The following is a 115343-nucleotide window of genomic DNA, read 5'->3' on the forward strand; positions in this document are numbered from 1 at the left end:
TGGCGTCCGAAAGCATTTTCCGTCCACTTGTTGACCGGGTAATGCTTTCAAGTTTTGATCGAATACCTGACTCATGTGAACGAATTTGTTGACGAATTGATCGTAATGCAGCGCTCGCTGAATCTAACACTCCTCCGTTTTCATCAATCGCTTGGTTGATGTCTTCTTCTAAATCAGTTAAAATAATCACTTCTTCCGCCATCTGCGGAAGAATCGTTAATTCCACTTCATCCTCGACCATTCTTTCTACAAATGATTTGAAGCGACGACTTCCATATAAGGTTGATGAAATATCTAATAGCTCCATTTCATTTAACAAGCCGCCTATTTCAGCCCTTTTTATAGCTTGACGAATATCTCGAAGTCCACCAAGGGGCGCTTGTCCTTTTAATCTAATAACTTTCGCACCTTCAAATGTCCGTTCTTGCGCCTCTTTAATATCATCAAGATCAAAAGAAGGCATTAAGTCTTTCACTCGCTGTTTCCCTAACGAAGAACTAGCAAATTGAATTAATTGATCCTTCATTTTATTGTACTCTAATATGCGACAAACCCTTTCAATCACAGGGGCACCTCCAAGTTTTCCTATCTATTTTTCCAAATATAGTCTTTGAATTGTTTTGTTGTCCATGTATTAACAACATTCTCTTTTTTAAGCCATCCTCTTCTAGCTGTTTTCACACCAATTGGCATATGCTCGAGCATATCAAACCGATGAGCATCTGTGTTAATGGCAAGTTTCACTCCAGAATTCTGAGCTTTTCTTACCCATTCAGCGGATAAATCTAATCGATTTGGATTCGCATTTAATTCTAGAATGGTTCCTGTTTCAAAGGCTAATTCAAACAATTTTGTCATATCTACAGGGTATCCGTCACGACGACCAATCAAACGACCCGTTGGATGAGCGATCATGGCTACATGAGGGTTGCGACACGCATTTTCTAAACGTTTCATAATTGTTACTTCATCTTGCTGAAAAGAGGAATGAATAGAAGCGATAACGAAATCTACATCTTTCAGCACATCGTCTTCATAATCCAGACTCCCATCTGGTAAGATATCCATTTCAATTCCTGTAAAAACGGTGAAATCATCCATTATTTCATTAAGGTTACGTACTTCCTTATGTTGACGTTTCAAGCGATCCACTGTTAAACCATTTGCCACTCTTAGAAACTTCGAGTGATCGGTAATTACGATATGGTCATATCCCTTGTCTTTGCATGCTTGAACCATTTCTTCTATGGATTGAGCGCCATCACTCCAAGTCGTGTGCATATGAAGATCTGATCGAATATGTGATGAGTCAATTAAATCGTAACCTTTGTTAAACTCTTTCAATTCATTCGTACCTTCACGAATTTCAGGTGGAATAAAAGGAAGATCGAAATGGGCAAAAAACTCTTGTTCCGTTTCAAAATGGTGTACTTTGCCTGATGACTCATCTTCTACTCCATATTCACTGATTTTTTCTCCTCGATCTTTCGCCAATTGACGCATCATCACGTTATGATCTTTTGATCCAGTAAAGTGATGCAATGTGGTAGCAAATGACTCATCTTTGATCATCCTAAAGTCAACAGGAACAATTAAATCTCCATACTGTAACTCCACACTAACTTTTGTTTCACCATGCCCTATGGTTTCAGTCACATTTTCTATTGAAACGAGCGCTTCTCCAACAGATTGAGGATTATTTGTTGAAATAATAAAATCTAAGTCTTTAACCGTTTCTCTGCCTCTTCGAAAACTTCCTGCAAGCTCAAATCGTTCAATTTCATCCATTTTACGTAACCTATCTTTCACATCTTCCACAGCAGGCAGAACTTGTGCAATCGTTAACCGATCCGGTCGTTTTCCCATTTCATCTAAGGCATGCAGAATTTTTTCTTCTGTCTTTTTTCCAAATCCAGCTAGTGCTTGCACTTTGTTTTCATTACAAGCAGTTCTCAAGGAAGTAGCATCTGTCACATCTAACTCTTGATAAAGTTTACCTATCTTCTTCCCTCCAAGCCCAGGAAGTTTTAATAATGGGAGTAATCCTTCTGGTAATTCATCTTCCAATTCTTTCAACAGAGGCGTCTCTCCATGTTTGATGAGGTCATTGATAATTCCAGCCGTACCCTTACCAATTCCTGATAATTTTGATGGATCATCTATTTCAGCTAACGTCCGTTCATCTCGTTCAAGAGACTGCGCAGCTTTTCGGTAAGCCGATACCCTAAATGCATTTTCCCCTTTGATTTCTAAGTATACGGCAATACGTTCCAATGCTTGTAAAACATCTTTTTTATTCATACTAGCCATTTTTTTGCACCTCGTTTTATATGTCATCATATATTTATTCACTTCATCCATCATAGCCAATCCCTATGTTTATCTGCAAGTAAGAAGATAGTTAACTAACGAAAGAAAGCTTCTCGCTATGACGAGAAGCTAATCATTCCACCCTTCACTCCAAAGTTCTTTTAACTCATTTGAAATAATTGGCGTATATTCAAAGATCATTTGAGCAAATGAGGAAGCTTGTAACGTCGCCTGAACAACATCTAATTGGATGAGCGCTGCTAAATGCAAAAGTACCGTTAACATAACTAAGCCTTCTAAGAAACCTAAAATTCCACCTAACCATCCGTTTAAAAAGTGTAGGATCGGTAAGTGCGCCAAAAAATCAAATAATGAACCAATAATTTGCATAATAATTTTAGTTAAAAAGAATAAAGCGGCAAATGCAATTCCGTTATAATAAACTGCTTCTAAATTAAAGGAATCTACAAGTAAACTTAATCCAGATTCGGTTGATAGCTGTGGAAACGGAATCCACAATCTTATGTACTGTGCCACTTCTTGATAATAAAGATACGCTACAGCAAATGCGACAAATAATCCTATCAAATGAACAACTTGAAGAATAAGTCCTCTACGAAATCCTACAAAAAAACTAACCATTAAAATTAAAAATAATATCAAACTCAGCATCGTTTTTAGTCCTCATCTTTCTTTTCATCTTCTACTTTTTTTAACAACCTTAAATAATCATTTCCAATATTCACTGCAGTCAGCACCGCTAACTTTGTTGAATCTAGATACGGATTATAATCTTTTAATTCTTTCATTTTTTCATCTATCAGTTTTGCAATGGCTCTTACTTCATCAGAGCTTTCTTTACCGATGATGGTATATTGTTGGTTATATATAGTTACGTTTGTTCGACGTTTTTCACGTTCTTCTTCCACCAATAAACCCCCATTCGTCAAAGAAATGCTATTCTATATCATAACATGTCAATACTCCAATGAAAATATTATCTATTAATTACATGAAAAGCAATGAAAAAGACGTCGTTTTTCTCTATAATTTGAAAAGAGTGATTATTTTTCTTGAAATAACAGGTAAGTATGATTGATAAGCATGATGTAGTAGAATGGAAGCTTCATATTATGAATAGAAAGGCGGTTGAATATGAGTTACGAAGTATTAAATGTTTCCAAAAACAAAGTCTCTGACTTAAAAAAACATTATCAGTCGGTTTTAAAACCTAACCCACCACAAGGAGCCTTGTTTGCTGCAAAAACAAAGGAATGTAGCATTACCGCCTATCAATCGGGGAAAGTTCTATTCCAAGGCAAAGGAGCCGAAGTAGAAGCAAGTAAATGGAAACAATCAACAGGTGTTTCCAGTCATTCAAAAACAAAACAGAAATCTTCTTCTTCTCGAGCTTCCGTTGATAATCATACGTATTATCCCCCGAATCAAATAGAACAACAAATTATCTTAGGTAGTGATGAGACTGGTACTGGAGATTATTTTGGTCCAATGACGGTTGCTTGCGTTCATTTAACACGAGAGCAAATGAACACGATCGACAGCTGGGGCGTGCGTGATTCAAAAACGATTAAAGACGAGACAATTCGCGCCCTTGCACCTAAACTTATACATGAATGTACATATAGTTTGCTTATTTTAAATAATAAAAAATACAATTCTCTTCAAGAGAAAGGTATGAATCAAGGACAAATGAAAGCAATTTTACACCATCAAGCCATTTCCAACGTCATGAAAAAATGTGACGAAGCCAATTTAAATTATGATGGTGTATTAATCGACCAGTTTGTCTCACCATCTGGATATTTTAAGTACCTTTCATCGCAAAAAAAAGCATGGAAATCAGAGAAGCCAATTTACTTTGCAACGAAAGCCGAAGGGATTCACCCTTCGGTGGCAGCAGCTTCTATTTTAGCAAGATATTCCTTCTTACAAGAGATGGACAAACTTGAATCAACGTTAGGTGTTCCAGTACCTAAAGGCGCCGGTCCAAACGTTGATAAAGCAGCCAAAGAATTAGTTAGAAAAATGGGGCAAGACACCCTTTACAACGTAACGAAATGGCATTTTTCTAATACATCACGAGTGTTGTGATCGAAAAATAATAAGTTAGTTAGGATGGTTGTTAGTTGTTCGTAAATGGCGGAAGATAAACGGAGCCACTAGTGACCATTGGGAGTCGAATGATGCCTTTTAGGGTCCACTAAACGAGGACACTAGTGACCATTGGAAGTCGAATGAAGACTTTTAGGGTCACTAAACGGGGCCACTAGTGACCATTGGGAGCCGAATGATGCCTTTTATGGTCACTAAACGAACCAACTAGTGACCATTGGGAATCGAATGATGCCTTTTAGGGTTACTAGACGCCCGCCGTTTACCAAAACACAACCACATATCTCAAAAAACTATATAACTAAAAAAAACGCTGATGATCAAGTTATGACTATCAGCGTTTTAGTTATTTTTCTTCATTAATAATTTAGAAGTGAAATTCTCATATAAGACTTCCTCCCAAACATCCTTTTTGGTTTCAATAATTAACGTCAATGGGAAGTTTTTATTCATAAGAGTTGGCAGTTCATTTCTAATTCTATTTTGAAAGTCCGAGTTCTTAATCATCGAAGTCATTACTTCTTCATGATGATGACAAAGAACGCTACAAGCAATTTTTTCTTCCACACAATAAGGGCAGACTGACATGCTTAATAGTGAGGATAAGTCATGGGTAATAAATGAATTTGCTATCCACATGTTCCTTCTAGCAGCATAAACGATATCTGTAGCGAAATGCATCTCATGTTGATCCGCAGTAAAAATAACATTCCAAGCAAATGGTCTTTCTTCTTTCAATTTAATAATTGAAGTTACTTCATGCATGACTAGACTACACTTCCTTTCCAACTTTACTCCTTTTTCTATTATCATCTAATGGAAAAAGAAATTCAATGATTTGTACGAAAGAAAAAGCTCTGTGTCTCCTTTAAAAGAAGTACACAGAGCTTTAAATTAGGAACGAAGAACCGCTCCTGCTTTTTCTTCTAGACCTTTAAGAACTTTTTCATGAACTAATGTCACTTCTTCTTCTGTTAACGTCTTTTCTGGATCAAGGTAACGTAAAGAGAAAGCGAGTGATTTCTTACCTGGGGCAAGATTTTCCCCTTCATATAAATCAAATACAGCTACTTTTGTTAACAATGTTCCACCATACTCACTAATAATGGATGATAGCTCTTCCGCTTCCACATGTTGATCCACAACGAGAGCGATATCTCTATCCATTGCTGGGTATTTAGGAATAGCTTGGTAACGGAGATTTTTTGTAGATAAAGCCATTAACTCCTGTAAGTTTAGTTCAAATACATATGTTGCAGACAACGACCATTCCTTTGCAACTGTTGGATGAAGTTGTCCTAGAAAACCTACATGTTTCCCGTCAATTTCTAGAGAGGCCGTTCTCCCAGGGTGTAACCCTGGAGCTTCTGTTGAAACGTAACGAACATCTCCTGTCACATCTAGCTCTTCTAATATTCCTGAGACGATGCCCTTCACTACATAAAAATCAACCGGTTTCTTTTCGCCCTGCCAGCTATGTTCATGCCATAGACCCATGAGAGCACCTGAGAGATACGTTTTTTCGTCTGGCTGAACTGTAACTTGTTCTTCGTCTGTATGGAATACTGAGCCCATCTCATACAACTGAACACTGTATGAATTTCGGTTTTTATTGTAGCTTAGTGCATCAAGTAAGTGTGGAATCAAAGTCGTTCGTAACGTACTTCTTTCCTCACTCATTGGTAAAGCTACTTTCACTCTGTTAGCAAACTCTTCTCTGAAAAAAGCTTCTTTTTCGGCTGTTGTTAATGAATAGCTAACTGCTTCATGAAGACCAGCACCTTCTAAGAAACGACGAATTTTTCGTTTTCTCCATTGAGAAGATGTCAACCCACCTGGTGTTGTTGGCGTATTTGGTAAAGTTGTTGGAATGTTATCATAACCGTATAACCTCGCCACCTCTTCGACGATATCAGCCTCAATAGAAATATCTTGTCGTCTAGTTGGAACCGAAATCGTAAACATCTCATTTTTATTTTCAAATGGGAATTGAAGTTGTCCAAAAATCTTTTCCACTTGTTCTACTTCTAAATTTGTACCTAACGTTTGATTTATTCGACCTAAGCTAATGGAAACCTGCCGTGGTTCACGATTTAATTCATCGAATTCAATTGGCCCTGCCAAAATTTCTCCTCCAGCAAGTTGCTGAATCAATGATGCAGCCCTTGCACCCGCTTCCGCAACACGATTTGGATCTACACCTTTTTCGAATCGAATACTTGAATCACTTCGAAGTCCTAAATCACGTGATGCTTTTCTCACTGGTGCAGGACTAAAGTAAGCCGCTTCTAACAAAAGATTAACAGTGTCTTCTTCCACTTCAGATGTAGCGCCTCCCATCACACCGGCAAGGGCAACAGGTACTTCTCCGTTAGTGATGACTAAATGTTCACCAGAAAGAGTTCGTTCAGATTCATCTAATGTAACAATCGTTTCTCCTTCTGTGGCACGACGGACTAAAACTTCGTTTGATCCGAAACGATCAAGGTCAAATGCATGAAGAGGTTGACCATATTCTAGTAATACATAATTTGTAACATCAACAACATTATTAATTGGTCTCACACCGGAAGCCATTAAATACGTTTGTAACCATAATGGAGACTCCGCTATTTTCACTCCCTTAATAATCGTTGCTCCATAATATGGGTTGTCTCCTGATGCCTCCACTTTCACAGACACCCCTGCATTCTCATCCTTTGGAACGACTGCTGGTTCAGGAACTTTCACATCACGATCAAGGATCGCCGCTACTTCGTAGGCAACCCCTAACATGCTTAAACAGTCTGCTCTATTTGGAGTTAAATCCAACTCCAACACCGTATCGTCTAATCCTAAAGGTGCCAGAGCATCTTCACCAACTGTCATTTCTTGTGGAAATACAAAAATTCCTTCACTGTACTTTTTAGGTACAGTTTTTCCTTCTAAACCTAATTCTTGTAACGAACAAATCATACCTTCAGATTTTTCTCCACGAAGTTTTGCTCGTTTAATTTTCATTCCACTTGGAAGTCGTGCTCCCACTTTTGCAACTGGTACAAACTGGCCTTCGCCAACATTTTTTGCTCCACATACAATTTGAACCGGTTCCTCATCACCAACATCAACTTGGCAAATGTTTAATTTATCTGCTTCTGGATGTTTCACACAAGTCAAAACTTTTCCAACAACGAGTTTCGTTATCCCTTCATTAAGAGCTGTAACAGCATCTACTTCCACACCGCTACGAGTAAGTTTCTCTGCAATTTGTTCTGCTGCTAAATCATCAATATCAATATATTCTTTTAGCCATTTATATGAAATTAACATATCTTCTCCTCCTTATATTCCCTTGAATCCTAAGTTCGAATTTACATTTACACCCTTGTAAATTGAGATAAAAAGCGTGTGTCATTTGTGTAAAAATGACGAATATCATCAATACCATACTTTAGCATCGCGAATCTTTCTACACCCATTCCAAATGCAAAACCAGAATATTTTTCAGGATCAAATCCGCCCATACGTAAAACATTAGGGTGAACCATCCCTGCTCCTAATACTTCGATCCACCCAGACTGTTTACACGTTCGACAGCCTTTTCCATTACACATTGCACAAGAAATATCCAACTCAGCAGAAGGTTCGGTAAACGGGAAAAAGCTCGGTCGAAGCCGAATCTCTCTTTCTTCACCAAAGTATTTTTTTACAAAGGTTGCAAAAATGCCTTTCAAATCACTCATTCGTATTCCTTCATCTACGACTAACCCTTCAATTTGCATAAATTGGTGAGAGTGCGTCGCATCGTCCTCATCGCGGCGATACACTTTCCCTGGACATATAATTTTAACCGGACCTTGGCCTTTGTGTTTCTCCATTGTTCTTGTTTGTACCGGTGAAGTTTGAGTACGTAACAATAAGTCTGTTGTGACAAAAAATGTATCTTGCATATCACGAGCAGGGTGATGCTTAGGTAAGTTTAGTGATTCAAAGTTGTAGTAGTCCGTTTCCACCTCTGGTCCTTCAGCTACGTTGAAGCCCATCCCAATAAAAACGTCTTCAATCGTTTCCACTACAGAAGTCAAAGGATGGCGTCCACCTTTGGTAATCGGACGTCCTGGTAAAGTCACATCGATGCTTTCTTTCTTCAATTTCTCACGTAAAGCTGCTTCTTCAAATGTTTGTTCCTTTTCTTCAATATAACTCGTAACCGATTCGCGCACTTCATTCGCTTTTTGTCCTACCTTTGGTCTTTCTTCGGCAGATAATTTCCCCATCCCTTTCATCACTTCTGTGATCGGGCCTTTCTTACCTAAATATGCGATTCTTACGTCTTTTAAATCTTGTAAATTTGATGCGTCTGCCACTTTTTTCATCGCTTCGTCATGAAGTTCTTGTAAACGATCTAACATGGATGTTCCTCCTTTTTATTGACTTTCCTGGCTTTCTGGGTGCTTAATCTTACACGAACAATTTGTCCAACCAATCCATTCTACTAAGCTTTCGTATCATGAATAAAATATAATACAGCATTACCTGAAGAGCAGATAAAATAACACAAAAAGAGCCTTCTCCCTAGAAAGGGACGAAGACTCGCGGTACCACCCTTGTTAATACGACAAATTTGCCATATTCACTCAATGAAGAAGATAACGGTCTTCTAGCCGGATCATCTTTACAGGACTTCCCCTGTTTATACGATGTCAACTCCAGAGTGAATTCAGCTGGGTCCCTCATAGAAATGCTTTCAGTCAAGGCATTTCCTCCCTAAATGGAAACTTGTCAGCTTACTACTTTCCTTCTTCGTCTTTGTAAATCCTAATTGTTTATTTCTGTTGAATATTATATAAGTTTTACTGCAATTTCGCAAATCGTTTTTTAAATTATCTTTCCTAAGTCATAACATCTTTGATTTTTAAGAAGGTCATTTCTTATATTAATCCGTATTTATTATTAACATCCCCTAAGATGGTAAAGAAGTATCCCTGTAGCAATGCCTACGTTCAAAGATTCTGCCTCCCCAAAAATTGGAATGTACAAGTTTTGATCTGTCATTTTTAACAAGGCCTCACTCACTCCGTTCCCTTCGTTTCCAACAATGAGAGCAAAGTGATCTTGTGGTTCGATAGCAGTATACGAGCTTCCTTGGAGTGACGTACCAAATACAGGCACATTATTTTCTTTACATAATTCAATAGCTTCATCTAAATTCATTTTTTGGATTGGTAAGTGAAAAAGCGAACCTTGTGTAGAGCGAATGACTTTTCCATTATAAGGATCTGCCGTTCCATCGCCTAATACAACACCGGCCATTCCTGCCGCATCTGCCGTTCGAATCATTGAACCTAAGTTTCCTGGGTCTTGGACACCGTCAACAAATAAATATCTTCCTGCCTCCAAAGGTAAATTGATGTTCTCTGGCTTTTCGCATATAGCTGCCATTCCTTGAGGTGTTTCTGTTTCTGATAATTCCTTCATAACGCGTTCGGTGACGTATACGATCGTCAGTTCTTTTACATTCCACTCATTTGGAATTTCTCGTCCTTCTTCAAGAATCAAGTCTTTTATAGTTAAGTCGGACTTCAAAGCTTCTTCGATTAAATGCATTCCCTCTATAAAGAAAAGACCTGATTTATCACGCTCTCTTTTTAGTTGTAGTTTTTTCCATGCTTTAATTTTGGCATTTTGTATTGATTCAATTGGTTCCATCCTAACTCCCTTCCGTTCTCAAAACATCTATTCGTTACAATTAATTATACATCTGATAAACAATATTCTCTATCACTTTACATATTTCTGTATAGTTTCATCCATACTATAACAGATTTACAAAATAAACGATTCCATATATACCTTTTCTCTAACACCATAATTAAATATATACAAGAAAGGTGGATGAATGACATGAGCGGTTTTAATTTACGCGGTGCTATTTTAGAAAACGTTTCAGGAAGCAGCCAAGATGATGTAGAAGCAACCATTGTCGACGCTCTTCAAAGTGGAGAAGAGAAAATGCTCCCTGGATTAGGCGTATTAATGGAGATTTATTGGAAAGAGGCAAGTGAAGCTGAAAAAAAGGAAATGACCGAACGTATTTCCAGTGCTCTCCAATAAATATATCGGAGCTTGAGTTTCATTCAAGCTCCTTTTTTGATTATGATAATAAGGGGAATAGACCACCAATGACTCCTTTAAATTTCCCTTTTATTTAAGTTATCCATTACCCTAATCTTCGCCTTAATAATCGATGCTTATACTTTGATAATGAGAAGCGAATATTTTAATATTTCGTTCCGTTTCTCGAGGGAGAAACCTATTTCAAATTTAGTCTCTTCTGAAATTCCCCATCACTTCCATGCTTTCGCTTACACTAACAAAAGCTGTAGGATCCACTTTTTTTATAATTGGTTTAATGATTGCCAATTCATACCTTGTTATTACCGTATACAATACTTTTTTACTTTCTCCAGAATAGGCTCCTTGTCCTTCTATAACTGTAATTCCTCGTACTAAGTTAGCGAGAAGTTCTCTCTTAAGGTCATCACCCTTACTTGTCACAACCATTAAATTCAGTTTAATATGTCGCGTATGAATACGATCAATCACAATACCTGTAATATAAATGGAAAGCATTGTGTATAATGCCAAATCCCAAGCGAAGAAGAAACCAGAGATCACAACTACAATACTGTTTAATGTAAAAATGAGACCACCAAGTGGGAAATCCCATTTTTTAATTAACACTAACCCAACTACATCAAAACCACCAGTGGAACTATAAAAACGAATCACGATACCAATCGCAGCACCTGCAATAACACCACCAAAAACAGAAGAAAGTAGCGCATCATCGGTCACTTGTACAATCGGAATGTAAATCATTGAGATCGATGTGATTAATACAGAAAAGATACTGTTGGCAATAAACTGCTTCCCTAGTTTCATCCAGCCTAATAAAAGAATAGGAATATTCAGAATGGCAATCCAATAACCTGCATTAATAGGTGTTAATAAACCAAAAACCATGGCTAAACCTGTTACACCACCTGTTAATACTTCGTGTGGCAACAAAAACAAGTTAAAGGCAAATCCTAATATAACCGATGAAATAAATATAATCATTATACGATAGATTTGTTGCATACAGTCACTCCGTTCTAAGCAAGTATAATTAAAAACACTGCATGAATTATAGTGACTGTATTCCTTCTAGTCAAGGAAGAATAAACATGAACAAAAAGGAGTAACTTGAAATAACATTATGTAAATAAATCCCCCGGTTAGATCGATTTAGTGCTCCTCCCTCAGATCAATCGCTCCAATTCGATTGCTATATAAGTCTCATAAATATCATCACGATGCTCAAAACTTAAACTTATCTACAACTTAAAATTCTATAATTTCTTAAATAACAAAAAAAGCTGACCATGATGGTCAGCTTTTTATTACTTAGTTAAAAGTAATTTGATTTACCGTTTTGCGATCCATTTTCTTAATCACTTCTACAATTAATTGCACTGCATTATCAAAATCATCACGGTGGAGAATAGCCGCATGTGTATGAATATAGCGGGTCGCAATTGTTATAGATAAAGCAGGAACACCATTTGCAGTCAAGTGAATCGCACCTGAGTCTGTTCCACCGCCAGGAACAGCGTCAAACTGGTATGGAATTTCTTTTTCGTCTGCCGTATCTGTTACAAAATCACGAAGACCTTTATGAGAGACCATAGACGCGTCAAACATAATTACTTGCGGTCCTTTCCCCATTTTAGCTAAAGCGTCCTTTTCCGTAACGCCAGGAGTATCTCCCGCAATTCCTACATCGACACCAAAACCAATGTCTGGTTGAATATGATGGGCTGATGTTCTTGCTCCACGTAACCCGACTTCTTCTTGAACCGTTCCTACACCATAAACGGTATTTGGATGTTCCTCATCTTTTAAACGACGTAATACTTCAATCGCAATCGCACAACCAATGCGGTTATCCCACGCTTTTGCCATTAACATTTTCTCATTTTTCATGACTGTAAAGTCACAAACCGGAACAACAGAATCCCCAGGACGTACGCCAAATTCCATTGCCTCTTCTTTACTTGAAGCTCCAATATCAATAAACATCTCTTTTTTATCTACAGACTTTTTTCGTGCTTCCGGAGGTAAAATATGTGGTGGTTTTGATCCAATCACACCTGGAACGTTTCCATTTCTCGTCATTACTGTCACACGCTGAGCAAGCATGACTTGTTCCCACCAACCGCCAACACACTGGAATTTCAAAAAACCACGATCATCGATATTTGTAATCATAAATCCAATTTCATCAAGGTGTCCTGCAACCATAATTTTGGGTCCATCTTGGACTGAACCTGTTTTTTTCGCAATCAAACTCCCTAAATGATCTGTTTCCACTGTTTCGGCAAACGGGGCAATATATTTCGTCATCACCTCTCGGGGTTCTCTTTCATTCCCTGGAATGCCGTTTGCATCCGTTAGTTCTTTAAGCATTTTTAACATATCTTCCATGAATCTAACATCCTCCTTTGTTTTTCTAAAATTTATGTACTCTTTATAGTATAACGATTTCAACCTTTTTTCTCAATTTTTTTCGGCAATCGAAATAAATATATTAATATCCGTTATCTTGACGTTGATGATTCACTTCATTTTTTTGCATATAAGCTTTTTCAATTGCTTCAGAACTAAAACCTAACTTCGCTCCTAGCATGAGATAGTTTTGAAATAGCTTTTCGTAGTTTATTTTTTTTTCGTCCTTTCGCACGAGAAGAATATCTTCCATAATTTGAAAGAAAGTGTCTACTATATCACTATTCGTTGCGCTCATCGGATTGAGAAAGTCAATATTTAACTCCTCGTCATAACCATATTCAATACCTACAGATAATAGAAAGTGGATACCATCAACATATTCCTCAAGGATTACTTCTCTTGGGGAAGGATCTTTATCGCTCCAAAATTTGAACGATCTTGTTTCATTCGCTAATTCAGCTAACTCCACTTGGAAGGCTAATAGCTTCCTTTCTAATAACGATTCATCTTTTAACTGACGTTTCGTTTCAATATAGTTATCCAATTCCTTTTGCATGTGGAATAATTTAAATAAATTCATCATAAACACCTTCCTCTTGATTTATTGTTACCCGTTTCATTATACTTTAGATGACTTCTCCATTTTTGTTCTATCAAATTATAAAGTTCTTAAGAATTAAGATAACATTGATTTGAAATGAAATGTCCCGTACTCTTAATATAAGAGAATAAATATTTTTGAAACTTTATATCATGATCAATCGTAGCATATATCAAGACACCTTTCATTTTAACAATTAGAGACATGATTAAGTCAAATAAACTGGAATTCTTAATAGAATTCCTGATGAAGGAGAGATGATCATGATAACCGTGATCTTGTTTCGCATATTCCTTCTAATTGCTGTGGGAATCATTATATTTAGTATAGTCAAATACTTACTTGATCCACGGCGCAAGCTGGAAGTTGCTCATCGTCAAGGTCAGTTCTATCTATTAGACGATGCGGATAACGTTCGAAAAAACGTTTCATTTACATTTGGTAATGTGATGTTTGAAGGAGAGAAGTTTCTTGGAGCTGCCGATGATTCTTTTGAAGTAACAACAATTATTGTATGGACTGAAGATACAGATCACTTACAAGGATTAAGCAGACGTGATTTCCAGTTTATCGAGAAAGAACTACTCCTTCGCTATCCAAAAGCAGAAATCGAATGGCGTAGTCCGATCCACGAATTGTTAAAAAGATTAGAACGGAATAGAAAATAATCAAGAACTCGTAGGTTTTTCTAGCTGCGAGTTTTTTTATTCCACTCAAATAAACCTGTACTCTTTGAGGAGTACAGGTTCGTTATTTTATCCTCTTTCTATCGCTTTTCGGGGAAAAAAACGGTCCCATTTATACACCGCAGTCCCTCGTTTTCCTAAATATGAAAATAAAAGAGCAAGGCTTCCAAAAAAGACAATTGACAAGTACCAAGGCATCTCCGTAATTACTTGACCAAATGCTGTATATAACATCGAAGGTAAGATCACGCCTACAACCGAATAACGCATGTACTCTCTGAATGATGAGGTCATTTCCATTAAATATAATGACAATAAATGAAAATGAATAAACGGCATCATTCTTAAAATCATTACTTGTCCAATAGACATGACTCGGTCTTTAAATACTTTTTTCTTAAGTCTGAGAACCCTACCTCTCAATGCTGGGAAAATATCTACAAGTTTAAAGAAAAATAAACTCATGAGTGATAGACCAATGATTGAATATAGAGTTCCATAAACGAAACCAAATAAGTAGCCTCCTGCAATACAAACAACAATAACAGGAATAAATAATAATGGCCTAATCAAATGTAACAATATAAACAAAACCGGTGCAAGCCAGCCTGCTTCTTCTATGATTCGAGGAATAGCTTCGTTGAATGATTCCATGATGCAGTCATCCTCCTCTCATTAAAGTCTATGAATAAATAAAGCGGGTCATGCTTTTAAATAATACAAGCACCTCCACTACTTAAAACCAATATAACACGACGATTAAATGGATCGCTATGAACAACGGAAAAACGATTAAAAACTTCATTTTTTTTGTTTTGTGTCGAATCATTCTTGAAGTTACGAGCATTCCTGCTGCACCACCAAATACCGCAATCATGATTAATTTACTTTCTGAAATACGCCAAGCCCGTTGTTTTGATCTGCGTTTATCTACGATCATCAAAATGATACCCGTTAGATTAATAATAATAAAATAACTTATTAATCCAATATATACATAATCCATCGTATGAAGCTCCTTCAAAATTAAATCCACGCTAAACACTATATGTGCGTCATTCAAAAGAAAAGGGCGACCGCAAAAGATTAACAATCTTTTGTGCCACCCTTTCAACGTGATTTATAAATTACTTCAAACCTGTTTTAGCTTTTTCAGCAAGATCAGCAAATGCTTTTTCATCATGAATTGCTAAATCTGCAAGCATTTTACGGTTCATGTCAATTCCAGATTGCTTAAGACCATGCATGAAACGGTTATAAGAAAGACCGTTAATGCGAGCCGCAGCGTTAATACGAGCGATCCAAAGCTTACGGAAGTCACGCTTCTTTTGGCGACGGTCACGGTAAGCATAAAGGAAAGATTTCATTACCTGTCCTTGTGCTGTTTTAAATAATCTATGTTTAGAACCTACATACCCTTTTGAAAGTTTTAAAACTTTTTTACGACGACGACGTGCAACATACCCGCCTTTTACTCTAGCCATCGTAATCCCTCCTTTTAAGTCAAATTATTCGTAGTTGTTTTACGAAAGACGTTCCATTTATTTCGATCAGTTTTAGATCATTTCTCCAATGCGCTTTTGGTCACCTTTGCTTACAAGACCAGATTTACGCAACTTACGCTTTTGCTTTTGTGATTTATTTGCTGCTAAGTGACTTGTATACGCATGTCCGCGTTTAAGTTTACCAGTACCAGTCTTTTTGAAACGTTTTGCAGCACCACTATGAGTCTTCATTTTAGGCATTTTAAATTCCTCCTGTCCGAGTATTCGTTGTTGTTGTTGTCGGTTGGGTGAATCTTCAATCGTGTATCTTTGATTAAATCGGTCGACATAGAATCGATCTATTTTTCAGCAGTCGGTGCAAGAATAAGAAACATGCTACGACCTTCCATTTTAGGTTTCGATTCAACAGTTGAGATATCTTCACATTCTTTTGCTAGCTTCATGAGAACATCTCTACCAAGTTCTGAGTGAGTAATCGCACGTCCGCGGAAGCGAATAGCTGCTTTTACTTTATCACCTTTAGTCAAAAACTTTCGAGCATTACGAAGCTTTGTATTAAAGTCGTGCTCATCAATATTTGGACTTAAGCGAACTTCTTTTAAGTTAATAATTTTTTGCTTTTTACGAGCTTCTTTCTCTTTCTTTTGTTGCTCGAAACGATATTTCCCGTAATCCATGACACGACAAACGGGTGGTTTGGCATTCGGCGCGACCATAACTAAATCTAGTTCAGCGTTTCTTGCCATCTCAAGAGCTTCTTGTTTTGACTTCACACCAATTTGATCTCCATTTGCGCCGATTAAACGTACCTCGCGAGCGCGAATGTTTTCGTTTACGAACATATCCTTACTAATATTGAGCCACCTCCATGATAATTGCGGATCAAAGCAAGATATTCCTCTACATCAATCACCAAAACTCTTAATATAAGGGTTGATGAAGACACAAAAAAAAGCGTGGCGTTGTTAAACCGCCCACACTTCTAATACGTGTTAGTAAAAAATCGTAACCTGTCAACTTCATTGTCAATCAGGTGAGAAGCGGGCGCTTCTTCTTGCTTTGTTTCCAGTTATTGTTCACTTGAATTAATTTATCATATTCAGATAGACATGTCAAACAGTTTATAATACTAATTATTTTATTCTTATTGTTCTAAGTCATCTTTCATCTCTTGAATAGGATTAAAAAGATCTCTATTAAAAGGTTCAAAACCCATAATACCTAAAAGTTTCAAAGCTTCTTCCCCAGATGGATCTTCATGCATCGTTAAAATTGTTTTTTCTAAATCTTTTTTTAAAGTTTCATCAATATCGGGATTGATGATAACAGGACTATTTCCTACATAAGGACCTTTTTCAATGATTTTTATATTATCAACTATTGGGTTATTTTGATTCTTCAGTTCATCAAATACACCGCTGTGAGTTGCCCCTGCTTCCACCAAACCTTTTGACACTGACTTAATCGTATTATCATGGCTATAAGTAAAATGCGTGCTTCCAAAGAATTCATCTAACTCATAACCAGCAGAAAATGTCTCATACTCAGCGTAAAGATATCCAGAATAAGAAAGAGGATCGGAAAAAGCCATACTTTTTCCTTGCAAATCCGACAGTGATTCCGCTTCTGAAGATTCGTTTACTATGATATATGATGTAAATGTTGATGAATCTTCTTTAATTGGAGTTGTAATCCCCTTCATAATTTCTTTATTTTCACCAATGACCGCTAGGTAAGCGCATACTATCCCCGCATCTACTTTCCCCTCTTCAAAAAGAGCCCGAACTTCTCCATACGTTTGTTTTTGAATAATTTTCACTGGTCTATCTAATTCATGTTCTAAATATTCGATAAAAGGCTGATAAGTTCGTTGAGTTTCACTGAGTGATAAGATGGAGACAACTGCAAATTTCAATGCTTCTTCATTACTGTCTGAATACCCATCAATAAAAACTTCTTTTTGTTGTACATCATTACTAATTTTTAATTCTGCAAAGGATTTTTCTGATAAACTACAACCTGAAATAACGATGGATATAGTCAACATTCCAATAATAAAGTAAGTGACTTTATTCCACATCATCAAATCCTCCCCCTGTGTTCTTCCCTCCATTATATTATTAATAATTGCTTTTTAATCCATAAATTATCACGATATTTTTACAATTTCACTATTTTTATCGTAATAAGCTGAAAAAAAGATCTCGCAAATACACTTATTAATATTTCTCCAGAATTTGTCCACTTAACAGATAAGAGGCATCCCCTTTATTTCTATATCTTTCATCATGAGTAACCATTACGACGGTCTTCCCCTGTTTTTTACTCATTTCCAGTAACAAATCGAAAAGCTCATCTGCCCTGTCACGGTCTAATGAAGCAGTCGGTTCATCCGCAAGAAGAATTGGTGGATCATTAATAATTGCTCTTGCAATCGCTACACGTTGCCTTTCTCCACCACTAAGTGTTTCTGGTAAAGAATTATGTTGCTTACTAATGGATAAATAATCAAATATTTGTTTTGCTCTTGGTAAAATAATCTTTTTTTTCCACCCTGCCAAAGCTCCCATATATAGAACGTTTTCCAAAGCAGTTAATTCAGGAAGTAAATAATGGTTTTGAAAAATATAACCTATATTTTTAGCTCGCCACTTTACTCCTTTTTGTCCTTTATATGGGTTAGCTCCGAGAATTACGCACGTTCCGCTCGTAGGTTGAATAAGCCCGCTAATCATTTTTAATAATGTACTTTTACCATTTCCGCTAGGTCCATGAATAGTTATAAACTGATTAGAACTCACTTCTATAGAAAGATTTTTGATGACCGTGCGATTGACTAAACCATCAGTATACTCCTTTGATACATTTGATAATGTGATAGCAGACATGAGATTTCTCTCCCTTTATAACGTACGATCAGGATCGCTCGGTAGATTTTTTAAATATATTAAAAATAATGGCAGTGTACTAAATGATGCAAGTACAAAAAGTAGACCACTCGCTAAAACTGTTTCCATTGGCATCTGAACAGAGAGAGATGGTGGCATCATCAAATGACCAACGTAAGAAATACTAAACCCTACAATCATTCCTCCTAATACTAGAAGCAATATTTGACTTAAGACGATTTTAAACAAGTCATATTGATCAGCACCAAGTGCCTTTAGAACAATAAATTGAGACCTGCGATGTATAAGCTGGATATAGAAAAACACAAAACAAATTACACCTACAACCCCATAAGACATCCATTTTAAAAGCTCTGGAACGAGATACATCTCAGAAACACCCGGAATGCCCATCGCCACTCCCATACGTGTGTCTACATGAAGACCATCTAACAAAATATGCTCCATTCCTTCTTTTGCCTGCTCATCGGTAAGTTCTCGCGGTCCTTGCACCACAATCATCGTCACGAGATCCTTGATATCATCCGGTTGGAATGACTGCCATTCATCAAGAGACATAAACATCGTAGGTTGCATAGAAAATCGATTATCACCGGTGACGCCAACAATTTCTATAAGTGAAGACTGTTCTTGGATTCGAAAAGAGTCTCCTAGATCTAAATCGAAGGTTTCTAAAAAGGACCTATCAACAACTGCCTTATTTTGATCCCCCTCTTTTAGAAGCCTACCTCTATTTAAATCCGAGGGTGCACCAATCGTATCAGGCGTATAACCAAACAAAGCGACATTCGCTTGATGATCACTAGTATAAACTACTGTCGGTCGGTGACCTAATGGTGCTGCTTCGTCTGTTGCAGGCATGTAGTGCAACCCTTCCGCTATCTCAAAAGGTAACAAACTTCGAGAAATGTTTCCTTCTGCTTCTTCGTCCATCACAATTAAATTTCCTCGGACATTTATTATTGCCCCATTCATGCCTTTGGAAAGTCCTTCGGATAAACCTGACAATAAAAGTACCAATGCTGCAATTAATGAAATTAAACATAAAATTAAAAATGACCGAAAAGGATGTTTTTTAATTTCCCGAATCGCAATATACATCGTTAAAACCCCTGACAATGATGATGAAGAGGAAGGCCTTAACAGACCTTCCTAGCTTTCATCTATCCTATTTACATTTCTTTTGCTTTAAAGTCTTTAGGTGCTTGTTTTTGATCTTGTCTAAAGAAACTTGGAACAAATGCTGCCACAACTCCAAGTCCTACAAGGATAAATAACATCCAAGTTGGTAGGTAAAAAGACCAACGAGTATCCACTCCGATAAGATGAACAATATATTCAAATCCGCTGGAATTTCCTGCCACATCGCCACCTATAGAATTCGTCACAACTCCCCAGAAAAATGCACCTACTCCTAAAAGAAAGTAATACACACTTAACGTTGCACTTTGCCAAATACGCTCTCTGAATTTATAACGAATTACTAAGAATACCGCCCAAAAAATGAGTAATAGTACCGCTGTAAAAATTTTATTTTTCAAAATCGAACTGTTAAGAACGGCGTGTATCGGCCAAACGGCAAATCCTGTTATTAAAGCAGCGAATATTAAAACAAACCCTGTTAACGCTGAAACCCAAGCCATAAAATCTGCATATTTACCAATTGTAGGAATCCATTCTTTCTTCCAATTTTGAACGTACACCCTAAGGACAATACCTAACACACTAATTGCAAATGCCCCTGTGAGTAGAGAGACAACGATTGTATGAAATGCTGAATTCATTATTGATCTCTCCTTTCAATTCGCGCCGATCGAACAACACCAATGGAGAATAACACAACAAAGATCGATACAGCTCCCATAGTCATCATCCACTGACCTAAAATTTCATCTCGGAACTCCGATTCAATACCATAAAATGAAAACTCTTCTTCTGTATGAGCTTCACTTATCGGCGTCGACTTTTTTACCTCTTCCGCACCTGCATGCTGTTCTGGATTAATCGCATGATCCCATGTAATTTGACCTGGATAAAACATTTCAAACGTTTCCCATTCTATTTCATCCCATGGTGGTGTATCTCCTTCAAATTTTTGAACTTGAATGTCCGCTTCTCGTTCAAAAGCGAATGTAAATGGAAAGGAAACATAATGCCATCTTGTTCCTGTTGCGTTTTTATGAATAGCAAAAGCAATATCATATTTTCCTTGCTCATGAAAAATCTTATCTTCACGAGGATTTCCTGTATCCATCGCTCTTTGTAAATCTAAATTCCACCTACCATCATCCCAAACACCGTTAGCAAATATGTTTGCTCTACTTCCAGTAGGCTCCTCTAGTGGACGTCTTGGAAGTGTATCTCCTTCCTGCCAATCATGATCAGGGTCAAATTCTGTCATATTGTCTGGTCCTAAGTAATAATAGTCATCTTGCGTATAATCTCTTGCAAGCACTCTATTCCAATCCATGGCATGTTTACCAGCAGTATCAGGGTCAAACATATATTGCGGTTGATCTAACTCGTCATCCCAATTCGTTGTGAACATATCCCCTGTATCAGCATTACGGTCTTCTAATAGGTGAGTATCTTCAGCGTGTCCTACTGGATTCGAGCGATGCGCTCGCCAATGCCAAAAGTCTAAGAAGTAACCAGCGTCAACTAATTTCTCTAGTTCTTCTTCTTCTTTTACTGTTCTCCAATCTGTCGGATCTTCTCTTGTTTCAGGTAAGAACTTTCTTACCCAATTTCTATCAACATGTTCTGCTGCTTCTTCTGCATCAGCCATGCTTGTCATATAACGCATACCTTCTTGGACGGTTAAAAAACCACCAGCTGAGTTAAAGTGTTCTACAGAACCATCATCAATTAAAAATGTTAGTCGATCCTCATAAACACCTTCTAAGTCCGGTCCTACTGGAGACGCTCCGTGCTGAACCCATTCTCCATTTTCATAGACGAGGTAATCATGATAAAATCCGTCTTCTGATTCCCAATCAAAACGCCAGAAAATATCTTCTCCATTATAGGCAGCTTTTACTTTTAATTCGGTCATTCTTTCGTCTGGAATAACGATGTTGCGATCTGGATCATCTTGCACCACTCCTGACGACATAAATCCACCAGTTAAACCAACAGCTAGTGATGCGATCAGAACATAAATAACTGCAATTTGCATTCGTTTCATCTAAACCTCCCCTTTCCCTAATTGAATATGTGTACATTTTCTCACAAGAAATAAGGATCAAAAATCAGTTAAAAAGGTAATATCTTCAGTAATAACGCTTTCATTTGTTCTATAAATCCTTACCTTTTCACCATTTCGTCAGGAAAAAACCTTATAATTGAGTCTTTCAAGTGAAAATGTCATACATTTTGTGAAAAAATAAAAACTCTAGCAATGCTAGAGTTTTTTTACATAGTAATAAGATTGTTGTCAACAGCATACCGAACTAATTCAGATCGTTTTTTTAAACTAAGTTTTTCTGATAATCTCCTTTTATGCGTCTCGATTGTTTTAATACTGACAAACAATTGATCCGCGATTTCTTGATAGGTTAAACCAAGAGCAATTAACTTTAATACTTCTAACTCTCGTGGAGATAGTTCTGATGTTTTATTATAATTATTTTTTTTGGGCAATTCCATATAATTTTTTAGGAGCTTAGAAGTTAGTGTTGGATAAATATACGTATCTCCGTCTAATACTGAATGAACAGCAGAAACTAATTCTGAATCAACTGCTTTTTTAATAACATATCCATTTGCCCCTGCTTGCAATGCACGTTTTAAATATTGCTCATCTGAGTACATCGTTAATATTAAAACTTTAGTCAAAGGAAACTCTTTTTTTATTAATTTTGTTGCCTCAATTCCTCCCATGACCGGCATCGAAATATCCATTAAAATTAAATCTGGCTTCCATTTTCTCGCTTCTTGGATAACATCTTCTGCTGTGGAAACTTCCCCTACAATATCAACATCTTCCTGCATTAATAAAAGCTTGATTCCTGACAAAAGTACTCTATGATCATCCGCTAATAAGATCTTCGGTCTCAAAAAATTCTCCCCTCTCGATCGATATATTTTTGATATATATCGTTGTACCAATTTCTACATGTGATTCAATATAAAATTTCCCTCCTATTAATTCCACTCTTTCTTGCATCCCTTTCAATCCTAAATGTTTTTTTAATGTATCTTGATGGTTGATTTCTTTCACATTAAATCCAATTCCATCGTCCTCGATAATTATCGATAAAGTTTTTTCTCCCGCTTCTAAGATGATACTGACATTTTCTGCCTTTGCATGTCTAGCAATATTTGTTAGTGCTTCTTGAATGACTCTATATATTGTCACTTCAATGACCGTAGGTAATCGAAGCGATTTAAATCCCATGACTTGAGTATCTATATCTATAGAATATTTACCCATGAATTCTTCTGTGTACCTTTCTATCGCAGCAATTAATCCTAAGTCGTCTAACACACTTGGCCTAAGGGAATATGATATATAGTGGATTTCTTCTAACGTGTGTCGTGCCACTTGTTTTATTTGATCAATTTCTTCTGAATGACTGTCATCAATCATTTTTTGTTTTAATAGTTTCAAGCTAACAAGGATTGAAGTTAATGATTGACTCGTTTCATCATGAAGTTCTCTTGCAATTCGTTTTCTTTCTTCTTCTTGAGCATAGATCAACCTTTCTAATAATTTTTCGCGAATTTCTTCTTTGTGTGTTAATTCTTTCCATAACTTTGCATTTTCAACAATAATCGCAAGCTGCTTTCCTAGTGACTCAAAATATTTAACGGAATGTTCGCTAACACTCTCGTTAAACGTACAATTTATTTCACCATAATAGATGTTTTCCTTCTCAATAATATACGATTTTTCTAAGAATTGTGTTTTAGCTAAATCCTTATTGTTATATACAGCTTGAAACTCTTGGTTCGAAAAATATATAGCAATTTTAAAAGTTACTAAAGAGAATTCTAGACCAATGTTTGTCACTACTCTATCTAAAACCTTCTGAAAATCAAATTCATCAGAAGACGAGACTGCTAACTCTTGCAATAACAGAAGTTGACTATTTCTCCGCTTTAAGTCTTCTAAGTATTTCTCATTTTTGGCCTTCTGTTTATACAAATGAGTTGTCATTTCATTAAATTCTTCTCCTAATTTTCCGATTTCATCTTTCGATTTAATGATAATATCTTGAGATAAATCTCCGTCCTTCACTTTTCTAATTCCGTTCATTAGCCGCTTCATATCTCTATAAATGAAATTTGTGAAAAATATTGAAATGAGAGCTCCAAGCGCGCTTAATAATAATGTTGTAAAGGAAATGATGATTGTCATTTCATTCACTGCTTTTTCTATTTCACTTTCATTTAATCCTACTCGAATATAATCTGTATTAATGTTTGATACTGGTGCCGCAACATCATGGATCTTTCCGTCTGGAGAATCAAATTCAATTAGCGATGGACCTCTTTCACTTTCACGACCGTAGTCAATCATATTTTTAAATAACAACTCATCAGAAACAGAATATTCTTCTCCAAAAGAATCTAAATAGACGTCTTGGTTCGAGTCAACTAAAAAGATATACTCAATATCATTATGATTAGATATTGTTTCATCGAATAGCTTATAAAGACTATATATATCATTTAATATGACATAATCAGAACTTCTTGAGGCTAAGTCATTAGCAACGGTCTCCGCTCTTAAATGTAAATCTTCTGTTAGTTTAGCAGTGATTAGTTCTCTCATAACGAAAGAGAAGGTCATGCCCATTAAAAAAATAAGTCCTATTGTCATTATTAAAATCTTCGTTCGAACACTTTTATTTTTTAAATAAGTCAATAACCGTTTCATAGATATCATACTACCTTTCATAGGTAAGACACTTCTTCTGGTTAGTCGTCTTCCCATAAAGTATACTATATCTACTTTTCTTAAACTGACAGTTTTTCTACAATTTTAAAAACATTCTTTTAAAATAAGTTGCTAATCATAGTTCATTACTTTTTGTCTCATGAAGATTATATATACGAGGCTTTCCTTAAATTGAAACAGCATCGGATTCATCAGGACATCCAAGTTGTTTAACCTCTTCATTTTATCGGCTCTCAGATTTTTGAAAAGCAAAAACGCCACTCAATGGAGTGACGTCTTTGTAAAATTCCTTCTAGCGCGAATAGTGTTGTATATCTTGTTTAATGTTTTCGATAAATTGATCCAAGCTTAATTCTTCTGTGTCTTTTTGACCGTATCTGCGAACGTTCACTCCGTTTGACTCAATTTCTTTATCTCCCAATACTAGAAGATAAGGAATCTTTTGCATCTGAGCTTCACGAATTTTGTAGCCGAGCTTTTCATTTCGGACGTCAACATTCACACGTACACCCGCTTTTTTCAATTCATCCTCTACTTTTCTCACGTAATCCATATGAACATCACTTACAGGAATTGCCTGAACTTGAACGGGAGCTAACCAAGTTGGGAATGCCCCTTTGTATTCTTCTATTAAGAAAGCGACAAATCGTTCCATTGTAGAAACGACACCACGATGGATCACGACAGGACGATGATCTTTTCCATCTTCCCCAACATACGTAAGGTCAAAACGATTTGGCAAATGGAAATCCAATTGAACAGTCGAAAGTGTTTCATCTTTTCCTAACGCTGTTTTCACTTGAACATCTAGTTTTGGACCATAGAATGCCGCTTCTCCTTCGGCTTCAACATAATCTACACCCATGTCATCAACAGCTTCTTTTAACATCGCTTGTGCTTTGTCCCACATCTCGTCATTATCCACATATTTCTCTTTATCTTCTGCATCACGATAAGATAAGCGGAAGTAATAATCTTCAATACCAAAATCTTTGTATACTGCCTGAATCAGCTCAACTACTCGAATAAATTCATCTTTCAATTGATCTGGACGACAGAAAATATGCGCATCGTTTAACGTCATCGCACGAACTCGTTGAAGTCCAGCTAGCGCTCCAGACATTTCATGGCGATGCATCGTTCCTAATTCTGCAATTCGAAGCGGTAAGTTTCTATAGCTGTGCTTTTCATGTTTATATATCATCATATGGTGAGGACAGTTCATTGGTCGAAGAACTAGATCTTCATTATCCATTTTTAATACAGGGAACATATCCTCTTGATAATGATCCCAGTGACCAGAAGTTTTATACAAGTCAACACTTCCTAACACCGGTGTATACACATGGTCATAGCCAAGTCTCTCTTCAATATCGACGATATAACGTTCTACTGTACGACGAATAGTCGCCCCTTTAGGTAACCACAATGGAAGTCCTTGTCCAACTTTTTGATTCACAGTAAAGATACCTAGTTCTTTCCCTAGTTTACGATGATCTCGCTCTTTACGTTCTTCAAGTAATTTCAAGTAATCATCTACTTGTGACTGCTTCGGGAAAGCTGTTCCATAAATTCGTTGTAGCATTTTGTTATCACTATCGCCACGCCAATAAGCGCCATTAATCGTTAACAACTTGAATTTTTTCAACTTACTTGTTGAAGGCACATGCACTCCTCGGCAAAGATCAAAAAACTCACCTTGTTCATAAATACTGATCTTCTCTCCATCAGGAATATCTTCAAGAAGTTCCAATTTCAACTCATCACCAATTTCTTCATATCGGCGTATTGCTTCTTCTCGAGTTACTTCTACTCGATTAATCTCCAAATTTTCTTCAATGATTCGTTTCATTTCTTTTTCAATCTTAGGAAGGTCTTCTGGTGTTAACGTTTCTGGCATATCAATATCATAATAAAAACCTTCTTCGATAACCGGCCCTACACCTAACTTTACGTTTTTATAAAGTCTCTTTAATGCTTGAGCCATTAAATGAGCACTGCTGTGACGGAGAATATCCAAACCATCATCAGAATCATAAGTCACAATAGCGATTTCTCCATCCATTTCAATAGGCGCTCTGAGGTCAATTGCCTCTCCATTTAGTTTCCCTGCTAACGCATTTTTCTTCAATCCTGGAGAAATAGAAGCTGCTATCTCTTCTGTTGTTGTCCCTTTATCAAACTCTTTTTTTGCACCATCTGGAAACGTTAATTCAACTTTGTTTTTCACTTCTTCTGCCATGTGTTATACACTCCTTCTTTCATTCAAGATAACCCTCACTGAACGGATAAATCGCAAAATAAAAACACCCATCCCTATAACAAGGGACGAGTGTGAGAACGTGGTTCCACCCTTTTTTCCAAACGCAAAAACTCTCGCGTTCAGCTTCATTAAATTCCATAACGGGGAATCCGTCAACGTATAATTAGAGCTTTGTCTGTTCCACGTTGAAGCTCAGAGGTGGTAAATTCATTCGTTTGTCATAGGAAATTCCCAGCCTTGATTTCCTTCTCTGGATAACAACTAAAATGATTCTTGTCCTCATCAGCGCTGTTCATTGTTATTGATCATCATTGATTTCTTCATTATTGTTACGAATTAATACAACACAAATCATAATAATCTATGGATAGTATTATAAGCACCTCTTGCCAGAAAATCAAGTTGAAATTAAAGACCTGGCTTTTCAAAAGTCTGTTTATCAAAAGATAACGTATCAGTAAGCTTAATTCTCTCTTCAAAAATATTTCTTAACGTATGATATAAATCATCATTACATTCCTTTGATTCTATAACAACTTTTTTTGGTGCCATGCTGACTAAAGGTCCAATTATTCTTTCATGAATAGGTAAATATTTTTCGAAAGGTGTCACTGCCTGAAGCCATGTACAAACTTGCTCAAATGATATTTTTTGTTTGTCTTCATTATAAAATTCTATACTATCTTTCATAGAGACGTAAACAGTTTCAACCTTTGGCTCGTGATCATATAAAAAATCTCGACATTTTTGTAACATGATTTGATAGTCCAATTCCATTCGATATTCATCAATTGCTTTTTCTACTAAGTCTAAAATTTGTTCTTTATTCGTTTGAAGACGAAAGGAAATAAAGGAATCAAACGAAAAAGAGATATTATCTTCGATTAATGGAGAAATTTTATTGTAAATCTCCTCCTGCCAGTGAAAGAAATTAAGTGTAACCATTTCTTTTTTATATGATAAGGAAGGAAAAAACAATGTTTTGGCTATTTCCATGATCGTTTGAATTTCTTGTTCATCCTCATAATGAAACGTTTGTTTCAAATAATCTTTCATCCATTTCGTAAAAAAAACCGTCATCGTCGTATTCGTTAACACACTTGTAACAACATGTTCTGCTTCCTTGCCTCCTCCATAGATTCCATTAATTGATAAAAAGTAGCTCTTATTCCCTTTATCACCATTTACTTTGATTCTCTCATAACACTGACCCGATAATATAGATAATGAATGTCGAAGTTGTTCATAAAAGGTTTCACCAATACATGAATCCTTGAATTCAATCATTAACAACAGCAGCCCCTCCCAATCGTCCATTTCGAGTTGAGGGTCTTGGCGGTAATTTCCATGCTGAATTTCAACTCATAGCGCTAATATATATATATGGATAGGCTTTTGAAATATGATTCGAAGTTTACAAGGAAGTTTAGAAATTATAGACAAACATCACTAGCATCCAAAGATTCCCCCTAAAAAAACTGGGATAAAAATATTATCAAACAAGATTTTAAGGAAAAACTTAATGAGAATTTATTGAATATCTTTAGACTTTCTCCTTCTTTGTTTCTTTGTCCGCTTAATGACGTTTCACTTATAACCGACTTAACTTCGTTTCGAGACACTTAAGCCGCCTCGACACTGCGTTGGAAGCAATTTAAAATAAACGTCAAAAAAACCGCATTCCCCTATAACAAGGAGAACACGGTTAAGCATTTATCATTAATTTTCCATTACAAAGTCTTTTTCTACCGTTTGGCCTTCTTTAAACTCACGTACTGTGTTATATTTCGTATCCCGTTGAATAGGAATTTTCCCAGCTTCACGAATCAAACGAATAATTAATTTCGTATCCACTTTATATGTCGCACCTGCAGCAGATACAACATTTTCTTCCATCATCGTACTGCCAAAGTCGTTACAACCGTATGAAAGAGATTTCTTTCCTACCTCAGGTCCCATCGTTACCCAAGACGATTGAAAATTTGCAACGTTATCTAAGAAGATACGTGAAATAGCTAAGTTTTTCAAATAATCTCTAGGTGTTACTTTTTCACCTTTCATATTCGTGTTCTCAGGTTGGAATGTCCAAGAAATAAACGCTAGGAAACAATCAGCTTCATCCTGCGCATCACGAACACGTTGAAGATGTAAAGCACGCTCTTCATAAGTTTCACCGAATCCAATTACCATAGTAGCTGTTCCGTGCATACCGACTTTTCTTACCACCTTCATGCATTCGATCCACTCTTCCCATGTTCCTTTCAAACGGCTAATACGTCTACGTGTGCGGTTATCAAGGATCTCTGCGCCACCGCCTGGAACAGAGTCTAATCCTGCATCACGAAGTTGCGTCAAGACTTCTTCTAAAGAAAGACCTGAAACATCTACCATTTTATAAATTTCTGCTGGTGAAAAAGAATGCATCGTAATATCAAAACGCTTCTTAATTTCTTTTAACAGATTAGTATAGTAACTAAATGGTAGATTAGGATTTGTACCACCTTGCATTAAAATTTCTGTACCGTTTACATCTTTTGTCTTTTGAATCTTGTCGAAAATTTCTTCGTTTTCTAAAACATAACCATCCTCTGAATTCGGAGGACGATAAAATGCACAAAAACGACAATATGTGTCACAAAGATTTGTGTAGTTAACATTTCGTCCTATAACAAAAGATGTCTTAGGCTCCGGATGCCATTTTAACATTTTTTCATTGGCTACTTCGCCCATCTTTTCTACTTCATCACTTTCATATAACTTAATTGCGTCGTCCACCGAAAGTCTTTCGCCATTTCGGGCACGCTCGAGAATATGATCTATACTCATTTGTGTCTCCCCCATCCTCAAAAAGCTTGGATTCTCTATCTATTATGGTAACATATAAAACCAAGTTTTCGCTCGTAAAAAGGTTAATATTATCATACAGATAGAAAAACTATAATTTCCCTCTCTTGTTTTCACCTTTCATATCAATCACTTCGTTTAAATATTTGATTCGTTCTAATATCCGTTTCGCTTTTAACTGGTCCACTCTTTCCACTCCGCCACGTTGGGTAGATGAAAGATGGATTTCCAATTCATTCAAGTCAAAATTTGACGTGAAAATAGTTGGCAATTTCTCCATCATTCGGAACTGTAGCAACGCCCCTAGAATATCGTCACGAATCCAGTTAGACATCGTTTCAGCACCGATATCATCCAATATGAGAACAGGCGCTTTTTTTACCATATCCATTTTCCCTTGATAAGAACCATCTGAAATTCCATTTTTTAATTCTCTGAAAAAATCTGGTGCATAAACAATCATCGTTGTTGTTTCTTCTTCTGCTAAATAATTCGCAATCGCTCCAACTAAAAAAGTTTTCCCAACTCCAAAAGGTCCATGAATATAAAGACCTTTCCCTACTTCTCCTGGTTTAACATCTGCACAAAATGCCATCGCTTTCGTGTATGCTTTCATTCTTGATGGATGATCTTCATGGAAATCTTCAAAACTAACTTCTGTCATTTCTTTAGGAATATACAGACTTTGTACAAACGAAGCTTGTCTCTTTCGTTCGTGATCTTTTTTCTTCAAAGGACATGGCTGGTACTCAAGATGTATTTCATTTCGATACAAGTTGACTTGTGGCTGAAAACCTTTCATCAAGTTTGGACACGCATCAAGTCCGGGACAATTGTCACAGTTTTCCCATTGTTGTTTAAACTGATATAATTCATTAATGCCGTTTTCGATCTGTCTTTCTGACAACTCATTATGGGCTAAGTATTCCTTCACTCTTTTATCATCGAGAGTATCTTCTTTTATCTTTTTGAACCGCTGATTAAATCCATCATTAGAAAACTGACTCAGCGACTGATTGATGGAATCCATTTATGATTCCCCCTTCTGCTCTTGCTTCTTTTTTCTTAACATTTCACGGTATCTTGCAGCTTCTTGTTTTGCTTTTTCTAAATCCTCATCTGTCCCCTCATCACTTTGCCAATTTTCATCGGTCATCCATTTAGGTAAAGGTTCTGTTTTAACAGCTCCTGAGAAAGGTTTATTTTTAGGTGTAAAAGGGCGATCTTTTTTCGCTTGAAACTCTTGGCTTTTTTGATTTTCTTTTTTAGCTAATTCCATTGCTTCCTTAACTGTGGAAATTTTCTTTCGATTCCAATGACCAGCAATTTTAAATGCCAATGCTTTTGATAATTTTTTGTCATTTACCATAAATATATAATCGAGTAAAACATTAACGACGCCAGGAGATAACTTGTACTCGAAGATTAGACGTTCAATAATGTCCATATCTCCTTCATATACTTTAGCACCATCACTTAATTCCTCTAGATACTCGATTGGAGCTGTTGTCTCAAAATAATGAATTGTTTTTTCTTCGTTTGTTTCTGGCACCTTTTTCAGTGATTTCAGCTCATCTGGTTGTTTTCGAAGACCTAGTCTTGGAGGTTCATCTTTTTCATTCATTCGATAACGCCTTTTCGCTTGTGTTCGAAGTTGCTCTAAATCAAGTTTTTCAGCATGGAGCATCGCATCTTGGATCACATTAGCCATTTCCTCCGCTGAAAGTTTATATATAAACGATAATTGATAGATCAGTCGTTGATTTTTCGAATTCTCAAGTTCATCTTTCGGAATAAAGGATGGTAAGTACGCCAGTAATTGTTGAAAATCAAAATCAACTTCTTCCTCCATTTGGTAAGGAATTTTCGCTTTAGAGCGACCTACTAACGGATCAGAAGAGGATAAAATTTCGAGTAGATCTGGGTTTGTGCTTTTTAGTTCAGATGGATGAATCGACGTAAATACTTGATTAAACCCTTGCGTTACATTATCTAAATCTGTTGTATCAAATGTATCTATCGTAAAAGACTGCCGCAATTCTCGGTAATGGTCTTTGCTACCTAATTTATTGTAAAGAAAAACACTTAATAAGTCATCTTTGAAAAAATCTGCTGCATCCATTGGCAAATGCAGATGATAATAATAAATATATTCCTCATCTTCTTTTTTCCTATAGACAGTTAAGAGTCCAATTGCTTCTAGTTTTTTTCGCTCAGAAAAAATGTCATCTAAGTGTTGGCCTGTTAACGTCATTAAAGCTTTATGTGTACGTTCGATTTTTTTCGTCGGTTGTTTTTGTATATCTACACAAAATGTCATATAGAGACTATAAGCTAATGACCCTATCAATGGCTGATAGAGCATTGCAAGCACATCATGATCCAAAGAGTTTGCATGGTCACTCATATAAGCAACGTATCGATTGGATGGCAACACTTCTTTCCAATGCATCTCATTTCACCTTGACTTTCCAAACGACCTCTTTCACAATATTTCAAGAAGAGACCGTCTTTCCTTTTTTAAACATTTTAATAGAGAAAAATGGAGCTGCGAGGCCCCATTCCCTAATTTATTACTATTTTTTATTTTCACGTTCGATTAATTCTTTTAATTCATCAACGAATACATTTAAATCCTTGAATTGTCGATAGACAGAAGCAAAGCGAACGTAAGCAACATCGTCTACTAAAGCAAGAAATTCCATCACTTTTTCTCCAATTTGATCACTGCTTACTTCTGAAAGTCCTTGATTACGAATGTCTTTTTCGACATCTTCTGTTATATTTTCCAGTTTTTCTAGTGGAACTGGTCGTTTTTCGCACGCTCGAATAAGCCCTCTAAGTAACTTTTCTCGACTAAATTCTTCACGATTCCCATCTTTTTTCACAACAATAAGTGGTGTTTTTTCGACTCTTTCAAAAGTCGTATAGCGATATCCACAAGCTTCGCATTCTCTCCGTCGTCTTATAGAACGGCCTTCATCACTTGGTCTTGAATCCAATACTTTCGTTCCATTGTGTTGACAACTGGGACATATCATTCGGAATTCACTCCATTCTCAGACTTTCTGCCGGAAAACATTAAACTAATTCATTACCTAATCCAGTTCCGACAAACGTAAGTCTCGAATCTAACTCTTTATATAACATCTCAATTACTTTTCTACTATAACCGAAGTCGGTAAATAAAACCGTTTCTGTTGAAACAGAAAAATCAACGGCTGTCCGATAAGGACGAACCATGATGATGGTTATGACCATGAATGCTTTTTTACCTTTTTTCACATTAACAATAATTTCACCATGATCTTTTGATGTAGAAGCTACTTCAAACCCTTCAAGGGATCTAATAATTTCCTCTACTTCTTTCATTGCTTTATCTTTCATCGTTTTGTAATACCGAGTTTGCAATTGTTCGTCATGATGGTTTTCACTAGTTTCAGTACTTGAACTAAATATTTTTTTAAATGTTTGTTTTATACCCATCTTTCATCCCACCTCATCTCTATTAAGGATAGCAAGAAATCACCAATTGTTCAATTGAAAAAACGCTCCATCATAAAGGGATGGAGCGCAAATCATGATTATGTTGAATAAACATTCATTTTTTTACTTTTACCTACGTGAATTGGTCCCATCCCTCTTGGAACTTCTATGACTTCAGAATTTTTAGCACCAAGCTTTCTTGCAATATAAGTTGAAGCTACATTCGGATCAATGCGATCTCCACACGTATAAACATCAATGCTTGCATAACCATGTTCAGGGAAGCTATGGATCGTTAAGTGAGATTCACTTATGATAACGACACCACTTACTCCTTGAGGAGCAAATTTATGAAAAGCCACTTCTCTCACTTCAGCTCCTGCTTCTAGTGCTGCATTGACAAACAACTGTTCAATATACTCCATATTATTTAATTTGTCAGTGTCACATTCCCATAACTCAGCAATGACATGACGCCCCATTGTATCCATGTTGTATATCCCCCTTTGTAAATATTCATGCTTTTTAGCATGTGGAATCTCTTTTTACCGGGGGAAAGTTAGTCCTACGAGGTCCCAACCCTTTAAGTAAATGAGATACCTACTTTTGTTTTAAAGCTTCGTTTACGAAAATCAGTATACTTTGTTTAGGAAATGAATGCAATGACTTTTTTATCCCAAAAACACCCCCAAGATTTACTTAAAGATTCTGTTCTTAAGTAAATGAAAAACAATACCTGCAAAATTAGCAAGTACTGTTTTTAATGTGTCTTTTAACTAGTTTATTTATACATTTACCATAATAATGTCTCCCTCTCTAATAGCTAAGAGAGTTCCAGCTTTTTTTCCTTCGAGTTTCTTCTCTGTAGATTTGTACGATATAGTCTCGTCCAATAATTAAGATGCGACAACTTTATTTGATGACAACAACTTCCTACCTACATATTTCACCAAATCAACAACACGACATGAATAACCCCACTCATTATCATACCAAGCCAAAATTTTAATTTGATGATCATTTATGACCATTGTGCTTAAGCCATCTATTATTGCTGAATGCTGATTTCCATTAAAATCTGTTGATACTAATGGTTCATTTGTATAAGAAAGAACACCTTTCATTGAGGTCTGTGCCGCTTCTTTTAAAACAGCATTTACTTCTTCTTTTGTCGTCTTTATATTAATATTCCCAACAAAATCAACTAACGAAACATTAGGGGTCGGAACCCTAAGTGCCATCCCATGAAGTTTACCGTCTAATTCTGGAAGTACACTACCGATTGCCTTAGCTGCCCCTGTTGTTGTTGGGATAATTGATTGACTACAAGCCCGTGCTCTTCTTAAATCTTTATGCGGATTATCAATATTTTTTTGATCATTCGTAAAAGAATGAACGGTGGTCATCATACCTGACTCTATTTGAAATTTTTGATGGAGAACTTTCATAACAGGAGCTAAACAGTTCGTTGTGCAAGAAGCATTGGAAATAACATGGTGTTGTTCATGATTGTAAGCTTCTTCGTTTACACCGTATACAATTGTCTTATCCACATCATTAGCAGGAGCAGTAATAACAACTTTTTTTGCTCCTGCCTCTATGTGAGAACCGGCTGATGTTTTAGAAGTAAACTTTCCAGTTGCTTCGATAACGACATCCACATCTAATTCTTTCCACGGTAAGTTTTTAGGATCTCTTTCTTCGCATAACATGATTCGTTTATGATCTATAATGAAAGATTTCTTTTCAATTTTTATTTCCTTGTTAAAAATACCATGAACAGTATCATACTTAATTAAATGAGCTAACGTTTCTCCTGGATAACTCGCATTAATGGCCACAATATCGATGTTCTCATCGTCTATACACCTTCTAAAAGCCATTCGTCCAATTCTGCCAAAACCATTGATCGCTACACGAATCACAATTCATCCCTCCGACTTTTCTTATAGTAATTTTCTAATTAGTAGCTGCTGAACAACGCAGGTTTCCCGAAGTAGAAAAAGTTGTTTTAGAAGGGACGACATTCTATTCCCGTTCCTTCATTACTCTTTCTGCGATAATCTTACAATTATTATGATTCAGCAACATAAATTAAAATATTTCCGTTGATTAGTATAACATATTATATAATAACGTTATACTAATTGTGATATTTTTTAGATTAAAATTGTCATTAAAGTTTGAAATGTGTATTAATTATAGTTAATGATAGGAAAAAGACAAACGAAAAAGACCACATTCTCAGCATGGAGAACATGATCTTAACAAACAACAAAGTTTACGTAATCAGCTATTTTACACTTGTTCATTAAACTATCATTTTAACTTATTAATTAACTCAACTACTTGTTGTTTCGTTTCTATTACTGTTCCTGAGTTATCTATAATATACGATGCATATTGTTTTTTCTTTTCGATTGATAATTGTGAGTCCATTCTTTGTTTTGCTTCTTGTTCTGTATAATCATTTCTAGCACGTAATCTTTTTAATTGAATCGATTCTGGTACGTAAACAAGCACAACTTCATCGACCATATGGAACAAATCATTTTCTACTAGAAGAGGTATATCCATGACAATCAACTGATGGCCTTCATTTTTATAAAAATGAGCTTGTCGGGACATTTCTTCTCGAACCGCAGGATGCACAATATTATTTAAGATATTTCGTTCATGTTTTTTTTCAAAAACAATGTTTCCTAATTTCTCTCGATTGATCGTTCCGTCTTGTTTAAGAATACTTAAACCAAAATGATCGACAATTTGATGATAGGCATTTGAGCCGAGTTCAACTACTTCTCTTGCAACAATATCAGCATCAATGATAGGAATACCTTCTTTTTTAAGCATAGCAGAAACAGTGCTTTTGCCGGTCGCAATTCCTCCAGTTAAACCAATAATCAAAATAAAATCCTCCTTTGACTTCCTGACCAACGGTAAACACCTATGATTTCATTCTTTATTTTACACGAGCAAAGGCTAAAGTTTAAAAATACCAATTAAAATAAGTAATAATCCTGGTAAAAAAGAAAGGTGTTTCATTTTTTCTGATTTAAATAAAAGTTCCCCACTCAGCTTTCCCAATGACAAGAAAAGACCACACATCAAGCCAACACTAGCTGCTAATAGCCAAGGTGATACTCCTAGAAAAGCTGCTCCCATCCCTGCTCCAAAGGCGTCTAAGGACAAAGCAACACCTAACAATAATGCTTCATTTCCAGTAATAGACCCAGAATCATCTAAATCCGCTTCCATCGGTTTTTTCAACACGTTAATGACAATGCCGAGGCGCTTTATTTCTAAATTCATCAACATTCGTTCTTGTATACGATGTTTTATCGCTTTTTTAGGCTGGCGGTAGACTTGATATAGAGCAAACACACCAATTCCAATTAATATGATTCCACCTAACGTTTCAGCTGAACTAGGCGTCATAAAAGAGCTTATCTCACCGCCAATCCACATGGCAAATAAGATCGCGATCGCAGAACAGCTCATAATAAAAACAACAGATAATAATGGCAGTCTCATCTTTCGTAACCCGTACGTCACGCCTACACCAAAACTATCCAAACTAACAGCAAACGCTAACACGAACAAAGAAAGATATTCCGTCATGGACATGAGCTCCTTCCATTTCTTGCTAAGTTAGTATATGGTAAGAGCCCATCCAATGTACGTTTTTTTCATCAAGATTAATGAAATAACCAATTTATCTTAAATTAGGTTGACATGCCGGACAAGTATGAGTCCCTCTGCCTCCAACAACCGTCCTCTTAATTTCCGATCCACATGTGTGACAAGGAAGTCCTTTCCGACCATATACATGCAATCTTTGTTGGAACATTCCCATTTCTCCTTGACCATTTACATAAGATTTTATTGACGATCCACCTAATTCTACCGCTTCATTTAATGTTTTAACAATGGAATCATGAAGCTTTACTAATTCTTCGTTCTTTAATAAGTTTGCTTGTCTTTCTGGGTGTAGTCCAGCATCGAATAATGCTTCATCTACATAAATATTCCCTAATCCAACGAGAACTGTTTGGTCTAATAACGCTGCTTTAAGAGCTCTTGAGGTTCGTTCCAAACGTTTTCTAAGCACGTCAACCGTAAAGGTATCAGCCAAGGGTTCCGGTCCAAGCTGAGATAGTGGTAACCTCATCATCTCTTCCCCTATTGGAAATAGATGCATCGTACCAAATTTACGAACGTCTCCATACCTCAATTCCTTACCACTATTGAACCGAAAACGAACGTGAGTGTGAGGCTGTTCATCTTCCTCTTTTTGAAAAACACCGTATCTTCCCTCCATTCTTAAATGAGAAATAAGAGCATAATCATCAAGTTTAAAAACAAGAAACTTTCCCCTTCTTGATATAGAACGAAAAGTCTGCCCCTCTAAATGGTGTGTAAATTGATAAATATCATCTGGTTGTTTTATCATTTTCGGCCAAGTTACATCTACTTGGCTTATCTTTTCATTTATAATTAATTCGGAAAGGGTTCGTTTCACCGTTTCCACTTCTGGTAATTCTGGCAATTTGTTCACCTTCTTATTTATTTCTTCCCTGAAAATAAACGATGATCTTTCTCTTGTTAAGAATTGTTAAGAGGAAGATCAACGTCCGCTCACTCTGTATTTATGTTTATTTTGCGTCGTACCATGTCTCCCCATAAGCAACATCAGCTAATAGAGGGACATCAAGTTTAATCGCCTGTTCCATGACGTCTGGGACCAATTTTTTCATTTGAGTTAACTCTTCCTCTGGAACTTCAAAAATCAGTTCATCGTGAACTTGCAATAGAAGTTTAGACGTCATATTCTCATTTTCCAGTGCTTCTGCCATATCAACCATCGCTTTTTTGATGATATCAGCTGCACTTCCTTGTATTGGAGTATTCATCGCAGTACGTTCCGCAAAACTTCTTTGATTAAAATTCTTACTTGTTAATTCAGGTAAATATCGACGTCGATTCAACATCGTTGTAACATATCCCTTTTCTCTTGCTTCATCCACAACACTTTCCATATAATCTTTAACTCCCGGATAACTTTGGAAATACCTATCGATGAATTTCTTGGCCTCTTTACGAGTAATTCCTAAGTTTTGCGATAGTCCATAATCACTAATGCCATAAACAATTCCAAAATTTACAGCTTTTGCTGTTCGTCTCATTTGATCTGTCACATCATCTTCTTCCACTCCAAAAACATCCATCGCAGTTTTCTTGTGTACATCCATTTCATTGATAAATGCTTGTTTTAAGTTTTCATCTTGAGAAATATGTGCTAACACTCTCAACTCGATTTGAGAATAATCCGCTGCAAAGATGAATGACTTCTCCTTTTCCGGGACAAAAGCATGTCGAATTTTTCTGCCTTCCTCCAAACGAATAGGTATGTTTTGTAAGTTAGGTTCTGTTGAACTCAACCTGCCTGTTTGTGTAATAGCTTGATTGAATATTGTATGGATTTTCCCTGTTTTTTTATGAATGACTTTTAATAAACCTTCGATATATGTTGAATTTAACTTTCCTAATTGTCGATAATGCAAAATGGTTGGTATCATCTCGTGCTCATCTTGTAATTTTTCCAATACATCCGCTGATGTGGAATAACCTGTTTTTGTTTTTTTAATAACTGGTAAGTTAAGTTTTTCAAATAAAACTTCCCCTAATTGTTTAGGTGAGTTTATGTTAAATTCTGTTCCTGCCAAGTGATGAATTTTCTTCTCCATATCTGCTAATCTTTCAACGAGACTTTCTCCCATTTTCTTTAATTCTTCTTGATCAACTGATACACCGTTCATTTCCATTCTTCCAAGAATGACTGATAGTGGCATCTCAAGATTTTCAAATAGCTCTTGCTGACTGTTATCGATTAATTCATTTTCCAACTCTTCTTTTAAATCAAAAATAGCTGCTACTTTTCTCCCTAGGTGCTGAGACAAATTCGACTGCTCTGGAATGTGCTGTTTTTTCCCTTTTCCATAAATAACTTCATCAGACTGAACCTTCAAGCTTTTTTTTCGTTTAGCGATGTCTGCCATTTCATGCGAATTTGCTGAAGGATCTATTAAGTAAGAGGCAATTTGGATATCAAAGATTACACCATCTAGCATCACATCTTGCCATCCTAAGGCGACAACGGCTCGTTTGGCATTAAAGATATACTTTTCTTTTGAAGCATCGCTTGCCCATGTTTTAAATAAATCACTCTCTAAAGCTACAGTAGTTGGTAGATAATAAAGTCCGTTCTTATTTGCAATAGACAATCCTATAACCTCTGCCTGATGGTAATTTTCATCTAGAGCTTCTACAACAAGAGCTGCTGGAGATTCGAGCATCTCCTCAGTAACTTCTGAAACAACCCGAACATCTAAGTCTTCTACTTCTTCTTGTTCTACTGCATCACTAGAACCAATTCGCTCTAATAAGGAGGAAAACTCAAGTTCTTTGAACAATTCTGTTAATGTTTCTTGATGTGGGTCACCTAGTATGAGATCTTCTAAAGATAAATCCACTGGTGCATCAAGCATAATCGTTGCTAATTTCTTACTCATTAGAGCTTGCTCATGATTTGCTTGTAGCTTTTCTTTCAACTTTCCAGCTATTTCATCAATCGAATGATAAACCCCTTCGACTGATTCATATTGTTTCAAGAGCTTTAATGCCGTTTTTTCTCCAACGCCAGGAACACCAGGGATATTGTCAGAACTATCTCCCATAAGTCCTTTCATATCAATGATTTGCATAGGAGTAATCCCATACTTTTCATCAACCAACGACAAATCATATGTATCAACATTCGTAATACCTTTTCTCGTGAGGGAAACGAGTACATTCTTTGTAACTAGTTGCAATAAATCTTTATCACCTGTATATATTTTCACTTCGTAATCATCTTTATTGGCAACTTTTTGAGAAAGGGTTCCAATAATATCATCCGCTTCATAATTTTCCACTTCAAACAGCGGAATGTTAAATGCTTTGAGTAAATCTCTCATTACCGGCAATTGCTCTGCAAGCTCTGGTGGTGTTTTTTCTCGTTTTCCTTTATATTCTTTATACGTTTCATGTCGAAATGTTGTTTTTCCTGCATCAAATGCAACGAGCATATGAGTAGGCTTTTCATCTTCTAATATTTTCAATACCATTGTTGTAAATCCATAAATAGCGTTCGTATAAACACCTTTTTCGTTATTTAATAACGGTAAAGCAAAAAATGCTCGATAAGCAATACTGTTTCCGTCTACTAGGACAAGCTTTTTCAATCCTAACACCTCATTTAATTATAATATATTTAGTTTATCATGAATTAGGTAAATTAAAAAAAGGAACGAAAGCTCAGGGGGAGACTTTCGTTCCTATCAAAGGGGATTTCAGATGGGTGTCGTCAAATAAAAATAACATCCATCATTAAACAGTCCACACCCTTATTCTACAAAGTGATTGTTAATAAAGGATAAAGAAACTGTTAATTTTTTGTAAATTCATTCATCTGATTGTATTTCATCTTGTCTTTCTTTGTAAAATAACAAACGAAATGTTGTTCCTTTTCCTACTTCGCTATCAACAGATAGGTTTGCATGGAGGGCTTCTGCCAAGTGTTTTACAATCGCCAAACCGAGCCCTGTTCCCCCAGAATTTCTGCTTCGTGCTCTGTCCACTCGATAGAACCTTTCAAAAACTCTTGGAATTTCTTTTTTGCTCATTCCTATCCCTGAGTCTTCTACTTCCATTAGAACCGTTTCTTTCTGCTCTTTCACCCTTACGGTAATATTACCTTCTTCAGGAGTATAAACAATTGCATTGTTTACTAAATTAATTAATATTTGTTTTATTCGATGAGAATCTGCAATAATTTGTGAGGACCCCGTTACTTTTTTCGATAAATGCATATTTTTTAAATGAGCCTTTTCTTCCAATATGAGGAATACTTCGTCTATTAACTCATCTAAGTTCACGGGTTGCCAATTAAGTTGAAAATGTGTTCCTTCTATTTTCGACAACTCCAACAGGTCATATATTAACCCCTCTAACCGTTCAGACTCATTTGCAATAATAGTCAAAAATTGTTTCCTCAATTCTTCGTTTTCCATTGCACCATCTAAAAGCGTTTCCGTGAATCCCTTCAATGATGTCACTGGCGTTTTCAGTTCATGGGATACATTTGCTACAAAATCTTTTCTTGCTTGTTCCAATTTTTTAAGTTCTGTAATGTTATGAAATACAATGACAATTCCTTTTAAATTTTCATCGTACCCAATAATAGGCGCACCGTGAACATCAAAATGCTTGAAATAAATCCCTATTGGCAATTTCAACTGTTTTCGTGTTGGTTTTTCTGTTAAGAAAATTTCTTGAATTAATTTATTAATTTTTTTATGCTTTATGACTTTGTAATATAGTTGATTTTTCCAAAGGTCTGTATCTTCATCAAAAATCGCTTTACAAGAACGATTTAATAGCGTGATATCCCCTTTTGTATTTATTAATATCAGGCCACTTCCCATATTTTCTATTAATGTTTCGAGGCGTTCTTGCTGGTTTTCATACGTTTGCGTGATCTGTTCTAAATTTTCTGCCAATACATTTATAGATCGATTTAATTCCCCAGTTTCCAAATTAGCTCCTTCAAATGTCCTCGCAGAGAAGTTGCCTTTTGCCAACTCGTTCGCAACCCTTCTTGCGTCTTCAACCGGTCTAATCATTTGATTTGTTAGTTTGGATGCCAAAATTAATATAACGAGAAACGCAATAAAAAAAGAAACAAATAGTAACGTCCAAATATTTTGGTAAACAGAATTTAATTCTTCCATTTCCAAACCTAATCGAACAAACCCTTCATCTCCTTCTCCATTTTCTAAAGGCATCGCGAAGTATAACAATTCTTTGTTCACAGTAGAGCTATATCTTGTTTCTCGCCCATTATCTCCTCGGATAACTGCCTGAATTTCTGCTCGATTTAAGTGATTTTCCAAATCTTCTGGATTCGCTTCAGATTCAGCTAGAACCACTCCATCAGGATCAATGATCGTTATACGAACGTCTAATCTTTCAGAAAGATCTAACGTGATACTTTGCAACAAATCTCGATCTGCTAAATCAATATCCTGAAGATAATACGCAACGACATCAGACTCTTTTTCCATGCGGTCACTCATTCGCTCTAAATAGAACTCTTTAAAAAACGGTCCTAAAATTGCTCCTAAACTAGCTAACACAATGAGTACAATAAGTGATAATGGAAAAATCATTCTAAATCGATAACTATTCATCTTTATTCGGAGTCTCCAATTTATACCCTAATCCTCGGATAGTTTTAATATATATTGGTTTTTTTGTATTTGGTTCTATTTTTTCTCTAAGGTGACTTATATGAACATCTACGATACGAGTGTCTCCGACAAATTCATAGTTCCAAACCGCATTTAAAAGCTGGTCTCTTGTCAACACTCGTCCTCGATATGTTGTTAAATATACGAGTAGTTCAAACTCTTTAGGCGTTAATTCTAAAGGTACTCCTCCTAAATAAACCTCATAGTTATCTGGAAAAATTTCGACATCACCGAAACGAACGACAGTAGACTTCTTTTCCACTCCTTTTGTTTGAGTAACAGCTTGGGAACGTCTTAAAATTGCTCTCACACGGGCAACAACTTCTCTAGGACTAAATGGTTTCGTTAAGTAATCGTCTGCTCCTAACTCTAAACCAAGTACTTTATCAAATTCATCATCTTTTGCTGTTAACATTAGAATGGGCGTTTGTATTTTATTTTGTCTTAATTCTTTACATACTTCTAAACCATCCATTTCTGGTAACATCAGATCTAAAACAATCAGGTCATATCTATCTTCTAATCCTAATTCCATTGCCTTTTTTCCATCCATTGCAGTTGTTACATCAAATCCTGCTTTTTCTAGATTAAATTTCAACAACGTTAAAATCGATTCTTCATCATCGACAACAAGTATATTCTGTGACATCTTCTTTCCTCCTGATCTGCTTTGCCACCCTGAATAAAACCTTACAAAGCTCTCATTTCTAGTTTTGTGACTGTTTATTTAATCTTACTACATTTTTTATTTATCACAAAGAAACTATTCCGAATTATTATAATGATCATCAAATATACAATTCTATTAGCTTGAAGTTTTTTTAACCAACCAAAAAAAGTCCTTCTAAATTAAGAAGGACTTTTTTGCTCTAGTATCTTTGAACGTATATTCTAAAAATTCTCAAAAGTACCTGAATCATGTGTCATTGGCTTCCACGAATAAGGTGGGGAAACAATCAATGAGCCTGTCATTACAGTTTCGTCATACTCATCTTTACCTGATATTGCTACATGCACTTTATGTTCCTTTACTTCCACTTCAGTGATCGTAACAACTAGTCTCAACGTGCCATAGTGATACATTGGCTTTGGAAAGGAAAGGTGTTGTTCAAGAATTGCACTTCCTGGACCAGGTAAATTCATGGATATGACAGAAGAAACAAAGCCGTTCAGCATAATATTTGGGACGATCGGTTTATGAAACGGAGTTCGAGATGCATAGTCATGCTGAAGATAAATTGGATTGGCATCATTCGTAAACCCTAAAAATAACAGAATATCTTTATCCTCTATTTGTTTTTCGACTACGAAATCATCTCCAACCTTCAATTGATCTATCGTCCGCCCAAGCTTCCTTTTTTTTGTAAACATGTCATATCACCTCGTGTATGTTTCTAGTATTTAACGCTCTCCCGATGTATGAAGACCTATCAAGGCGTTCTGACGTAAATGAACGACTTTGGTTTGAAAATTGACTTACCCAAGATATAATAACTTTGAAATAATCACATCGCACCCGATTAAGTAAACGCTTTCATCCCCTTTAAAGAAGAGAGAAACCTCTACATACGGTTTCTCTCATTTGGATTACTTAACTAATGTCATAACATCCTTAACGGATGCAACGGACTTATCTAGCCCGGCTTTTTCTTTATCATTAAGCTCTAACTCAATGATTTTTTCAATGCCATTTCCACCAAGGATTGTCGGAACCCCTAAGTAGATGTCATTATATCCATATTCTCCTTCAAGGTAAGCAATAGAAGGTAATACTCGCTTCTTGTCCTTTATAATCGCTTCAACCATTTGAACAATCGCAGCTGCCGGAGCATAGTACGCGCTACCTGTACCTAATAGGTTGACGATTTCTCCCCCACCTTTACGAGTTCTATTGACAATTTCTTCAAGACGCTCTTTTGAAATCAATTTTTCTACTGGGATGCCGCCAACAAAGCTATAGCGCAACATTGGAACCATATCGTCTCCATGTCCGCCTAGAACAAACCCTGTCACGTCTTCAATAGATACGTTTAATTCTTCCGCAACAAATGTATTAAAACGAGCAGTGTCTAGAACACCTGATTGACCGATAACACGGTTTTTTGGAAACCCAGATTCTTTAAAAACAGAATATGTCATCGCATCAACTGGGTTTGTTAATACAATAATAAAACATTCGGGAGAGTACTTCACAATTTCTTTTGTAACGCTTTTCATAATATTAGAGTTAGTGCTCACAAGGTCATCACGACTCATCCCGGGCTTTCTCGGAATTCCTGCAGTTATGACAACAATATCAGACCCTTCTGTATCTTTATAATCAGAAGTACCAACAATTTTAGAATCAAATCCTTGAACTGGGCTAGCTTCTAGCATATCTAATGCTTTCCCTTTTGTTGGACCATCCATTTGGGGAATATCCACTAAAACTACGTCTCCGAGCTCTTTCTGTGCAGCCATTAGTGCCGTTGTTGTTCCAGTAAAACCGCCGCCAATTACGCTAATTTTTCTTCGTTTAATTGCCATTTTTATCGCACTCCTCTATTTATTATAAGGCTTTGTTAAAATGCAATGGTGTTTTGGTAGGACCAAAAACCGATGTTCCTTCTTTAATCGTTTTTGTTTATAAATGATATCAATGAACTGGCAAAACGCCACTCCCTGTGTCTTAGGTTACTGAAACATTTTAGTTCAGCGAACACAATCAAACTCAGTTTGTGGCACACCAGTAATCGATCAAACTCATCGTTATCGGTCCCATAACTAGTAGTTTTTTACAAAAGCGTTTAACAAAACCTTTTTAAAACGTATATAATACACATTTTTTTATAGAAAAAGCTTGATTACAAGTTGTTAATAAGTGCATCTCCGAATTCAGAACATTTAACTTCTGTTGCTCCATCCATTAATCGTGCAAAATCATATGTCACTGTTTTGCTTCCAATTGTTTTATCCATTGAATTTTCAATCATATCTGCTGCTTCTGCCCAACCTAAGTGACGAAGCATCAATACTCCTGAAAGAAGAACAGATGATGGGTTAACTTTGTCTTGTCCAGCATACTTTGGTGCCGTACCATGAGTTGCTTCGAAAATGGCATGACCAGTATCATAGTTGATGTTCGCACCAGGTGCGATACCAATTCCGCCAACTTGTGCAGCTAAAGCATCAGAACAGTAATCCCCATTCAAGTTCATCGTAGCAACAACGTCAAATTCTTTTGGTCGCGTTAAAATTTGTTGCAAGAAAATGTCTGCAATCGAATCTTTAACGATAATTTTCCCTTCAGCTTCTGCTTTTGACTGTGCATCATTTGCAGCAGCTTGTCCTTTATCTTCTACAATTCGATCATATTCTGCCCATGTAAACACTTTATCACCGAATTCTTGTTCAGCTAGTTCATATCCCCAATTTTTAAATGCCCCTTCAGTAAATTTCATGATGTTTCCTTTATGGACAAGGGTCACACTCTTTCGTCCTTCATCAAGTGCATACTGAATAGCAGATCTCACTAATCGAGTTGTACCTTCTTTAGAAACAGGCTTAATACCAATACCTGATGTTTCAGGGAAACGGATGTTTTTAACTCCCATCTCATCTTGCAAAAAGCTGATAAGTTTTTTCACTTCAGGTGTACCTTCTTGGTACTCAATACCTGCATAAATATCTTCAGTATTTTCACGGAAGATTACAATATCCGTGTCTTCTGGTCGTTTAACTGGGGAAGGAACTCCTTCGAACCAACGAACTGGACGTAGGCAAGTATAAAGATCTAGTTCTTGACGAAGAGCAACATTTAACGAACGGAAACCTCCGCCAATTGGTGTTGTTAATGGACCTTTTATTGCAATCATATATTCGCGAATTGTATTCAACGTCTCTTCTGGTAACCACTCACCTGTTTTTGTATGAGCTTTCTCTCCAGCATAAACTTCTTTCCAATGAATTTTTTTCTCCCCATTGTAAGCCTTATCTACTGCTGCTTCAATAACACGAGATGCTGCTTTCCAAATGTCTGGTCCGATTCCATCACCTTCGATATAAGGAATTACCGGTTCATTCGGTACACTAAGTACTCCACTATTTACTGAAATTTTCTCTGCTGACATTAAAAAAACCTCCTAAAATATTCTATGTAGTAAGAAAAGCGTCTTGCGCTTAACTTGTCACAGGGGGAAGAAGAAAGAAATTTTCTTCCTTCTTCCCATTAATCAATATTACCTTTCTTCTAATGGTACCCACTTTTGATGATCTGGTCCAGTATATTCTGCTCGAGGTCGAATAAGACGGTTGTTCTCAAACTGCTCAAGAATATGCGCAATCCAACCTGATACTCGACTCACTGCAAAAATAGGTGTGAAAATATCATGCTCGATACCTAAACTATGATAAACCGATGCTGAATAAAAGTCGACATTTGGAAGTAACCCTTTTTCCTTTGTGACAATTTCATCAATTTTCACACTCATATCATACCATTTTGTTTCGCCAGTGATATCTGTTAATTGTCGAGACATTTCTTTTAAATGTTTAGCTCGTGGATCACCATCTTTATATACACGATGTCCAAAGCCCATAATTTTCACTTTTCTTGCCAAGGCATCTTTGATATAAGGTTCTACCTTATCTAGATCTCCTATTTCTGAGAGCATAGACATCACTCGTTCATTAGCTCCCCCATGAAGCGGGCCTTTCAAAGCACCGATCGCAGCGGTGATTCCTGAGTACATATCTGATAAAGTTGCCACACAAACTCTAGCAGTAAAAGTTGAGGCATTTAACTCATGATCAGCATGTAAAACTAAAGCTTTATTCATCGCTTTTTCAGAAATTTCATCTGGTTCTTCACCATTTAACATATAAAGGAAATTAGCCGCAAAACTTAATCCTTCTTTTGGTGCAATAGGTTCTTTCCCCTGTCTAATTCTTGAGAAAGAGGTAACAATTGTTGGTAATTGAGCTTGAAGCTTTAGCGCCTTTTCATAATTTGCTTTTTCTTCTTGCTCATCTGCACCTTCATCGTATAATGCGAGCGCAGAAACTGCTGTTCTAAGTGCAGCCATAGGATGAACTTTATCGATCGGATACATCTTCATTTGCTGAAGTACTTCGTCTGGTACTTTTGCAGCTGATGAAAGTTGCTTAGTAAAAGTGGTCAGCTCCTCTTTAGAGGGAAGCTTGTGATTCCAGAGTAAATAAACCACTTCTTCAAAGCTAGCATAGTTCGTCAAGTCATCAATATCATACCCATGATATGTTAATACACCATCAATTATAGAACTAACACCTGACGTCGTCGCAACAACACCTTCTAACCCTTTAGTTGTACTCATGCTACCTCTCCTTTATAAAAAATGTGGGCTTTCTTATATTTATGCCCTATTACCAAGATTTTTGCCAATTTAAGAAACCGCATCAATACCGAATGAAGGTTCACTCAATATCCAAGCCAATACAAATTTACTTTCCTAAAATACTTTCATTTAAACATGTTATCTTTTTAACAAAGCAATCTAAAAGAAAGCGACAAGTAAGCGGTTACGAAAAAACTTGGCAATGAGAACCAAATAATGATTTTATGTATTTGGCATCATACACTCTCTATTATACCATTTTTCACATTTTTGTGAACGCAAAATTTTAAAACGATTTAACATTCAGACTTTAAGTATTATTTTAATTTATCAGAATATTATTTCATTTTGTGGATATCACCTTATTTCTTACAAATAAAACGTGAAAGACTAAGTAAACATGAAAAAAACAGCAAAAATCGTTTGTTTTAGCCTCCAAATGATGAAAAAAACGATGCTATCTTCATAGCCATATAGGCAATTCCAGCACCTATTAACGGACCAACTGCAACACCGTTAAAAACCGCCACTGCTAATATTGTACCAAATACAAGGGCTACAGTAATATGAGGGTCTGTTTTCAATAATTCTATTCCATTTGCAGCAATGATTGCAACAAAAATACCAGAACCTAAAGCGATCCAGGCATAGTATGACTTTAAAGCTTGCTGTAAGTCTTTGAATCCAATCTCTCCTGTAACGATTGGCACTAGGACAGCAATGGTAATAATCGTTACCCCTATGTTAATCCCTTTTTGTTGGGCAATAGGTAGTATTTTATCTCCGAAACCAGACCATTTAACAATCAACAAAAAACCTACGGCAATAATTAAAGATTGATTTTTTGCAAATAGTCCAATTGCTAGAAGAATAAGCATAAATATCGTTGCTTGACTCATTATCGTTACTTCCTTCCTCTAATTTTCTAAGCTTAAATTTTATCAAAGTTACAACTTAACTACTTTTATATTAAGCAAATTTTGTCGTTTGTTTCATATTTTACGTGGACATGCATAGATTATTGGTAGCTTACCTTCTGGGAGATGAAATATATGATAAATCATTCATCAACTACATGGAAACAAGTTGTGTTTTTGTTACTAATTATTAGCGGTATATTAATTCTTTCTTTCGTCTCTCTTATTTACTTTTATCCTTTTCTTCTTGCATTTATTTTTTCGCTTATCTTTTTACCGTTTGTGAATTTTTTAGATTATCAATGGAGATGGAACCGATCTCTAGCTAGCCTTATCGTTATTGGATCATTCATTATTATACTATTAACATTCTTTTCTTTTTTAATAGCTGAAATTGTACAAGGTTTATCGTATTTAGTTAAAGTATTGCCTTCGAATATGGAAGATATTTTATTTAACATTCAACACATCTTAGATCAAACTATTTTTCCTTTTATAAATAATATTGCCCAATTCTCATCAAATACAGATAACTCTTCGATGAATATGGACCAAACGATGGAAGAACTTATTAGTCAAACAGGTTTTCAAATTGTCCATTTGTTGCAGCTCACCTTAAACCAATTACGCGATTTTTTTATGGCTATCCCTCATGCTATGACAATGATCTTTTTTTCTTTACTTGCCTCGTTTTTTATGACAAAAGATTGGCCACAAATAATTACATGGCTTCATCGATATGTACCCATTCGGTTATTTCAATTTACAAGTCGAATGATGACAGAGTGGAAAACAGCATTCGGAAACTATATTAAAGCACAATTAACGTTAGTTTTCATTACTGGGATAATCGTATTTGTAGGACTTCTCATTCTCAGAGTAGAATATGCTTTTACTACCGCTCTTCTCATAGCGATGGTTGATATTCTTCCTTACATTGGAACCGGGGCTGTTTTTTTACCATGGATTATTTATGCCTTTTTTCAATCCAATTGGTATATGACTATTGGGTTATCAATCTTATATAGCCTTGTCGTACTTCAACGACAAGTTTCAGAACCTAGAATCGTTGCACATCATATCGGTACGCCAACGCTTATTTTTTTGTTTACTATTTTTGCTTGCTATCAGTTTTTTGGTTTTATCGGTATTTTATTTGGCCCACTAGTTCTTATCCTTAGTCAATCGTTAGCAAGAGCTGGAATCGTAGAAGAAATTAAAATCTTTCTCGCAAAATAAAGATGGTGAACTAAAAAACTAATCTATATTGAAAAACGAGTCAGATATATGCATCCTGACTCGTTTCTCTATACCATCTCGATATGATTACTCGTTCGAAAGAGCGATAGCGGAAACTAACTGAAGAAAAGTGTCTGCAGAAAGTGATGTCAAATATAATAATGAAATAAAAGACTTTTCCTTTTGTGAGAACCTCTTAGTTTCGCTTATTAAGGTTTTCGATTCCATCGATCATTCGAAACATAAACAAAGTTTCCAGATTTAACTGCCTTTTGGAATACCTTCTGAAGGAAAGCTTTGAATACTGAGCGGGATTGTGGGATTAACAAAAAGAAACCGAGTGCGTCTGTTATAAATCCAGGAGTTAAAAGAACCACTCCTCCAACTAATATACAAATACCATCTAACAGCACCGATCCTGGTACTTGTCCTTGAGATGCTTGCATTTGAGCTGTTCTAATTGCATTTAAACCTTCTTTTTTAGCTAATGCCGCCCCTAAAATACCAGTTAAGATAATCAATAAGATTGTCACTGGAACACCAATCAAATTACCAGAAAGTATCAATACCCATATTTCTAATGCTGGGACCACAATTAGCAATAATAAAAACAGTTTTCCCATAGCTTTTCTTCCTCTCATTTAAAATCCATCTCTTTTTCATCTTGGTCTGTTATAATTCCGAACAAAAAAGAAATAGATCACGTTAATCTTGTAAAAAAGAGAAGGGAATAAACTCTCCCTTCTCTTCCTCTCTATTTATTATAAGACACTTGCTTGTCCTTTGTAAATCTTTCCGTGTTGACTATCAACCGTAATTTCATCTCCATCATTAAATTTAGATGTGACATCATCCACACCTACTATGACTGGAATTCCTAAACTTAAACCTACAACAGCTGCATGAGAAGTTAATCCGCCCTGCTCTGTAATAACAGCTGAAGCTTTTTCAAAAGCTTCCATCATGTCACGATCAGTGCTTGAAATAACTAAAATGTCACCTTGTTTTGTTTTAGAAAGTGCTTCGCCCGTATTGTGAGCCACCACTACATTTCCAGTTGTCGATTTGCGACCAATTCCTTGACCTTTAGCTGCAATTTCACCAATGACATGAACTTTCATAAGGTTAGTTGTTCCTTTTTCACCAACTGGTACACCAGCAGTGATAACAACTAGATCCCCATTTTTTACAAAACCTGTTTTTAATGATTCATCCACTGCTGATTGAAGCATTTCATCAGTAGAATCTGCTTTAGGTCCTACTTGTGGGTAAACGCCCCATACAAGTGAAAGTGCTCTAGATACGCGATCACTACTTGTAACTGCAAGAATAGGTGACTTCGGACGATATTTAGAAATCATTCGAGCAGTATGACCGCTCTCTGTTGACGTCAAAATAGCAGAAGCTTGAAGGTTTTGAGCAGTATGAGTAACTGATTGACTAATAGCGTTTGTTACACTATGCTCGCTTTCTTTTGATCGTTTTCGTAAAATATCTTCATATTTTAACGCTGTTTCTGTTTTCACAGCAATGTTGTTCATTGTTAAAACAGATTCTACAGGATACGTTCCGGCTGCCGTTTCTCCTGAAAGCATAATAGCATCTGTACCATCGAAAATGGCGTTAGCTACGTCACTTGCTTCTGCACGAGTTGGACGAGGATTACGTTGCATAGAGTCAAGCATTTGTGTTGCTGTAATAACAGGTTTACCTAATTTATTACATTTTTTAATTAACTCTTTTTGTACAAGAGGTACATCTTCCGGTGGAATTTCAACCCCTAAATCTCCACGAGCAACCATTAAACCATCTGATACTTCAAGAATCTCATCGATATTATCGACACCTTCTTGGTTTTCAATCTTAGGGATAATTTGAATATGATCTGCTCCATGTTTTTCAAGAAGTTGGCGAATTTCAAATACGTCAGAAGCACGACGCACAAATGATGCTGCTATAAAATCAACATCTTGCTCGATACCGAATTCGATATCTTTCGCATCTTTATCTGTAATCCCTGGAAGGTTAACACTAACATTAGGTACATTAACACCTTTTTTATTTTTCAAAACTCCACTATTTACAACATTTGTAACTAATTGTCCGTCAGTGATCTCCGTTACTTTTAGCTCAATCAAACCATCATCTAAAAGTAGAACAGATCCAACATGTACATCATCAATTAAACCAGGATACGTAACGGAAATTAACTCGTTATTTCCTACTACCTCTTCCATTGACACACGAACAGTACTTCCTTGCTCTAACTTCGCTTCTCCGCCTTCCAACGTTTGTGTACGGATTTCAGGTCCTTTTGTATCAAGGAGAATAGCCACGTTTTTCCCAGCCTCTTTAGAAGCTTCACGGATAGTCTTAATACGAGCTCCGTGCTCTTCAAAGTCACCATGGGAAAAGTTTAGTCTCGCAACATTCATTCCTGCCTCAATAATATTCGTCAACTTTTCTTTTGATTCACTCGCTGGTCCTATTGTACATACAATCTTTGTTTTTCTCATTCTTCATCCTCCTCATTTATATGAAACAGCTATCAGTCATTCCTCTTTAATCTTTCCCACACGAAAGCCAGGACAAACTGATTGTCCTAGCAATCACCTATTATGTCAGAAAAATAAATGGAATCCTTATAGCTTTCTAGATAGACAATACTTTAGATAGCTCGTACATTTCGTTATCTAATATATGTTTTCTTGCTAAAATTTCATTAATATCGTGTGATACGAGCTCGTTTTTCTCTATACCAACCATCTTGCCAGCTTCTCCAGCTAACAGAAGTTCAACCGCTTTCGCACCTAATCTACTAGCTAAAACTCGATCTTGTGCTGTTGGCGAACCACCACGTTGGATATGTCCTAGAACAGTAACACGGGTTTCTAGCTCCGTTTTTTGCTGAATTTCTTTTCCGATATCAACACCAGAACCGACACCTTCAGCTACAACGATAATACTATGCTTTTTGCCACGCTTGTGACCACGTTTTAAGCGACTAATGATATCTTCCATATCATCTTCCACTTCTGGTACCATGATCGTTTCTGCGCCATCAGCAAGCCCTGACCAAAGAGCTAAGTCGCCTGCATTACGTCCCATTACTTCAATCACATAAGTTCGTTCATGAGATGTTGCCGTATCGCGAATTTTATCGATTGCATCAATGATTGTGTTTAAAGCTGTATCAAAACCAATCGTATAATCTGTTCCCGGAATATCGTTATCGATTGTTCCTGGAACCCCTATTGTTGGATAGCCATGTTCAGCAAGTTTTTGAGCCCCTTGGAAAGAACCGTCTCCACCAATAACAATCAAGGCTTCGATTCCGAATTTCTCCAATTGTTCAATTCCTTTTTTCTGCCCTTCGAGAGTTTTAAACTCCTCACAGCGAGCTGTATATAGTTTTGTTCCTCCGCGGTGGATAATATCTCCTACAGAACCTCTATCTAACTTTTCAATTTCTCCACTGATCAATCCAGCAAAACCGTAATAAATACCATAAACTTCAAGATCATGATAGATTGCTTTTCGGACGACCGCACGAACTGCTGCGTTCATACCTGGTGAGTCACCACCGCTTGTAAGTACTCCAATACGTTTCATTCGACAATTTCACCTCTAATTTTCTGTTCTTTTTTTATTATGTGTTAAAAATACCATTTTCATTTATTAAAAACAATAGAGATCAGACATCAAGCAAAAAGGCTTTCTCCAATAAGAGAAAGCACAAGTCTTATTCATCAACCATGACACCGTTTACATGGTCAAATTCACCAATTTTATTAAATTTTTCGTAACGTTTGTTCACAAGTTCATTTTTCTCAAATTTTGTTAATTCTGTAAGGGAAGATTTCAAAGTTTGTCGAATATAACCAGCTTGAACGTCCACATTTCGATGAGCTCCACCACGAATTTCATGGATGACATCGTCAATTAAGGCTAATTCTTTCAAATCAGTTGCCGTTATTTTCATTGTTTCAGCTGCTCGTTTCGCTTCTCCTGCATCTTTCCATAATAATGCTGCAGCACCTTCTGGTGAAATAACAGAGTATGTCGAGTTTTCGAGCATATAAATATGATCTCCTACTCCTAGTGCGAGAGCTCCACCACTTCCTCCCTCTCCTATAACAATACATATAATCGGTGTCCGAAGGCCAGCCATCTCAATTAAGTTTCTTGCAATCGCTTCACTTTGCCCTCTTTCCTCCGCTGATTTACCAGGATAAGCACCTTTTGTGTCAATAAAACAAATCACTGGACGACTAAATTTCTCAGCCTGTTTCATCAATCTTAACGCTTTACGATATCCTTCAGGATGAGGCATACCAAAATTTCGTTTTAAATTTTCTTTTGTATCTTTTCCTCGTTGATGGCCTATAACCGTCACAGGTGTTCCTTCAAATTTTGCAATACCACCGATAATCGCCGCATCATCTCCATATAAACGATCTCCGTGTAGTTCCATAAAATCTGTAAACAATCGTTCAATATAGTCCATTGTTGTTGGGCGTTTACTATGACGGGCAATCTGCACACGATCCCACGGACTCATGTTTCCATATATATCGACCTCTAGTTGTTCTAGTCGACCTTCTAATTTTTCTATTTCTCCTGAAAGATCAATTTCTTTTTCTATAGTAAATGTTTTTAATTCTGAAATTTTATTACGTAGTTCAATAATCGGTTTTTCAAATGGTAATTGGTCTGCCATGAATTTATTCCTCCTTCATTCCAGCTGGCTCATGAATAGCTAAGATCTTTTCCAACGTCTGTTTTAATTCTTTTCGATGAACAACTTGATCTAATTGGCCATGTTCAAGTAGAAACTCAGATGTTTGGAAATTGTCAGGAAGCTTTTGACGGATCGTTTGTTCAATTATACGTCTCCCAGCAAAACCAATTAGAGCTTTCGGTTCAGCTAAATTAATATCTCCAAGAGAAGCAAAACTAGCAGAGACTCCCCCTGTTGTTGGGTGGGTCATAATACTAATAAATAATAAGCCTGCCTCATGAAGGCGATTTAATGCTGTACTCGTTTTAGCCATTTGCATAAGACTAAAAACACCTTCTTGCATTCTAGCTCCTCCAGAAGCTGCAAACATAATAAATGGTTTCTCTTCTTCCACAGCGTGTTGGATAGCTCGACACATTTTCTCACCTACAACAGATCCCATGCTGCCCATTCGAAATCTAGGATCCATTACACCAATGATGACACCCATGCCACCAATTGTACCTCTACCGGTAATAACAGCTTCATTTAATCCTGTTTTTTTGCGATCGCTTGCTGATTTTTCTTTGTAATCTGGAAAATTCAATGGATCTTTTGCAATCATATCTGCATCAAATTCTTGAAAACTTCCTACATCTAGGGTTTGTTCGATTCTCTCTGGAGAAGTAAGACGATGGTGATATTGACATTGATCACACACCATCTTGTTTTTCCTTAATTCTTTAATATACATGATCGATTTACAAGATGGACATTTTGTCATTAACCCTTCAGGAACCTCTTGTTTCGCTTGTTCTGATGGAATGGTTGCATATTTTTTCTTTTTCTTTGTAAATATATCTCTTATCATCATCTCACCTCATTGTTTAAAACGATCCTCTTTGTCATAATAGACCTTCCTATTGCAAAGATTCATCTTCGTTTATAATAATCTAGCTACTATATTTAAACATGTTTAAGGGAAAACAGTTGATCCACCTTAAACCATGTTACAAGCATAAATTTGTTTCATCATACATGTTTCTTCCTACTACTTCAAGCTTGCTACTAGGAGATAGTCGTCATTCCCATGACATACCTTTTTACTGATTCATAGATTTATTCAAAATCGACTATTCTTCAAATGCCTTTCTAGTCGATCAGCTGTTGTGATTTCATTTCTCTGCGAAAGTGCTTCGTAAATTTGTCTATGTTCTTCAATGGAATGGACGGCTCGTCCTTCCCTTGCAAGGGATTCTCTCAAAGCAATTTTGCTATACTCAACTAAAGGACGCCACATATTCAACATTAATTTATTTTGACTACATTCCACTAACGTTTTATGAAAAAGATAATCTTGCTCTACTGGCAATTCTCCTCCAGACCATGACTGCTGAGATTCTTCAATCAAATGACATAAGTAAGATAATTGCTCTTCTGTAGCCCGAAGACAACCAAGTCTAACGGCTTCTACCTCAATAATTCTCCTAGTCTCAGTAACATCTTGTCTTGCTTGTTGATCTTTAAGAAAAAAGCCAGCTAGTATTTCAGCTAACCGGTGGCTTCCAGCTTGCTTAATGAAAGTACCTTCTCCTTTTCTCGTTTCGATCAAGTCTAGCAATTCCAATGCACGCAACGCTTCTCTTACAGATGACCTTCCTGCTTGAAGGCGCTCTGCTAACTCTCTTTCAGATGGTAATTTATCACCTGCAGACAATTGATCTTGATGAATAATTCCTTCTATTCGTTTCAGAATATTCAGATACATTTTCTCGCTTTCACTCATTATCCTTAAGTATCCCTCCCAAACTTAGTAAGACAACCTTTCAACATATGAAAGGTTCTCTTTTTCATTTAGTTCTGAAAAAAGGTGGCAGAACATGCAATGAAAGAGAACCTTTCCTTTTGACCGAATAGCTTTTTCAGCCTAGTCGATAATCGTCAATTCTTTCGTCTTTCTAGCAACACCTTCTGGATCAACTTTCTTTCTGGCTACACCCGTTTCCATCGCTGCGATAGCGACACTTTTAGCAACAGCTGGAGCAACTCTAGGGTCGAATGGAGCTGGAATAACATAATCCGAATGAAGTTCACTTTCACTAACTAGATCTGCAATAGCTTTTACAGCTGCTACTTTCATTTCCTCGTTAATATGCGTCGCTCTCACATCTAACGCCCCTCTAAAAATACCTGGGAAAGCTAAGACATTGTTAACTTGATTAGGAAAGTCTGATCGACCGGTTCCTATCACACTTGCGCCAGCACTTTTAGCATCTTCAGGCATGATTTCTGGAACAGGATTTGCCATCGCAAAAATGATTGGGTCATTATTCATACTTTCAACCATTTCTTTCGTTAACGCCCCTGCTACAGATACGCCAACAAATACATCCGTTTCTTTTATTACTTCTTCTAACGAACCTTCTAACTTAGTTAAATTCGTTACAAGAGCTAGTTCATGCTTTAAATTATTCATTCCGTATGGTCGGTCTTCGTAAATAGCACCTTTTGAATCACATAAAATAAAATGTTTGCACCCCATGCTCATGAGCAACTTAATAATAGCTATCCCTGCTGCGCCGGCTCCATTAACGACTACTTTAATTTCAGCCATTGATTTTCCTGATAACTTTAATGCATTAAGAAGGCCAGCAGCAGTAACAATAGCGGTACCATGCTGATCATCATGAAAAACGGGAATATTCATTTCTTTTTTTAATCGCTCTTCAATCTCAAAACATCTTGGAGCCGCAATATCTTCTAAATTAACCCCACCAAACGTTGGTTCCATTAATTTCACTGTTTCAACAATTTTGTCCACGTCATTTGTGTTTAAACAGATCGGAAAGGCATCGACACCAGCAAATGATTTAAATAATACGGCTTTCCCTTCCATTACAGGCATTGCTGCTTCTGGACCAATATTACCTAAACCTAATACAGCTGTTCCGTCCGATACAACGGCTACCATATTGCCTTTCACAGTATAGTCATATACCGTTTGAGGATCTTCAAAAATTTCTTTACACGGTTCAGCAACTCCTGGTGAATAAGCTAGCGACAAATCATTAGCATTACGAACAGGTACTTTAGATGTCGTTTCAATTTTTCCTTTGTTCACGCGGTGCATATGTAATGCTTCTTCTCTTAGTGTCGTCACTTGCCCCACTCTCCCTTATGAATAAATAATTGGAGTGGTCTGACCACCCCACGAACATTTTCCATTATATCAAATTTCACAGTTCCTTACACCCTTGGTTTTTTAAAATAAACATTCTTATTGCCTAATACACCTTTCAATTTATTAATAAATATCTCCTCGCTAGAAACATTCCACATTTCTGATAAACGAATAGCTTTTTGATTCGATTGATATTTCAAAACGACTGGAACCTCTCCAGGCGTGTCTTGAAGGAGTTTTTTCAACTCTTTTAATTTCCCATTCCTTTCATGTAGTGTCGTAATATATAAATACAACACAGGTTGGTTTCGTTCCTGATGTTTTCTATTTAACGCATCCATTGTTGTACATTTATCTAAAATAATTTTTTTATCTCCTTGATGAACTTGCACTTTCCCTTCCACAAATATCAGTTCTTCTTTTTGTAGTTTTGTCTGAAATTCACGAAACGGTTTAGGAAATATCGTCACTTCCATTTCAGCTGTTTCATCAGATAATCGCATAAATGCCATTTGTTCTTTGTTTTTTGTTTGAATCACGCGAAGATCTTCAATCATACCAGCAACTCTTACTTTTGTGCGATCATCTATTTGCTCTTTTACCGTTGCGATCGTTTTACGATCATAAAGTTTTAATAGGTTGATCTCTTCTTCCATAGGATGCCCAGACGCATAAAATCCTAGAACATCCTTTTCAAATCGAAGGCGATCTTTATCAGATAAACGAGCAACTTCTGTATAAGCTGGTTTCGTTTCTTCTTCAAAAAACAATGGTGCTTGGCCTCTTTCACGCTTTTCTTGCTCTTTCACTCCACATTCCAAAGCATCATCAATCGACGCTAACAATGTAGCTCGGTCAACGTTAAAGTCATCTAACGCACCAGCAAAAACAAGCGATTCTAATGCTCTTCTCGGTAAAAACTTAGTTGGGACCCTTTCACATAAATCAAACAAATTTTCAAACGGTGCTTGATTTCGTATTTCCACTAATTTTTTTACCGTCTGTAAACCAACATTTTTTAACGATGCCAAACCAATCCAAATAGCATTTTCTTTCACTGTAAATAACGTATCACTTTTCTGAATAGAAGGACCAGAAATGATCATTCCTTTTCTTCTTGCTTCAGATATATACTCTGCTAATTTGTCTTGATGGTGGATAGACATGTCCATCAACCCACTTGAAAATTGAAGGGGATAATTCGCTTTTAAATAGGCTAATTGGTAAGAAATCATACTATAAGCCACAGCATGACTTCTATTAAACCCATAATCTGCGAATCGAACAATTAAATCATACACAGTTTCCGCTTCTTCAGATGAGTAGCCTTTATTCCGTGCACCTTTGACAAATTGCACCCTTGTTTTTTCAAGCGTTTCTCGCTTCTTTTTTCCTACTGCTCTTCTTAAAACGTCCGATTCTCCTAAAGTGAACCCCGCCATTCTTGAAGCCACTTGCATGATCTGTTCTTGATAAATTAATACACCGTATGTTGGTTTTAAAATAACCTCTAAATCTGGATGGGGATAAGAAACGTTTTCGGTGCCATGTTTTCTCGCAATGTACGATGGTATATTTTCCATTGGACCTGGTCGATACAATGCATTGACTGCTACAATATCCTCAAAATGAGAAGGTTTCAAGCGACGAAGAACACTTTTCATCCCAGAAGATTCTAATTGAAAAATCCCACTCGTATCTCCTTCGCCTAACATATGAAATGTCCGTTTATCAGACGTCGGTAGATCGTTTATATCTATCGTTTTTCCTTCCGTTTTATGAATCAATTGGATAACTTTTTCAATGAAACTTAAATTTCTCAATCCTAAAAAGTCCATTTTTAATAAGCCAATGTTCTCTAAATCACCCATCGGGTACTGTGTTAAGTACAAGCCATCGTGTCCTTTTTGCAATGGAACAACATTCGTTAAAGGTTCCTTACTAATCACAATACCTGCAGCATGAATAGAGGTATGCCTTGGCAGACCTTCAATGTGTTCAGCAATGCGAAACAGTTCAGTTAAATCTTTGTCCTCTTTTATCATATTTTTTAAAGATTCGTTCTCTTTTACAGCATCGCGAATTTTAATATTTGGACGACTTGGAATCAGCTTTGCGACCCGATCAATTTTCCCTTGCTCTATGTCTAACACTCGCCCGGAATCCCTGATAGCCGCCTTGGCAGCAAGCGTTCCAAACGTTACGATCTGTGCTACATGATTTTTCCCATATTTATGAGCAACATATTGAATCACTTGATCACGCTGCTGATCAGAAAAATCAATATCAATATCTGGCATCGATACTCTAGCAGGGTTCAAAAAGCGCTCAAACAGCAAACCATATTTAATAGGGTCCACATTCGTAATGTCCAATACGTATGCTACAAGAGAGCCGGCAGCCGATCCTCTACCTGGTCCTGTCAAAATTTTCTGGTTATGAGCGTACTCCATAAAGTCTGCAACGATGAGAAAGTAATCTTCATAATTCATATCAGATATAACTTTCAACTCATAATCGAGCCTATCTGTTAACTCTGAGGTCAACTTTCCATATCTTTTTTGTAACCCTTCATAACACTTATCTCGTAAAAACGTATGAGAACTAACTCCTTCCTCAAGGGGAAAGTGAGGTAGTACAGATTCACCTAAAGATATTTCCACACAGCATCTCTCAGCAATTTTTCCCGATTCTTCCAATGCATCCGACCACGATGGTAAAACTTCTTTCATTTCTAATTCACTTTTTAACGTATATTCTTCTGATGAAATATCGTCAGGTAAATGAGAGAGCTGCTCTCCCATCCGAATAGCGTGAAGAACTCGATGAGCATCTACTTGCTCCCTCGAAATAAAATGGACATGGTTACTAGCCACTATTGGTATTTGCTTACGATTAATCCAATCTCGTAATGATAATAATTTTTCCCGCTCTGTTCTCTTCCAATGGTTTTGGATTTCTATATAAACATTTTCATTCCCTGAATAGGAAACAAGTTTATGAAATAACTCACTCCCTTTTTCTTCTATTCCGCTCTCAATTAATTGTTGGATTTCTCCTTCTTCAAAAGGGCTTATGACGATAACGTTCGAAAGATAATGTTCTAATTCATCATAAGTGACATATGGTTCATGATCATTTTCTTTTGTTCTTGCTTTGCTAGTTAGCGATAATAAATCACGATAACCTTGATTGTTTTTTGCAAGAAAAAGTAACCGAAATTTTGGTTTCTCTCGATCGAGTAACAGCGTTCTCGTAACTGCTAATTCAACACCAATAATCGGTTTAATATTATTTTTTTTGCATTCTTTATAAAAAGGAATCACACCATGCATTGCATCAACATCCGTTAATGCTAAAGCTGAATAATTTTTACTCACAGCGTCTTGAACGAGAGCGTTTATTTTCGCACCACTTCTTAAAAGACTAAATTCACTATGTACGTGAAGATGAACAAATCCCATTATATCCCCTCCTTTTTAACTTTTGTTCAATTAACGTATGGTGTTGATTTAACAGTCCTTCACCTTAATTCATACATCCCATTTTAGGATGAGAAATTCTAAATTTATTTATCTATATATTATAACGCAAACACACGTTTGATTCACAGTTTAAAATTGACAGGCATACCTGTCCATGTTTATCCATATTCATTAATATGAGCCTGTTGAATAAGGAGGAACTCTTTATGGATAAAGATTTTATAGCCACACTCGTCATTGATTTTTTCGTAGCCTTTGGTGTGATTATTGGCGGTACAATTGTAGGAGGAATAGGAGCATACCTTATCGGAAAACCTCCTTTATCTATTATGTATGATTTAGCTTCTAGTTTAAAGATATGGGCTCTCGTAGCTGCAATTGGTGGCACGTTTGATGCTATTTCCACATTAGAGCGAGGTATTTTTGAAGGGACACACGCAGATATTTTCAAAACATTAGTTATGATTTTTGCCGCCTTGTGCGGTGCTCATAGTGGAACCGTTCTTATACAATGGATTACTCAAGAGGGACTAAAATGAGAATCCCTCCACTTTATCGCGAAAAAAGCTGGCAGCGGTTTTTCGCTGGCTTTTTCATCGGTTTATTGTTTGGCTGGCTGTTTTTTTTATACCATTTTGGCACAGTTCATGAAAAGCTCGTTATAGAAATTAGTGACCAACAGACAGAAATTGAAAAGCATGAAAAAACAATTGAAATTTTAAGAGAAGACCAAGATGATCAAAATGAAGAGAATCAAAAAATGTTAACTGTTCAAGACATTCGTATTCATTTCATTAATGAAGATGATGTAAAATTGAGCGAACTCACTTTTCATGAACTTAGAAGCGCTGTTGAAAGTGAGCTAGAGGAAGTTCGAAACAAAGATATAGAGACCGTAGCTAAATCAAGCGACTTCATTTTTAAAACAGTTGAAAATAAAATTTTCATTATTAATGATAAAAGGTATCAACTTGAAGTGAAACAACTATCGTTATTTACAACGTTGGAAATGCACGTAATTATTACCTCTGCTGAATGATGAATAAGAAAGACATTTTTGTGAATAATAGTTACAATCCGTTCCCTTATAAATCAAGTTGTTATATAATTATAAGAGATAATTTATATGCTCAATTAAATTGTGAAACATTGAACATGATGTCACGCCTAACAATCTACGTTTTCTCATGAAAATTATAAAAGGAGGCGCTCAGAAATGAAAGTGATCAGTAGAAGTAAAATCGCACGTGAAAAAGTAAAAACAATTCAATCTGGTTACACTGCCTTCGCCGAGACGAAAGAAGTTTCCGATCGCATTAAGCGGGAACTCCACACTTTAGGTATCGAATTTATTGAAGAAACTAGCGACGTTGGATCATGGTTTATTCCTAAAAAATGAGCGTAATAACGCTCATTTTTTTGATTTCTAGTCATTAACTCGAATCGTACTTACATACACAATTCATTCAATTGTTTAATCACTTCATCCGTTTCCGCCCAATCCTTTGCAGATGCGCCAGATGCCATTGGATGTCCTCCACCGTTAAACCTTGCCGCTAGCTCGTGAATTTCCGGACCTTTCGAACGAAGCCTTACACGAATGTCATTCTCTTCTTCCACAAAAAATACCCATGCTTTTAAACCTTTTAACGTAGAGAAACTATTAACAATCGCTGCAGCTTCTTTCGATGTAACATTAAATCGTTGTAGCGTTTCTTTTGATAAATAAACGTAAGCTGCACCTGACGGCATCACATTTACTTCACTCAACACGAATCCCTCTAAACGAAGCAAAGGAAGAGAAGTTTCATATAGGTGATCATAAATTTCAGGACGAGAAAAATTTGCCTCAACTAGTCTACCCGCATAATAAAATGTTTTGCCCGTTGTATTTGGAAAACGAAACCGTCCCGTATCTGCGACAATCCCTGCGTATAGAAGTCTAGCCATTTCTTCATTCAATTTAGATCCTTTTATTTCCATTTCTAAATATAGTTCGAATATCATCTCACTCGTTGAGCTTGCTGTAGGATCCACCCACATTGTTGTGCCGAAAGGCTCCACATTCGGGTGATGATCAATTTTTATCATATCTGCACCTTGTTTGTATCTCTGATCATCCACACGATCTGTATTAGCTGTATCACAAATGATAACCAAGGATCGTTTAAACTCATCGTCAGGTATATTATCCATATGAGCCATGAACGTAAGTGACTCTTCTTCTTCTCCAGCTAATAAAACTTGCTTTTCTGGGAAAAACTCATGGATTAACTTCTTTAATCCAGCCTGTGAACCAATTGCATCAGGATCTGGCCTAACATGTCGATGGATGATAATAGAATCCCACTTTTTAATTTTTTCAATAATATCTTTTATCAATATTTCCACTCCTTAAAATTTAAAACATTCCATTTGCTTGCACAGCCTTTCTACTTTACAATAGTGACGAGTCGTTCGTCATAACAGCTATCATAAAGGAGAATATCACGATGATATTAATTTTTCTAATTTTCGCTTCACTCGTTACATTCGTCTATTATAAAGTACAACAATCCCGTGGAATTAGCTCAACAGAAAAGCGATTTTACTCTTCTAAAGGAAGTATTGCGATTGGGATATTCTTTATTTCATTTGGGATCAATAGTTATATTAATTTGCAAACGTCTATTTCTGCATACATCACGCTTTTATTCGTTATTTTTGGTCTAGTTAACGTGTATTTTGGATATAAACATGTTCGGTTATTATCACCTCATATCAAAGAGGAAAATACTCAATCATAATCAAATATGCAATCTTGAACAGCACCTCTTAAGGTGCTGTTTTATCTTTTCTGTCTTCCTTTATCGATCGATCAATTGAGCCATCAACATCGCTTTTCCAACGATTTGATCTTGATGAAATAACTCCACATCTACTTTTCCAAATTTACGCCCCACTTCTAAAACTTTCGGACGAACTTGCATTAACGTGTCAATTTGCACCGGCTTAATAAAAAATAACGTAATATTTTCCACAACTAAATCGCCTTTTTTGTGTTTTCGTAAAACTCTACTTCCAGCTTCCGTCACAATCGTAGTCATAACTCCATAAGAAATCGTCCCTAAATGGTTTGTCATTTGCGGGGTTACTTCTAGTTGGAAGCAATGCTCTCTAGCAGTAGATACATCTTCAAAGTGACGTGTAACCAAGTCTTCAATGGTATCACCAACTTGGGGCTGGCGTTGCACCATTTGTAGCGCTTTTAATACATCTTGTCTAGAAATAACACCTAATAATTTTTTGGAATTATTAATAACAGGGAGCAGTTCAATGCCTTCCCATACCATCATATGAGCCGCAGAAGCAACAGAAGTTTGACTATTGACAGTTATCGGTTGTTTGGTCATAACTTTTTCAATATCAATAAAAGGACTAACTCCCATGACATCTTTCGCCGTCACAATTCCATGCAATTTCAAATCATTCCCAACGATAGGATAACGGCTATGACCAGTTTTGTTATTTAACTCATGCCACTTTTCAACCGTATGAGAGGTCGTTAAAAAATTTGTTTCTTCGACGGGGATGAGAATATCTTCCACAGAAATGATTTCTTTTTTAATTAACTGGTCATAAATCGCCCGATTGATCATCGTTGCGACGGTAAACGTATCATAACTCGTTGAGATAATCGGAAGCTTTAATTCATCCGCCAGATGCTTGACATCTTCTGTCGTATCAAAACCACCGGTAATTAAAACTGCCGAACCTTCTTCGAGAGCTAACTTATGTACTTGTTCACGGTTTCCAACTATTAATAAGTTTCCAGCCTCTACATAACGCATCATCGCTTCGGCTTTCATAGCACCAATGACGAATTTATTTAACGTTTTGTGCAACCCATCTCTTCCACCTAGGACAGAACCTTCCACAATATTAATGACTTCTGCATATGTTAAACGCTCAATATTTTCTTTTAGTTTCTTTTCAATTCGAATCGTACCTACTCGTTCAATCGTGCTGACTAAACCTTGATTTTCAGCATCTTTAATCGCTCGGTAAGCCGTCCCTTCACTAACATTTAATACTTTGGCAATATGTCGAACGGATATTTTATTGCCTACTTCCAAAGATCGAATATGCTGTAGTATTTGTTCATGCTTTGTCATTATCGGGGTCACTCCCTTTTTATTAAACTGTTTAACTTCACTATCACATCTGTACTACTACAAGTATAAGCCTCCTTGCGCCCTACTTCAAGTTACAATCTAACAATATTGAAAAATGAAAAATTGTTCCTTATTTTACAAATAGATAATTCCCTAATTAGGACAATCTATTTAAGGGTATATGTAATTAAATGGACTGAGTATTATAATGGAAGACAGCACGTACTAGGAGGGAAAAGAATGTTGAAGAAATTTGCATTTGCTTTAATAGTAATTCCCACTTCTCTCTTACTATTATCTTGTAACGATAACACGATTGATTCTAACAGAAATATTGTTCAAGATAACGACACAGTAGAAGTGATTTTTGGAGACCAACAGATCAGCTTAAGTGCTACGAACTATGAGGAATTAACAGAAGAAGCGATTCGAACATTTGAGGAAGAGACATCTCTATATGAACCCAATCGATATGATAGAAAGAGATGGTTTATTCGATATTATATTCAAAAACATGAGTACAATGAGGATTGGTCAAAACAAGAGATTTTCACTTTGTCAGAAGAAAGATATGAGTATGAACAAGCTTGGAAGAATTATGCTTATGAGGAGTATTCCGTTGAAGTAAATGACGAGATGATAGATTCGCAAGCCGCATATAATCTTGAGTTATATGACAACAATCTCCCTCCTTCAGTAAGCGGAATGTCTAGTGGATTGGATCTTTCTGTGGAAGAATTTATGATGGAGTTCGATCGAGATTATGTAGAACGGTCTCTTATATGGACAGAGTTAATGCCAATTTTATTAGAGGAATATGGAACTGAGGAGCGACAAGACGGGGTCTATTTAGGTCGACTATATGAAGAAGAAGTAATGGAATACTTAGAAAAAAACATAGATTAAAGCTGCCGATCATCGAGAGATGACGACAGCTTTATCATCGTTTTTTCGTCCGTTCATTGACTTCAATAATCAATATTAAACGTCTATTTCATCTCCAGCATGCATGACGATACCTTTACCGGTTCTCACTTCCGAAGCAAATTTGTTCGCATCCTGTTCAATTACAGGGAACGTGTTGTAATGAATTGGAACCACTTTTTTAGCTCGAATCCAATCAGCAGCTATTAGCGCATCTTCTGGACCCATCGTAAAATTATCACCAATTGGTAATAATGCGACGTCAACTTCATGATACTCTCCTATCAGTTTTAAATCTGAAAACAAGGCTGTATCCCCAGCGTGATAAATTGTTTTTCCCTCCGCTGAAAATAATATTCCAGCAGGCATTCCTGTATAAATAATCTTTTGATTTTCTTCTTCAGTGAATGACGAGCCATGAAATGCTTGGGTAAATTTCACTTTACCAAAAGCAAAATCATGAGATCCACCAATGTGCATTGGATGTGTATTGACACCTTTCCAACTTAAATAAGTAGCAAGTTCAAAGGGCGCCACAACAAGAGCATCATTTTTTTTAGCCATCTCTACTGTGTCTCCTACATGATCGTTATGACCATGCGTTAGCAAAATAACATCTGCTTTTGTATCATCTGCTTGTAAGTCTGTCGTTCCATTACCCGTTATAAATGGATCAATGTAAATATTCGTGCCATTTGTTTCAATTTTAACAACTGAGTGCCCGTGAAAAGACAGTTTCATCGTATAACCCTCTCCTTTGAAAAATAGATTTCTCTCTGTCATTTCATTTACCCTTTCTAATTCTAGATTATGCATCTGATTTTATAGAATATGGTATTATTATGATTAAGCATAATGACTAGGAGGAATTAAGATGTCTAAACGAATACAGTACATTAAAGAGAAATTAATAAAAACAAATGCAGACGCTTTGATGGTTCAAACACGCGCTAATGTATTTTACTTAAGCGGTTTCGACACAAATCCTCATGAACGACTCGTCGCTGTCTTTGTATTTAAAAACGAAGACCCTCTGCTTATATGTCCTAATATGGAAGTAAACCAAGTGAAAGATATTTTTAATTCTGGAGCAATTATTGGCTACAGTGATACGGAGAGTCCTTGGGAAAAGCTTCAAGACTATTTGCAAACGAAAGGAATAAAGCATGACCAACTAGCGATAGAATCCACCCTTTCTTGGGATAGAATGAAAGCTTGGCAAAAAATAAATAAAGACGTATCTTTTCTGGAAGCTGATCCATATTTAAATGAATTAAGAGTTATAAAAGATGAAACGGAAATCACTATTTTAAAAGAAGCTGCTGAACTTGCAGATAGAGGGATCAAAGCAGGAATTAAAGCCCTTCACGAAGGTGTTACTGAAATGGAAGTCCTTGCTACCATCGAATATTCCTTAAAGAAAATCGGTATTAGAGAGATGTCTTTTTCTACAATGGTCCTTTTTGGAGAAAAAGCTGGTGATCCTCACGGTAACCCTGGAGATCGCGAACTACAAAAAGGGGATGCTGTCTTATTTGACTTAGGTGTCGTCTGGAAAGGGTATTGTTCTGATATTACTCGGACTGTATTTTTTGATCATGTAAAAGATGATGATAAGAAGATTTACGACACTGTGCTTAAAGCTCAAAACAAAGCGTTAACTATTTGTAAACCCGGAGAGCCTATCTCCTCACTAGATAAAACAGCAAGGAATGAAATAGCTAATGCTGGTTTCGGTTCTTATTTCCCTCACAGAATAGGACACGGATTAGGGATAGATGTTCATGAGTTTCCATCATTAAACGATAAAAATGCCTCCCAACTAATGAAAGGCATGACATTTACGATCGAACCTGGTGTATATATACCAAATCAAGCTGGAGTGAGAATAGAAGATGATGTCCTTATAACATCTGATGGATATGAAACCCTAACAAAATTTCCAAAAGAGTTAACAATCGTTCCTTATAAGTAACCAAAGAGATTGTCAGGACAAGGAATAGAAAAGGCCAATTTTAGAGGATTTCCCTTCTAGAATTGGGCCTTTTCATCTTCTCTATTATTCCATACCCAAGTTTGCATTGGCTGATCAAAGCGTTCACGTTTTATCGTTAGTCTTTTAATACCTGTATAATGTTTCGACACATCATTGATGACGGTTTCTGAAAGCTCAGGTTCTGATAAATCAATCAATGCTAAAATATCTTCAAAAGAACGTTTCGCTTTTTCTCCACGCCAAATCATATCCCCCTTTTCATATTCAAATTCATCCGGATTTTCAAACTCCCATTCGTACATCTCTTCTTCTGTTTCTATCGATATCTTCAACATAGAGTCTTTTAGCCAATCATATTCGGCCAAAACTGACTGGGTAGAAAATACAACGAATATAACCCCTATAAATGTAAAGTTTATCAATGTTTTCATACTTCATCACCTCTTCCATATTTTGAGAAAAAAGTGACAATTATATACTAATAATTAACGATATTTATGGAGTACATCGATTCCACCTGTAACCTCTATGACTGTTCCAGTAACCATATCTGCTTTCGGGTCAGCTAAAAATTGGATCGTTCGAGCGATATCTTCTCCTGTGCCTGAGCGACCAACTGGCGTTTCCTCGTCTGGAATTTCTCTTGCATAATCAATCGTTGCTTCTTTCATGTCACCTAAAATTTTACCTGGACAAACCATATTAGCTGTAATCCCATGCTTCGCTTCTTCCATTGAAATTGTCTTTGTTAATGAGACAAGTCCAACTTTAGCTGCAGCAAAAGCAGAACGATAAATCCAACCAGGAGCATACTGCGCTTCTTGAAAACCATATGTGATAATTCTTCCATAACCTTGACTTCTCATGATCGGAACGACTCGTTTAAATAAATGAAAGGCAGAAGATAAATTACCATTAATCATTTGCTCCCATTCTTCATCGGAATAATCAATTAACTTTTTCCTTTCAAAAATATAAGGTCCAGCGTTTAAAACTAACACATCAATTCTTGAAAAACGATCATAAGTATCTTCAACAAGCTGAGCTAAATCATGTTTATTTGTCACATCCCCTTTAACAAATTGAATACGATCCATATATTCATGCCACTCATCGCACAATTTTTCAATAGCTATTTCATCACTACGATAATTAATTGTCAGAGAATAACCTTCTGCTAACAATGTTTCGGCAACTTTTTTTCCAAGTCCTTTAGATCCTGCTGTGATCAGAGCATGACGCATGCGTTTACCCTCTTTTCTAAAGATAATTAATAAATAAAACAGTACCGTTCATAATTTATTACAGTTTAAAGATGAATAATTTGTTATATGTTTATTATACTGACATGAGAGGGTAGTTGTAAAAACATACACATTAAATAAAGAGCATAAGTCATATAAAAAGGCTATTGCTAACTCTATAATTGTTGTAACGTTCTCTGATAATAATCGAAGTAAATTTGGACAATTTTCAGTAAATTTGTTAAAAATAGTTCACCTCGTCCTTCGTTATTATCTTTTAAATTTGATATAATAGAACTAGAAGTTATTTCATTACATTAATTAAAGGGGGTATTTATCATGCCAGTAAAATACAACACCATCCTAGTTGCCGTGGACGGATCTGATGAAGCAAAACGTGCATTTAGAAAAGCCGCTAGTTTAGCAAAAGACCATGAAGCAAAGCTGCTCCTCACTCATATTGTTGATACTAGAACATTTGCCTCTGTAGAGCACTATGACAGAACTATTTTTTCAGAAGCAGAAAAGTATGCACGAGAAATGCTTGAAGAATACAAGCAGTTAGCTCTCGCAGATGGTTTAACTGATGTTACTTTAATTCTTGACTATGGTTCTCCAAAAGTAAAAATTGCCAAAGACGTGGCAAAAAAGTATGAAGTTGATTTAATTGTAACCGGGGCAACAGGTTTAAATGCAGTAGAACGATTTTTAATTGGAAGTGTCTCCGAGCATATTACAAGACACGCTAGATGTGATGTGTTAATAGTAAGGACAGAATAGAAGTTATTAATAGTTGGGGGATTCAATATGACAGTCACATTTGTCTACGATTCTAGGCTTGGAATAGATATTCCTGACTTGGAAGGATCGTGGGAACAGCTAAGCATTGACAAACAGTCTGAAACATTAGCGAAATGGGAAAATATTCGTGGAATAATACCTGACCGAATCAAGGAACTTGAAAACTCTATCAATTATTTGCAAAACCAATTATATCAAGAGAGTAACTTTCAGCTTAGTTGTGAAATTAACAATGAAATTTCTGAACTGGCTTCGATCATTAATGACCTATGGATTTGGTACCGAACCGGCGAAGAAATTCATGTCACACACGTTTAGGTTATAAGAAAACACATTAATGGAACGAAGGTTTATTCCCTTCGTTCCATTTTTTCTTGCAACCACCTTTTTTGATAAAACATATGAGAGACATCTGAGACTTCGCAAGCAAAACGATAATTCATTCCAGCACCAATTGCGATTCCAGCAATGGGGATTCCTTGAATGAGTTTTTTTCTCGCAAATCGTAACATTAATAGTTTCAATATCTGCTTTAGTGGTTGTTGAATCCAGGATTGAGCAATCACATTTTCTTCGCCTTCGTAAAAAAAAGCTTCTTCCTGCACATGATGATTCTCTTCCAATAATTCTTGCCAAGCAGCACCTTGAAGATGTTTTGGAAGCGATGAAGCGTGAAAAACTTTTAACGCAAGCATCATTTCATATGGCCTTCTCATATCATTCCCATAAATCATCGCCAACAATTGTACTGTTCGTAAGTTAATCGCAAGCATGAGGGGTAAGTCAGATAAATACATAAGCATCCCGCCTCCACCAGCAATCCCTCCTTGACCTAAAGCAACAACTCTCTGCTTCGCTAAATGTTTTCTTGCAATAAAACGGACCTGATCTATGGAAAGTTTCTTCAAATCAGCTATTTCATCAATGTCATAACGAAAAATTCGAGCTTCCACAAATATGTTTTCTATTGATCTTTGTTCAAAGGTTGACTGTTGCAAAGAAGCTTGAATATGAAATAGTGTTTGATCCAAAATAGAAAGGATTCGTTTTTTCAAAATAGGATCTAATTGTTGAATTGCTTGATTCATCCACTTTTGATAAGTCATAGAAAAGTCCGTTCCTTGACTTGCAAACTGGGCCAATTCCCATTTAGATATTTCCTCCGAAACTTGACGTTCCCGTTCAGTTAACTCCATAAATAATTCCCCCCTCTATGAAATCCCTCACATTAAACATTCCCTTTTATGACATCCAATTCCTGCTATTTCATAAAAACATCTTAAGTAACTACTGAAAGGTACTATCTTGTTCACTTAGGTCCTTTCACGGGCGCCCCTCTCACTCTTCGGGCACTATGCCGACATGTTTCTCTTACTTTAAAAATGAGAAGTCGAAAACTATAGAACTTCAATAAAAAAGCTGCCCTACAATATAGGACAGCTTTCTAGCAATAAATCATATATTAACTTAATCTTATTGTATCTCTAGCAATCATTACTTCTTCATTTGTTGGAATTACTAATACTTTAACAGGTGAGTGCGGATAGTTTAAAAATGCTTCTTTACCACGTATTTTATTAAGGGTAGGATCCCAATAAATACCCATAAATTCCAAACCTTCCATTACTTTGGCGCGAATGACATCACTGTTCTCACCGATACCAGCCGTGAAAATAACTGCATCAAGACCTTGCATACGTGCTGCATAAGAACCAATATACTTATGGATCCTTGATGTGAAAACTTCTAGTGCTAATCGAGCTCTCTCATTTCCTTCTTCCGCTTGGATCTCTATATCACGTAAGTCACTTGAGAAACCAGATAATGCTAACATACCACTCTTTTTATTTAAAACATTCATCACTTCTTCTGCTGTTAAATCAGCTTTTTCCATAATATATGGGATCAGTGCTGGGTCGATATTACCTGACCTTGTGCCCATTGTGACTCCTGCAAGCGGTGTGAATCCCATTGACGTATCAATCGATCTTCCACCTTCAATAGCTGCAATACTAGCACCATTTCCTAAGTGACAAGAAATCAATCGTAAATTTTCTAAAGGACGACCTAGCATTTCCGCTGCTCTTTCTGACACATATTTATGAGAAGTACCGTGGAAACCATATTTTCGAATACCATACTGCTCATAATATTCATATGGAAGGCTGTATAAATAAGAGCCTTCTGGCATCGTTTGATGGAATGCTGTATCAAATACTGCAACAGCTTGTACATCTGGTAAAATTTCTTTAAACGCACGTATTCCTACTAAATTTGCTGGATTATGAAGAGGGGCAAGTTCGGATACTTCCTCAATTCCATTAATTACTTCATCAGTAATGACGACAGATTCATTGAATTTTTCTCCACCATGAACGACTCGATGTCCAATACCTTGAATTTCGTCTAATGATTGAATAATTCCAAATTTCGTGAGCTTTTCTAATAAGATTTTTACTGCTTTCGCATGATCTTCAATGTCTGTTGTTTCTTTATTCTTTTCACCATCTACTTCGATTGCAAAAACAGAATCTTTTAAACCGATTCTTTCAACAATTCCTTTGGTTACAACTTCTTCACTTGGCATTTCTAAAAGCTGAAATTTTAGCGACGAACTTCCAGCATTAATTGCCATAATTTTTGACATAATCTTAATCGCTCCTTTATTATTCTTTGCTTATTTATGAGTGAATATCAATGATCAACATAGATAATTAAAACATGCTAGAATACATATTGCAACCACTGTTTCAGAACCAAAGTAAAACAGGACTATAACAGATGAAGTAAATAAAATCCCATAGTTATAAGGAATACAGTACATATAGCTTCTATCTGTTCCTAAACAGTTTCAAATAAGATTAAAACATGTAACAGGGCTCAAAAGTGACACTTTTGTGAAAATTCTATTTTTCTTGTTTTAAGTGATCGTCAAACCAAATTGAAATTTTTTGCATCATATCGGCAAGAGCCTGTTCTCTCGTAAACGAAGGAAGTTCTGCTAAAAGAGCTTGCCTTGGTTCTACCATTCCCTGAACTTTTTTTCTTAGTACAAGAATACTTTTGGCGGCATCTTGATTTTTAAACATAGAAGATGGCAATTGCATTAGAGAATAAATCATCGCATGGTTTTTAATATATGCATGTAAGTTCTGTGACTGATCCGTTTGAAAGATATTATTCGGCACTAAAAAGATTGCAAATCCACCTGGTTTCACGTGCTCGATCGCTTGTTCAATAAGCAAATGATGAACGTAGGAATGACCTTCGTTTGCTTTTGTTCCAAATCCGTCTGCTATTGTATCATTCGGATAATAACCGGCAGGTAAATCAGATAAAACAAGGTCAACATTCTTTAATAGGGAGGTGCTTACACTATCTTGATGAAATAAATCAACGGAATGTTTTTGTAGATTTGCATTCGTAAAAGCTAACTTCAACAATGTTTCATCTGGATCTGCTCCGACGAAATGACCTTTCCCTTCTAATTGGTTCATCACAGCTGTCATTAAATTACCTGCTCCAACAGCAGGATCTAATAATACTGGTTTTTCTAAATCCTCGTAACTCAATAGTTTATTAACTAAATACCCAAGAAACAAGCTAACAGCATCTGGTGTCATCGCGTGGTGAGGTTGAGTAGCCTCTCTCATCCCTTTTAATACAGCTAGTTGTATCGCTCTTCGATATTCTTCCGGTTCAATACTCAACTGTAATAATTTCGTAATCAGTTGAGAAACTTTTTTTTGATTTTCTTCCGCTAAATCTTGGATGACTTTTTTTTGAAATATATTTTCTCCCATTTCTCCAAGTGCGTCTAAATAAGGCAGATCTAATTCATTCTTTATCGCTTCTGCCCCTTCATCTAAAACAAGATAAAGGACCTCTGTATTTGTGTTTTCTGTCATAATAAAATCCACTTCCTTTTTAACATATCGCATTTAGCTAAGCTAGCCATTCCCTATTGTATAAGATTCCAGGCTCGTTTACAAAAGCAAAAGAAAAGCATCTAGTTAAAGATGCTTTTCCATTCGTTTTAATTATTTTGCTTTCTTGGCTGCATCAACTGCAGATTCATAATTTGGATGGTTCGTTACTTCTGATACATACTCTGTATAAGTAATCTTATCAGAGCTATCTATCACAAAAATAGACCTCGACAATAAGCGAAGTTCTTCAATAGCAACTCCGTATTTTTCACCAAAATCAAGGTTACGATGATCGGATAGGACGTGGACATTGTCAATTCCTGCCGCTGCACACCAACGCTTTTGCGCAAAAGGTAAATCCACACTAATCGTTAATACTTCAACATTGCCTAGATTAGCTGCTTCTTCATTGAATTTACGAGTTTGTTCATCGCATACCCCTGTATCGATCGAAGGTACAACGCTGATAAGACGTACCTTTCCTTTTGAATCAGATAGTTTAACTTCAGAAAGATCATTTGCTAAAACAGTAAAGTCCGGTGCTTTGTCTCCTACTGCAACTTGGGTTCCTTTAAGTGTTACAGGATTTTCTTTAAATGTTACTTGTGCCATTTGTCGATCTCCTCCTATTTAGAATAAAAATAATCACTATCCTAATAAGAGTAACACATTTTCCCAATACTTAAAATTTGTTTGCTTTGCTTGAAATAATAATTAATAATTTGATGGTCGATCACCAGGTTCTGTTGGTGGTGTGCTTTCATTTGTATTTTTGTTTGTCGATTGAAGCATCTGTTGAATTTTATCTACAACTTGTGGCGTGAATTCCATCAACTTTTCATACAAATGTGCTTGCTGATCCAAGTGAAGCATTTTTACGCCATAGCTAGATACAACTAAAAATGCAATCGGGGTAATCGAAACTCCCCCACCACTTCCTCCACCAAATGGATGTTTTTTTTCGTCAGATCCTCCTAGTTTTTCTCCTGGCCCTTGAGGGTGATAATCACTTAAAACAAATTCACTCCCTCCTGCTGCAAAACCAAATCCTACTTTTGATATCGGTAAGATAACTGATCCATCAGGTGTCTCAACAGGATCACCAACGATTGTGTTCACATCCACCATTTCTTTTAGATTTTCCATAGCTGTTTTCATTAATCCTTGAATTGGATGATCAGACATTGAACTTCCTCCCTTAATTAATCATTGAAATTCATTGTTTCTTTTTTCTTCTATGCCGTAAAACCTTCAAACCCGTACGAATAGCATAACCAATACGAAATGAAACAATGCATTGAAAACGAGTCGATATTAATAAATCTTGAAAATATGGATAAACTTCCATTTTCGGTCCTTCTACTAAACGCATGTGTTGAGCTAACAAACCAAATGCCGTCCCTTTTATCATCCAAATTCCTCCGCAACCTGTTCCTGTTTTGGCTGCATCTTCAAGACCCAAGTGTGTTTCCCATTGGACATTCGATAACTCACATTTTGATAAGAACCATTGTACGATTTTATAAAAATCAATCGTATTTATTAAAAATTTATTAAAGTTTTCAATCATTTGAATAAAGTCATTTACTGAGAGTTTCATTTTTTGTTTCTCTTCTGGTCCTAAGCCTTCTGTTTCTTCCCTAAAAACAATAGACGGGGTCTCTTCATCTAAATCCATCGCAGGAATCTTCATTGTGTAACGAATGAAACGAGCGATCATTTGTATCGTAATTGTTCCATCAAAGTCTTTATTTATTTGTTGTACTTCAATTTTGATATTTAATTTCAGAAAAAGCATTAAAACAAGACCTATCATAATGAGAGTTAGTATTATTAGTAATATTGTCATTCATAATCACCCCAGCTATCCAACATCTTCCACACTTATCATAACCAATTTTTACAAAAAAATCCTAACAGTCTTCACTGTTAGGATTTTCATCTTCATTTATTGTTGCTCTTTCGGAATTGATTTTCCTTTTCTTGGCTCCAGACCAACAAACGTTTGACCTAAGCGGTCGTGGATTCCTCTTTTTTCTGATGAAAAGGCAACCACAACATATAGTATATTAGTGATCACAAGAGATTGATGAATGTATCTTCCAACTAATTCACGAAAAATAACATCTAACCACGTCAACTTTGCCCCATCAGTATAGGAATAAACCTTCAGACCAAAAATTTGTTTACCTAACGTTTGCTGAAAATACTTTGTCATCAATGAAAAATACCCGAAGGCAACTAAGTTTGCAACAATTCCTGCTACTGTAAAAATGCCTAATGTCCACTCATCTACATTCATTGCAAAATATAACGGTACTAATAGGATCCCGCTTAAACTAGATACGATGATTAAATCAACCAGATAAGCCCAGACTCGCATCCAAAAACCTGCGTAAGGAATAGTCACATAGGGCGAATTGGGTGTTTCTGTGTTTAATGATTGTTCAGATGTATCCATCCATTCATTTTCATTATTCATTACCATCACCTCAATCTGTATATAAATACATTAAACGCCGACCATGATTTTGTTCTAACCAACCTTTAACTTCTGTTAACCGTTGATTCTCAACGAGTTGTTGTACAGTGCCACCAAGAAATGCTGGGAAACCAATATTCGCCTCATATTCGACGACACTCAAATCTCCACGACCTAAGTCATCTTTCAATGAATCAATGACGTCATCTAGGTGTCCTAATCCATCAATTAGTCCTTCATCCAGAGCTTGAGAACCAGTGTAAATGCGCCCGTCAGCCAATTCCATGACACGGTCTCGGTCAAGCTCGCGTCCTTCCTCAATTACGTCTACAAAACGATGATATGAGTCGTCTACCATGCTTTGTAATATGTCTCGCTCATCTTCTGTCATTTCTCTTGTTTGAGACATAATATCTTTATATTCACCACTCTTTATAACTTCTTGGGAAACGCCCCACTCTTCCGCTAATTCACTAACATTAATAGATTGCATAATTACCCCAAGGGAACCTGTTATCGTTTGGGAATTAGCATAAATTTGATCTGCTGGTGCCGATACGTAATAACCACCACTTGCAGCCATGCTTCCCATTGACACATATACTGTCTTTCGATACTCATCTTGGATTTCTTTAACCTTATCATGTATTTCATCACTTTCCACAACGCCACCACCAGGTGTGTTAATACGAAGAATAATACCATGGACATCGGGGTCTTCTGCTGCATAGTCAAGCTGATCTAGCAGTAAACTGTGATCATATCCAGCTGCGAATAATCCACCACCTGCATCATCTTGAATAATTCCACGTAAATGGATGACAGCAACTTTTCCTTGGTCAGACCCTACTTCTAAAATATTTTCATGGAATTCTTCCCCGTCACCACCGAATATATCAGTCATTGTCGATGACACATCCGTAGTAAATAAACTTGCTGCTGAGTAAACCAAAAACAAAGCTACTGCAATAATTAATGCTGTCCACCTTTTTGAATTCATAATATCCTCCTTTTTTCTTTAAGTTAACATTTAAAAATACTTAAATTTCATTTTTCTGATACGATTAAAGCAGGAATCGTTCAAACAATCTAGAATAGTAAACGTATAGTGAACTTTTCTTTCACAACTAAGTCGATCAAACCAATAGAGAAAGGGAGAATCAAAGCTATGAATGAACGAAACAGTGCTTATTTATTTTACAAACCAACAGATGAATTAGAAGAGAAAGTGCAATCCATCCGAAAGCTCGGGCGCAAATACGGTTATACTTTAGTCGAAGATCCTAAAGACGCAAACATGATTATAAGCTTCGGTGGAGATGGTGCATTCCTCCAGGCCGTTAGAAAAACTGATTTTCGAGAAGACTGCTTATACATCGGAGTCAACGATGGTAGAGTCGGTTTCTATACTGATTTTAGTACAAATGACTTGGAGAAAATTGAATTAGGACTTCAATCAAAGAATATTGAAGTACTTAACTATCCAACCATTGAAGTAACTGTCGATGGCATGAAAAGCTTTCACTGCCTAAATGAACTTTCTATTCGTTCTAATATTATTAAAACATTCGCCATGGATGTATTTATCGATGATACGTATCTAGAGACATTCCGTGGAGACGGACTCGTTGTTTCTACACCAACTGGCAGTACAGCTTACAACAAATCACTGAATGGTGCTGTTGTGGACCCTAAGTTAAAATCGATGCAATTAACAGAAATTTCTTCTATAAACAATAATCAGTATCGTACGTTAGGTTCCCCTCTTATTCTAAGTAAAGATCGTGAATTGGTACTTAAGATTATTCAAGATGGTAATGATCATCCGATTATTGCTGCCGATAACGAGGCATTAAGTATTCGCCATTCTCATGAAGTAAGAATAAAAGTATCTGAAAAAGAAGTGAAAACATTAAGAATGAAAGATAACCTTTTCATCCACAAAGTAAAACGAAGCTTTTTATAAAAAATGAACGTCATCTTACCAAGCGAAGTCAAAACGGCTTCGCTTGGTTGCTTTTTTCGGTTCATTTACCTCTCATACATAATACTGTTATCAACGACTGTTTTTTCCACTTTCACATCTAACCACTCGTCTGGTTCTAACTCAAATAAGTCCTCACTAAGAATCGTAAAGTCAGCTTCATAACCTGTGGCAATGATACCTCGTTTGTTCTCCATATTAATGGCTTTAGCACTTCCAATAGTAAATAATTGCAACGCTTCGTATAGTGATAATTTTTCTTTTTCGCCATATCCTTCATGGCTTTCACTTGGGTTCCGTCTCGTAACCGCTGCATGAATACCTAAGAGTGGATCGATAGGTTCGATCGGTGCATCCGAACCTCCTGCGCAAATTAACCCGTGACTAAGCATCGTTTTCCAGGCAAATGAATAAGGTAATCTCGAGTGCCCTAATCGAGATTCTACCCAAGGGAAATCTGAAGCAACAAATCTCGGCTGTATATCTAACACAACAGAAAGTTTCTGTAACCGATCAAGTAAATCTTGACGTGTTACTTGTAAGTGGATAAGTCGGTCTCTTTTCCCTTCCCTTACTGGAAATTGCTCGATCGCTGAAATAGCATATTCTAATGCTAAATCTCCTATCGTATGGATCGCTACTGGCATGTTAAAGTGTCTTGCTTCTTGTACAATAGAAGCTAATTGCTCTTGACTATGAATGGCTACTCCATGAGTTTCTGGATCATCACTGTATGCTTCACTTAAGAATGCCGTTCGACCACCTAATGCACCATCTGCAAAAATTTTAATGGAACCTAATTCCACAAAAGGGTCTTTTTCTCTGATGCTATCCCCTTCCACAAAAATTTCATTTGCTACTTCGTGGTGAACGAGAAGATTCGCTCGAAATTTTTGTTTCTCTCCATCTATGACACGATAAAATGCTTCTAATGTTTTCGTAGCGTCTCCATAATAGTTTAAATCTTCGGAGTGAGCTCCTGTGTATCCATGTTTATGAAGATCTTTTAAAGACGTGGCTAAAGCATTCTCAATATAATTAAAATCATATTCTGGAAGTAAATTTCTAACTAACTCCTGAGCCTGGTCGTGTAAATAACCTGTTGGAATTCCATCATCATCCCGTTCGATAATGCCACCTGGTGGATCTTCTACCGATGCATCAATATTCGCTAAATTTAGAGCGAAAGAATTTGTTGTCATCGCATGGCGACAAACCCTTGTTATGATGATAGGGTGATTTACTGATATTTCATCTAAGATATTTCGATCTGGTACTATTTTATTAGGGTAAAGATTTTCATTAAAACCTTCAGCTAATAACCATTGTCCATTTGGTATATCTTTCACAGTTTTTAATAATACTTCTTTTAATTCATCAATACTGGTCAGTTCTGATACATCCAATTTCAAAAGCTTTTCACCATGACCAATCATATGTAAGTGACTATCTACAAAACCTGGATACATGACTGATCCTTGTAAATTTATTTCCTCGGAAATAGTAATATCAGGCATATTTATTATTTCATTATGAGACCCTATTTTAATAACTTTTCCTTTTTCTACATAGATAGCATCATATACATCATTTTCTGTTTGAAGGGTTCTAATTTTCCCTCCATACCACAATGTCCCCATCTCGATATTCCTCCTTCATTCCCTTTCCCAATAACGTTAATCATACAGGGAGTTGGAAAAAAAATCAAAAAGAAAAGGACACCTTATAAAGGTGCCCAATTAAGCCAGTTATTTTATTCATTATTATTGTCTTCCACTCATTTGTTGTTCAGCCATTTGGACTAATCGCTTCGTAATTTCTCCTCCAACGGAACCGTTAGACCGAGAAGTAGCATCCGGACCAAGTTGAACACCAAATTCTTGAGCAATCTCGTATTTCATTTGATCTAAAGCTTGCTGTACACCAGGGACTACAAGTTGATTTGAACTATTGTTGTTCGCCATATCTTATCACCTCCCTTGTACACATAGAATGTGTTCTTAGAGCGATATCATGCATGACAAAGTTTGGTAAGGTGATAAGAGTTAACAGTTAGTACATTTAGAATAATGAATCAAACGAGGAGTTATTGTTTTCTTCTTGAGAGATAGTTATCGTTTCAATATTACCAACTGCTTGAGAAACCATTTCCTCAATGTTAAAGTAACTTTCATATCTTTTAGCTTTATCTAGATTCGGTTTTGTTTTTGACTCTGCCGGTAAAAATATCGTACAACAATCTTCATATGGTCGAATAGAAATATCATACGTATCAATTTTATGAGCGTAATCAATGACTTCTAGCTTATCCATTGTAATAAGCGGTCGAAGAATCGGCAAATTTGTCACTTCGTTGATCGCATACATACTTTCCAATGTTTGACTTGCCACTTGCCCTAAACTCTCTCCATTAACAATTGCTTTTGCTCCGTTTTTCAATGCAATACTTTCCGATATTCTTAACATAAATCGGCGCATGACAGTCATCTCAAAATTATCTGGTATTTGCTTATGAATAGCTGTTTGAATATCTGTAAAGGGCACAATATGTAGCTTAATAGTTGCTCCATATTTGGTGAGTACTTTACAGAGATCTTCTACCTTTTGTTTCGCTCGTTCATTTGTGAAAGGCGGACTGTGAAAGTGTACAGCTTCAATTGTCACGCCTCTTTTTAAAGCAAGATAACCTGCTACCGGGCTATCAATGCCCCCGGATAACATCAGCATTACTTTACCACTAGTCCCCACAGGCAAGCCGCCAGCACCTTTTATTACTTTACATGTTATATAAGCTGCTTCTTCTCGAATTTCGACTTTAAGGTGTACGTCAGGTTCATGAACATTAACCGTTACTTGTTCCATACTTTTCAAAATATATCCCCCGACAACTCGGTTCATTTCTTGTGAACCAATTGGGAAGTTTTTGTTCGTCCTTCTAACCGATACTTTAAACGTTCCTTCCCCAGAAGGGAGTGCATCGTTAATAGCCCACAAGCCAGCCTCACAAATCGATGTCTCGTCAAGTTCCACTTTTAAAGCTGGGCTAAATGAATAAATTCCAAAAACATCCTTCAGTTGGTCGGATACTTTGGTGACATCTTCTCCATTTAGTTTTATGAACATGCGACCGAATGAGCGGTTTGTTTTCACATTAGGAAAAGATTTTAGCGCTCCTCTTATATTTTGTTCAAGTTTTCTCTCAAAAGATGCTCTTTTTTTCCCTTTTAATGAAAGTTCTGCATACCTAATTAATAAATACTCATAATTCATTATACGTTCACAACCTTTTTCATGTTAGAAACAACTTCTTTAAATACAGTGACAAAAAACTCCGCTTCTTCGTCAGTATTATGAAATGATAATGATATACGAACCGCCGATGAAGCTTTTTCTTTACTAAAACCAGAAGAATATAAAACTCTGCTAGGTGAAAATTGCTTTGATGAACAAGCGGATTTCGTTGATATATATATTTCTTTCTCTGCCAAGGCTTGAACAATGACCTCAGGTTTAATATAAGGGATAGACACGTTTAAAATATGTGGTGCACGCTTTGCAGGAGAATTAATATTCACTCCATCTATTTTTTTCAGTTCCGCTTCTATACGTGTTGTTCGCTCTTTTAATGCTTCAAGTTTATTGCTAGCATCATCAAAAGCCATTCTTAAAGCTTTTGTTAAGGAGACAATTCCTGCTAGATTTTCCGTACCAGGTCTTATCCCACTCTCTTGTTGTCCCCCAGAAAAAAGGGCTGTCAATTGAATTCCTTCACGCATAAATAAAACGCCAGTTCCTTTTAAACCGTGAAATTTATGGGCCGAAATCGTACATAAGTCAACGTTTGAAAAGTTTAAAGGGACCTTTGTTACTCCTTGGACATGATCAACATGAAATACAATTTTAGGGTAGTTATCAAGTAATTCACCTGTTTCTTCTACAGGTTGAATACTTCCTAACTCATTACTCACATGGATCATTGAAACGAGAATCGTATCCGGTTTTATTTCATTTTTTATTTGTTCTACACTCACTTGTCCATGTTCATTTGCCTTTACATAACTGACTGAGAACCCTTCATTTTCTAACTCAAGTAATGCTTCATATGTGGAAGAATGCTCCATCGTGGTCGTAATGATGTGCTTGCCTCGCGATTGAAGTTGACGAGCCGTTCCTTTTACTGCCAAATTATTTCCTTCTGTTCCGCCCGATGTAAAATATATTTCTTTCTCTTTCACACCTAAAAGAGCAGCTGTTTTATTTCTTGCTTGAGTTAACAACTGTTCAGCTTCTTTTCCTAATGGATGAAGAGAAGAAGGATTGGCAAAATACGTTCTAGTGACTGATGAGAATGTATCAATTACTTCAGGAAACGGTCGCGTCGTTGCACTATTATCAAAATAAACCATGTAGAGAACTCCTTTAATTTCAAGATAGCTTTTCAACAAATTATAATAACACACTTTCGTGGAATGCTACAGAAATAGTTTTCACTTTCCTTTCTGTTCCATTCCATATAGTTATTCTCTGTATTGGAGCTCTTCATCATTGGTAGTTATTGATCTTGTCCTATTATAGATGAATCCATTCGTTCATTTCTTATTTTAAAAAATATAATTATCTTTTTATTTATACTGTTCCAAATCTTTTTATATATGATAAAATAGCGTTCGGTATGAAACTTTGTCTCTTTTGATGTTTGCTTGCATCATTAGTTTAGTGGTAAACGTTAAATTGAACTTTCACCCCTTAAATTCGAGTTTTTAATGAATGAATAAACACTAAATTAATCCACAAAACGTAGACAACTTTAATATAACAATAGAGACTACTTATTTTAAAAGATCATCTAGATAATTCAGACGGAGGTATTTATTTATGAACAACAAGCAATATTCTTATCGTGACACGTGGATGATTGGTCTGATGATGTTTGCTCTTTTTCTAGGGGCTGGTAATTTAATTTTTCCACCAGCATTGGGTCAAGAAGCTGGAACATCTTTCTGGCTAGCGATTACCGGATTCTTAGTGACTGGAGTTGGACTTCCTGTATTAGCTATGGTCACAATCGCTAAATCAGGGGGGAATTTGCAACAGATTTCCAAACGAGTAGGTGTTATTTTCGGAATATTTTTTCCTTTAGCCGTTTATTTAGCTATCGGACCATTATTCGGTATACCAAGAACAGGGTCTGTAGCATATGAAATTGGCTTATTGCCTTATTTAACTCAGGGGCCTTCTAACTTCTCACTGTTAATCTTCTCAGTTGTTTTTTTCAGTGTTAGTTACTGGCTCAGCTTAAACCCATCTAAATTAGTTTCTAGAATTGGTAAAATATTAACTCCTATTTTGGTTGTAGTCCTTGTTGCCCTTACTTTTATGGGAATTCTTAATCCTGTAGGGACAGCACCTGCTCCTACTGGTGAGTATACTAACCTTGCCTTTTTCAGCGGATTTAAAGAAGGGTATTTTACAATGGATGCCATTGCTGCGCTTGTTTTTGGTATTATTGTCATATCTAGAATGAAAGAAAGAGGTATTTATAATAGGAAAGAACTTACAAATAAATCGATTCAAGTTGGGTTAATTGCTGGAACAGGGCTAATACTCGTTTATATATCTCTAGCATACTTAGGCTCAACCAGCGTATCTTTACTTGGTTATCAAGAAAATGGTGGGGCTATTTTAACAGGAATTTCCGAAGAATTACTTGGTATCGTCGGATTAATGTTACTTTCCATTGTCATTACTATTGCTTGTTTAACTACTGCAATTGGATTGATTTCAGCCTTTGGAGAATATGTTAGTATGACCTTTCCTGTAATCCCATATAAACTATCCACTGGTGTAGTGGCATTATTTAGCTTTACTATGGCCAACATGGGACTGAACCAGCTTATACAATTCTCCCTACCGATTCTTGTCATGATATACCCTATTGCCATCGTTTTAATTATTTTGACTTTATTTGAAGGACTATTCAAAGGTAGAAAAGAAGTTTATGTTGGAGCAGTAATTGGAGCAGCAATAATTAGTGTTGCTGATGGTTTTGTAGCTGCAGGACTGTTTTTGGAGGCAACATCAGCATTTCTAGCTATTTTTCCTCTTACTGATCAAGGAATTGCTTGGGTGACACCTGCTTTGATTGGTGGCGCTTTAGGCTATATTTATTCCATGATATTCTACACACGTACGTCAGAAGCTTAAGTTGAATCTCCTAAAGAAGACGTTGCTGCGTAATTAAAAGTTTCGGATGCCTATACTATCTCTTTTTTTCACAAAAGCAATGATTATAATTAAACAAACAAAAGCAAAGCCTACCGCAAAAAATAGCGGTAGGCTTTACTTGTCATTCATCAAAAATTTCATTAAGAACAACATCAATTGATACGACACCTTCTGTTGCAATATGGTCAAAATCACCGAGTTGAATCCCACGATTACGAATATTATCTAATGTTAATTTTTGTGAATCCTTTTCATTATTTTCTTTGTCTAAGGAAGCTTCACTGCTAGTAAAATTATCATCGTTTAACTCTTCCTCTAGTACCTCAGCTAAATCCCTTGAAGAGTTCGAAACATCACTTTGTTCATCTTCGTCGTTCTCTTGAAAGGAATCTTCTGAATTTGTTCCAATATCTTCTTGTTCCATTTCATAACTATCATTATTAGCAATAGAATCTATAGGTTGATCATCTGAACGGAAGAAGGCGAAAAATAACAAACCCCAGACAGCTATACAGCTTAACGTTATTGATCCTAGTGCTAGCCAATCTTTTCTCAAATTACCCTTCCTCCTTTACAAATGATTGATTTAAATTTTTATTCTATGACGTATAAGAAATTTGGAAATCTTCTTGTTCTTTGATTTTTTCTAAGGCATTTGGATCGACAATTTCCACTGCCTCAATTCCAAGCTCCAAAGCTTCTTCGTATAAATAGCTTCGAAAGCGATCTTCCGCTTGTAATAATTTTATATTAACTTGGTCGTGATAACTTCGGTACCGGTTTCCATATTGTATAACTAGTTCTGCAAGCCTTGCTTGTTCGACAGTATTATCTAAATTCTTTTCCCATTCCTCTACCCGCTTTTTAGCTTTAGCTACTTTTTCATTTACGTCTGGCATAGAAATAGGTGTTTGCTTTAAATGATTTGATGCGTTTTTAAGTAAAGACTCCGCATCATCTAACTGGTTAACTAAATTTTGTGGAACCCCTGGAATATTATTTTTCCTTAATCTCTTTTGACCTTGTAACAAAATTGCTTTCAAATCACGAATCATTTCCTCTGCTTTTCTTTCATCACTTCGCAGGTGATTCAAGTTTTCTTTCATATCTCGAACATCATTTTCGACAGTATCTAATTCTCCCATGAAATCTTGGATCATTATTCTTAACGTTGTAAATGATTGTTTCTTTTCTTCCAACGCATCTTCGATAACAGAGTACTGATTCGATAGTTCCTTAATTTGTTTTTCAATTTTTAATCGTTGTTTATCGTGCGCTTCATTTAACTGATAATTAATTTTAATTGTTTCCGTTTCCGCACTTAGAGCTTGAAATAAATCAGGAAGTTTATCAAGTCTCTCTTTTAAAACCGGCAATTCTTTTTCTACATAATTTCTTGACAATACTTCGTGCTCTAGTTTTTCATAAATATTATTGATTTCCTGTTCAATGTTTTCTACCGGTTGTTTTGCTTCATCTAATCTCAAATGCTCAACTAAAGGAACGGATGCAACTGCACGACGTTTCATATCACTAACTTGCCATTTGTATGAGAAGTGATGAATCGGATATCCGTTATCTTCCATTTCAGTTAATCCATTTTCTAATTCTTCTAATTGTTTAGGTAAATCTTTCTCCACTTTGACTAAATATTGTGGAATATGATCAATGAGTGATTCGTATTCATCTAATAAATTTTTTATTGTTAATAATGTTTCTCGAGCTTGAAAATAGTTCCCATCTTCCGTTTGACTATCGAACGTCATGAACATCGTTTGAACATCTTTCAATCTTTGTTCTAGTGCTGATCCTGCTTGTCCTAATGTACCTCTTTGCATCCATAATTTCTTTTTTGTTTCGTCATATTCATTCTTAACTTTATCTATGTCTTGACGATTTTGTTCTTCACTATGTATCAATTGTTCGACTTCTTCAACCATGTCTTTCATTTGTTGCTCAACAGCTTCCAGTTCTTCGTCGACAATTTGCACATACTGCTTCGCTTTTCGAAATCGATATCTATTTGCCATCTCTTCAATATCAAAAAGTCTTTCTTCCATGTTTGGCAATTGGACGGTTACGATGTCGTCCCATTCTTCTCGCCATTGTTCGAAACGCTCTTCTGTTTCTCCAAGCATTTTTAATCCCTTTATTTTAGCAAGTTCTTCTGTGATCGGTTTGTTCATGAGAAGGACTTTTTTATTCTCCAAGCGATCTACTTCTTTATAAATTCTTTTCCTTGACAATGCCCCATAAATGATAATAAACAGGAACAGAAGGATAGAAGCATATATGGCATATAACATGATGAGGCCTCCTCTACCAACATTAGTTTTAGTACTAAATTTTAAAATTCATATGATATAATAAAGCGAATTTCCTTTGTAAAAAAGAATAACAATAGAAATATAGCTTTATTAGTAATCAATGTATTATGTATAATGATGACAAATGTTTTTTTACAATGAAGTCTAGCTATAAAGTCCCTTTGAATGTCTTACTAATATATAACAATTTATTACAAATTTCGTCGAAGTTGATAAGAATATCCCTTTCTATCATATCATGGAAATGTCACTTTTGGTCATATTTATTCATGATTTTTTATAGACAAATCGAAAGGAGTGCTTCCATTGATCAATCATGACAATCATATTCATACCCCCTTCTGTCCTCATGGGTCAGAAGATGCAATAATTAACTATATTGAACGTGCATTGAAGCTAGGGTTAACTAACATCTCTTTTACAGAACATGCTCCATTACCAAAAGGATTTATTGATACTGTTCCTGGGAAAGACAGTGCCATGACCTATGAATCATTAGCGTCATACCTCGCATCCTGTTTGGAAGTCAAAAAACATTACTCTGATCGTATTAACATTAATATCGGCTTGGAAGTAGATTATATTGAAGGCTTTGAAAAGGAAACGACAGATTTTTTAAATGAATGGGGGCCACATTTAGATGACAGCATCTTATCCGTTCATTTTCTACAATATGTACAAGGCAAATATATTTGCCTCGATTATGGAGTAACTACATTTGAAGAATTGGTAACGAAATGCGGATCTCTTAAAAATGTGTATCAGCTATATTATGATACACTCCTTAAATCCATTAGTTATTCCCTTGGACAATATACTCCTAAACGAGTTGGTCACATTAGTCTTGTTCGTAAATTTCAACAACTTTTCCCGAGAACATTTGATGATAGTTCTTTTCTTGAGGAAACAATTCAAACCATGGTTAGACATAATAAAACATTAGACGTAAATGCTGCTGGCTTATTTAAAGAACATTGCCAAGAAGTGTACCCTCCCATTTCATGGATAAAAAGAGCGAAGCAATTGAATGTTCCTCTAGTCTATGGATCAGATGCCCATGCTGCTCATCAAGTAGGTCAAGCTCGAGATTCTTTAATAAACTTATTCTAGATGAACACTTTGTAAAAAAGGTTGAAAATGAAGAATGACGATATCATCCATTCTTCATTTTCTAGCAATCTCTTCTGCAGATCCTTCTGTAGCGATTGTTACAGATTCTTTGAAATGAGTTGCTACCCATTCACAAAGTTCAGAGAAATACTTATCTAAAAAATGGCTCTCATGAGGCATTAAATGATAGACTTCCCTAATATATTGTGGATGCAAAAAAGGTAACGTAAGCATACCGCGCAGCTGAAGGAAAAAATACTCATTTGGCTGTGCTCTCATTTCTCCTCTCTCGAAGGCAACTTCTAATAGGGAATGGAAAAGGTGCTTCTCTTTTTTTAAATAGGTCGCCATTAATTCGCGAACGAGAGTTGTATCGAGAGTAATTTCTCTATGAACAAACCTAGCTAGCTCATGATGTTTTTGTTGGTACATCATCACATTCCAAATCGCTTTTAATAGTCTATCAAAAACGAGTTCCTCTTCGTCTTCTATTTGTAACCATTGCGATTCAATGGCAGAGACATACCCTTCTAAAAAATTTGTCATAAGATGTTCTTGTAATCCTTGCTTACTTCCGAAATAATAGGATATTAACGCTACATTCGCTCCAGCTTTATTTGCTATGTCTCTTACAGAACATCCAGTAAATCCTTTTACATTAAACAGTTCTATTGCAGCTTCTAACACCTTTTCTTTTGAGGCTTTTTTCTCCATATTCTCCCCCTCCCCTGTCAACCCGTTAGACTCTTATCTTCATTTAATTCACGAAATTCTCATCATTTTCCTGCTTCAATCGATCGACAATTTTTTTATTTCTCTAGTTTGCTTCTCTATGGTATACTTTGCAATATTATTTTGAAAGGGTGAGTACATTGTTTCAACCTCAAGCTACGGAAGGATCGTTACAAAAACAATATGACATGTTATCTAAACAACTCGACGCTTTGTTAGATGGGGAACAAGATCAGATAGCAAATTTAAGTAATGCCTCAGCTCTTTTAAATCAATTTCTTAAAGAAGTAAACTGGGTAGGTTTTTATTTATGGAAAGAAAACGAACTTATTCTTGGACCTTTTCAAGGATTACCAGCTTGTGTGAGGATCGCATACGGAAAAGGCGTTTGCGGAACGGCTGCACAAGAGGAAAAAACCCTTCGCGTTGACGACGTCCATGCTTTCCCTGGCCATATTGCTTGCGATGCAGCGTCAAATTCAGAAATTGTCGTTCCACTCATAAAAAATAACCAATTAATTGGTGTTCTTGATATTGATAGCCCTACAAAATCTCGCTTTTCAAAAGAAGATCAAGAAGGTATTGAAAAGTTTACTGAGATTCTTATTAAACATTTATAAATGAATTCAAAAAAGAGCACTTTTCATGTGCTCTTTTATTATTAGCTATGTTAAAGCTATTGTTGATTTTTTAAGATCTATTTTGACGATATTTTATTAAGTTCCTCATAAATAACGACTTTGTTCCGACCTGAGTTTTTAGCACTATACATCGCTTTATCAGCGTCTGCAAATAACTTTGTTAACGTAGGAACACTTTTTAAATGCGACCAACTAGAGACGCCACAAGATACGGAAACGTGTGGATTTGTGCTTTTTTCTACATTTTCTCTGATTCGTTCCGCTACTTTCAAAGCATCCTTGCTATCCGTCCTCGGCAGGTATATTGCTAATTCTTCCCCACCCCACCGTACAGGAATATCAGTCTTTTGCTTCGTATTATTTCTAATAATCTCTGCAACTTGAATAAGAACATGATCACCCGTTTGATGCCCATATTGATCATTTACATTTTTAAAGTGATCGATATCAAGCAAAACGAACGATCCATAGCCGTCCAAGGCCATTGATTCAGATACTTTTTCATCCATATATTCACGAGTAAATAGTTTTGTTAAATAATCTGTTATAACAAGCTGTTTCATTTCTTCGTGAAGAATAGCATTCACTAACGCAAGGGATGAGTGATGAACTAATGATTTACAAAGTTTAAATTTATCAAAACTAAAAGCATAGGAGTCTTTTCCAAATACAAGGACCGCTCCAATCACTCGCTCATTGTGAACCATAGGAACACCAATCACAGATTTAAATGGCACACTTTCTTTTGTCCAATCTCCAAGAAAAATCTCTTCTTTTCTTTCTTTCATTCTAACTAATAATTCGTGAATGAACTGATCTCTCGTTTTATCTTGAAAGAAGGTTCCACTCCAATTCATTGATTTATTGTCTTGAGACCAGCGATCATCAAGCATAATAAAACCAACTTCATCAGCTAGACAAGCTTCTTTCATCTGACTAATCATCAATGCAATGGCTTCCTCTAATTTAAGGTTAGCATTCAATTTATGTGAAGTTTGATTGATTACTTGAAGATCTTGAATATACTGCCTTGATTGTTGATATAACTCTGCGTTCTCTATCGCATTCCCGCCAGTAGTAGCTAAGATTTGAATAAAATCTAATTCACTTTGTAGAAAAATTTGCGAGCTAGCCGTAATCATTTTCAATATACCGTACACACCTTGCTTCCCTTTCAACGGTACATAAAGAATCGTTTTATGAGCTTCTAAGTTGTCAACCACTTGAATTTCCCCTGTAAGGTAAGCTTTCGATCCTGGATCTTCTTCTGAATCGGCAATTTCCAGTGACTGAACAGGTAAGTACTCCGCAACTTTCCAATCGTGAGACAACAGTAAATTAACTTCAAACGTCGGATAAGCTTCATGTAAAGAAAGCAGAATCTCTTCAAGAATACTATTAACGTCCATTGTCGAGTAGAATTTCCGATTCACTTTCAACAATAAATTTTTTCTCACTTTTTCAATTTGCATCTCTTCATAATTCAATATTTTACTAATCCATGGCCCTAAAAATCCCATTAATCCAATAATTTCTTCTATAGACTGCACGTTAATATACCCTATTTCAGACGTATAAATAACAAGACCAATCGTATCCTTCCCGCGATAAATAGGGATCATCATATAGTCACTATATTTTGGCTGGTTATATAACAATGGTCTAGTAATTTCTTGCTTTCTATAAATGGTAAGACGAGAGTTATTTACTGATTCCATCAGATCATTCACTTTGTTTTCATCAATAATATACTCCTTTTTATTACTTACGATTATTGAACTCGTTGAAGTGATTGGATTGAACGATGATCGTAACTGATCTTTTATGAACACAGTTACATCTCCATTTACTATATCTTCCCTCAATACATCAACAAGAGTATTCGCAAACAAAACGGCATCTTCTGTGTAATTGGACTCTCGAAGCATTTTTGTGATTCTCACATGAATATTGTTTTCCAATGAAATTTCCTCTACCTTTTGTTCGTTCTTAATGAATTCCCAGGCTAGACTAATGGAATGCTTTAACCCTGTTAGAAAAGCTTCTAGTTCATTTATGTTATGTTCTCGTTCATCCGTGACAATCCCAAAAAGGCCTGTCCAAACTCCAAGTTCACCTTTAAGCGAGATATGAACGGTAGTGATTTCAAATGGCTTACAATTCCCTTCTCCATTTGTTATGAAATGATGAAAATAATCCATCATATTTGATGACACAAGCCCCACTTCAGTTTTTGCTCTAACTTGTCTATCTTTTTCTATTAGAAATAATATCGAAGGTCTGTACTTTACATGAACTGGCTCGTTTTTTTGAAACACTGTATTGAAAATGTCCGAGATATATTGTAACAATAGTTTTGAGCTCATGATTATTCCCTTCCCTCTAAAAATACCAATTATTCGCTGTTTATTATAGTACTAATTATACATGGTAATGGTCTGGTTTTTTAGATAAAAACGATATATATGCAAAATAATTTATATTTTAGGGTAGATATATATCTCTTTATGGTAAATTGATCCAAAACTTATCTAGAAAAACATATAACTGATACTCTATTTATGTAAAACGTTTATATTACTAGGGTGAATCCACAGACATAATGTGATTTTGGTATCATGTATTGAACATTACTGCTCACGTTCTACCAGCTAATATTATCGTTTTTAGGAGGTTTCAATTAGAGGAACGCCCCTGACTTGTTCGCCAGCGTTAATCTAACGTACTTTCAAAAATATCACTGTCATTCAACAATCTGTATTATAAGATATAATTAAGTCAATTATTCTACTTGACTTCACTAGTGAAAAATTATACACTGTACGTTGTGCAAATAAGATAGCCAATGTAAACGACATGTAGTTCATTTCATTCCCGCAAGCTGCGAGGGGTATTGCGTAACTTTTAGCTGTCGAGGCGAAGATACCAAAAATGAAATGTCTGTGTGTACGGGATTACAACTGTTAATTATTTCACGAAATCTTATCATTTTAAAGGAGGAGACAAATATGTCTCGATATACTGGACCAACATGGAAGCTTTCCCGTCGTCTTGGAATTTCTCTAAGCGGTACTGGAAAAGAGCTTCAAAAACGCCCTTACGGACCGGGGCAACACGGACCGAACTCTAGAAGAAAGTTAACTGAATACGGACTTCAGCTTCAAGAAAAGCAGAAGCTTCGTCACATGTACGGAATGACGGAACGTCAATTCAGCAAACTTTTTGAACAAGCTGGTAAGCAATCTGGTATCCATGGTGAAAACTTCATGATTCTTCTTGAATCACGTTTAGACAACCTAGTTTATCGTTTAGGCCTTACTCGCACTCGTGCGCAAGCTCGTCAATTAGTTAACCACGGTCACATCACTGTTGATGGAAGTCGCGTAGACATCCCATCTTACCGTGTTCGTCCTGGTCAAACTCTTGGTCTTCGTGAAAAGTCACGTAACCTTGATATCGTTAAAACATCTCTTGAAGTTAACGACTTCACACCAAGTTACGTTGAATTTGATGCAGATAAGTTAGAAGGAACTTTCACACGTTTACCTGAACGTTCTGAGCTACCTGCTGAAATCAACGAACAGTTAATCGTTGAGTGGTACTCACGTTAATACGTACTTTTGGAAAGCACAGCCTTTATCGGCTGTGTTTTTTTTGTTAAATAAGGTTGTTGGATCTGATGAGTGCGCGGTAAATGTCGTTTTGCGCGCTGATTTCGTGGTGCTGCGCGCGTATTTACCAGTTTTGCGCGCGAAAATCATCGTTCAGCGCGCGCAAAACCCTAAATTTCCCAAAAAATACCCCGGTACCATAACAATAGTACCAGGGCATCCTACGTTAATACTTAATCAAAAAGAACTTCTTTTTTCCACGACGGATAATCGTAAATTTATCATCAATTTTATCAGTCGCACTCATTACTTTATCTAACTCTTGGCAACGTTCCCCATTGATGTAAACTGCACCATTCTTAATATCTTCTCGCGCTTGTCGTTTAGAAGGAGAAATTTCTGCCTCTACAAGAAGGTCGACAAGGCCAATTTCAACTTCTGTCACTTGATATGAAGGTACATCTTTGAAACCTTGGAGAACTTCGTCCCCTGTAAGAGTTTTTAAATCACCGCCACCAAACAACGCTTCACTAATTCTTTGAGCTTGTTTTAGTGCTTCTTCGTCATGAACAAAACGAGTAAGTTCTTCCGCAAGACGACGGTGTGCTAAGCGTTCATGAGCTCGTTCATCAAGCTCTGTTTCTAGCTCATCGATCTCTTCTTTCTTTAAGAACGTAAAGAATTTGAGGAATTTGATGACGTCTTTATCATCTGTGTTTAATAAAAATTGGTAAAATTCGTATGGTGATGTTTTTTCTGGGTCAAGCCAAATCGCTCCACCTTCAGACTTACCAAACTTCGATCCATCCGCTTTAGTAACTAATGGAATGGTAAAACCAAATGCTTTTGGACGATCCGTTTCCTCAGCACCAGACATTCGGCGAATCAATTCTAAACCTGCAGTAATATTCCCCCATTGGTCACTTCCACCAATTTGCAGCTTGACACCTTCTTCTTTATTTAGCCTGTAGAAGTCATAAGACTGTAAAATTTGGTACGTGAACTCGGTAAAAGAAATCCCTGATGAAATTCGTGATTCCACGGAATCTTTTGCTAGCATGTAATTTAATCCAAAATATTTACCAACGTCTCTTAGAAAATCAATCAACGTCATTTGCCCAATCCAATCGTAATTGTTAACGAGCGTGGATCCATTTTCTCCTTCAAAATCTAAAAAACGCATTAATTGACCTTTAATTTTATCACTGAATCCTTCCACGACCGTTTGTTCATTTAACGTCCGTTCTGCTTTTTTACCACTAGGATCACCAATCAGTCCTGTTGCTCCACCAACAAGTGGATAAGGTTTATGTCCAGCTAGCTGGAAGCGTCGCAACGTCAAAATCGTAAGCAAATGCCCGATATGAAGACTATCTCCTGTAGGATCGAAACCACAATATAACTTGACTGATTCGGTACCTAACAATTCCTTTAACCCTTCTTCATCCGTCACTTGATTGATTAATCCACGAAATTGTAAATCCTCTAATAATGTCATCATGCTTCACCTCTAATTATGATTTAAACTATCTTTGCCTGCTTCGAAAACTAAATTGTTGTTTTGCTAAAAAATGAGATTCACATACTACAAAAAGGGAAAGGTAGTATGTATCAACAAAAAAAACGCCCCTTAATAAATTAAGGGACGATTGAATCGCGGTACCACCCTGATTGGGAAAAGAAATTTCCCCAGCTCAAAATATGAGTTATCGCCTCATTGACGGTCCATGTTTCCACGGACAAACTCCAAGGTGGTAATTCATTTTACATCTGTGCACCGATTCGCAGCTACCATCGGTTCTCTGAGACAGGGAGATGAAAATTACTATATCCTCTTCAACGTTTCGTTTATTTTGCTATATGATTTATATTTTTATCATAACCTTCGTTTCGTTGTCAAACTTATTTTCAATAAGGGATCTAATTTTCCATCTAACGCTATATCATGAGCTCTAGAATATGCTATAATATGTTTGACTTTTAGGAGGTTTGAATAAATGAGTAAAGATAAATTTTCGCTAAAACAATTCTTTAGTAGAAAAGAACCTAAATATGTAATCAAAGGGGTTCGAGTAACCTCTCAAGTTGTCTGGAATTTATTTTTAGTATTTGCAACGATAGGACTTATATCTATGTTTTTTGTTGGTGGTGCAGCTGCTGGCTACTTTGCATCATTAGTACAAGATGAAGAAATTCCAGAATATGAAGATATGGAAAGAGATATCTATGACTATGAAGAAGCCACAGAGGTTTACTTTAAAGATGACGTCTACTTAGGAGATTTACCAAGTCCTATTGAAAGAAGAGAAGCCTCATTAGACGATATTTCTGATAACTTAATAAATGCAGTTATCGCTACAGAAGATGAGTATTTCTTTGAACATGACGGCATTGTTCCTAAAGCATTATTTAGAGCAGTATTCCAAGATTTTTCAAATGCCACTACTCAAACGGGTGGAAGTACCTTAACGCAACAGCTTATTAAAAATCAAATTCTCACTAGTGAAGTGACCCATGATAGAAAAGCGGTGGAAATACTTCTTGCAATGAGAGCAGAAAACTTTTTTGAAAAAGAGCAAATTTTAGAAGCATATTTAAACGTTGTTCCATTCGGGAGAAATTCGTCCGGAAGACAAATTGCAGGGGCTCAAGCAGCTGCGGAAGGTATTTTCGATGTTGATGCTAGTGAATTAAATATTGCTCAAGCTGCCTTTATTGCTGGATTACCTCAAAGTCCTTTTGCATACACCCCATTTACGTCACAGGCAAATGTAAAAGAAGATTTTAATGCAGGATTGAATCGAATGCAAACCGTATTAAATCGAATGCATACGCACGGATATATATCAGACGAAGAATTTGAAGAAGCGCAAAATTACGACATTCGCGAAAATTTAGCAGATCCGAAACCGAGTAGTTTTGATGCATATCCTGAAATTGTTCAGGAAGTTAATCGTAGAACACCGAGCAAATTATCTGAAGCGTTAATGGAAATTGATGACGTAGTTTTAGAAGACATTGAAGATGACGACCAAAGAGCATTAACAAAACAACGTTATGATGAAGAAGCCGCGCGCTCATTACAGCGTAACGGTTACAAAGTTCATTTAACGGTCGATAAAGATATATACGATGCTCAAAATGAAGCCGTGGAAAACTTTGAATATTTCGACGGAGAAAAACAAAGAACGGTAACAAATGAAGATGGTGATGAAGAAACACTAACTGAAATAGAAGAAACTGGGTCCGTTTTACAAGATAACCTTACGGGAGAAATAATCAGCTTTGTGGCTGGACGAGATTATGAACAACAATCATTCAATCATGCTACACAAGCAGTAAGGTTAACTGGATCAACAATGAAACCTCTACTAACATATGGTGTTGGTTTTGAAACTGGCGTTCTTCAACCAGGTTTCATAGCTCCTGATGTTCCGACAACTTATTCTTACAACGACCAAGAAGTACCTAACTTTGGCAGTAGTGATCCTCTAGGATTAATCACAGCTCGTGAAGCGTTGCAAAGATCAAGAAATACTTCCGCTGTTCGAGAGTATAGAAAGTTAGATCATGAAGAAGCAAGAGATTATTTAATTAAAATGGGGTTTGGTCCTTATCTTCCAGAAGATGCACCTTATGAAGCAACAGCATTAGGTACGTTAGGAATGACGAATGAACGGAACACAAATGCTTATTCCCTTTTTGGAAATGAAGGTAAACGAGCGGAAAGTTATATGATTGCTCGCATTGAAGATTCCGATGGAAACGTCATTTATGAGCATGAAACGGAAGAAACGGAAGTCTTTTCTCCACAAACAAGTTATTTAATGATTGATATGATGCGTGACGTGTTAGAATCACCAGGTACAGCTTCAAATTTACCAAACCTTTTAAACTTTTCTGCTGACTGGGCTGGGAAAACAGGGACGACAAATGGACCAGTAGACTATTGGTTTGTAGGGTTAAATCCAAATGTTACGATGAGTGCTTGGTTGGGTTACGACAATAATGCAAGCCTAGGAGATGCAGAAGGATATAGTTACTCACAACGCACCCAAATGCTTTGGGCAGAGATGGCTAATGCGATTTATGACGTAAACCCTGATTTGATGGCACCTTCCGAGAATTTTGAGTCTCCTGGTGGAATTGTTCAGGAATCGGTATGCGGTATTTCCGGCATGCTACCATCTGATTTATGTCGTGAAGCGGGCCTTGTTACGACGGATTTATTTAACGTTGACTTCGTCCCAACAGAAACCGATGACAGTTTAACGAGAGTGCAATACGTTCGTGTTGATGATGGCATGTATAAAGCTTTAGACTCTACGCCGAGTGAGTTTACAAAATCTGGTGTTGCAGTAAAAGAAGAATACTTTGATTTTGCAGACGACGGCGATATCTCTGAATATATTCCTGATGATTGGGATGATCTTGTCCCTGATAGAGACGCTCCAGATGATGGAAATACACCTGGAACACTCAGCTCAGTATCTGAATCGGGCAATAGTATTTCTTGGAACGAACATCCAGAAGGTGATGTTGTAGGATACAGAGTATACTTCTCCCCTAGTGAAGGTGAAAGTTTCAGAGAAGTGGACAGTGTTCGCTGGGATGAAGATTACAGCTACTCAGGTAGTCAAGGTGCTTATTACGTCACGGCTGTTGATGTAACAGGACGTGAATCATCACCAAGTAGTGAAGTGATCATAGGCACGTTCTCTTCCCCTGAACCGGATGAGGATGAAGATGAAGACGAAACAGAAGAACAAGAACCGGAATCTGATTCTGAGGAAGGTTCTCCTGATAACGATAATTCCAACAATGAAAACAACAATGCTACTAGAGAAGAAGAAGAAAATAACAACAATGATGATAATGAAAATAATAATGAAAACAACAACAATAACAACAACAATAACAACAACAATAACGACAATGAAAACAATAATGACAATGACGGTAATGAAGACAATAATGACAACAACAATAACGATGACAATAATAATGGTAACAACAATAACGATAATAATAATCTCAATACAAATAGCATTAACGAGAACGAAAACAATAATAGTAACAATACAAATAACAATGATAGCAACGAAAATAATCAAAACAACTAATTTTAATTTCTCCAGACAAAAGGTCTTTCCTTTTGTCTGGTTTTTTTGATTAATTCATCTCATAAATATATAACTGTTCTGTTATTTTTTAACACGTTTCCATCTATAAAATTGACATTTTTTTCTCTTCCTAGAGAGGAATATGATATAGTAAAGAAAAGGTCTTTTCTGACTATTAAGACAACATTTTTTTGCCAAACGCTTTAAGGTGGGATGTCTATGAATCATCACAAACATTATCAATCAATAGAAAATCGGACAAAAGATGGAAAAACATTTCTTATTGAAGGTCCAGTAGAAAAAAAAGTTATTGAGGAATCTGAATTCGATGAGGGACTTGTTGCATTTAGACCTCCTGACCAGCAGCGAAAAGCGCTGTTAAAAGTCGCTGATTTAGACGAAAGTAGAATTATTATCGTTAAGGAAGCAAATAAAATTGTAGGTTATGCCATTTATTTGTATCCTGATCCATTAGAAAGATGGTCCGAAGTTAATTTAGATAATTTATTAGAACTTGGAGCTATTGAAGTTTCAGCCAACTATCGTGGTTATCAACTTGCAAAAACATTGTTAAAGGTTTCTATGATGGATGATGCTATGGAAGATTACATTATCATAACAACGGAATATTATTGGCATTGGGACCTACGTGGAACTGGTTTATCGATCTGGGAATACCGTGATATAATGGAAAAAGTTATGAAAACTGGTGGGTTGGAATGGTACGCAACAGACGATCCAGAAATTTGTTCTCATCCTGCAAATTGTTTAATGGCTCGCATTGGTAAACGGGTCGGACCAGATGCCGTTCATGAATTTAATCGTATTCGCTTCAAGCATAAATATATGTTTTAATGACGGGAAGGTGATTATTAGTGAATGTACGCGATGTTATGATAAAGAACTTAGTTGTTTCCAATAAAACAATGACTATTTGTGAGGCATTGGACCTTATGAAAGAAAATCGAATTCGTCATTTACCGATAGTTAATTCGAAATACGAGTTAGAGGGTATCATATCTGATCGTGATTTACGAGATGCTTCTCCATCCATATTTGATGAGGAACATAAAGAGTTTGTTAACCTTCCAGTATCGAATGTCATGATTGATGACGTTATCACGGCTCTTCCTATGGACTTCGTTGAAGAAGCAGCACTCACTATGGTTGATAACCAAATCAGTTGTTTACCGGTAGAGGAAGATGGCATTCTCGTTGGGATCATTACAGAAACAGACCTTCTTAAAATACTCGTTCGCCTTACTGGTGCCAACTTACCAACATCTCGATTAGAAATTGAAGTTGAAAACGAAAGTGGACAACTTTCAGATGTTTCGAACATTATTAAAGAACACAATGTGAATATCCAAAGTGTATTAGTGTATCCATCTTTTTACGATGAAACGAAAAAAATTCTTGTTTTTAGAATTCAATCGATCAATTTAAGTTCACTGCTAACTACATTGAGATCAAAACATTACAAAATTATTTGGCCTACAGAGTTGGAGATGAAAGCATGAGAAATGAAGCTGCCTTTATTTTTTCACCAGAACAACTTCAATATAAGTTTCATAACGATCATCCTTTCAACCAGCATCGCTTATCGATAACAAATGATTTATTAACTAAGACTGGGGCTTTGACTTCTGATGCGATTATTCCTGCAAGAAAAGCCACCGTAGATGAATTATTGTTAGTCCATGATGAAGATTATGTCCAAGCAGTTATTGGTGCAACAGAAGGGCAATATAAGTCTTCCTATAAAACAACGTACGGTATCGGAACAGAAGATACTCCAATTTTCCCGTATATGCATGATGCTGCCGCATGGCTTGTAGGTGGAACTCTAACAGCTGTTGATCAAATATTTGAAAACGATTACAAACATGCACTCAACCTCGGGGGCGGTCTTCATCATGGCTTTAAAGGAAAAGCATCCGGATTTTGTATTTACAATGATAGTTCCATTGCAGTAGAGTATATTCGTAAAAAATACGATGCTAGGGTTTTATATATTGATACAGATGCTCACCATGGAGATGGCGTACAGTGGGCTTTTTATAATGATCCTAATGTCTGTACCCTCTCTTTTCATGAAAGTGGCCGCTTTTTATTTCCAGGAACAGGTCATGTTAATGAAAGAGGACACGGTGATGGACATGGATACTCTTTTAATATCCCTTTAGAAGCATTTACGGAAGATGAATCGTTTATCGATGCATATAAAGCTGCTATGCGTGAAGTTGTCGAATATTTTAAACCTGATGTGATTTTGACACAAAATGGAGCAGATGCTCATTACTTTGACCCACTTACCCATCTTTGTGGAACGATAAGATTATTTGAAGAGATTCCTAAATTAGCACATGAATTAGCTCACGAGTACTGTAATGGAAAATGGATCGCTGTTGGGGGAGGCGGTTATGATATTTGGCGAGTTGTACCTAGAGCGTGGTCTTTGCTTTGGCTTGAAATGTCTGACCAATTAGATGTCATTCAAAAACCTATTCCCGAATCATGGATAAACCAATGGAAAGATGAATCTCCTGTTGAGTTACCTTCCCAATGGTTTGATCCTAAAGGAATGTATCCAGCCATTCCAAGGAAAAATGAAATAGAAACAAAAAATGAGCGGACGTTATTAAAGGCTCTGAAACCAGTGTTCGATCGAAAAAAAAAAGTGAAACTTTAAACTATTGAATGCTCTTCTTCATAGTTTAAGGAACAGCAAAAAGCGAGGAAGGTTATTCCTCGCTTTTTATTTTGGTAATCATATTTTCAACAATAATCGAAGATGTTTTTGCCGCATCTTTCATAAAAATATCAAAACTTTGTGAAGCTTCTCCATTTGCTTTGTCTGAGATTGATCGGATAATAACAAACGGTATTTCGTTGAAATGAGCAACTTGAGCAACTGCTGCTCCCTCCATTTCTACACAATCGGCATCAAACGAATCATGTAGGATTTTAACATGCTTTGGATCTGCAATAAACTGATCTCCACTAACCACTTTACCTTTATAAACTTCTTCGCCTTTATTAAGGACACTTTTTGCTGATGTGTACGCAATTTCAATCAAATGATGATCGGCTGAAAAATCCGAATTTCCCTCGTACATTGGGATCGTTCCTTTTTTGAATCCTAATGCAGAAGCATCTATATCATGCTGCTGCGAAGATGTCGATACAATAACATCCCCTATCTCTAACATTGGATTCGTAGCTCCTGCTACACCAGTAAAAATTATTTTTGTCACTTGAAAAAGATCAATCATTTTTTGAACAGTCATCGCAGCATTTACTTTGCCTATACCACATTTTACGATAACAACTTCCTCATGATCCCATTTCCCATGATAAAATGTATGAAATTTTCTTTTTTCTTCTTTAAAGTCCGTCATCGCTCGTTGAAAATATGCTATTTCTTCTTCCATCGCACCAATAATCCCGATCGTCACCTTGTTGCCTCCTCTAAATCGTCTATAAAAAGTCCGAAAAAAGTAAAAGTATCCGGTCTAACGTTTTTAATACACATCACTTTCACTGTATGACGGATCTGAAATGACAAGGACAACTCTTCGATTTTGTTGCAGATTATCTGCTGAAGTATTTGGTGCAACTGGTCTCGTATCTCCATAACCAACGGCAAGAAATCTATCTGCATCTAAATTTTGATCATCAATCAAAAATCGAATCACACTACTAGCCCTTGCTCCTGACAACTCCCAGTTGGAAGGGTATTGATACGTATTAATTGGCCGACTATCCGTATGACCTTCTACCTTAACCATATTTGGAATTGTTGATAATAATGTCCCTACTTTTCCAAGAAATGGCTCTGCTTCATTAATAATTTCTGCTCTTGCAGTTTCAAACAATGCTTGCTCTTGTAAGACTAACACCACACCTCTATCATCTCTTGAAGCTGATATTTGTTCCGTTAACTCGTTTACCTCTAAGTATTCTTGCACTTCTTCTAATAATTCATCCAACTGTTCATTAATTTCCTCTTCATCCATTTCTATAAACGACTCAAACGGGTCAGCCTCTTGTTCAAATGGATCATCTTTCACATCTCGATCCTCGGCAGGGTTTTCAAAAGGTACAACGGACGGATAAAAGTCAAATACCGCTCGATCTTGAAAAGAATCAGCTATCGCACGGAACTTCTGGGCATCTACAACTGACATAGAAAACAATAAAATGAAAAAAACGAGAATTAACGTCATCATATCAGAAAAAGTAACCATCCACTTTGGAGCTCCTTTTTCTTCACGAGTTTGCCGTCGTCTATTCATTAGTATCCTTCTCCTCTTCCCCTTCCTCTTCCCGTTGTTTTATATGATTTGGAAGGAAAGCACTTAGCTTTTCTTGAAGAATTTTTGGGTTTTGGCCTGATTGAACACCAATGACCCCTTCCACGACAATTTGTTTAACAAAAACTTCTTCTTCTGTGCTAAGTGCCAATTTATTTGCCATTGGATTAAATACAAGATTAGCTAATAGCGTTCCATACAGTGTCGTTAATAAGGCAATTGCCATGTTAGGTCCTAGAGTAGATGGATCATTTAAATTTTGTAACATAAGCACAAGTCCAACTAGGGTACCTATCATTCCCCATGCAGGTGCATATTCACCAGCTTTTTCTAGAATAATTCTACCTTTTCGGTGCCGCTCTTCCATTGCAATGACTTCAGCCATCATGATGTCTTTTATAATGTCTGGCTCAATTCCATCCACGGCTAAAAGCACTCCTTTTTCAATAAAAGGATCTTCCACATTTTCTAACCCTGCTTCTAAAGCAAGGAGTCCTTCACGACGCGCTTTCGCCGAAAGGTCAACAAATGTATCAATAAGCTCTTGCAAGTCTTGTTCTTTCGTTTGGAATGCTTCCTTGATTACTTTAGGTAACATCTTTAAATCAGCAAGTGAAAAATTAATTAAAATAGCGGAAGACAAGCCCCCTAAAACAATGAGTAAAGAAGCAACCTGAATAAAGTCTGTCAGTTCACCTGCCCCTGCTGCATTTGAATAAATGGCTGCAAAGACAGCTGTTAAACCAATAAAAATCCCCACTGGTGTTAATAAATCAATTTTTTTCATAATCCTCTCCCTACCCTGCACGATCTCTTTGTTTGTCTTTTTATTTCTATTTAGAGAACACTTCGACATACTAAAAACTTCTGCATCAACTTATAGCAAGAAGTCTTTAGTAAAAGAAGTGTATTCATTTTTTTGTTCTTTTTAAGAATTAATCTACAAAGAGAAATAGTCCCCATTTATCCCCTTTAGTTAATCAATATTTGCAAAAGCCTTGTTATGAATATAGCTTAATACAAATTAATTATTGTTCTTCTCCAAAAGAAGTGGACTGGCGATACTCAATGCGATGTGGAAGCACCACAACATTTTCCGACACATCTTCTTTATTCATATATTTTGTTAACAATCTCATCGAAACAGCTCCAATATCATACATTGGTTGAACAACTGTTGATAAGGTTGGACGAACCATTGTCGCTAATCTCGTGTTATCGAAACCGATGATTTCAAAGTCTTTCGGAACGGAGTAGCCTGCATCTTGAGCACCGTGAATAACACCCAGTGCCATTTCATCAGTTGAGGAGAATATTGCTGTTGGTTGCTCACTTAACTTCAACAATGACTCCATCGCTTCCAATCCGGAATCATACGTGTAATCACCGATGACGACCATGTTATCATCTACTTCAAGCCCAGCGTCTTGCAAAGCTTCTTTGTAGCCAGAATACTTTAAATATCCGTTAATAGGATCCTCTAATGTTCCAGACAACATAGCTATCTTCTTATGGCCTTGTTCAATTATTGATTTAACAGCATCATAAGCAGCTTGTTTATAGTCAATATTAACGGACGGGAACTCTTTTTTATCATCAACCGTTGCAGACAATACGATCGGTACAGGAGATTTCTTAAATGTATCTTCGTGCTCTTTCGTAATTTCTCCACCCATGAACACGATACCATCAACCTGTTTCTCTAATAATGTGTTGATGAGATGAATTTCCTTCTCTTTATTTTGATCAGAATTACATAAGATAATATTATACTTATACATCGTTGCAATATCTTCAATCCCTCGAGCAAGTTCAGAGAAGAAAATACTCGAAATATCAGGAATGATAACTCCTACTGTTGTGGTTTTCTTGCTTGCTAACCCTCTTGCCACAGCATTTGGGCGATAGCCTAAACGGTCAATAGCTTCTAATACCCTTTTTCTCGTAGTTGGTTTAACGTTTGGATTACCATTGACAACACGGGATACTGTTGCCATTGAAACACTTGCTTCTCTTGCTACATCATAAATAGTTATATTCATTGATTGCTCCTCCTTGTTTATTACAAATTATGGCTTTCATACTTTCATAATGTAATGCTATGATACGACACTTTTTGGAGGCGCGCAAATTCTTTACTAATATCGACAAATCCTCCATAAATCTTAAGTCACTTCACGAATTAGCTATAGTTTCCAACGGAATTTAACCATGTTTTTTCCAATTAACGTCATTTTTCTACAAACGTATTAAACAATTTTCATATCCTCACTAAAATGATTTTTCATGATAGTTATTGTAAACGATAAACATTTCTTGATCGAATACATTCATTTCTACTACTGATTGGACAGTCGTATGTTGGATCAATCGAATTGTCTGTATTTCTGCATTATCTAAAGCACAACTTGCGGTAAAGTTACTCAACCTTAATAACACAAATAGCTAGTCTCCTAACCAGATACACATTTATCACACCCTTTTTCATAGAGTGTCTCTTAGGAAAGGAAACTATTCGTGAACAGAATCAGCTCGTCTCTTGCACCTCATGTTTATTATAACTTTAATCGACTAAATTAGTTATGAAAATCTCGATTTGTTTTCAAAATCCTGTGTGATCATTATGTAATAATGAAAAAAGTGGTGATTTTACCTTGAAAATCCTCAGTAAGAAGGTGGAACTCTCTCTACTCTGATTTTATTTTCAAGATCCACACCACAAAATAAAAAGCCCCTAAAAAGGGGACTTTTTAAAGATATTCCATTGGTACTCGATTACTTCACTTCTGCTCTTTTTTGTTTATATAAGCCTGACTTTTCTAAATTAGCCATGAACTCATGGAATTGAGGAATATCCATTTGTTGAGCTGAATCAGAAAGTGCAACAGCTGGATCTGGGTGTACCTCTGTCATAACGCCATCAGCGCCTACTGCAAGTGCTGCTTTAGCCATTGGTAGTAAAAGGTCACGACGACCAGATGAATGTGTCACATCAACAAATACAGGCAAGTGAGTCTCTTGTTTCAAGATAGGTACAGCTGAAATATCTAATGTGTTTCTTGTAGCCGTTTCGTATGTGCGAATACCTCGCTCACACAACATGATATTGCCATTTCCTTTAGAGTGAATGTATTCTGCTGCATTGATAAATTCAGCGATTGTAGCTGAAAGACCACGTTTTAATAAGATTGGCTTATCGACACTACCTGCTGCTTTTAATAACTCAAAGTTTTGCATATTTCTTGCGCCAATTTGAATCACATCAAGATAATCGACAGCTTTTTCAATATCATGTGGAGTGACGATTTCACTAATAACAGCGAGATCATGCTTATCAGCAACTTCTTTTAGAATTTTCAACCCTTCTTCTCCTAGACCTTGGAAATCGTAAGGGGATGTTCTAGGTTTGAATGCTCCACCACGTAAAAACTTAATTCCTTCTTTTTTCAATGCTTTTGCTACTTCATCTACTTGTTCAAAACTTTCTACAGAACACGGACCAGCAATAATACGCTGTTCTCCATTCCCTATTTTTTCTCCTCGAACCGTAACAATAGTATCCTCAGGATGCTTTTTACGAGAAACAAGAAGTGCTTTTGAATGATCATCCTCTTGAAGTTCTAAACTTGCTTTAAAAATCTCTTTGAAGATGTGTTGAAGTGTCGATGTTTCAAAAGGACCCTCGTTACTTTGCTCAATAAAATTCAGCATTTTTCTTTCTCTCACAGGATCAAATCGGTTTAGACCCTGCGCACTCTTAACCCGGCCAATTTCCTGAGCTATCTTTGCTCGCTCATTAATTAACTCCACCAATTGATCATTTACTTTATCTAATTGGCTTCTCAACTCTTCTAATTGTTCATTACCCATCAGAAAATCTCCTCTCTTTGCAGCAAAGTCTTCTACGACTTTTTTCGATTTAGCCACTATTATATACGATTCATTCCACAATGTCACCACCTTTTCTTTAATTCTTAAACGCTTTTAAGTGGTAAAGCGTTACTTTTTAATCTAATTCCCTATCAAATCAGCATTTATTAGCTCTCTCATGTATAATAAATAGTAGATAATTCGAAAAAAAAATTCTTTTACATACTTTTTTAGAGGTGATTTTATATGAATGATGCTTCAGATAAATTAATTTTCGCACTAGATATTGGTACTCGATCGGTAGTAGGTTTAATCCTCCAACAAAAGCAACAAGGATATCACGTGTTAGATGTATACAGTTTAGAACATAAAGAGCGTTCCATGTTAGACGGTCAAATACACAACGTTTTAGCCGTTTCTCATACCATTACATACGTAAAAGAACATTTAGAGGAAAAGCACGGTCCACTCACAACCGTCTGTGTCGCGGCTGCAGGGCGATCTTTGAAAACGAAACGTGCGAAAGTCGATTTGGACATATTAGGAAAACCAATTTTTGATCGAAAATCATTGCTTCACCTTGAACTGAGTGCTGTTCAAAAAGCACAATTCCATTTAGCTCATGAAGGAAACTATGTGAATCAAAAGGTAACCGATTATTGTGTCGGCTACTCTGTCATCGATTATCGCCTTGATGGAGAAGAAATTGGAAGCCTTGTAGACCAACGAGGCGAAACTGCCTCTGTTGAAGTAATAGCTACTTTTTTACCTAAAGTAGTTGTAGAGTCGTTGATTTCTGCCTTGCAACGATCGGGTCTTGAATTAGAAGCGCTAACGTTAGAACCAATTGCAGCCATTAATGTGTTAATTCCACAGTCGATGAGAAGATTGAATGTTGCACTTGTAGATATTGGTGCCGGAACGTCAGATATAGCCATTACAGACCTAGGGACAGTCACTGCATACGGTATGGTTCCTAACGCTGGTGACGAAATTACAGAAGCTTTAAGTGATTACTTTTTACTCGACTTTCCTGATGCTGAAATCATTAAACGAACACTTCATCAAAATGAAGAAGTGGTTATGACGGATATTCTAGGTATGGAAAATTCTTATAAAAAAGACGAAGTCATTGCTCCAATTCAAGGAGCAATTAATCATTTAGCCGATCAAATTTGCCTAGAGATTTTAAAACTTAACGGAAGATCACCAAAAGCGGTCATGCTTGTAGGTGGTGGTAGTTTAACACCTGACCTTCCCGAAAAAGTAGCAGAACGTTTGGAACTTCCGAAAAACAGAGTAGCTATCAGAGGAATTGATGCGATTAAAGGGTTAACTTTCGAACAAGAATACGACGCAACTCCTGAATTAGTCACTCCGATAGGAATTGCGATTGCAGCTAAGGAAAGTCCCGTTGAATATGTAAGTATTCAAGTCAATCAAGAAACTGTTCGCTTATTCGATATTAAAAAATTAACCGTAGGGGATGGATTGCTCTCTAGCGGATTAGAACTCTCAAAGCTTTATGGTAAACCTGGTATGGCTATGATGGTGAAAGTAAATGGGAGGGTGGTTTCCATCCCTGGGGAGCACGGCACTCCTCCAACTCTTAAAAAGAACGGAGAAGACACAGAGCTAGATGCCCCGTTGTTTCACGGCGATGTGCTTGAAGTATCTAAAGGACGAAGTGGAAAAGATGCCATTGCAACCATTGAAGATGTTCTTGACGAACAACCTTCGATGACGATCATCTTCAAGGGAGAAGAAACAATCATTACACCTATGCTTTTAAAAAATGGAGAGCAGGCACATTTAAATTCGGATTTACTCGATAGGGATGTGATAGAGTGCCAACTTCCACAAAACGTCGAAGAGCTTCAAACTAGTTTAAATGTAATTAATGATTTTAACTCAACGAATCCAATTACTGTTTATATAAACGATCAATCTATCAAACTTTATGAAAAAAAGACGACGATTTTTATCAATGGACAAGAAGGCTCTTTAACATCTTCGATTAAACATATGGATGAGTTGGAGATTGTTCAGGAAGAACAAAAAGGACTTACATTAAAATCTGCCATTGAAAAACTGTATGACCTATCTCATCGAGAAATCATTATTTCCTTCAATGATGAACCCGTTCGACTAGAAAAAGAAATGTATGATTGCATGCAAGATAAAAAAACAATTTCCTTATACTCGCCATTGAAAAATGGGGATCGTATTCAAATAAGAAAAAAAGAACAAATTTCTTTTATTTTTCAAGATGTGTTCTCGAAAGTGAATATCCAACGACCAAATGATCAGCAAAAAAAACCGGTCATCTTAAGAAATGATGAAGAAACGTCTTTCTCTTCTCAAATCCATCACGGTGATACCCTTGAACTAAGATGGGTAGACCTTAGTTAATAAGAAAAACACCTCCCAAAAATGGAGGTGTTTTTCTTCATATTACTTTGGGCTCATAAACGAGAATTCATATTAGTAATTTACGCATTTGCCGCCGCTTTTTCTGCGTTCTTTTTTGTAATTTTCCAGTGGGAAGCATGCCAAGTTACCTCATTGTTTTGAATAAAAAATAGTTGAGGTGTTTCATGTTTGATCGAGAAATCCTCAGCTATTTGATTTGATAAGTCTCTTAATTCTTGCACATTTAAATAATAGACAGGAAATGGAGCATTTGCTTCTGCATACTTCTCTATTTCAGTTAACGCCTCTGAACTTATTGGGCAAGTAGTACTATTTTTTAACAAGAAATAAGAATCTGTTTCTGATTGGATTTTTTTCCATTCTTCATTACTTTCGATTTTCTTGATGCTCAATAGACTTCCTCCTTGTTATTCACTTTTCTCATTCTTTAGTCGTTCTTTCTCTTCTACTTCTTTAACAAGTTGTTCTACTGATCGCTGCAAATCTTCCACTTCTTGTCGAACAGATGCAGCAATATCTTCACTAATTCCCTCTAAATCATCTACCAAATAATCAGCAGACTCTGTCAGTTGAGCCATGTCTTTTCTAACAGACGTCGTTAATGTCTTCACTTTATCAATCAATTGAGTAGATTGGTCAGACACACTTCTTGCTGCTGTACTAGCCATTGTGCTTCCTTTTTCCACAGCTTGACTAGTCCAATCCGTTGTTTTATGCTTTGCAACTTTAGCTTGTTGATTAATATTTTGTCGAATTTCTCTTCCTGACTTTGGTGTCCATAAAAAAGTTACAGCCGCACCAACAACTCCTCCAACAAGCCCACCGATTAAGAAATCTTTTGTGTTAATATTGCTCATGCTCATTCCTCCCTTTTTAAGTTGACGCTCCCTAATATCAAATCTTTATATATATATGATAGATAGCGTCAGCAATTTCTTTTTTCACTCTTTATCTTTCGTCTTTTTCACTTTTTGATTCTCCTGTTTTTTTCGCTTTGTACTTTGTCCAAAACTCTAAAACAATATTTCCCCATTTCACTGCTTGCGCCACTTGCTCTGAATTTTCATCTGCCTTACTTGATACAGCAGACGAAACTTTTTTAACGGACTGATTAATATTTTGAAAAGAATCTCCTAAATCTTTCGCAGCATCAAATACAGAGTTCAATGAATCAGACTTATGTTGAAGATCATCCGCTAATTTATTTGTCTTATGTAATAATTGTGTGGATTCTTTCGTGATTCCATCCACCTGTGTTTGCAACTCTTCCACTGTTGTCGACACACTTTCCATCGTTTTTTTCATTGATAGTAACGTCTGAATAATGTAAAAAACGAGAAACGCAAACGCAATTGCGATAACAGCAACACTAACATACATTAACCATTCCATGTTCGATACCTCCTGATTATTCCTTAAATTTCATTCTAACCCTATTAAAACAAGATTCAACATCTTTTGCGAAATTCCTGCTAGTATTATCATTTTTTTATGATTATAGGTGTATCTGTGGTTAATCTACAAAGAAGTGTGTAAAATAGAGGAAGTTATTACACCCATATCTAAAAAAAAGGAGGAAGATGAATGAAAGATCCTCGAATCACAAAACTAGCACAAAATTTAATTCATTATTCCGTTGATTTACAAAAAGGAGAAAAAATCCTTATTGAAAATTTCGGTGTTCAAAAAGAACTTGTCAAAGCATTAGTAGAAGAAGCTTATAAGGCCGAAGCTATTCCTTTTGTTTCCCTTAAAGAACATGAAGTAAACCGAAGTTTACTCATGGGTGCTTCCAAAGAACAGCAAAAATTGACAGCCGAGTATGAAGCTTACGTCATGAAACAGATGGATGCTTACATAGGACTTAGAGCAGGGGATAACATCAACGAACTTTCTGATGTTCCTTCTGACAAAATGAGTCTACACCAACAAACTGTTGGAACAACCGTACATAGACACATACGCGTTCCAAATACAAAATGGGTTGTTCTTCGATATCCAAGCCATTCAATGGCTCAATTAGCAAAAATGAGTACAGAAGGGTTTGAAGACTTTTACTTTAATGTATGCAATTTAGACTACGCTAAGATGGATCAAGCAATGGAGGCGTTAGTAAAACGAATGAATAATACCGATCACGTTAGACTAACTGGTGAAGGAACTGATTTATCTTTTTCTATTAAAGATATTCCTGCCATCAAATGCGCTGGTCGACTAAATATTCCTGATGGAGAAGTTTATTCTGCCCCAGTTAGAAATTCAGTGAATGGGACAATCTCCTATAATACCGCTTCCCCTTATCAAGGAACGACTTTTGAAAATGTTACATTAACATTTAAAAATGGAAAAATTATTGAAGCCTCTTCCAATCACACGAAAAAAATCAATGAAATATTTAATACGGATGAAGGAGCTAAATATATAGGTGAATTCGCTATTGGAATGAATCCTTATATTCAGCACCCGATGCAAGATATTTTATTTGATGAAAAAATTGATGGAAGTTTCCACTTCACCCCTGGCCAAGCATATGATAATGCATACAACGGGAACGATTCTGCTATTCATTGGGACCTCGTGCATATTCAGCGTCCTGAATACGGTGGTGGAAACATCTATTTCGACGGCGAATTAATTCGCGAGAATGGGCGGTTTGTTGTTGAAGATTTGATTGGTCTAAACCCGGAAAATTTAAAGTAAAGTTTATCAATAAAAACCAGTTAAATTGGTCCTAATAAAAGCCAATTCCTAAAATGGAATTGGCTTTTTAATGTCATGCTTATCGTTATAACGTATTCTCATAAGCGGTTTGAAACTTTTGTACGTCTCCAGCTCCCATAAATATCAAAACAGCATTTTCATGTTGCTTTAATACATCCATTTGATCTTCTTTTATGAGATTTGCTCCCTTAATTTTACCTCGTAAATCTTCAATAGATAATTGACCACTTTTTTCACGAGCTGATGAGAAAATATCACATAAATAAACATGGTCTGCTTCTTCCAGACTTTTAGCAAATTCGTCAAGAAATGTTCTGGTCCGCGTGAAAGTGTGCGGTTGAAAAATAGCAACAACATCTTTTTCTCCATACTTTTTTTGAGCAGACTCAATCGTGGCAGAAATTTCAGTCGGATGATGAGCATAGTCGTCAATTAAAATTTGATCTCCTCGCTGTTTTTCACTAAACCGTCGTTTAACACCTTCAAAGGATGTTAGTTGGGCTTGAACCTTATCTAGCTCTATCCCCTCATAATGACATAACGTGATAACAGATAACGCATTGAGAACATGATGAGAGCCATAACCAGGTATCGTGAAAGATCCATATAATGAACTACGAACATATACATCAAAATGAGTTCCTTCTTTATCTGTTTTGATATTTTTGGCGTAGAAATCATTATCTTCGTTTAGTCCGTAGTATAGCACAGGTACTTGTGCGTTAAGTTCTTGTAAGTGATTGTCATCACCACAAGCAATAATAGCTTTTTTCACTTGCATTGCCATTTCTTGAAAAGCATCAAAAACATCTTCAACATCTTTAAAGTAATCTGGATGGTCAAAGTCAATATTTGTCATAATGGCATAGTCAGGATGATAATTCAAAAAATGACGACGATATTCACATGCTTCAAACACAAAATATTCACTATTTTCCCTACCTCGCCCAGTTCCATCACCAATTAAGTAAGATGTGGGACGAGCCGCATCAATGACGTGAGCAAGTAGCCCTGTTGTTGATGTTTTACCATGTGATCCTGTAACAGCAATGCTAGTAAAGTTTTGAATAAACTCTCCTAAAAAGTGTGGATACGAGTGTACTTCCATATCTAACTCGGATGCTGCTTGGATTTCAACATTTTCTTCGTTAAAAGCCGGTGAAGCAATAAGCGTTTGCCCTTGTTTAATATTTTCTTTTTCAAATGAGAAAATTGGAATACCTTTTTTCTCTAGTGGTTTTTGAGTAAAAAATACTTTATCAACATCTGATCCCTGTACATGATATTTCATATCACTCAAAATTTGAGCTAATGCACTCATACCAGAGCCTTTAATTCCAATAAAATGGTAAACTGTCATGATTGAACCTCCACGTTCTATTAAGATCTTCTATTTCTTACATAGATCCAACTCTTCCATCATTCTTTTTTCTATTCTGTCGGATTGCACATAGGTAATATTCCCTTATTATAGCAAAAAATAATCGCGAGAACCATCAACCCGTAGTCCTTCTTTATAGTTGTCATTGATTAGTCTATTTTCTTCCATCGTGAATCTTACCATACTTCAGCATGTCTATCCCATATTCTTTTAAATACCTTCTATATTCAGGTTGACCTTGTTTATACACGTTCGTTAATTCTTTTATTATTTTTTGCTCAAAAGAAGGGTCAATCACGATAGTTGGTCCTATGATCTTCTTTTCAAATCCAATCATCGAAAGTCTCATAAAAGCAAGATCATTCTTATTTACATCTGGTTCAAATAAATATGGAGATACTTCTATTTCCTTTTCATCAAATAAAGAAAACATCTTCACATGCTCTTTTTTGACTTCACAAATTCGAACAGGGACGAAATGCATGAGCATTAATATCCCGCATAATTCCAACATTTGTTTTGTCATTTCGTTTTGTTTCGTACGAACAAAAATGTCAAACAACCTAGAACCAACAACTGTTACATAGTCAAATAATAGCCAATGTTCAAAGTGAACTTGCATAGATGGATCCAGTTCTTCCTTATTGCTTAACCCTATTTTATGACAAAACAAATGCTTTGCACGAACTTTTTCTCGCAAGTTTGCTTCAGACTGAATGAATGTAAACATCCAATCGTATAAATCTGCAAATGTATTCTGTAAAACCTGTTGTTTGTTGGATTTCACTTTTTGAAAATCAACTAAAAACTCCGCTTTTCTTCGTTGCATTTTTATCTACCCCTTTACAACCCCTTTTGAGAGAGGTCTAAATAAAAGAGAAAAGAAGCCTCTCATAAGTGCCTGACTTTACCAAGTGCTACAGCATATAGGTTCATCAACCGTTAGGTTATTCTCTATACTGTAACAAATGTGCCTGACTCTTATTGTATGAGATAGCTCCTTTTCTTTGCATCAACCTAAAGTTATTTTTTGTAATCTTTGATTTTCGCGAAGTTTACGGCCGGTCTTTGCTTGTGGTTTACCATTTAACACCACATTATCTCCAGTAAAACCAATATGAATGTTTAATAAGCTACTTCCTACTCCATACATATCTACTGGGGCACCAATTCTTTCATAGCGCTCAATTCGTTTAGCATCAAATCCACCAGATGCGACAATTTTCACGTGGTCGTAGCCTTCTTCGTCAAGAGCTTCTCGAAGAGCAAATAGCAACTTCGGATTAACTCCTCTAGGATCGAACGTACCTAGAACCTCTGGATGGCGATTAAAATATTGATCAATTAAATGATTAGAAGTATCAACACGAACCCCTTCTAACTCATTTCCAAAAGCTCGCGCCACTTTCAATGAATCTGTGATCACGTCGTTATTATAGTCTACTAGCGCTAATAAATCATCATCAGGATATGTTTCCTTATACGCTTTTGTTGCTTCAACGACATCGCCTTCAAACAATTGAATAAGTGCGTGGGGCATCGTACCAATTCCTCTTTTTCCCCACCACTCATTCATCGCATGAGTCGCTTGTGCCTTAGAACCACCAATATAAGCAGCGTATCCATCACCTGATTGCATCATAAAATGATCGTCCCTATCGCCCATAAAAATAACTGGTTTTTCCACACCAGATGATTTTGCTGCTTTGACAACTTCGTATACATTGGTTGCTACCGATGTTCGTCTAGCGAAAATCCCATCAATAACACCTTCCAAAAAACCGTAGTTCTGGTATGGACCTTTAATCGTCATAACTGTTTCAAAAGGTTCAATTTTATCACCATCTTCAAGAGATGCAACTTCCAACTCTTCTGGATTAATCGCAAATGTCTCTAGAAGTGCAATGACTTCATCTGTT

108 protein-coding genes and 4 other annotated features (2 of these 112 cut by a window edge) are annotated in these 115343 nt (G+C 36.4%); of the genes, 23 read left to right on the forward strand and 85 right to left on the reverse strand.

Features of this window, described 5'->3' with window-relative positions; translation table 11 throughout:
• The 4 genes from QDN89_RS09285 to zapA form a co-directional block, all read right to left on the reverse strand.
• Positions 1 to 565, reverse strand: the beginning of a protein-coding gene (locus QDN89_RS09285) for an endonuclease MutS2 (RefSeq protein ID WP_280769851.1). The gene continues 1799 nt to the left of window position 1, outside the view; 565 of the gene's 2364 nt are visible here — the first part of the coding sequence; it begins with the start codon at positions 563 to 565; its stop codon lies off the left edge, out of view.
• Between the two features lie 20 nt (positions 566 to 585).
• On the reverse strand, positions 586 to 2310 hold the full coding sequence (gene polX, locus QDN89_RS09290; protein WP_280770103.1) for a DNA polymerase/3'-5' exonuclease PolX: 1725 nt from the start codon (positions 2308 to 2310) through the stop codon (positions 586 to 588).
• 129 nt (positions 2311 to 2439) lie between these two features.
• Positions 2440 to 2982: a CvpA family protein gene (locus QDN89_RS09295; protein WP_280769852.1), complete on the reverse strand. Its 543-nt coding sequence runs from the start codon at positions 2980 to 2982 to the stop codon at positions 2440 to 2442.
• A 5-nt stretch (positions 2983 to 2987) separates the two neighbouring features.
• Positions 2988 to 3239, reverse strand: coding sequence for a cell division protein ZapA (gene zapA, locus QDN89_RS09300; RefSeq protein WP_280769853.1), 252 nt, complete (start codon positions 3237 to 3239; stop codon positions 2988 to 2990).
• A gap of 226 nt (positions 3240 to 3465) precedes the next feature.
• On the opposite strand from zapA, the gene rnhC reads away from it, so the two are divergent.
• Positions 3466 to 4422: a ribonuclease HIII gene (gene rnhC, locus QDN89_RS09305; protein WP_280769854.1), complete on the forward strand. Its 957-nt coding sequence runs from the start codon at positions 3466 to 3468 to the stop codon at positions 4420 to 4422.
• A 363-nt stretch (positions 4423 to 4785) separates the two neighbouring features.
• Here rnhC and QDN89_RS09310 read toward each other — a convergent pair whose 3' ends face one another.
• The 4 genes from QDN89_RS09310 to QDN89_RS09325 form a co-directional block, all read right to left on the reverse strand.
• Positions 4786 to 5208 carry a hypothetical protein gene (locus tag QDN89_RS09310; RefSeq protein WP_280769855.1) on the reverse strand — a complete coding sequence of 141 codons (423 nt, stop codon included), beginning with the start codon at positions 5206 to 5208 and terminating at the stop codon, positions 4786 to 4788.
• 129 nt (positions 5209 to 5337) lie between these two features.
• A complete protein-coding gene (pheT, locus tag QDN89_RS09315) occupies positions 5338 to 7752 on the reverse strand; it encodes a phenylalanine--tRNA ligase subunit beta (protein WP_280769856.1) in 2415 nt (804 codons plus the stop codon).
• Positions 7753 to 7799: 47 nt separating this feature from the next.
• Positions 7800 to 8834, reverse strand: coding sequence for a phenylalanine--tRNA ligase subunit alpha (pheS, locus tag QDN89_RS09320; RefSeq protein WP_280769857.1), 1035 nt, complete (start codon positions 8832 to 8834; stop codon positions 7800 to 7802).
• Positions 8835 to 9000: 166 nt separating this feature from the next.
• Positions 9001 to 9235 (reverse strand) — a binding site (T-box leader).
• A 140-nt stretch (positions 9236 to 9375) separates the two neighbouring features.
• Positions 9376 to 10131 (reverse strand): TrmH family RNA methyltransferase, encoded by a 756-nt coding sequence (locus QDN89_RS09325; protein ID WP_280769858.1) that lies wholly within the window; start codon positions 10129 to 10131, stop codon positions 9376 to 9378.
• Positions 10132 to 10326: 195 nt separating this feature from the next.
• Here QDN89_RS09325 and sspI point away from each other — a divergent pair, with 195 nt between their 5' ends.
• Complete coding sequence (gene sspI / locus QDN89_RS09330; RefSeq protein ID WP_280769859.1) at positions 10327 to 10536, forward strand: small acid-soluble spore protein SspI; 210 nt, start codon at positions 10327 to 10329, stop codon at positions 10534 to 10536.
• A gap of 210 nt (positions 10537 to 10746) precedes the next feature.
• Here sspI and QDN89_RS09335 read toward each other — a convergent pair whose 3' ends face one another.
• The 3 genes from QDN89_RS09335 to QDN89_RS09345 all read right to left on the reverse strand — a co-directional run bounded on the left by QDN89_RS09335 (position 10747) and on the right by QDN89_RS09345 (position 13555).
• Positions 10747 to 11565: a YitT family protein gene (locus QDN89_RS09335; RefSeq protein ID WP_280769860.1), complete on the reverse strand. Its 819-nt coding sequence runs from the start codon at positions 11563 to 11565 to the stop codon at positions 10747 to 10749.
• Positions 11566 to 11871: 306 nt separating this feature from the next.
• The gene (locus tag QDN89_RS09340; protein ID WP_280769861.1) at positions 11872 to 12951 is read right to left on the reverse strand and encodes a M42 family metallopeptidase; all 1080 of its coding nucleotides are present in this window, start codon (positions 12949 to 12951) and stop codon (positions 11872 to 11874) included.
• A 103-nt stretch (positions 12952 to 13054) separates the two neighbouring features.
• Entirely contained in the window at positions 13055 to 13555 is a 501-nt protein-coding gene (locus tag QDN89_RS09345) for a dUTP diphosphatase (RefSeq protein ID WP_280770104.1), read from the reverse strand.
• 284 nt (positions 13556 to 13839) lie between these two features.
• Between QDN89_RS09345 and QDN89_RS09350 the strand changes: the two genes are divergently transcribed.
• Positions 13840 to 14244, forward strand: a complete 405-nt coding sequence (locus QDN89_RS09350; protein WP_280769862.1) for a sigma-w pathway protein ysdB — start codon at positions 13840 to 13842, stop codon at positions 14242 to 14244.
• A gap of 87 nt (positions 14245 to 14331) precedes the next feature.
• Here QDN89_RS09350 and QDN89_RS09355 read toward each other — a convergent pair whose 3' ends face one another.
• The 32 genes from QDN89_RS09355 to QDN89_RS09510 form a co-directional block, all read right to left on the reverse strand.
• A complete protein-coding gene (locus QDN89_RS09355; RefSeq protein WP_280769863.1) occupies positions 14332 to 14916 on the reverse strand; it encodes a TVP38/TMEM64 family protein in 585 nt (194 codons plus the stop codon).
• 82 nt (positions 14917 to 14998) lie between these two features.
• Positions 14999 to 15268, reverse strand: coding sequence for a DUF1294 domain-containing protein (locus tag QDN89_RS09360; RefSeq protein ID WP_280769864.1), 270 nt, complete (start codon positions 15266 to 15268; stop codon positions 14999 to 15001).
• A gap of 121 nt (positions 15269 to 15389) precedes the next feature.
• On the reverse strand, positions 15390 to 15746 hold the full coding sequence (rplT, locus tag QDN89_RS09365) for a 50S ribosomal protein L20 (protein ID WP_280769865.1): 357 nt from the start codon (positions 15744 to 15746) through the stop codon (positions 15390 to 15392).
• A gap of 72 nt (positions 15747 to 15818) precedes the next feature.
• Complete coding sequence (gene rpmI, locus QDN89_RS09370) at positions 15819 to 16007, reverse strand: 50S ribosomal protein L35 (RefSeq protein WP_280769866.1); 189 nt, start codon at positions 16005 to 16007, stop codon at positions 15819 to 15821.
• A gap of 98 nt (positions 16008 to 16105) precedes the next feature.
• Positions 16106 to 16609 (reverse strand): translation initiation factor IF-3, encoded by a 504-nt coding sequence (gene infC / locus QDN89_RS09375; protein WP_280769867.1) that lies wholly within the window; start codon positions 16607 to 16609, stop codon positions 16106 to 16108.
• Positions 16610 to 16707: 98 nt separating this feature from the next.
• Positions 16708 to 16829, reverse strand: a sequence feature (ribosomal protein L20 leader region).
• An 82-nt stretch (positions 16830 to 16911) separates the two neighbouring features.
• Positions 16912 to 17850 (reverse strand): phosphate/phosphite/phosphonate ABC transporter substrate-binding protein, encoded by a 939-nt coding sequence (gene phnD / locus QDN89_RS09380; RefSeq protein WP_280769868.1) that lies wholly within the window; start codon positions 17848 to 17850, stop codon positions 16912 to 16914.
• A gap of 136 nt (positions 17851 to 17986) precedes the next feature.
• On the reverse strand, positions 17987 to 18655 hold the full coding sequence (locus QDN89_RS09385; RefSeq protein WP_280769869.1) for an ABC transporter ATP-binding protein: 669 nt from the start codon (positions 18653 to 18655) through the stop codon (positions 17987 to 17989).
• Between the two features lie 15 nt (positions 18656 to 18670).
• A complete protein-coding gene (locus QDN89_RS09390; RefSeq protein ID WP_280769870.1) occupies positions 18671 to 19777 on the reverse strand; it encodes an ABC transporter permease in 1107 nt (368 codons plus the stop codon).
• 71 nt (positions 19778 to 19848) lie between these two features.
• Positions 19849 to 20460: a hypothetical protein gene (locus QDN89_RS09395; RefSeq protein ID WP_280769871.1), complete on the reverse strand. Its 612-nt coding sequence runs from the start codon at positions 20458 to 20460 to the stop codon at positions 19849 to 19851.
• Positions 20460 to 21863 (reverse strand): ethylbenzene dehydrogenase-related protein, encoded by a 1404-nt coding sequence (locus QDN89_RS09400; RefSeq protein WP_280769872.1) that lies wholly within the window; start codon positions 21861 to 21863, stop codon positions 20460 to 20462. The genes QDN89_RS09395 and QDN89_RS09400 overlap by 1 nt, the downstream gene beginning before the upstream one ends.
• Before the next feature lie 227 nt (positions 21864 to 22090).
• Positions 22091 to 22735, reverse strand: a complete 645-nt coding sequence (locus tag QDN89_RS09405; protein WP_280769873.1) for a response regulator transcription factor — start codon at positions 22733 to 22735, stop codon at positions 22091 to 22093.
• The gene (locus QDN89_RS09410; protein ID WP_280769874.1) at positions 22707 to 24560 is read right to left on the reverse strand and encodes a histidine kinase; all 1854 of its coding nucleotides are present in this window, start codon (positions 24558 to 24560) and stop codon (positions 22707 to 22709) included. The genes QDN89_RS09405 and QDN89_RS09410 overlap by 29 nt, the downstream gene beginning before the upstream one ends.
• A gap of 313 nt (positions 24561 to 24873) precedes the next feature.
• Complete coding sequence (gene thrS, locus QDN89_RS09415; RefSeq protein ID WP_280769875.1) at positions 24874 to 26823, reverse strand: threonine--tRNA ligase; 1950 nt, start codon at positions 26821 to 26823, stop codon at positions 24874 to 24876.
• Positions 26824 to 26902: 79 nt separating this feature from the next.
• Positions 26903 to 27139: a binding site (T-box leader), on the reverse strand.
• A 113-nt stretch (positions 27140 to 27252) separates the two neighbouring features.
• A complete protein-coding gene (ytxC, locus tag QDN89_RS09420; protein ID WP_280770105.1) occupies positions 27253 to 28131 on the reverse strand; it encodes a sporulation protein YtxC in 879 nt (292 codons plus the stop codon).
• Between the two features lie 432 nt (positions 28132 to 28563).
• Positions 28564 to 29670 carry a cyclic dehypoxanthinyl futalosine synthase gene (mqnC, locus tag QDN89_RS09425; RefSeq protein ID WP_280769876.1) on the reverse strand — a complete coding sequence of 369 codons (1107 nt, stop codon included), beginning with the start codon at positions 29668 to 29670 and terminating at the stop codon, positions 28564 to 28566.
• Between the two features lie 109 nt (positions 29671 to 29779).
• Entirely contained in the window at positions 29780 to 30718 is a 939-nt protein-coding gene (gene dnaI, locus QDN89_RS09430; RefSeq protein WP_280769877.1) for a primosomal protein DnaI, read from the reverse strand.
• Positions 30719 to 32140 (reverse strand): replication initiation and membrane attachment family protein, encoded by a 1422-nt coding sequence (locus QDN89_RS09435; protein WP_280769878.1) that lies wholly within the window; start codon positions 32138 to 32140, stop codon positions 30719 to 30721. It abuts the gene before it with no gap.
• A gap of 124 nt (positions 32141 to 32264) precedes the next feature.
• On the reverse strand, positions 32265 to 32729 hold the full coding sequence (nrdR, locus tag QDN89_RS09440) for a transcriptional regulator NrdR (RefSeq protein ID WP_280769879.1): 465 nt from the start codon (positions 32727 to 32729) through the stop codon (positions 32265 to 32267).
• Positions 32730 to 32769: 40 nt separating this feature from the next.
• Complete coding sequence (locus tag QDN89_RS09445) at positions 32770 to 33174, reverse strand: DUF1499 domain-containing protein (protein WP_280769880.1); 405 nt, start codon at positions 33172 to 33174, stop codon at positions 32770 to 32772.
• Positions 33175 to 33272: 98 nt separating this feature from the next.
• Positions 33273 to 33665, reverse strand: a complete 393-nt coding sequence (gene speD / locus QDN89_RS09450; protein WP_342394373.1) for an adenosylmethionine decarboxylase — start codon at positions 33663 to 33665, stop codon at positions 33273 to 33275.
• Between the two features lie 405 nt (positions 33666 to 34070).
• The gene (locus QDN89_RS09455) at positions 34071 to 35102 is read right to left on the reverse strand and encodes a glyceraldehyde-3-phosphate dehydrogenase (protein WP_280770107.1); all 1032 of its coding nucleotides are present in this window, start codon (positions 35100 to 35102) and stop codon (positions 34071 to 34073) included.
• 391 nt (positions 35103 to 35493) lie between these two features.
• Entirely contained in the window at positions 35494 to 36081 is a 588-nt protein-coding gene (gene coaE / locus QDN89_RS09460; protein WP_280769881.1) for a dephospho-CoA kinase, read from the reverse strand.
• 75 nt (positions 36082 to 36156) lie between these two features.
• The gene (gene ytaF, locus QDN89_RS09465; protein WP_280769882.1) at positions 36157 to 36795 is read right to left on the reverse strand and encodes a sporulation membrane protein YtaF; all 639 of its coding nucleotides are present in this window, start codon (positions 36793 to 36795) and stop codon (positions 36157 to 36159) included.
• 94 nt (positions 36796 to 36889) lie between these two features.
• Complete coding sequence (mutM, locus tag QDN89_RS09470) at positions 36890 to 37723, reverse strand: DNA-formamidopyrimidine glycosylase (protein ID WP_280769883.1); 834 nt, start codon at positions 37721 to 37723, stop codon at positions 36890 to 36892.
• A 106-nt stretch (positions 37724 to 37829) separates the two neighbouring features.
• Positions 37830 to 40466, reverse strand: a complete 2637-nt coding sequence (gene polA / locus QDN89_RS09475; protein ID WP_280769884.1) for a DNA polymerase I — start codon at positions 40464 to 40466, stop codon at positions 37830 to 37832.
• A gap of 210 nt (positions 40467 to 40676) precedes the next feature.
• Positions 40677 to 42464 carry a two-component system histidine kinase PnpS gene (gene pnpS / locus QDN89_RS09480; RefSeq protein ID WP_280769886.1) on the reverse strand — a complete coding sequence of 596 codons (1788 nt, stop codon included), beginning with the start codon at positions 42462 to 42464 and terminating at the stop codon, positions 40677 to 40679.
• Positions 42457 to 43173, reverse strand: coding sequence for a response regulator transcription factor (locus QDN89_RS09485; RefSeq protein WP_280769888.1), 717 nt, complete (start codon positions 43171 to 43173; stop codon positions 42457 to 42459). Before QDN89_RS09485 ends, pnpS begins: the two co-directional genes overlap by 8 nt.
• 242 nt (positions 43174 to 43415) lie before the next feature.
• Positions 43416 to 43895, reverse strand: a complete 480-nt coding sequence (locus QDN89_RS09490) for a MaoC/PaaZ C-terminal domain-containing protein (protein WP_280769889.1) — start codon at positions 43893 to 43895, stop codon at positions 43416 to 43418.
• 216 nt (positions 43896 to 44111) lie between these two features.
• On the reverse strand, positions 44112 to 45050 hold the full coding sequence (gene mdh / locus QDN89_RS09495) for a malate dehydrogenase (RefSeq protein ID WP_280769890.1): 939 nt from the start codon (positions 45048 to 45050) through the stop codon (positions 44112 to 44114).
• 317 nt (positions 45051 to 45367) lie between these two features.
• Positions 45368 to 46633 carry an NADP-dependent isocitrate dehydrogenase gene (gene icd / locus QDN89_RS09500; protein WP_280769891.1) on the reverse strand — a complete coding sequence of 422 codons (1266 nt, stop codon included), beginning with the start codon at positions 46631 to 46633 and terminating at the stop codon, positions 45368 to 45370.
• A 108-nt stretch (positions 46634 to 46741) separates the two neighbouring features.
• Positions 46742 to 47857 carry a citrate synthase gene (gene citZ / locus QDN89_RS09505; protein ID WP_280769892.1) on the reverse strand — a complete coding sequence of 372 codons (1116 nt, stop codon included), beginning with the start codon at positions 47855 to 47857 and terminating at the stop codon, positions 46742 to 46744.
• A 449-nt stretch (positions 47858 to 48306) separates the two neighbouring features.
• The gene (locus tag QDN89_RS09510) at positions 48307 to 48780 is read right to left on the reverse strand and encodes a DUF441 domain-containing protein (protein WP_280770108.1); all 474 of its coding nucleotides are present in this window, start codon (positions 48778 to 48780) and stop codon (positions 48307 to 48309) included.
• Positions 48781 to 48930: 150 nt separating this feature from the next.
• Here QDN89_RS09510 and ytvI point away from each other — a divergent pair, with 150 nt between their 5' ends.
• Positions 48931 to 50034, forward strand: coding sequence for a sporulation integral membrane protein YtvI (gene ytvI, locus QDN89_RS09515; RefSeq protein ID WP_280769894.1), 1104 nt, complete (start codon positions 48931 to 48933; stop codon positions 50032 to 50034).
• Between the two features lie 209 nt (positions 50035 to 50243).
• On the opposite strand, the gene QDN89_RS09520 is transcribed toward ytvI, so the two are convergent.
• From QDN89_RS09520 to dnaE, 8 genes are all read right to left on the reverse strand, one after another.
• Positions 50244 to 50657, reverse strand: coding sequence for an FxsA family protein (locus QDN89_RS09520; protein WP_280769896.1), 414 nt, complete (start codon positions 50655 to 50657; stop codon positions 50244 to 50246).
• A 138-nt stretch (positions 50658 to 50795) separates the two neighbouring features.
• Positions 50796 to 52550 (reverse strand): pyruvate kinase, encoded by a 1755-nt coding sequence (gene pyk / locus QDN89_RS09525; protein WP_280769897.1) that lies wholly within the window; start codon positions 52548 to 52550, stop codon positions 50796 to 50798.
• A gap of 136 nt (positions 52551 to 52686) precedes the next feature.
• Complete coding sequence (gene pfkA / locus QDN89_RS09530) at positions 52687 to 53646, reverse strand: 6-phosphofructokinase (protein ID WP_280769898.1); 960 nt, start codon at positions 53644 to 53646, stop codon at positions 52687 to 52689.
• 130 nt (positions 53647 to 53776) lie between these two features.
• Positions 53777 to 54754, reverse strand: coding sequence for an acetyl-CoA carboxylase carboxyl transferase subunit alpha (accA, locus tag QDN89_RS09535; RefSeq protein WP_280769900.1), 978 nt, complete (start codon positions 54752 to 54754; stop codon positions 53777 to 53779).
• 4 nt (positions 54755 to 54758) lie between these two features.
• The gene (gene accD / locus QDN89_RS09540; RefSeq protein WP_280769901.1) at positions 54759 to 55625 is read right to left on the reverse strand and encodes an acetyl-CoA carboxylase, carboxyltransferase subunit beta; all 867 of its coding nucleotides are present in this window, start codon (positions 55623 to 55625) and stop codon (positions 54759 to 54761) included.
• Between the two features lie 252 nt (positions 55626 to 55877).
• Complete coding sequence (locus tag QDN89_RS09545) at positions 55878 to 56540, reverse strand: FadR/GntR family transcriptional regulator (RefSeq protein ID WP_280769903.1); 663 nt, start codon at positions 56538 to 56540, stop codon at positions 55878 to 55880.
• Between the two features lie 141 nt (positions 56541 to 56681).
• A complete protein-coding gene (gene ystJ, locus QDN89_RS09550; RefSeq protein WP_280770109.1) occupies positions 56682 to 57884 on the reverse strand; it encodes an NADP-dependent malic enzyme in 1203 nt (400 codons plus the stop codon).
• A 116-nt stretch (positions 57885 to 58000) separates the two neighbouring features.
• Positions 58001 to 61399 carry a DNA polymerase III subunit alpha gene (gene dnaE, locus QDN89_RS09555; RefSeq protein WP_280769904.1) on the reverse strand — a complete coding sequence of 1133 codons (3399 nt, stop codon included), beginning with the start codon at positions 61397 to 61399 and terminating at the stop codon, positions 58001 to 58003.
• Positions 61400 to 61626: 227 nt separating this feature from the next.
• On the opposite strand from dnaE, the gene ytrH reads away from it, so the two are divergent.
• The 3 genes from ytrH (at position 61627) to QDN89_RS09570 (ending at position 62819) form a co-directional block, all read left to right on the forward strand.
• Positions 61627 to 61959 carry a sporulation membrane protein YtrH gene (gene ytrH / locus QDN89_RS09560; protein ID WP_280769905.1) on the forward strand — a complete coding sequence of 111 codons (333 nt, stop codon included), beginning with the start codon at positions 61627 to 61629 and terminating at the stop codon, positions 61957 to 61959.
• A complete protein-coding gene (gene ytrI, locus QDN89_RS09565; protein WP_280769906.1) occupies positions 61956 to 62459 on the forward strand; it encodes a sporulation membrane protein YtrI in 504 nt (167 codons plus the stop codon). The genes ytrH and ytrI overlap by 4 nt, the downstream gene beginning before the upstream one ends.
• Before the next feature lie 177 nt (positions 62460 to 62636).
• On the forward strand, positions 62637 to 62819 hold the full coding sequence (locus tag QDN89_RS09570) for a YtzJ family protein (protein ID WP_280769907.1): 183 nt from the start codon (positions 62637 to 62639) through the stop codon (positions 62817 to 62819).
• A 50-nt stretch (positions 62820 to 62869) separates the two neighbouring features.
• On the opposite strand, the gene QDN89_RS09575 is transcribed toward QDN89_RS09570, so the two are convergent.
• On the reverse strand, positions 62870 to 63802 hold the full coding sequence (locus QDN89_RS09575; protein WP_280769908.1) for a DHH family phosphoesterase: 933 nt from the start codon (positions 63800 to 63802) through the stop codon (positions 62870 to 62872).
• Positions 63803 to 63912: 110 nt separating this feature from the next.
• Between QDN89_RS09575 and QDN89_RS09580 the strand changes: the two genes are divergently transcribed.
• Positions 63913 to 64206 carry a YtpI family protein gene (locus QDN89_RS09580; protein ID WP_280769909.1) on the forward strand — a complete coding sequence of 98 codons (294 nt, stop codon included), beginning with the start codon at positions 63913 to 63915 and terminating at the stop codon, positions 64204 to 64206.
• Between the two features lie 60 nt (positions 64207 to 64266).
• Here QDN89_RS09580 and QDN89_RS09585 read toward each other — a convergent pair whose 3' ends face one another.
• Positions 64267 to 65574, reverse strand: a complete 1308-nt coding sequence (locus tag QDN89_RS09585) for a DRTGG domain-containing protein (RefSeq protein WP_280769910.1) — start codon at positions 65572 to 65574, stop codon at positions 64267 to 64269.
• A gap of 240 nt (positions 65575 to 65814) precedes the next feature.
• Between QDN89_RS09585 and QDN89_RS09590 the strand changes: the two genes are divergently transcribed.
• Entirely contained in the window at positions 65815 to 66480 is a 666-nt protein-coding gene (locus tag QDN89_RS09590; RefSeq protein ID WP_280769911.1) for a hypothetical protein, read from the forward strand.
• 75 nt (positions 66481 to 66555) lie between these two features.
• Here QDN89_RS09590 and QDN89_RS09595 read toward each other — a convergent pair whose 3' ends face one another.
• Complete coding sequence (locus tag QDN89_RS09595) at positions 66556 to 67239, reverse strand: metal-dependent hydrolase (protein ID WP_280769912.1); 684 nt, start codon at positions 67237 to 67239, stop codon at positions 66556 to 66558.
• 133 nt (positions 67240 to 67372) lie between these two features.
• Here QDN89_RS09595 and QDN89_RS09600 point away from each other — a divergent pair, with 133 nt between their 5' ends.
• Complete coding sequence (locus QDN89_RS09600; RefSeq protein ID WP_280769913.1) at positions 67373 to 68473, forward strand: M24 family metallopeptidase; 1101 nt, start codon at positions 67373 to 67375, stop codon at positions 68471 to 68473.
• Between the two features lie 56 nt (positions 68474 to 68529).
• Here QDN89_RS09600 and QDN89_RS09605 read toward each other — a convergent pair whose 3' ends face one another.
• Both QDN89_RS09605 and QDN89_RS09610 read right to left on the reverse strand, forming a co-directional pair.
• A complete protein-coding gene (locus QDN89_RS09605) occupies positions 68530 to 68925 on the reverse strand; it encodes a hypothetical protein (RefSeq protein ID WP_280769914.1) in 396 nt (131 codons plus the stop codon).
• A gap of 54 nt (positions 68926 to 68979) precedes the next feature.
• On the reverse strand, positions 68980 to 69738 hold the full coding sequence (locus QDN89_RS09610; RefSeq protein ID WP_280769915.1) for an SDR family oxidoreductase: 759 nt from the start codon (positions 69736 to 69738) through the stop codon (positions 68980 to 68982).
• Positions 69739 to 70077: 339 nt separating this feature from the next.
• On the opposite strand from QDN89_RS09610, the gene QDN89_RS09615 reads away from it, so the two are divergent.
• Entirely contained in the window at positions 70078 to 70518 is a 441-nt protein-coding gene (locus QDN89_RS09615; RefSeq protein ID WP_280769916.1) for a universal stress protein, read from the forward strand.
• Positions 70519 to 70545: 27 nt separating this feature from the next.
• Entirely contained in the window at positions 70546 to 70857 is a 312-nt protein-coding gene (locus tag QDN89_RS09620; protein ID WP_280769917.1) for a hypothetical protein, read from the forward strand.
• Between the two features lie 32 nt (positions 70858 to 70889).
• On the opposite strand, the gene QDN89_RS09625 is transcribed toward QDN89_RS09620, so the two are convergent.
• The 8 genes from QDN89_RS09625 to sppA form a co-directional block, all read right to left on the reverse strand.
• The gene (locus tag QDN89_RS09625) at positions 70890 to 71735 is read right to left on the reverse strand and encodes an EcsC family protein (RefSeq protein ID WP_280769918.1); all 846 of its coding nucleotides are present in this window, start codon (positions 71733 to 71735) and stop codon (positions 70890 to 70892) included.
• A 266-nt stretch (positions 71736 to 72001) separates the two neighbouring features.
• Positions 72002 to 73186 (reverse strand): acetate kinase, encoded by a 1185-nt coding sequence (locus tag QDN89_RS09630; protein WP_280769919.1) that lies wholly within the window; start codon positions 73184 to 73186, stop codon positions 72002 to 72004.
• Positions 73187 to 73445: 259 nt separating this feature from the next.
• A complete protein-coding gene (locus tag QDN89_RS09635; protein WP_280769920.1) occupies positions 73446 to 74447 on the reverse strand; it encodes a class I SAM-dependent methyltransferase in 1002 nt (333 codons plus the stop codon).
• Between the two features lie 132 nt (positions 74448 to 74579).
• A complete protein-coding gene (gene tpx, locus QDN89_RS09640; protein ID WP_280769921.1) occupies positions 74580 to 75080 on the reverse strand; it encodes a thiol peroxidase in 501 nt (166 codons plus the stop codon).
• A 102-nt stretch (positions 75081 to 75182) separates the two neighbouring features.
• Positions 75183 to 75653, reverse strand: a complete 471-nt coding sequence (ytfJ, locus tag QDN89_RS09645) for a GerW family sporulation protein (RefSeq protein ID WP_280769922.1) — start codon at positions 75651 to 75653, stop codon at positions 75183 to 75185.
• 31 nt (positions 75654 to 75684) lie between these two features.
• Entirely contained in the window at positions 75685 to 76317 is a 633-nt protein-coding gene (locus QDN89_RS09650) for a DUF2953 domain-containing protein (protein ID WP_280769923.1), read from the reverse strand.
• 99 nt (positions 76318 to 76416) lie between these two features.
• The gene (locus QDN89_RS09655) at positions 76417 to 76950 is read right to left on the reverse strand and encodes an RDD family protein (RefSeq protein WP_280769924.1); all 534 of its coding nucleotides are present in this window, start codon (positions 76948 to 76950) and stop codon (positions 76417 to 76419) included.
• Positions 76951 to 76960: 10 nt separating this feature from the next.
• On the reverse strand, positions 76961 to 77950 hold the full coding sequence (gene sppA / locus QDN89_RS09660) for a signal peptide peptidase SppA (protein ID WP_280769925.1): 990 nt from the start codon (positions 77948 to 77950) through the stop codon (positions 76961 to 76963).
• 168 nt (positions 77951 to 78118) lie between these two features.
• Between sppA and QDN89_RS09665 the strand changes: the two genes are divergently transcribed.
• Positions 78119 to 78916 (forward strand): NAD kinase, encoded by a 798-nt coding sequence (locus QDN89_RS09665; RefSeq protein WP_280769926.1) that lies wholly within the window; start codon positions 78119 to 78121, stop codon positions 78914 to 78916.
• Between the two features lie 65 nt (positions 78917 to 78981).
• Here QDN89_RS09665 and QDN89_RS09670 read toward each other — a convergent pair whose 3' ends face one another.
• From QDN89_RS09670 to QDN89_RS09685, 4 genes are all read right to left on the reverse strand, one after another.
• On the reverse strand, positions 78982 to 80574 hold the full coding sequence (locus tag QDN89_RS09670; RefSeq protein WP_280769927.1) for an amidohydrolase: 1593 nt from the start codon (positions 80572 to 80574) through the stop codon (positions 78982 to 78984).
• A gap of 123 nt (positions 80575 to 80697) precedes the next feature.
• Positions 80698 to 80898: an alpha/beta-type small acid-soluble spore protein gene (locus QDN89_RS09675; protein ID WP_280769928.1), complete on the reverse strand. Its 201-nt coding sequence runs from the start codon at positions 80896 to 80898 to the stop codon at positions 80698 to 80700.
• A 97-nt stretch (positions 80899 to 80995) separates the two neighbouring features.
• Positions 80996 to 82204: a tRNA uracil 4-sulfurtransferase ThiI gene (gene thiI / locus QDN89_RS09680; protein ID WP_280769929.1), complete on the reverse strand. Its 1209-nt coding sequence runs from the start codon at positions 82202 to 82204 to the stop codon at positions 80996 to 80998.
• Positions 82204 to 83340, reverse strand: a complete 1137-nt coding sequence (locus QDN89_RS09685; RefSeq protein ID WP_280769930.1) for a cysteine desulfurase family protein — start codon at positions 83338 to 83340, stop codon at positions 82204 to 82206. The genes thiI and QDN89_RS09685 overlap by 1 nt, the downstream gene beginning before the upstream one ends.
• 469 nt (positions 83341 to 83809) lie before the next feature.
• On the opposite strand from QDN89_RS09685, the gene brnQ reads away from it, so the two are divergent.
• Positions 83810 to 85138, forward strand: a complete 1329-nt coding sequence (gene brnQ / locus QDN89_RS09690; protein ID WP_280769931.1) for a branched-chain amino acid transport system II carrier protein — start codon at positions 83810 to 83812, stop codon at positions 85136 to 85138.
• A 142-nt stretch (positions 85139 to 85280) separates the two neighbouring features.
• Here the strand turns inward: brnQ and QDN89_RS09695 are convergent, their stop codons facing one another.
• Positions 85281 to 85715, reverse strand: a complete 435-nt coding sequence (locus QDN89_RS09695) for a hypothetical protein (RefSeq protein ID WP_280769932.1) — start codon at positions 85713 to 85715, stop codon at positions 85281 to 85283.
• A 43-nt stretch (positions 85716 to 85758) separates the two neighbouring features.
• Positions 85759 to 87465 (reverse strand): septation ring formation regulator EzrA, encoded by a 1707-nt coding sequence (ezrA, locus tag QDN89_RS09700; RefSeq protein ID WP_280769933.1) that lies wholly within the window; start codon positions 87463 to 87465, stop codon positions 85759 to 85761.
• Positions 87466 to 87792: 327 nt separating this feature from the next.
• Between ezrA and hisJ the strand changes: the two genes are divergently transcribed.
• Complete coding sequence (gene hisJ, locus QDN89_RS09705) at positions 87793 to 88596, forward strand: histidinol-phosphatase HisJ (protein ID WP_342394375.1); 804 nt, start codon at positions 87793 to 87795, stop codon at positions 88594 to 88596.
• Between the two features lie 54 nt (positions 88597 to 88650).
• Here the strand turns inward: hisJ and refZ are convergent, their stop codons facing one another.
• Positions 88651 to 89310, reverse strand: a complete 660-nt coding sequence (gene refZ, locus QDN89_RS09710) for a forespore capture DNA-binding protein RefZ (RefSeq protein ID WP_280769934.1) — start codon at positions 89308 to 89310, stop codon at positions 88651 to 88653.
• Between the two features lie 158 nt (positions 89311 to 89468).
• On the opposite strand from refZ, the gene QDN89_RS09715 reads away from it, so the two are divergent.
• Entirely contained in the window at positions 89469 to 89948 is a 480-nt protein-coding gene (locus QDN89_RS09715; RefSeq protein ID WP_280769935.1) for a GAF domain-containing protein, read from the forward strand.
• 77 nt (positions 89949 to 90025) lie between these two features.
• Here QDN89_RS09715 and QDN89_RS09720 read toward each other — a convergent pair whose 3' ends face one another.
• Positions 90026 to 92335, reverse strand: coding sequence for a sensor domain-containing diguanylate cyclase (locus QDN89_RS09720; RefSeq protein WP_280769936.1), 2310 nt, complete (start codon positions 92333 to 92335; stop codon positions 90026 to 90028).
• A gap of 642 nt (positions 92336 to 92977) precedes the next feature.
• On the opposite strand from QDN89_RS09720, the gene rpsD reads away from it, so the two are divergent.
• Positions 92978 to 93580, forward strand: a complete 603-nt coding sequence (gene rpsD, locus QDN89_RS09725; RefSeq protein WP_280769937.1) for a 30S ribosomal protein S4 — start codon at positions 92978 to 92980, stop codon at positions 93578 to 93580.
• Positions 93581 to 93806: 226 nt separating this feature from the next.
• On the opposite strand, the gene tyrS is transcribed toward rpsD, so the two are convergent.
• Positions 93807 to 95078, reverse strand: coding sequence for a tyrosine--tRNA ligase (gene tyrS / locus QDN89_RS09730; protein WP_280770111.1), 1272 nt, complete (start codon positions 95076 to 95078; stop codon positions 93807 to 93809).
• Positions 95079 to 95218: 140 nt separating this feature from the next.
• Positions 95219 to 95429, reverse strand: a binding site (T-box leader).
• A gap of 148 nt (positions 95430 to 95577) precedes the next feature.
• Here tyrS and QDN89_RS09735 point away from each other — a divergent pair.
• From QDN89_RS09735 to QDN89_RS09750, 4 genes are all read left to right on the forward strand, one after another.
• Positions 95578 to 98703, forward strand: coding sequence for a transglycosylase domain-containing protein (locus tag QDN89_RS09735; protein WP_280769938.1), 3126 nt, complete (start codon positions 95578 to 95580; stop codon positions 98701 to 98703).
• Between the two features lie 219 nt (positions 98704 to 98922).
• Positions 98923 to 99558, forward strand: a complete 636-nt coding sequence (locus tag QDN89_RS09740) for a GNAT family N-acetyltransferase (RefSeq protein ID WP_280769939.1) — start codon at positions 98923 to 98925, stop codon at positions 99556 to 99558.
• Positions 99559 to 99578: 20 nt separating this feature from the next.
• A complete protein-coding gene (locus QDN89_RS09745; RefSeq protein ID WP_280769940.1) occupies positions 99579 to 100223 on the forward strand; it encodes a CBS and ACT domain-containing protein in 645 nt (214 codons plus the stop codon).
• Positions 100220 to 101395, forward strand: a complete 1176-nt coding sequence (locus QDN89_RS09750) for an acetoin utilization protein AcuC (protein ID WP_280769941.1) — start codon at positions 100220 to 100222, stop codon at positions 101393 to 101395. The genes QDN89_RS09745 and QDN89_RS09750 overlap by 4 nt, the downstream gene beginning before the upstream one ends.
• 52 nt (positions 101396 to 101447) lie before the next feature.
• Here the strand turns inward: QDN89_RS09750 and QDN89_RS09755 are convergent, their stop codons facing one another.
• From QDN89_RS09755 to QDN89_RS09780, 6 genes are all read right to left on the reverse strand, one after another.
• A complete protein-coding gene (locus QDN89_RS09755) occupies positions 101448 to 102161 on the reverse strand; it encodes a 5'-methylthioadenosine/adenosylhomocysteine nucleosidase (protein ID WP_280769942.1) in 714 nt (237 codons plus the stop codon).
• A 66-nt stretch (positions 102162 to 102227) separates the two neighbouring features.
• Complete coding sequence (gene motS / locus QDN89_RS09760; protein WP_280769943.1) at positions 102228 to 103001, reverse strand: flagellar motor protein MotS; 774 nt, start codon at positions 102999 to 103001, stop codon at positions 102228 to 102230.
• Positions 102994 to 103806, reverse strand: coding sequence for a flagellar motor protein MotP (gene motP / locus QDN89_RS09765; RefSeq protein ID WP_280769944.1), 813 nt, complete (start codon positions 103804 to 103806; stop codon positions 102994 to 102996). Before motP ends, motS begins: the two co-directional genes overlap by 8 nt.
• Before the next feature lie 241 nt (positions 103807 to 104047).
• The gene (gene ccpA, locus QDN89_RS09770; protein WP_280769945.1) at positions 104048 to 105061 is read right to left on the reverse strand and encodes a catabolite control protein A; all 1014 of its coding nucleotides are present in this window, start codon (positions 105059 to 105061) and stop codon (positions 104048 to 104050) included.
• 229 nt (positions 105062 to 105290) lie between these two features.
• Positions 105291 to 105458 (reverse strand): hypothetical protein, encoded by a 168-nt coding sequence (locus QDN89_RS09775; RefSeq protein ID WP_280769946.1) that lies wholly within the window; start codon positions 105456 to 105458, stop codon positions 105291 to 105293.
• Between the two features lie 336 nt (positions 105459 to 105794).
• Positions 105795 to 106889 (reverse strand): bifunctional 3-deoxy-7-phosphoheptulonate synthase/chorismate mutase, encoded by a 1095-nt coding sequence (locus tag QDN89_RS09780; RefSeq protein WP_280769947.1) that lies wholly within the window; start codon positions 106887 to 106889, stop codon positions 105795 to 105797.
• 246 nt (positions 106890 to 107135) lie between these two features.
• On the opposite strand from QDN89_RS09780, the gene QDN89_RS09785 reads away from it, so the two are divergent.
• Positions 107136 to 109301 (forward strand): cell division FtsA domain-containing protein, encoded by a 2166-nt coding sequence (locus tag QDN89_RS09785; protein WP_280769948.1) that lies wholly within the window; start codon positions 107136 to 107138, stop codon positions 109299 to 109301.
• A gap of 80 nt (positions 109302 to 109381) precedes the next feature.
• Here QDN89_RS09785 and ytxJ read toward each other — a convergent pair whose 3' ends face one another.
• The 3 genes from ytxJ to QDN89_RS09800 all read right to left on the reverse strand — a co-directional run bounded on the left by ytxJ (position 109382) and on the right by QDN89_RS09800 (position 110714).
• Positions 109382 to 109714, reverse strand: coding sequence for a bacillithiol system redox-active protein YtxJ (gene ytxJ, locus QDN89_RS09790; protein WP_280769949.1), 333 nt, complete (start codon positions 109712 to 109714; stop codon positions 109382 to 109384).
• Between the two features lie 15 nt (positions 109715 to 109729).
• Positions 109730 to 110179: a YtxH domain-containing protein gene (locus tag QDN89_RS09795; RefSeq protein WP_280769950.1), complete on the reverse strand. Its 450-nt coding sequence runs from the start codon at positions 110177 to 110179 to the stop codon at positions 109730 to 109732.
• Between the two features lie 91 nt (positions 110180 to 110270).
• Positions 110271 to 110714 carry a DUF948 domain-containing protein gene (locus QDN89_RS09800; protein ID WP_280769951.1) on the reverse strand — a complete coding sequence of 148 codons (444 nt, stop codon included), beginning with the start codon at positions 110712 to 110714 and terminating at the stop codon, positions 110271 to 110273.
• A 192-nt stretch (positions 110715 to 110906) separates the two neighbouring features.
• On the opposite strand from QDN89_RS09800, the gene QDN89_RS09805 reads away from it, so the two are divergent.
• Positions 110907 to 112022 carry an aminopeptidase gene (locus QDN89_RS09805; protein WP_280769952.1) on the forward strand — a complete coding sequence of 372 codons (1116 nt, stop codon included), beginning with the start codon at positions 110907 to 110909 and terminating at the stop codon, positions 112020 to 112022.
• An 85-nt stretch (positions 112023 to 112107) separates the two neighbouring features.
• On the opposite strand, the gene murC is transcribed toward QDN89_RS09805, so the two are convergent.
• The 3 genes from murC to QDN89_RS09820 form a co-directional block, all read right to left on the reverse strand.
• Complete coding sequence (gene murC / locus QDN89_RS09810) at positions 112108 to 113403, reverse strand: UDP-N-acetylmuramate--L-alanine ligase (protein ID WP_280769953.1); 1296 nt, start codon at positions 113401 to 113403, stop codon at positions 112108 to 112110.
• A gap of 175 nt (positions 113404 to 113578) precedes the next feature.
• On the reverse strand, positions 113579 to 114253 hold the full coding sequence (locus QDN89_RS09815) for a hypothetical protein (protein WP_280769954.1): 675 nt from the start codon (positions 114251 to 114253) through the stop codon (positions 113579 to 113581).
• Positions 114254 to 114436: 183 nt separating this feature from the next.
• Positions 114437 to 115343: the 3' portion of a nicotinate phosphoribosyltransferase gene (locus QDN89_RS09820; RefSeq protein WP_280769955.1), read on the reverse strand. It continues 197 nt past the right edge of the window; only the last 907 of its 1104 coding nucleotides appear in the window; the start codon falls outside the window, past its right edge; the stop codon is at positions 114437 to 114439.

This window comes from Salipaludibacillus daqingensis (assembly GCF_029891575.1).
Classification (GTDB): domain Bacteria; phylum Bacillota; class Bacilli; order Bacillales; family Salisediminibacteriaceae; genus Salipaludibacillus; species Salipaludibacillus daqingensis.

Excerpts from the sequence above, each read along its gene's own strand:
- QDN89_RS09545 (WP_280769903.1), bottom strand. The coding sequence starts at position 56,540 with ATGAGTGAAAGCGAGAAAATGTATCTGAATATTCTGAAACGAATAGAA.
- QDN89_RS09735 (WP_280769938.1), top strand. The coding sequence starts at position 95,578 with ATGAGTAAAGATAAATTTTCGCTAAAACAATTCTTTAGTAGAAAAGAA.
- QDN89_RS09625 (WP_280769918.1), bottom strand. The coding sequence starts at position 71,735 with ATGGAGTTAACTGAACGGGAACGTCAAGTTTCGGAGGAAATATCTAAA.
- QDN89_RS09355 (WP_280769863.1), bottom strand. The coding sequence starts at position 14,916 with ATGGAATCATTCAACGAAGCTATTCCTCGAATCATAGAAGAAGCAGGC.
- dnaI (WP_280769877.1), bottom strand. The coding sequence starts at position 30,718 with ATGGATTCCATCAATCAGTCGCTGAGTCAGTTTTCTAATGATGGATTT.
- ccpA (WP_280769945.1), bottom strand. The coding sequence starts at position 105,061 with ATGAATATAACTATTTATGATGTAGCAAGAGAAGCAAGTGTTTCAATG.
- QDN89_RS09585 (WP_280769910.1), bottom strand. The coding sequence starts at position 65,574 with ATGACAAAGCATGAACAAATACTACAGCATATTCGATCTTTGGAAGTA.
- ytxC (WP_280770105.1), bottom strand. The coding sequence starts at position 28,131 with ATGATTGAATTCAAGGATTCATGTATTGGTGAAACCTTTTATGAACAA.
- QDN89_RS09720 (WP_280769936.1), bottom strand. The coding sequence starts at position 92,335 with ATGAGCTCAAAACTATTGTTACAATATATCTCGGACATTTTCAATACA.
- QDN89_RS09410 (WP_280769874.1), bottom strand. The coding sequence starts at position 24,560 with ATGAAACGGTTATTGACTTATTTAAAAAATAAAAGTGTTCGAACGAAG.
- sspI (WP_280769859.1), top strand. The coding sequence starts at position 10,327 with ATGAGCGGTTTTAATTTACGCGGTGCTATTTTAGAAAACGTTTCAGGA.
- QDN89_RS09805 (WP_280769952.1), top strand. The coding sequence starts at position 110,907 with ATGAAAGATCCTCGAATCACAAAACTAGCACAAAATTTAATTCATTAT.
- QDN89_RS09310 (WP_280769855.1), bottom strand. The coding sequence starts at position 5,208 with ATGCATGAAGTAACTTCAATTATTAAATTGAAAGAAGAAAGACCATTT.
- ytrI (WP_280769906.1), top strand. The coding sequence starts at position 61,956 with ATGAGAATCCCTCCACTTTATCGCGAAAAAAGCTGGCAGCGGTTTTTC.
- nrdR (WP_280769879.1), bottom strand. The coding sequence starts at position 32,729 with ATGATATGTCCCAGTTGTCAACACAATGGAACGAAAGTATTGGATTCA.
- QDN89_RS09665 (WP_280769926.1), top strand. The coding sequence starts at position 78,119 with ATGAATGAACGAAACAGTGCTTATTTATTTTACAAACCAACAGATGAA.
- rpmI (WP_280769866.1), bottom strand. The coding sequence starts at position 16,007 with ATGCCTAAAATGAAGACTCATAGTGGTGCTGCAAAACGTTTCAAAAAG.
- QDN89_RS09610 (WP_280769915.1), bottom strand. The coding sequence starts at position 69,738 with ATGCGTCATGCTCTGATCACAGCAGGATCTAAAGGACTTGGAAAAAAA.
- QDN89_RS09390 (WP_280769870.1), bottom strand. The coding sequence starts at position 19,777 with ATGTATATTGCGATTCGGGAAATTAAAAAACATCCTTTTCGGTCATTT.
- QDN89_RS09360 (WP_280769864.1), bottom strand. The coding sequence starts at position 15,268 with ATGGATTATGTATATATTGGATTAATAAGTTATTTTATTATTATTAAT.
- QDN89_RS09325 (WP_280769858.1), bottom strand. The coding sequence starts at position 10,131 with ATGGAACCAATTGAATCAATACAAAATGCCAAAATTAAAGCATGGAAA.
- QDN89_RS09670 (WP_280769927.1), bottom strand. The coding sequence starts at position 80,574 with ATGGGGACATTGTGGTATGGAGGGAAAATTAGAACCCTTCAAACAGAA.
- rplT (WP_280769865.1), bottom strand. The coding sequence starts at position 15,746 with ATGGCTAGAGTAAAAGGCGGGTATGTTGCACGTCGTCGTCGTAAAAAA.
- QDN89_RS09675 (WP_280769928.1), bottom strand. The coding sequence starts at position 80,898 with ATGGCGAACAACAATAGTTCAAATCAACTTGTAGTCCCTGGTGTACAG.
- rpsD (WP_280769937.1), top strand. The coding sequence starts at position 92,978 with ATGTCTCGATATACTGGACCAACATGGAAGCTTTCCCGTCGTCTTGGA.
- motP (WP_280769944.1), bottom strand. The coding sequence starts at position 103,806 with ATGAAAAAAATTGATTTATTAACACCAGTGGGGATTTTTATTGGTTTA.
- QDN89_RS09785 (WP_280769948.1), top strand. The coding sequence starts at position 107,136 with ATGAATGATGCTTCAGATAAATTAATTTTCGCACTAGATATTGGTACT.
- mdh (WP_280769890.1), bottom strand. The coding sequence starts at position 45,050 with ATGGCAATTAAACGAAGAAAAATTAGCGTAATTGGCGGCGGTTTTACT.
- rnhC (WP_280769854.1), top strand. The coding sequence starts at position 3,466 with ATGAGTTACGAAGTATTAAATGTTTCCAAAAACAAAGTCTCTGACTTA.
- QDN89_RS09590 (WP_280769911.1), top strand. The coding sequence starts at position 65,815 with ATGTTGAAGAAATTTGCATTTGCTTTAATAGTAATTCCCACTTCTCTC.
- QDN89_RS09340 (WP_280769861.1), bottom strand. The coding sequence starts at position 12,951 with ATGGAAGATATGTTAAAAATGCTTAAAGAACTAACGGATGCAAACGGC.
- dnaE (WP_280769904.1), bottom strand. The coding sequence starts at position 61,399 with ATGGGATTTGTTCATCTTCACGTACATAGTGAATTTAGTCTTTTAAGA.
- QDN89_RS09685 (WP_280769930.1), bottom strand. The coding sequence starts at position 83,340 with ATGGTTTATTTTGATAATAGTGCAACGACGCGACCGTTTCCTGAAGTA.
- QDN89_RS09350 (WP_280769862.1), top strand. The coding sequence starts at position 13,840 with ATGATAACCGTGATCTTGTTTCGCATATTCCTTCTAATTGCTGTGGGA.
- ytaF (WP_280769882.1), bottom strand. The coding sequence starts at position 36,795 with ATGACGGAATATCTTTCTTTGTTCGTGTTAGCGTTTGCTGTTAGTTTG.
- QDN89_RS09615 (WP_280769916.1), top strand. The coding sequence starts at position 70,078 with ATGCCAGTAAAATACAACACCATCCTAGTTGCCGTGGACGGATCTGAT.
- QDN89_RS09620 (WP_280769917.1), top strand. The coding sequence starts at position 70,546 with ATGACAGTCACATTTGTCTACGATTCTAGGCTTGGAATAGATATTCCT.
- QDN89_RS09780 (WP_280769947.1), bottom strand. The coding sequence starts at position 106,889 with ATGGGTAATGAACAATTAGAAGAGTTGAGAAGCCAATTAGATAAAGTA.
- ytrH (WP_280769905.1), top strand. The coding sequence starts at position 61,627 with ATGGATAAAGATTTTATAGCCACACTCGTCATTGATTTTTTCGTAGCC.
- speD (WP_342394373.1), bottom strand. The coding sequence starts at position 33,665 with ATGGATACAATGGGGCGTCATGTCATTGCTGAGTTATGGGAATGTGAC.
- QDN89_RS09295 (WP_280769852.1), bottom strand. The coding sequence starts at position 2,982 with ATGCTGAGTTTGATATTATTTTTAATTTTAATGGTTAGTTTTTTTGTA.
- pheT (WP_280769856.1), bottom strand. The coding sequence starts at position 7,752 with ATGTTAATTTCATATAAATGGCTAAAAGAATATATTGATATTGATGAT.
- pyk (WP_280769897.1), bottom strand. The coding sequence starts at position 52,550 with ATGAGAAAAACAAAGATTGTATGTACAATAGGACCAGCGAGTGAATCA.
- phnD (WP_280769868.1), bottom strand. The coding sequence starts at position 17,850 with ATGATGTGGAATAAAGTCACTTACTTTATTATTGGAATGTTGACTATA.
- QDN89_RS09750 (WP_280769941.1), top strand. The coding sequence starts at position 100,220 with ATGAGAAATGAAGCTGCCTTTATTTTTTCACCAGAACAACTTCAATAT.
- QDN89_RS09400 (WP_280769872.1), bottom strand. The coding sequence starts at position 21,863 with ATGAAACGAATGCAAATTGCAGTTATTTATGTTCTGATCGCATCACTA.
- QDN89_RS09630 (WP_280769919.1), bottom strand. The coding sequence starts at position 73,186 with ATGTCAAAAATTATGGCAATTAATGCTGGAAGTTCGTCGCTAAAATTT.
- polX (WP_280770103.1), bottom strand. The coding sequence starts at position 2,310 with ATGGCTAGTATGAATAAAAAAGATGTTTTACAAGCATTGGAACGTATT.
- infC (WP_280769867.1), bottom strand. The coding sequence starts at position 16,609 with ATGTTCGTAAACGAAAACATTCGCGCTCGCGAGGTACGTTTAATCGGC.
- tpx (WP_280769921.1), bottom strand. The coding sequence starts at position 75,080 with ATGGCACAAGTAACATTTAAAGAAAATCCTGTAACACTTAAAGGAACC.
- icd (WP_280769891.1), bottom strand. The coding sequence starts at position 46,633 with ATGTCAGCAGAGAAAATTTCAGTAAATAGTGGAGTACTTAGTGTACCG.
- QDN89_RS09650 (WP_280769923.1), bottom strand. The coding sequence starts at position 76,317 with ATGACAATATTACTAATAATACTAACTCTCATTATGATAGGTCTTGTT.
- QDN89_RS09595 (WP_280769912.1), bottom strand. The coding sequence starts at position 67,239 with ATGAAACTGTCTTTTCACGGGCACTCAGTTGTTAAAATTGAAACAAAT.
- QDN89_RS09435 (WP_280769878.1), bottom strand. The coding sequence starts at position 32,140 with ATGCATTGGAAAGAAGTGTTGCCATCCAATCGATACGTTGCTTATATG.
- motS (WP_280769943.1), bottom strand. The coding sequence starts at position 103,001 with ATGAATAGACGACGGCAAACTCGTGAAGAAAAAGGAGCTCCAAAGTGG.
- QDN89_RS09335 (WP_280769860.1), bottom strand. The coding sequence starts at position 11,565 with ATGCAACAAATCTATCGTATAATGATTATATTTATTTCATCGGTTATA.
- tyrS (WP_280770111.1), bottom strand. The coding sequence starts at position 95,078 with ATGACATTATTAGAGGATTTACAATTTCGTGGATTAATCAATCAAGTG.
- ystJ (WP_280770109.1), bottom strand. The coding sequence starts at position 57,884 with ATGCACCGCGTGAACAAAGGAAAAATTGAAACGACATCTAAAGTACCT.
- accA (WP_280769900.1), bottom strand. The coding sequence starts at position 54,754 with ATGGCAGACCAATTACCATTTGAAAAACCGATTATTGAACTACGTAAT.
- QDN89_RS09490 (WP_280769889.1), bottom strand. The coding sequence starts at position 43,895 with ATGTTTACAAAAAAAAGGAAGCTTGGGCGGACGATAGATCAATTGAAG.
- citZ (WP_280769892.1), bottom strand. The coding sequence starts at position 47,857 with ATGAGTACAACTAAAGGGTTAGAAGGTGTTGTTGCGACGACGTCAGGT.
- brnQ (WP_280769931.1), top strand. The coding sequence starts at position 83,810 with ATGAACAACAAGCAATATTCTTATCGTGACACGTGGATGATTGGTCTG.
- QDN89_RS09445 (WP_280769880.1), bottom strand. The coding sequence starts at position 33,174 with ATGGGTATAAAACAAACATTTAAAAAAATATTTAGTTCAAGTACTGAA.
- QDN89_RS09580 (WP_280769909.1), top strand. The coding sequence starts at position 63,913 with ATGATATTAATTTTTCTAATTTTCGCTTCACTCGTTACATTCGTCTAT.
- QDN89_RS09485 (WP_280769888.1), bottom strand. The coding sequence starts at position 43,173 with ATGTCACAGAATATACTTGTTGTCGATGATGAAGAATCGATTTTAACG.
- QDN89_RS09600 (WP_280769913.1), top strand. The coding sequence starts at position 67,373 with ATGTCTAAACGAATACAGTACATTAAAGAGAAATTAATAAAAACAAAT.
- thrS (WP_280769875.1), bottom strand. The coding sequence starts at position 26,823 with ATGGCAGAAGAAGTGAAAAACAAAGTTGAATTAACGTTTCCAGATGGT.
- mqnC (WP_280769876.1), bottom strand. The coding sequence starts at position 29,670 with ATGAGTATAGATCATATTCTCGAGCGTGCCCGAAATGGCGAAAGACTT.
- QDN89_RS09635 (WP_280769920.1), bottom strand. The coding sequence starts at position 74,447 with ATGACAGAAAACACAAATACAGAGGTCCTTTATCTTGTTTTAGATGAA.
- QDN89_RS09800 (WP_280769951.1), bottom strand. The coding sequence starts at position 110,714 with ATGGAATGGTTAATGTATGTTAGTGTTGCTGTTATCGCAATTGCGTTT.
- refZ (WP_280769934.1), bottom strand. The coding sequence starts at position 89,310 with ATGGAGAAAAAAGCCTCAAAAGAAAAGGTGTTAGAAGCTGCAATAGAA.
- QDN89_RS09345 (WP_280770104.1), bottom strand. The coding sequence starts at position 13,555 with ATGAATTTATTTAAATTATTCCACATGCAAAAGGAATTGGATAACTAT.
- sppA (WP_280769925.1), bottom strand. The coding sequence starts at position 77,950 with ATGAATTCAAAAAGGTGGACAGCATTAATTATTGCAGTAGCTTTGTTT.
- QDN89_RS09655 (WP_280769924.1), bottom strand. The coding sequence starts at position 76,950 with ATGAATAATGAAAATGAATGGATGGATACATCTGAACAATCATTAAAC.
- QDN89_RS09605 (WP_280769914.1), bottom strand. The coding sequence starts at position 68,925 with ATGAAAACATTGATAAACTTTACATTTATAGGGGTTATATTCGTTGTA.
- pnpS (WP_280769886.1), bottom strand. The coding sequence starts at position 42,464 with ATGAATAGTTATCGATTTAGAATGATTTTTCCATTATCACTTATTGTA.
- thiI (WP_280769929.1), bottom strand. The coding sequence starts at position 82,204 with ATGAATTATGAGTATTTATTAATTAGGTATGCAGAACTTTCATTAAAA.
- QDN89_RS09795 (WP_280769950.1), bottom strand. The coding sequence starts at position 110,179 with ATGAGCAATATTAACACAAAAGATTTCTTAATCGGTGGGCTTGTTGGA.
- QDN89_RS09570 (WP_280769907.1), top strand. The coding sequence starts at position 62,637 with ATGAAAGTGATCAGTAGAAGTAAAATCGCACGTGAAAAAGTAAAAACA.
- QDN89_RS09385 (WP_280769869.1), bottom strand. The coding sequence starts at position 18,655 with ATGTCTGCTATCACATTATCAAATGTATCAAAGGAGTATACTGATGGT.
- ezrA (WP_280769933.1), bottom strand. The coding sequence starts at position 87,465 with ATGTTATATGCCATATATGCTTCTATCCTTCTGTTCCTGTTTATTATC.
- QDN89_RS09395 (WP_280769871.1), bottom strand. The coding sequence starts at position 20,460 with ATGAATTCAGCATTTCATACAATCGTTGTCTCTCTACTCACAGGGGCA.
- murC (WP_280769953.1), bottom strand. The coding sequence starts at position 113,403 with ATGACAGTTTACCATTTTATTGGAATTAAAGGCTCTGGTATGAGTGCA.
- ytvI (WP_280769894.1), top strand. The coding sequence starts at position 48,931 with ATGATAAATCATTCATCAACTACATGGAAACAAGTTGTGTTTTTGTTA.
- pheS (WP_280769857.1), bottom strand. The coding sequence starts at position 8,834 with ATGTTAGATCGTTTACAAGAACTTCATGACGAAGCGATGAAAAAAGTG.
- QDN89_RS09815 (WP_280769954.1), bottom strand. The coding sequence starts at position 114,253 with ATGCAACGAAGAAAAGCGGAGTTTTTAGTTGATTTTCAAAAAGTGAAA.
- accD (WP_280769901.1), bottom strand. The coding sequence starts at position 55,625 with ATGATAAGAGATATATTTACAAAGAAAAAGAAAAAATATGCAACCATT.
- QDN89_RS09740 (WP_280769939.1), top strand. The coding sequence starts at position 98,923 with ATGAATCATCACAAACATTATCAATCAATAGAAAATCGGACAAAAGAT.
- pfkA (WP_280769898.1), bottom strand. The coding sequence starts at position 53,646 with ATGAAACGTATTGGAGTACTTACAAGCGGTGGTGACTCACCAGGTATG.
- QDN89_RS09520 (WP_280769896.1), bottom strand. The coding sequence starts at position 50,657 with ATGGGAAAACTGTTTTTATTATTGCTAATTGTGGTCCCAGCATTAGAA.
- ytfJ (WP_280769922.1), bottom strand. The coding sequence starts at position 75,653 with ATGTCTGATCATCCAATTCAAGGATTAATGAAAACAGCTATGGAAAAT.